107 protein-coding genes, 1 pseudogene and 1 riboswitch (2 of these 109 only partly in view) are annotated in these 115343 nt (G+C 40.3%); of the genes and pseudogenes, 17 read left to right on the top strand and 91 right to left on the bottom strand.

Annotated features, from left to right (window positions below):
* The 16 genes from A6755_RS14285 to pdxS form a co-directional block, all read right to left on the bottom strand.
* Window positions 1-242 carry the 5' end (the start) of a mismatch-specific DNA-glycosylase gene (locus tag A6755_RS14285; protein WP_034306929.1) on the bottom strand. The gene continues 277 nt to the left of window position 1, outside the view, so 242 of the gene's 519 nt are visible here — the first part of the coding sequence; the start codon lies at window positions 240-242; the stop codon falls past the left edge of the window.
* Window positions 243-1182: 940 nt separating this feature from the next.
* Window positions 1183-2082 (bottom strand): sulfite exporter TauE/SafE family protein, encoded by a 900-nt coding sequence (locus A6755_RS14280; protein ID WP_063591051.1) that lies wholly within the window; start codon window positions 2080-2082, stop codon window positions 1183-1185.
* A gap of 152 nt (window positions 2083-2234) precedes the next feature.
* Window positions 2235-2867, bottom strand: a complete 633-nt coding sequence (locus A6755_RS14275; protein ID WP_063591050.1) for an NAD(P)-binding protein — start codon at window positions 2865-2867, stop codon at window positions 2235-2237.
* Window positions 2848-3609 (bottom strand): sirohydrochlorin chelatase, encoded by a 762-nt coding sequence (locus A6755_RS14270; RefSeq protein WP_063591049.1) that lies wholly within the window; start codon window positions 3607-3609, stop codon window positions 2848-2850. Before A6755_RS14270 ends, A6755_RS14275 begins: the two co-directional genes overlap by 20 nt.
* Window positions 3609-4385 (bottom strand): uroporphyrinogen-III C-methyltransferase, encoded by a 777-nt coding sequence (cobA, locus tag A6755_RS14265; protein WP_057277558.1) that lies wholly within the window; start codon window positions 4383-4385, stop codon window positions 3609-3611. The genes A6755_RS14270 and cobA overlap by 1 nt, the downstream gene beginning before the upstream one ends.
* Before the next feature lie 19 nt (window positions 4386-4404).
* The gene (locus A6755_RS14260) at window positions 4405-4620 is read right to left on the bottom strand and encodes a DUF3906 family protein (RefSeq protein WP_034306935.1); all 216 of its coding nucleotides are present in this window, start codon (window positions 4618-4620) and stop codon (window positions 4405-4407) included.
* 20 nt (window positions 4621-4640) lie between these two features.
* The gene (locus A6755_RS14255) at window positions 4641-6266 is read right to left on the bottom strand and encodes a nitrite/sulfite reductase (RefSeq protein ID WP_034306938.1); all 1626 of its coding nucleotides are present in this window, start codon (window positions 6264-6266) and stop codon (window positions 4641-4643) included.
* Window positions 6267-6282: 16 nt separating this feature from the next.
* The gene (gene cysC, locus A6755_RS14250; protein ID WP_048680807.1) at window positions 6283-6882 is read right to left on the bottom strand and encodes an adenylyl-sulfate kinase; all 600 of its coding nucleotides are present in this window, start codon (window positions 6880-6882) and stop codon (window positions 6283-6285) included.
* Between the two features lie 42 nt (window positions 6883-6924).
* The gene (gene sat, locus A6755_RS14245; protein ID WP_057277555.1) at window positions 6925-8073 is read right to left on the bottom strand and encodes a sulfate adenylyltransferase; all 1149 of its coding nucleotides are present in this window, start codon (window positions 8071-8073) and stop codon (window positions 6925-6927) included.
* Between the two features lie 52 nt (window positions 8074-8125).
* Window positions 8126-8842, bottom strand: a complete 717-nt coding sequence (locus tag A6755_RS14240; RefSeq protein WP_063591048.1) for a phosphoadenylyl-sulfate reductase — start codon at window positions 8840-8842, stop codon at window positions 8126-8128.
* Between the two features lie 169 nt (window positions 8843-9011).
* Window positions 9012-9155, bottom strand: a complete 144-nt coding sequence (locus A6755_RS25720; protein ID WP_072273036.1) for a YezD family protein — start codon at window positions 9153-9155, stop codon at window positions 9012-9014.
* Window positions 9156-9311: 156 nt separating this feature from the next.
* Window positions 9312-9420: riboswitch (SAM riboswitch) on the bottom strand.
* A 280-nt stretch (window positions 9421-9700) separates the two neighbouring features.
* Window positions 9701-10234: an NADPH-dependent FMN reductase gene (gene ssuE / locus A6755_RS14235; protein ID WP_063591047.1), complete on the bottom strand. Its 534-nt coding sequence runs from the start codon at window positions 10232-10234 to the stop codon at window positions 9701-9703.
* A gap of 187 nt (window positions 10235-10421) precedes the next feature.
* Window positions 10422-11009, bottom strand: coding sequence for a TetR/AcrR family transcriptional regulator (locus A6755_RS14230; protein WP_054395721.1), 588 nt, complete (start codon window positions 11007-11009; stop codon window positions 10422-10424).
* Window positions 11010-11182: 173 nt separating this feature from the next.
* Window positions 11183-11929: an SDR family NAD(P)-dependent oxidoreductase gene (locus tag A6755_RS14225; RefSeq protein ID WP_174878720.1), complete on the bottom strand. Its 747-nt coding sequence runs from the start codon at window positions 11927-11929 to the stop codon at window positions 11183-11185.
* Window positions 11930-12052: 123 nt separating this feature from the next.
* Window positions 12053-12652 (bottom strand): pyridoxal 5'-phosphate synthase glutaminase subunit PdxT, encoded by a 600-nt coding sequence (gene pdxT, locus A6755_RS14220; protein ID WP_063591045.1) that lies wholly within the window; start codon window positions 12650-12652, stop codon window positions 12053-12055.
* Window position 12653: 1 nt separating this feature from the next.
* The gene (gene pdxS / locus A6755_RS14215; protein ID WP_034306956.1) at window positions 12654-13541 is read right to left on the bottom strand and encodes a pyridoxal 5'-phosphate synthase lyase subunit PdxS; all 888 of its coding nucleotides are present in this window, start codon (window positions 13539-13541) and stop codon (window positions 12654-12656) included.
* A gap of 135 nt (window positions 13542-13676) precedes the next feature.
* Here pdxS and pdxR point away from each other — a divergent pair, with 135 nt between their 5' ends.
* On the top strand, window positions 13677-15071 hold the full coding sequence (gene pdxR / locus A6755_RS14210) for a MocR-like pyridoxine biosynthesis transcription factor PdxR (RefSeq protein ID WP_063591044.1): 1395 nt from the start codon (window positions 13677-13679) through the stop codon (window positions 15069-15071).
* A gap of 643 nt (window positions 15072-15714) precedes the next feature.
* Here pdxR and dsdA read toward each other — a convergent pair.
* The 8 genes from dsdA to A6755_RS14165 all read right to left on the bottom strand — a co-directional run bounded on the left by dsdA (window position 15715) and on the right by A6755_RS14165 (window position 27308).
* Complete coding sequence (dsdA, locus tag A6755_RS14200) at window positions 15715-17046, bottom strand: D-serine ammonia-lyase (RefSeq protein ID WP_063592561.1); 1332 nt, start codon at window positions 17044-17046, stop codon at window positions 15715-15717.
* Window positions 17047-17147: 101 nt separating this feature from the next.
* Window positions 17148-18896 (bottom strand): aminodeoxychorismate synthase component I, encoded by a 1749-nt coding sequence (gene pabB, locus A6755_RS14195; protein ID WP_063591042.1) that lies wholly within the window; start codon window positions 18894-18896, stop codon window positions 17148-17150.
* A 93-nt stretch (window positions 18897-18989) separates the two neighbouring features.
* Window positions 18990-20012: an LLM class flavin-dependent oxidoreductase gene (locus A6755_RS14190; RefSeq protein ID WP_057277548.1), complete on the bottom strand. Its 1023-nt coding sequence runs from the start codon at window positions 20010-20012 to the stop codon at window positions 18990-18992.
* A gap of 91 nt (window positions 20013-20103) precedes the next feature.
* Window positions 20104-21102, bottom strand: a complete 999-nt coding sequence (locus tag A6755_RS14185) for an LLM class flavin-dependent oxidoreductase (RefSeq protein ID WP_063591041.1) — start codon at window positions 21100-21102, stop codon at window positions 20104-20106.
* Window positions 21103-21381: 279 nt separating this feature from the next.
* Window positions 21382-23628, bottom strand: coding sequence for an AAA domain-containing protein (locus tag A6755_RS14180; protein WP_063591040.1), 2247 nt, complete (start codon window positions 23626-23628; stop codon window positions 21382-21384).
* A 232-nt stretch (window positions 23629-23860) separates the two neighbouring features.
* The gene (pepF, locus tag A6755_RS14175; protein WP_063592560.1) at window positions 23861-25657 is read right to left on the bottom strand and encodes an oligoendopeptidase F; all 1797 of its coding nucleotides are present in this window, start codon (window positions 25655-25657) and stop codon (window positions 23861-23863) included.
* Between the two features lie 117 nt (window positions 25658-25774).
* Window positions 25775-26401 (bottom strand): FMN-dependent NADH-azoreductase, encoded by a 627-nt coding sequence (locus A6755_RS14170; protein WP_052137253.1) that lies wholly within the window; start codon window positions 26399-26401, stop codon window positions 25775-25777.
* A 172-nt stretch (window positions 26402-26573) separates the two neighbouring features.
* The gene (locus A6755_RS14165; protein ID WP_063591039.1) at window positions 26574-27308 is read right to left on the bottom strand and encodes a YqcI/YcgG family protein; all 735 of its coding nucleotides are present in this window, start codon (window positions 27306-27308) and stop codon (window positions 26574-26576) included.
* A 136-nt stretch (window positions 27309-27444) separates the two neighbouring features.
* Between A6755_RS14165 and A6755_RS14160 the strand changes: the two genes are divergently transcribed.
* Window positions 27445-27699: an alpha/beta-type small acid-soluble spore protein gene (locus tag A6755_RS14160; RefSeq protein ID WP_063591038.1), complete on the top strand. Its 255-nt coding sequence runs from the start codon at window positions 27445-27447 to the stop codon at window positions 27697-27699.
* A gap of 124 nt (window positions 27700-27823) precedes the next feature.
* Here A6755_RS14160 and A6755_RS14155 read toward each other — a convergent pair whose 3' ends face one another.
* Window positions 27824-29035, bottom strand: a complete 1212-nt coding sequence (locus A6755_RS14155) for an iron-containing alcohol dehydrogenase (RefSeq protein WP_063591037.1) — start codon at window positions 29033-29035, stop codon at window positions 27824-27826.
* 126 nt (window positions 29036-29161) lie between these two features.
* Window positions 29162-30049 (bottom strand): R2-like ligand-binding oxidase, encoded by an 888-nt coding sequence (locus A6755_RS14150; RefSeq protein ID WP_063591036.1) that lies wholly within the window; start codon window positions 30047-30049, stop codon window positions 29162-29164.
* A gap of 137 nt (window positions 30050-30186) precedes the next feature.
* Here A6755_RS14150 and A6755_RS14145 point away from each other — a divergent pair, with 137 nt between their 5' ends.
* Window positions 30187-30873, top strand: coding sequence for a helix-turn-helix transcriptional regulator (locus A6755_RS14145; protein WP_034306979.1), 687 nt, complete (start codon window positions 30187-30189; stop codon window positions 30871-30873).
* 39 nt (window positions 30874-30912) lie between these two features.
* On the opposite strand, the gene A6755_RS14140 is transcribed toward A6755_RS14145, so the two are convergent.
* Window positions 30913-32001 carry a branched-chain amino acid aminotransferase gene (locus tag A6755_RS14140; protein ID WP_034306982.1) on the bottom strand — a complete coding sequence of 363 codons (1089 nt, stop codon included), beginning with the start codon at window positions 31999-32001 and terminating at the stop codon, window positions 30913-30915.
* Window positions 32002-32643: 642 nt separating this feature from the next.
* Between A6755_RS14140 and A6755_RS14135 the strand changes: the two genes are divergently transcribed.
* Together A6755_RS14135 and A6755_RS14130 are read left to right on the top strand one after the other, a co-directional pair.
* A complete protein-coding gene (locus tag A6755_RS14135) occupies window positions 32644-33912 on the top strand; it encodes an L-lactate MFS transporter (protein ID WP_063591035.1) in 1269 nt (422 codons plus the stop codon).
* 515 nt (window positions 33913-34427) lie between these two features.
* Window positions 34428-35495 (top strand): AI-2E family transporter, encoded by a 1068-nt coding sequence (locus A6755_RS14130; protein WP_063591034.1) that lies wholly within the window; start codon window positions 34428-34430, stop codon window positions 35493-35495.
* Between the two features lie 248 nt (window positions 35496-35743).
* On the opposite strand, the gene A6755_RS14125 is transcribed toward A6755_RS14130, so the two are convergent.
* Window positions 35744-36196 carry a YueI family protein gene (locus A6755_RS14125; protein ID WP_034306989.1) on the bottom strand — a complete coding sequence of 151 codons (453 nt, stop codon included), beginning with the start codon at window positions 36194-36196 and terminating at the stop codon, window positions 35744-35746.
* A gap of 225 nt (window positions 36197-36421) precedes the next feature.
* On the opposite strand from A6755_RS14125, the gene A6755_RS14120 reads away from it, so the two are divergent.
* Complete coding sequence (locus tag A6755_RS14120; protein WP_063591033.1) at window positions 36422-37165, top strand: L,D-transpeptidase family protein; 744 nt, start codon at window positions 36422-36424, stop codon at window positions 37163-37165.
* Between the two features lie 622 nt (window positions 37166-37787).
* On the opposite strand, the gene A6755_RS27955 is transcribed toward A6755_RS14120, so the two are convergent.
* The 11 genes from A6755_RS27955 to A6755_RS14070 form a co-directional block, all read right to left on the bottom strand.
* The gene (locus A6755_RS27955) at window positions 37788-37916 is read right to left on the bottom strand and encodes a hypothetical protein (RefSeq protein WP_255256757.1); all 129 of its coding nucleotides are present in this window, start codon (window positions 37914-37916) and stop codon (window positions 37788-37790) included.
* A gap of 104 nt (window positions 37917-38020) precedes the next feature.
* Window positions 38021-38464, bottom strand: coding sequence for a nucleoside 2-deoxyribosyltransferase (locus A6755_RS14115; RefSeq protein WP_284108965.1), 444 nt, complete (start codon window positions 38462-38464; stop codon window positions 38021-38023).
* An 88-nt stretch (window positions 38465-38552) separates the two neighbouring features.
* Window positions 38553-38777 carry a hypothetical protein gene (locus A6755_RS14110; protein ID WP_063591031.1) on the bottom strand — a complete coding sequence of 75 codons (225 nt, stop codon included), beginning with the start codon at window positions 38775-38777 and terminating at the stop codon, window positions 38553-38555.
* Window positions 38767-39087, bottom strand: coding sequence for a type II toxin-antitoxin system HicB family antitoxin (locus A6755_RS14105; protein ID WP_034306998.1), 321 nt, complete (start codon window positions 39085-39087; stop codon window positions 38767-38769). The genes A6755_RS14110 and A6755_RS14105 overlap by 11 nt, the downstream gene beginning before the upstream one ends.
* Window positions 39088-39197: 110 nt before the next feature.
* Entirely contained in the window at window positions 39198-39479 is a 282-nt protein-coding gene (locus A6755_RS14100; RefSeq protein ID WP_063592559.1) for a DUF4190 domain-containing protein, read from the bottom strand.
* A gap of 874 nt (window positions 39480-40353) precedes the next feature.
* Window positions 40354-41004, bottom strand: coding sequence for an amino acid ABC transporter permease (locus A6755_RS14095; RefSeq protein ID WP_034307000.1), 651 nt, complete (start codon window positions 41002-41004; stop codon window positions 40354-40356).
* 14 nt (window positions 41005-41018) lie between these two features.
* Window positions 41019-41657, bottom strand: a complete 639-nt coding sequence (locus A6755_RS14090; protein ID WP_063591030.1) for an amino acid ABC transporter permease — start codon at window positions 41655-41657, stop codon at window positions 41019-41021.
* Window positions 41658-41764: 107 nt separating this feature from the next.
* Window positions 41765-42592, bottom strand: coding sequence for a transporter substrate-binding domain-containing protein (locus A6755_RS14085; RefSeq protein WP_063591029.1), 828 nt, complete (start codon window positions 42590-42592; stop codon window positions 41765-41767).
* Between the two features lie 22 nt (window positions 42593-42614).
* The gene (locus A6755_RS14080; RefSeq protein WP_063591028.1) at window positions 42615-43343 is read right to left on the bottom strand and encodes an amino acid ABC transporter ATP-binding protein; all 729 of its coding nucleotides are present in this window, start codon (window positions 43341-43343) and stop codon (window positions 42615-42617) included.
* A gap of 435 nt (window positions 43344-43778) precedes the next feature.
* Window positions 43779-44189, bottom strand: a complete 411-nt coding sequence (locus A6755_RS14075) for a hypothetical protein (protein ID WP_084737745.1) — start codon at window positions 44187-44189, stop codon at window positions 43779-43781.
* Between the two features lie 266 nt (window positions 44190-44455).
* Window positions 44456-45358 carry an AEC family transporter gene (locus A6755_RS14070; protein WP_034307016.1) on the bottom strand — a complete coding sequence of 301 codons (903 nt, stop codon included), beginning with the start codon at window positions 45356-45358 and terminating at the stop codon, window positions 44456-44458.
* Window positions 45359-45571: 213 nt separating this feature from the next.
* Between A6755_RS14070 and A6755_RS14065 the strand changes: the two genes are divergently transcribed.
* The 3 genes from A6755_RS14065 (at window position 45572) to A6755_RS14055 (ending at window position 49048) form a co-directional block, all read left to right on the top strand.
* Complete coding sequence (locus tag A6755_RS14065) at window positions 45572-46057, top strand: nucleoside deaminase (RefSeq protein ID WP_034307018.1); 486 nt, start codon at window positions 45572-45574, stop codon at window positions 46055-46057.
* A 23-nt stretch (window positions 46058-46080) separates the two neighbouring features.
* Window positions 46081-47844, top strand: a complete 1764-nt coding sequence (ade, locus tag A6755_RS14060) for an adenine deaminase (protein WP_063591026.1) — start codon at window positions 46081-46083, stop codon at window positions 47842-47844.
* Window positions 47845-47989: 145 nt separating this feature from the next.
* The gene (locus A6755_RS14055) at window positions 47990-49048 is read left to right on the top strand and encodes a lactonase family protein (protein WP_063591025.1); all 1059 of its coding nucleotides are present in this window, start codon (window positions 47990-47992) and stop codon (window positions 49046-49048) included.
* A gap of 62 nt (window positions 49049-49110) precedes the next feature.
* Here A6755_RS14055 and A6755_RS14050 read toward each other — a convergent pair whose 3' ends face one another.
* The 5 genes from A6755_RS14050 to A6755_RS14030 form a co-directional block, all read right to left on the bottom strand.
* On the bottom strand, window positions 49111-49908 hold the full coding sequence (locus A6755_RS14050) for an endonuclease I family protein (protein WP_063591024.1): 798 nt from the start codon (window positions 49906-49908) through the stop codon (window positions 49111-49113).
* Window positions 49909-50002: 94 nt separating this feature from the next.
* On the bottom strand, window positions 50003-50617 hold the full coding sequence (locus A6755_RS14045) for an NUDIX hydrolase (protein ID WP_063591023.1): 615 nt from the start codon (window positions 50615-50617) through the stop codon (window positions 50003-50005).
* A 287-nt stretch (window positions 50618-50904) separates the two neighbouring features.
* Complete coding sequence (locus A6755_RS14040; RefSeq protein ID WP_063591022.1) at window positions 50905-52245, bottom strand: aspartate aminotransferase family protein; 1341 nt, start codon at window positions 52243-52245, stop codon at window positions 50905-50907.
* A 71-nt stretch (window positions 52246-52316) separates the two neighbouring features.
* Window positions 52317-53774, bottom strand: a complete 1458-nt coding sequence (locus A6755_RS14035; RefSeq protein WP_063591021.1) for a CoA-acylating methylmalonate-semialdehyde dehydrogenase — start codon at window positions 53772-53774, stop codon at window positions 52317-52319.
* A gap of 221 nt (window positions 53775-53995) precedes the next feature.
* Entirely contained in the window at window positions 53996-54544 is a 549-nt protein-coding gene (locus A6755_RS14030) for a GNAT family N-acetyltransferase (protein WP_063591020.1), read from the bottom strand.
* A gap of 121 nt (window positions 54545-54665) precedes the next feature.
* Between A6755_RS14030 and A6755_RS14025 the strand changes: the two are divergent.
* Both A6755_RS14025 and A6755_RS14020 read left to right on the top strand, forming a co-directional pair.
* Window positions 54666-55623, top strand: a pseudogene (locus A6755_RS14025) (D-2-hydroxyacid dehydrogenase).
* A 184-nt stretch (window positions 55624-55807) separates the two neighbouring features.
* Window positions 55808-56008, top strand: a complete 201-nt coding sequence (locus A6755_RS14020; RefSeq protein WP_029714163.1) for a cold-shock protein — start codon at window positions 55808-55810, stop codon at window positions 56006-56008.
* 222 nt (window positions 56009-56230) lie between these two features.
* Here A6755_RS14020 and A6755_RS14015 read toward each other — a convergent pair whose 3' ends face one another.
* The 9 genes from A6755_RS14015 to A6755_RS13970 all read right to left on the bottom strand — a co-directional run bounded on the left by A6755_RS14015 (window position 56231) and on the right by A6755_RS13970 (window position 65534).
* A complete protein-coding gene (locus A6755_RS14015; protein ID WP_197281826.1) occupies window positions 56231-57085 on the bottom strand; it encodes a crotonase/enoyl-CoA hydratase family protein in 855 nt (284 codons plus the stop codon).
* Between the two features lie 206 nt (window positions 57086-57291).
* The gene (locus A6755_RS14010; protein ID WP_063591019.1) at window positions 57292-58284 is read right to left on the bottom strand and encodes an ABC transporter ATP-binding protein; all 993 of its coding nucleotides are present in this window, start codon (window positions 58282-58284) and stop codon (window positions 57292-57294) included.
* Window positions 58285-58297: 13 nt separating this feature from the next.
* Window positions 58298-59311 (bottom strand): ABC transporter ATP-binding protein, encoded by a 1014-nt coding sequence (locus A6755_RS14005; RefSeq protein ID WP_034307038.1) that lies wholly within the window; start codon window positions 59309-59311, stop codon window positions 58298-58300.
* Between the two features lie 49 nt (window positions 59312-59360).
* Window positions 59361-60290 (bottom strand): ABC transporter permease, encoded by a 930-nt coding sequence (locus tag A6755_RS14000; protein WP_063591018.1) that lies wholly within the window; start codon window positions 60288-60290, stop codon window positions 59361-59363.
* Window positions 60290-61219, bottom strand: a complete 930-nt coding sequence (locus A6755_RS13995) for an ABC transporter permease (protein ID WP_034311122.1) — start codon at window positions 61217-61219, stop codon at window positions 60290-60292. The genes A6755_RS14000 and A6755_RS13995 overlap by 1 nt, the downstream gene beginning before the upstream one ends.
* A gap of 133 nt (window positions 61220-61352) precedes the next feature.
* A complete protein-coding gene (locus A6755_RS13990) occupies window positions 61353-62987 on the bottom strand; it encodes a peptide ABC transporter substrate-binding protein (RefSeq protein ID WP_230175882.1) in 1635 nt (544 codons plus the stop codon).
* A gap of 684 nt (window positions 62988-63671) precedes the next feature.
* Entirely contained in the window at window positions 63672-64106 is a 435-nt protein-coding gene (locus A6755_RS13985) for a DMT family transporter (RefSeq protein ID WP_034307046.1), read from the bottom strand.
* A gap of 155 nt (window positions 64107-64261) precedes the next feature.
* Complete coding sequence (locus A6755_RS13980) at window positions 64262-64840, bottom strand: GNAT family N-acetyltransferase (protein ID WP_057277520.1); 579 nt, start codon at window positions 64838-64840, stop codon at window positions 64262-64264.
* 502 nt (window positions 64841-65342) lie between these two features.
* Window positions 65343-65534, bottom strand: coding sequence for a hypothetical protein (locus A6755_RS13970; protein ID WP_134402143.1), 192 nt, complete (start codon window positions 65532-65534; stop codon window positions 65343-65345).
* Window positions 65535-66141: 607 nt separating this feature from the next.
* On the opposite strand from A6755_RS13970, the gene A6755_RS13965 reads away from it, so the two are divergent.
* The 3 genes from A6755_RS13965 to A6755_RS13955 all read left to right on the top strand — a co-directional run bounded on the left by A6755_RS13965 (window position 66142) and on the right by A6755_RS13955 (window position 68673).
* Complete coding sequence (locus A6755_RS13965; protein WP_063591015.1) at window positions 66142-66771, top strand: CAP domain-containing protein; 630 nt, start codon at window positions 66142-66144, stop codon at window positions 66769-66771.
* A gap of 662 nt (window positions 66772-67433) precedes the next feature.
* Entirely contained in the window at window positions 67434-67724 is a 291-nt protein-coding gene (locus A6755_RS13960; RefSeq protein WP_063591014.1) for a tetratricopeptide repeat protein, read from the top strand.
* 349 nt (window positions 67725-68073) lie between these two features.
* Window positions 68074-68673: an exonuclease domain-containing protein gene (locus tag A6755_RS13955; RefSeq protein ID WP_084737742.1), complete on the top strand. Its 600-nt coding sequence runs from the start codon at window positions 68074-68076 to the stop codon at window positions 68671-68673.
* 448 nt (window positions 68674-69121) lie between these two features.
* Here A6755_RS13955 and A6755_RS13950 read toward each other — a convergent pair whose 3' ends face one another.
* The 8 genes from A6755_RS13950 to A6755_RS13915 form a co-directional block, all read right to left on the bottom strand.
* On the bottom strand, window positions 69122-71518 hold the full coding sequence (locus tag A6755_RS13950; RefSeq protein ID WP_084737738.1) for a YhgE/Pip domain-containing protein: 2397 nt from the start codon (window positions 71516-71518) through the stop codon (window positions 69122-69124).
* 408 nt (window positions 71519-71926) lie between these two features.
* Window positions 71927-72925 carry an NAD(P)H-dependent flavin oxidoreductase gene (locus tag A6755_RS13945; protein WP_063591012.1) on the bottom strand — a complete coding sequence of 333 codons (999 nt, stop codon included), beginning with the start codon at window positions 72923-72925 and terminating at the stop codon, window positions 71927-71929.
* Window positions 72926-73097: 172 nt separating this feature from the next.
* Complete coding sequence (locus A6755_RS13940; RefSeq protein ID WP_174878718.1) at window positions 73098-73841, bottom strand: Cof-type HAD-IIB family hydrolase; 744 nt, start codon at window positions 73839-73841, stop codon at window positions 73098-73100.
* 167 nt (window positions 73842-74008) lie between these two features.
* Window positions 74009-75004 (bottom strand): cation diffusion facilitator family transporter, encoded by a 996-nt coding sequence (locus A6755_RS13935; RefSeq protein ID WP_063591010.1) that lies wholly within the window; start codon window positions 75002-75004, stop codon window positions 74009-74011.
* Between the two features lie 266 nt (window positions 75005-75270).
* Window positions 75271-76023 carry a hypothetical protein gene (locus tag A6755_RS13930; protein WP_084737735.1) on the bottom strand — a complete coding sequence of 251 codons (753 nt, stop codon included), beginning with the start codon at window positions 76021-76023 and terminating at the stop codon, window positions 75271-75273.
* Window positions 76024-76539: 516 nt separating this feature from the next.
* Complete coding sequence (locus A6755_RS13925) at window positions 76540-77958, bottom strand: amino acid permease (protein WP_134402142.1); 1419 nt, start codon at window positions 77956-77958, stop codon at window positions 76540-76542.
* Window positions 77959-78756: 798 nt separating this feature from the next.
* The gene (locus A6755_RS13920; protein WP_063591008.1) at window positions 78757-79902 is read right to left on the bottom strand and encodes a histidine kinase N-terminal domain-containing protein; all 1146 of its coding nucleotides are present in this window, start codon (window positions 79900-79902) and stop codon (window positions 78757-78759) included.
* 241 nt (window positions 79903-80143) lie between these two features.
* On the bottom strand, window positions 80144-81976 hold the full coding sequence (locus A6755_RS13915) for a sigma-54-dependent Fis family transcriptional regulator (RefSeq protein ID WP_063591007.1): 1833 nt from the start codon (window positions 81974-81976) through the stop codon (window positions 80144-80146).
* Window positions 81977-82466: 490 nt separating this feature from the next.
* On the opposite strand from A6755_RS13915, the gene A6755_RS13910 reads away from it, so the two are divergent.
* Entirely contained in the window at window positions 82467-83948 is a 1482-nt protein-coding gene (locus A6755_RS13910) for an aldehyde dehydrogenase family protein (RefSeq protein ID WP_034307085.1), read from the top strand.
* A 188-nt stretch (window positions 83949-84136) separates the two neighbouring features.
* Here A6755_RS13910 and A6755_RS13905 read toward each other — a convergent pair whose 3' ends face one another.
* From A6755_RS13905 to A6755_RS13890, 4 genes are all read right to left on the bottom strand, one after another.
* Window positions 84137-84841 carry a TerC family protein gene (locus tag A6755_RS13905; protein ID WP_034307087.1) on the bottom strand — a complete coding sequence of 235 codons (705 nt, stop codon included), beginning with the start codon at window positions 84839-84841 and terminating at the stop codon, window positions 84137-84139.
* 322 nt (window positions 84842-85163) lie between these two features.
* A complete protein-coding gene (locus tag A6755_RS13900; RefSeq protein WP_134402141.1) occupies window positions 85164-86651 on the bottom strand; it encodes a tagaturonate reductase in 1488 nt (495 codons plus the stop codon).
* 67 nt (window positions 86652-86718) lie between these two features.
* Window positions 86719-87732, bottom strand: coding sequence for a zinc-binding alcohol dehydrogenase family protein (locus A6755_RS13895; protein WP_063591005.1), 1014 nt, complete (start codon window positions 87730-87732; stop codon window positions 86719-86721).
* Window positions 87733-87776: 44 nt separating this feature from the next.
* Complete coding sequence (locus tag A6755_RS13890; RefSeq protein ID WP_063591004.1) at window positions 87777-89282, bottom strand: UxaA family hydrolase; 1506 nt, start codon at window positions 89280-89282, stop codon at window positions 87777-87779.
* A 198-nt stretch (window positions 89283-89480) separates the two neighbouring features.
* On the opposite strand from A6755_RS13890, the gene A6755_RS13885 reads away from it, so the two are divergent.
* Entirely contained in the window at window positions 89481-90350 is an 870-nt protein-coding gene (locus A6755_RS13885; protein ID WP_063591003.1) for an AraC family transcriptional regulator, read from the top strand.
* 68 nt (window positions 90351-90418) lie between these two features.
* Here A6755_RS13885 and A6755_RS13880 read toward each other — a convergent pair whose 3' ends face one another.
* The 8 genes from A6755_RS13880 to A6755_RS13845 all read right to left on the bottom strand — a co-directional run bounded on the left by A6755_RS13880 (window position 90419) and on the right by A6755_RS13845 (window position 98559).
* On the bottom strand, window positions 90419-91660 hold the full coding sequence (locus tag A6755_RS13880) for an MFS transporter (RefSeq protein WP_063591002.1): 1242 nt from the start codon (window positions 91658-91660) through the stop codon (window positions 90419-90421).
* Between the two features lie 155 nt (window positions 91661-91815).
* A complete protein-coding gene (locus A6755_RS13875; RefSeq protein ID WP_063591001.1) occupies window positions 91816-92817 on the bottom strand; it encodes a LacI family DNA-binding transcriptional regulator in 1002 nt (333 codons plus the stop codon).
* Between the two features lie 160 nt (window positions 92818-92977).
* Window positions 92978-93814 (bottom strand): SDR family oxidoreductase, encoded by an 837-nt coding sequence (locus A6755_RS13870; RefSeq protein WP_063591000.1) that lies wholly within the window; start codon window positions 93812-93814, stop codon window positions 92978-92980.
* Window positions 93811-94887 (bottom strand): mannonate dehydratase, encoded by a 1077-nt coding sequence (gene uxuA / locus A6755_RS13865; protein WP_054395679.1) that lies wholly within the window; start codon window positions 94885-94887, stop codon window positions 93811-93813. The genes A6755_RS13870 and uxuA overlap by 4 nt, the downstream gene beginning before the upstream one ends.
* A 12-nt stretch (window positions 94888-94899) precedes the next feature.
* The gene (locus A6755_RS13860; RefSeq protein WP_063590999.1) at window positions 94900-95520 is read right to left on the bottom strand and encodes a bifunctional 2-keto-4-hydroxyglutarate aldolase/2-keto-3-deoxy-6-phosphogluconate aldolase; all 621 of its coding nucleotides are present in this window, start codon (window positions 95518-95520) and stop codon (window positions 94900-94902) included.
* Between the two features lie 16 nt (window positions 95521-95536).
* Window positions 95537-96556 carry a zinc-binding alcohol dehydrogenase family protein gene (locus tag A6755_RS13855; RefSeq protein WP_063590998.1) on the bottom strand — a complete coding sequence of 340 codons (1020 nt, stop codon included), beginning with the start codon at window positions 96554-96556 and terminating at the stop codon, window positions 95537-95539.
* Between the two features lie 9 nt (window positions 96557-96565).
* Window positions 96566-97576 carry an ureidoglycolate dehydrogenase gene (allD, locus tag A6755_RS13850; protein WP_063590997.1) on the bottom strand — a complete coding sequence of 337 codons (1011 nt, stop codon included), beginning with the start codon at window positions 97574-97576 and terminating at the stop codon, window positions 96566-96568.
* 26 nt (window positions 97577-97602) lie between these two features.
* Complete coding sequence (locus A6755_RS13845) at window positions 97603-98559, bottom strand: sugar kinase (RefSeq protein WP_063590996.1); 957 nt, start codon at window positions 98557-98559, stop codon at window positions 97603-97605.
* 386 nt (window positions 98560-98945) lie between these two features.
* Here A6755_RS13845 and A6755_RS13840 point away from each other — a divergent pair, with 386 nt between their 5' ends.
* Window positions 98946-99863: a DMT family transporter gene (locus A6755_RS13840; protein WP_063590995.1), complete on the top strand. Its 918-nt coding sequence runs from the start codon at window positions 98946-98948 to the stop codon at window positions 99861-99863.
* 346 nt (window positions 99864-100209) lie between these two features.
* On the opposite strand, the gene A6755_RS13835 is transcribed toward A6755_RS13840, so the two are convergent.
* From A6755_RS13835 to A6755_RS13750, 18 genes are all read right to left on the bottom strand, one after another.
* Window positions 100210-100848 (bottom strand): DUF4833 domain-containing protein, encoded by a 639-nt coding sequence (locus A6755_RS13835; RefSeq protein WP_134402140.1) that lies wholly within the window; start codon window positions 100846-100848, stop codon window positions 100210-100212.
* Complete coding sequence (larC2, locus tag A6755_RS27950) at window positions 100845-101321, bottom strand: nickel pincer cofactor biosynthesis protein LarC2 (protein WP_063590994.1); 477 nt, start codon at window positions 101319-101321, stop codon at window positions 100845-100847. The genes A6755_RS13835 and larC2 overlap by 4 nt, the downstream gene beginning before the upstream one ends.
* Entirely contained in the window at window positions 101318-102190 is an 873-nt protein-coding gene (larC, locus tag A6755_RS27945; protein ID WP_063590993.1) for a nickel pincer cofactor biosynthesis protein LarC, read from the bottom strand. The genes larC2 and larC overlap by 4 nt, the downstream gene beginning before the upstream one ends.
* 13 nt (window positions 102191-102203) lie before the next feature.
* On the bottom strand, window positions 102204-102941 hold the full coding sequence (gene larB / locus A6755_RS13820) for a nickel pincer cofactor biosynthesis protein LarB (RefSeq protein ID WP_063590992.1): 738 nt from the start codon (window positions 102939-102941) through the stop codon (window positions 102204-102206).
* Window positions 102938-103753: an ATP-dependent sacrificial sulfur transferase LarE gene (gene larE, locus A6755_RS13815; RefSeq protein ID WP_063590991.1), complete on the bottom strand. Its 816-nt coding sequence runs from the start codon at window positions 103751-103753 to the stop codon at window positions 102938-102940. Before larE ends, larB begins: the two co-directional genes overlap by 4 nt.
* Window positions 103754-103878: 125 nt before the next feature.
* Complete coding sequence (locus A6755_RS13810) at window positions 103879-104547, bottom strand: bifunctional 4-hydroxy-2-oxoglutarate aldolase/2-dehydro-3-deoxy-phosphogluconate aldolase (RefSeq protein ID WP_063592554.1); 669 nt, start codon at window positions 104545-104547, stop codon at window positions 103879-103881.
* Between the two features lie 13 nt (window positions 104548-104560).
* Window positions 104561-105517, bottom strand: coding sequence for a sugar kinase (locus tag A6755_RS13805; RefSeq protein ID WP_063590990.1), 957 nt, complete (start codon window positions 105515-105517; stop codon window positions 104561-104563).
* A 21-nt stretch (window positions 105518-105538) separates the two neighbouring features.
* Complete coding sequence (locus A6755_RS13800; RefSeq protein ID WP_063590989.1) at window positions 105539-106402, bottom strand: fumarylacetoacetate hydrolase family protein; 864 nt, start codon at window positions 106400-106402, stop codon at window positions 105539-105541.
* A 14-nt stretch (window positions 106403-106416) separates the two neighbouring features.
* On the bottom strand, window positions 106417-107376 hold the full coding sequence (locus A6755_RS13795) for a C-terminal binding protein (RefSeq protein WP_063590988.1): 960 nt from the start codon (window positions 107374-107376) through the stop codon (window positions 106417-106419).
* A 34-nt stretch (window positions 107377-107410) separates the two neighbouring features.
* Window positions 107411-108358 carry a U32 family peptidase gene (locus A6755_RS13790; protein ID WP_063590987.1) on the bottom strand — a complete coding sequence of 316 codons (948 nt, stop codon included), beginning with the start codon at window positions 108356-108358 and terminating at the stop codon, window positions 107411-107413.
* Window positions 108355-109266: a dihydrodipicolinate synthase family protein gene (locus A6755_RS13785; RefSeq protein WP_063592553.1), complete on the bottom strand. Its 912-nt coding sequence runs from the start codon at window positions 109264-109266 to the stop codon at window positions 108355-108357. The genes A6755_RS13790 and A6755_RS13785 overlap by 4 nt, the downstream gene beginning before the upstream one ends.
* Before the next feature lie 17 nt (window positions 109267-109283).
* Window positions 109284-110432, bottom strand: a complete 1149-nt coding sequence (gene dgoD / locus A6755_RS13780) for a galactonate dehydratase (RefSeq protein WP_063590986.1) — start codon at window positions 110430-110432, stop codon at window positions 109284-109286.
* Window positions 110433-110496: 64 nt separating this feature from the next.
* Window positions 110497-111966 (bottom strand): alpha-ketoglutaric semialdehyde dehydrogenase GucD, encoded by a 1470-nt coding sequence (gene gucD, locus A6755_RS13775; RefSeq protein ID WP_063590985.1) that lies wholly within the window; start codon window positions 111964-111966, stop codon window positions 110497-110499.
* A 22-nt stretch (window positions 111967-111988) separates the two neighbouring features.
* Complete coding sequence (locus tag A6755_RS13770) at window positions 111989-113146, bottom strand: UxaA family hydrolase (RefSeq protein WP_063592552.1); 1158 nt, start codon at window positions 113144-113146, stop codon at window positions 111989-111991.
* A gap of 4 nt (window positions 113147-113150) precedes the next feature.
* Window positions 113151-113450, bottom strand: coding sequence for a UxaA family hydrolase (locus A6755_RS13765; protein ID WP_063590984.1), 300 nt, complete (start codon window positions 113448-113450; stop codon window positions 113151-113153).
* Window positions 113451-113461: 11 nt separating this feature from the next.
* Window positions 113462-114349, bottom strand: coding sequence for a fumarylacetoacetate hydrolase family protein (locus A6755_RS13760; protein ID WP_063590983.1), 888 nt, complete (start codon window positions 114347-114349; stop codon window positions 113462-113464).
* Between the two features lie 31 nt (window positions 114350-114380).
* Window positions 114381-115148, bottom strand: coding sequence for an IclR family transcriptional regulator (locus tag A6755_RS13755; protein ID WP_063590982.1), 768 nt, complete (start codon window positions 115146-115148; stop codon window positions 114381-114383).
* A 61-nt stretch (window positions 115149-115209) separates the two neighbouring features.
* Window positions 115210-115343: the 3' portion of a dihydroxy-acid dehydratase domain-containing protein gene (locus tag A6755_RS13750; RefSeq protein ID WP_063590981.1), read on the bottom strand. 2071 nt of this gene lie beyond the right edge of the window; 134 of the gene's 2205 nt are visible here — the last part of the coding sequence; its start codon lies beyond the right edge, outside the window; the stop codon is at window positions 115210-115212.

Raw genomic sequence — 115343 nt, 5'->3', positions numbered from 1 at the left:
TCGTCCGCTCCTTTTGTAGGTCTGGAAACGATATTGGTAAAACCATAACCTAAATCCAGCAATGACGAGTCTTCAGTCGGTTCATATTTCCTTGGTGTCAGCCCGGACTCGAAGAGGATTTTCCAAAAGCGATTATTTGGATTCGCATAATGATGACCAGTCTCACCTGAACGAATGCTTGGGTTGAAACCTACGAACAAAATATCCAAATTTTCCTTTAAATGATCAGAGATGCCTTCCATTTTAAAACTCCTTTTCAAATTTGCTATTTAATCATTGTACAAAACTGAAAAATATTTAACTACCTTTTGAACGGTGACGGCTCCATAGTATGGGTGCAGACCTGACAAATTGTATATGGAAGACCTATTGCCCCTAAAACATTACGTTCGCCTTCACTGGACACATTGCCAAACATTAGATATGAAAAGGATACCATAGTGGAGGTAAAGATTTTTTCCAAGGAATAAATTGATAACCGATTTTTCCGATGTCCCGGCATAAAGCAAAAACCTGCATGCTTTTCAAAGCTTGCAGGGATTTAAATTAAAGGATATCCGCGTTTTTTTCATGTACTCATCGTCGGAAATGACAAACAGCTAAAGGACATTAAGTATATGGCTGAGTGCCCATTCATTTACTAGTAGTGAACTGATGACTATTGTAGGCACGGGGAGGACTATTGGGGAAACCAAGACAAGCGAAAGACCCGTTATTTCTGGTGGAAATCAAGGGGATTTTTGGACGCTGAATTAGCCTCCATCAATCAAATGCTGATATCCAAACAGGCAGGGATTTAAATTCGATAGAGTAAAAGAAATAGTTCCTCCTATTATATTATGTGAAAGTGTAAATCACTCATTTGAACAGTAGGGCCTATAAATTATTGATTCTGCTTCTGTTTCTAAAATCATTCAAATCTCTCCGATGGTTTTCTTTAGTAAGGGGTACTATGAATTCTTATACATTGGAGTGATAAGTCTCTCGATTTTTAGGAACCATTAAAAATGGTAATGAATCTATTAAATAAGATCAAGATCCTTTATTAAAACCGCAGCAACTTTATAGTCGGAATTCCATTTGGCAAAAACGACTTTACTCGTAGGCACATACATACCTACGAGTTTATTTACGCATCGGAATATGCTTCTTGTGTACATTCGCTTCTTTCAAACTCGGGAATCAGGAAACATTCTGGCGGTGTTCGATATGATCAAGTTTTCTCGCATTGGCCATTTTATTGATGGTAAGAAGAATTCCAGAAAACCATATTATCACGATGCCAGTATAGATGTATATATGGGCTTCAATCGGAATCCATGTAGCTAATAATGTTCTTACATTGATTAAGATAATGAAACCGCCCACTAAAACACCCATTAATTGAGCAGGAAGCATCCTGACGAGCCAGGCTGCAATTGGTGCGGCAACCACCCCTCCAATTATCAACGCTACGACCCAAAGCCAATTGACAGCTTCCCATCCAAGAGAAATGATAAAACCAAGACTTCCAAAGAAAGCAATGGCAAATTCACTCGTATCTACAGTTCCTACAGCTTTTCTCGCCGTCATGCCTTTTTTTGACAATAAAACAGGTGTTGCAATCGGTCCCCAACCGCCTCCGCCTGTTGCATCACAAAAGCCTGCAAAAAGCCCTAACGGAATGGATTGTTTTGCGGTCAATGGCTTTACGGTTTCATTTTCCTTTGACGGTTTAAAAATAAATAAAAAGCGGAATAAAACGTATACACCAAGACCAAATAAAAATATGGCAATATACGGTTTTGCTAATTCGGCTGGCAGGTTACTCAGGAAACATGCACCTACAAATGCACCAACAGAACCTGGAATGATCAAGCGATAGACCATATTTTTATCAACGTTCCCAAACTTTATATGTGAAGCTCCGGATACTGCTGTGGTCACTACTTCCGATAAATGAACGGATGCTGATGCTACTGCAGGGGCAATCCCGAATGTCAACAATAAGGAAGTGGAACTCACTCCATACCCCATTCCAAGCGAACCATCAATTAATTGGGCTAAAAACCCGATAAAGGCCAAAACGATTAACTTTTTCATGACATTCCCCTTTTTTCACTAAAATAGAACCTATATCATCGACCCGATGGTACCGTTTGCCTGTATAAATCATTTAGATTTCCTTTAAGGCACAAAGAGGCACCTAACCAAAATGAAATGACATGTTGGTTAGGTGCCTTCAGTTTTTCTGATCAGCCCATCGATATATTTTCTTCAGCTTCTACAGGTAAAAGCCTAGCTAAAAAACGATATCTTTCTTTTAAGGAATATTTATAAATATCCTCTATTGAATCTTTCAATAATTTAGATTTTTCTTCTTTTGAAAATGACCCACTCTTTATAATCATTCTTGCTTCAAAAAGGAATTCAAGATATTCTTCATACGATTCATCATATACTTTACCTAGGTCATTCCGTATTTTTTTTGCGAGCGTTGGACTTGCTCCATTGGTAGAAACACTTATGGAAAGCATGCCTCTATTCAATGTGGCCGGTATATGAAAATTACCCAACTCATGATTGCTGATTACATTAACCAACTGACTTTCGGATGCATTCTCGTAAACTCGTTCATTTACTTCAGTAGAATTGGTAGCTACAATGATTAAAAATGCATCATTATAGTCAGTTTCTTCCACTTCTTTAAGTAAGACCCGAATCTTACCTTCTTTCTCCAACACTTGAAAACCTGTGCATATTTCGGGGCTTACGACGGTAACTTCAGCACCAGCTTCCAATAAGGGGCCCGCTTTAAAGTAAGCTATTTTACCACCGCCGATGATGACACACTTTCTGTTCTCGATATTAAGCGTAATTGGATACATAGGCTCCCTCCCCACTCACTTCATGAATTCGTTCCGATATTGCTTGTTCAATCTTTGGGTGATAACCTAAATATCGGCAAAGTATGAATCTTTGCTTCCCCTTTTTTTGGATCTTTTTTATACTATTTTCAATCGACTGCATTAAGAGACCTGTAAACAATAAGTAAGGAATGATAAATACTTGGTTTGATCGAGATTCCACCGCAAATTCCAACGCTTCTCCAAAGCTTGGTGTGGCAGCTGTCAAATAACACTCTTGCACCCGGATTTTTGGAAACCTGTTCCTTAGCAAAACGGCCAATCGAGATAAATCCCTTTTCACGTCGGGATCACTGCTGCCCCTTCCAACCAATAATACCAAGGAATCCTCTGTAACACTTACATTTGTTTCCTCCAACCGTTCCACTAAAATGTCAACCATTTTCTCGCTGACACCAATCGGCCTCCCGTATTTCAAGTCAACGGCAGGGTAACGTTCTTTCATTTTATTCAATATGACTGGAATATCATGTTTTGCATGTACAGCTGTCAGCAATAGAACAGGAATGGCCAATATACTCGTCGCACCTTTTTGGACGCATCGTTCGTAGGCCTCTTCAATCGTAGGAGTTTCCAATTCCAAGAAGCAATACTCTTGAATGGAATATGGCTGAGCTTGCATACAAACTTTAATAAAATCAATGGCTTGGGCTGAAGCTTCTTTAACACGGCTGCCATGGCAAATATATAAAATGGCTTCCATTAAAAGGCCTCATTCGCCAACAAATTTTCGGTTTGTTTTCCTTCAAACCATTTGATTTTTTCCCGTAAATTAACGACATCTCCCACGACTATCATGCAAGGATTCGAAATTTGTTCGTTATTGGCGGTTTCCACTACTTTAGCCAACGTACTGACAGCTGTTTTTTGCGTTGTTAATGTACCCCAATGAATAAGGGCTACCGGAGTCTCCGGGCTTTTCCCATGTTCCAAAAGTTTTCCTTGAATATATGGCAGGTTTTTAACACCCATATAAATGGCTAATGTATCGATTCCTTTTGCAAGGGATTCCCACTTGATATTATCCTCTTCATCTTTTTTCCGATGACCGGTAACAATTGCAAATGATGAAGCATGGTCCCTATGTGTAACTGGAATTCCCGCATAGGCTGTAGCGGCGATTCCAGCCGTAATTCCTGGTACGATTTCAAAGCTCACGCCACTTTTGGCTAGGGCTTCCGCTTCCTCACCGCCTCTCCCAAAGACGAATGGATCGCCGCCTTTCAAACGGGTGACTATTTTCCCCTTTTTTGCATATTTAACGAGGAACCGATTGATGGTATCCTGCTGCAACAAATGATAATCCGGCAGTTTACCGCAATTAATCAGCTCGACACCATCTTTTGCATGATTCAAAAGTTCTTTATTGACAAGTCGATCATATAAAATGACATCAGCTTCTTGGATGCATTTTAATCCTTTTAATGTAATTAAATCTGGATCTCCGGGACCGGCTCCTACTAGATATACTTTCCCCATTTTTGCATCCTGCCTTCCCTTAGAGAATTGTTTCGAATTCCGATAAAACGAAACCTGCTCCATTTTTAATTTTCCTTTTTTCATATAATGAGATGTCATCCACTTCAGGCATTTTCAAATAATGCTTTTCCAGCTCGATATCAACAAGTTCAAACGCCTTTTCATCTGAATCGGCAACAATGATGACATGAATTGGTTTTTCCTTGATAGTGACTTCAAAACGGTATAGATTCATGGAATGCTTACCTTCCCCTATTAAACGGCCACTTCCGCTAATATATCATCAAGTTTACTTTGTAATTCGTCCACCCCTACCCTTTCCACAAAATCGAGAAAGGTTTCGGATAGTAGTTTTGTTTCTTTGAAAAATAGGATCATTTCTTTCAGAACATGATGGAGCTTTTCAGCTTCCACTTTTCCTTTAAGCTTTTCATTGAACTTCCCGCCCTCATTAAGCGTTCCTCCAACGTATATCTCAAAAGCCTCGACCATCTTTTTATCCTGGTTTTTCATTTTTATGCCTTGCAGCCCTATTTCGGCGATGGCTCTTTGACCGCAATTATTCGGACAGCCGACCATATGCATCCTTACAGGCACATCGAGATCTATTTCCTTGTCAAGTGATTCAGATATGGTCCTCATTCGGTTTTTCGTTTCAACCAGAGCCAGGTTGCAATACTCGATGCCTGTACACGAAACGGAATACCCAATGAATTTCTTTGGTTGATATGGAAATCTTTCAAAGATGGATTCCTGCTTTAATTCCTCAAGTTTTGCATCCGGCACATTAGGAATGATTAGATTTTGAGAATTACAGTTGCGGATTTCACCATTTCCATATTTTTTTGCAAGTTCGGCAAATTCGATCACTTCGTCTGGATTTAAACGACCAACTGGTATATTGACGCCAACATAGTTCAGACCATCTTGCTTTTGTTTATGGATGCCATAGAAATACCCTGCATTCCATCCTTTCACCGCACTTTCTCCCTTTTCAGGAAGCGGACCGGTGTATTCCAGCAATTTTTCCTTGAATTGTTCAGGACCCCAGTCAGCGACAAGGAATTTCAAACGTGAGCGATGACGCTTTTCACGGTACCCAAAGTCACGGAATATCGTCGTGATGGCGGCAGCCACTTCCACAGTTTTTTCAGGTAAAATGAATAAGTCAAGTTCTTCTGCCAGCATCGGAACGGAGGAAAGCCCACCCCCTACTTTTACGTGAAAACCGACTTCCGTTACTCCATCAATTACTTTAGTAGCTGGATTGAATGAAACACAGTTGATTTCAGCATTTGAAGCATTATGGATATTGGCACTTATGGACATTTTATATTTCCTCGGAAGGTTCGAATAGTCTTCGTTAAGGCGGAAATACTCAAATACATCATAAAGTACCTCGCGTGTATCAAAAAGTTCATCAGGATCGATGCCTGCCAATGCATTACCGATGATATTACGGGTTATATCACCACAAGCTCCAGCCGTAGTCATTCCAACCTTTTCTAAACGATTCAATATATCCGGGACCTGTTCGATGGTCAGCCAATGGAATTGAATGGCTTGACGGGTTGTAATGTCATATACATCCCTCCCGTAATCTTTAGCGATGTTAGCTAGAGTTATTTGTTGATCATAAGTCAGGATACCTCCGGGAATTACGACTCGCATCATCCAATAACCAGCTTCTTTTGGCCGTTGCAGGTATAAACCTGCCCACTTGAACATATCCCATTTCTCTTTAGGGATGGAATCAAACCCATTTGCTGCGTAATGTGGAATATCATCAAATATCTTCAAGCCATCTTTTTCCAATTTCCAGATTTCCGTTTTATTTTTAGCGATTAGTGGATTTTCCGACCAAAATTTCTCGTAAACCATTACATTTCCTCCTTGATTAAATCGCTTTCTTTGCTGTTAAATAACCGATTACCTGTTCAACGCACTCTTCAATGCTGTATTGGTCGGATTCTAAAATGATTTCCGGTTGTTCAGGTTCTTCGTATGGAGAGTCGATTCCGGTAAAATCTTTAATGATGCCTTTACGGGCCTTGTCATAAAGCCCTTTTGGATCACGCACTTCACACTCTTCGATCGGACACTTTATGTATACTTCAATAAACTCCCCTTCTTCGAGTAAATCACGTACAATCTGCCGATCTGCCCTGAAAGGTGATATGAAAGCGGTCAATACGAACTGCCCACTATCCACGAATAACTTGGAAACCTCACCAATCCGCCTAATATTCTCGGTTCTATCTTCTTCAGAAAAACCTAAATCTTTATTTAAGCCATGACGGATATTATCACCATCCAAAACATAACTTCGAATATTCCGATTGTATAACTCTTTAGCGACCGCGTTTGCAATCGTTGATTTTCCGGAACCCGATAGTCCTGTAAACCATAGAACCGTGCTTTCATGCCCGTTCTGCTTCCGTCGGTGCTCCTTTGTCAATGACGTCTCATGCCATGTGACATTCGTACTTTTACTCATTTGTAATCCCCCTCTTCATGTGACCCTTCCATTTATGTCCAATCAGTTATAAACTTCATTTTTTTTTAGACCTTCTATCAACACCTCGATGACTTCCTTACGGCTAAAGGTAGCTGGAGGAATTTCTCCATTACGCAACATTTCCCTTACCTTCGTTCCGGACAGGATGACATGGTCTTCCTTGCCATGCGGACAAGTTTTAGCGGAAGCCATATTGCCACATGCTTTACAGTAAAAACTATGTTCAAAGAATAATAGCGTGATTCCTAACTCATCTGCGTTAAAGTTCCCGAAGATTTTTTGGGCATCGTATGTGCCATAATAATCGCCCACACCCGCATGATCGCGTCCGACGATAAAATGGGTGCAACCGTAATTTTTACGGACCATCGCATGGAAAATGGCTTCTCTAGGTCCTGCATAACGCATCGCAGCAGGGAAAACTGCAAGGGAGACGCGATCCTTAGGATAATATTTGTCAAGCAGCACTTTATAGCTTTCCATTCTTACATCTGCCGGAATGTCATCTGATTTAGTGGCACCGACGAGAGGATTTAAGAATAAGCCGTCGACGATTTCCAATGCTGTCTTTTGAATATATTCATGTGCACGGTGAACAGGGTTCCTCGTTTGGAAACCGACAACCGTTTCCCATCCTTTTTCAGCGAAAGCCTTCCTTGTCTCGACTGGATCCAAATAATGAGCTTGAAATAGCGGACGCTCTATTCTCTTGATCAACTTTATTTCCCCGCCGACATATACATCCCCGCGGTTATATAAATTTTTCACTCCAGGATGCTTCTCATCAGCTGTTTGATATACCAATGTCGCTTCCAATTGCTTATCTGGAGTGTAAATATCAGAAACGGAGAGAACCCCGTATGTTTCACCATCATGGGTTAATGTTACTTCTTCACCTATAGTAAGGCTTCCCGCAGTTTCTTCGGTCAAAGGCAGCGTAATCGGGATGCTCCATACATGTCCGCTGCTAAGCCTCATATCCTTTACCACTGTCTCATAGTCACTTTTTGTAAAGAATCCTTTAATCGGGCTGTAGGCACCAGTCCCTATCAATTCAAGATCGCTCAAAGCAATTTCATCGATTTCGATTGACTTCGTTATTTTACTAAAATCATATTTTGGTTCCCAAAGATCGATTAATGTTCCTCCGTGCGGTAAACTGATTGTCATGCTAATTTCCCCCTATGGTTTCTATTTATTTAAGCCTATACTTTCTATTTATTTAAGATAAATGCAATCCGCATTCCGTTTTTTGAGCCCCTTGCCAACGGCCAGAGCGTAAATCATCTGCATTGAAGGCAGGTGCAGTACACGTTTTACATCCAATGCTCGGATATCCATTATCATGCAGGACATTATATGGAAGTCCATTTTTGTGGGCATAGCGCCAAACATCTTTCCATGTCCAATGTATGAGTGGGCATATTTTAACTGATTTGAACTTATTATCCTTATTGATATACTCGGTCTTAGCTCTTGTTTCGGATTGCTCCCTCCGCAGTCCCGAAAGCCAGGCTGTTGCCGATGAAAGCACATCTGTAAGCGGAACGATTTTACGGATGTTACAGCACTTATTGGAATCTCTAAGCCATAATTCATCGCCATATTCCGCCGCTTGTTCCTCAAGCGTCAAGTCAGGTTTCTTCATTTCGATCAAAAGCTTCGGATATCGCTTCTTCACTTCCTCGATCAATTGGTAAGTTTCCTCAAAATGAACATCTGTATCTAGGAAAACTATTTTTGCCGAAGGATTGACCTTCGCCAATAAATCCGTAAGCACGATGCCTTCAATACCAAAACTGCAAGCATAAATCAGTTTGTCACCATAATGGTCATTCGCCCATTTAAGAACTTCCAAAGCACCTTTTGTCTCAGTGTCTTCAGGAAATACAGGGAAGTCCCCTGTATTGAAATTTTCATAGTTTATTAATGCAGCCAACTTTGTAGCCCCCTCTAAAAACTTGCTGTATCAGGTTAGAGTAACTGTTGATCAATTCCCGTTGTAATATTCCCCGGGTTATTTGAATCTAGGAAAAAGAGACGAATCTAACCAATACTCTCTTTATATCAGTTAAACCCGCCTCTAGTTTTTCTAGTCAGCAGATACCTTATTTAATTCTTAGTTTTTCATTTCTTTCCATTTGAATGATTTTACCATCCTGGACAATAAGTGTAATGGATCCATATTTCATTGAATTAAGCATTTCTTGAAGTCGTTCAAAAATTTCTTCAAGCTGATTCTCTTTATCCAAACCAGTTCCTCCTTTAAGAAAATCCGCGAATATTTTATTTTAAATTTCTTAGATTTATATAATTCCATACAACCTAAAATTGTTATGGTCCGCCTAAAATTTTCACAAAAAACAAAAATCTTTCCATGATGGAAAGATCGCAAGGTAAATATCTTTACCTTATCTTCCAAAATGATCAACATTTTGTTGGAGGTAGCACCTTGCATCCATCATGCAGGTTGCTGGACTTCAAAGGGCCAATTCCCTCCGTCGCTCTGGATAAGTTTTATTATTTTAAATATTAACATATATTTAATCCTTGTCAATGGAGTTTTCTTATAAAATAACTTGGTTTAATATTATGGATGAACTGTTATTTTTATACACACTATTCAATTTATGATTTTATGTTCATATAAATACGAAAATAGACTCGTCTTTTTAGATAAAGTCTCCAAAAAAATGAGTCTATTTTCATTAATAGGCCTATTATTAACGCGTGTTATTCTAAAAAAAATTTCTAGGGTTCCAGTCTTTTTATAGAAGGAATTAATTTATTGAAGTCATTAATTTCTTAACTGTATCGCTTCTACAAATTCTTGAACCTGACTCTGGACGCGATCAATTAAATGCAAATCATTGATCGGGTTTTCCGGATTCTGTTTATCTATTTCCTTATCAACAAAATAAATCCCCTGCAGCGGCTCGCCTTTTAATATTGAAATTAATGGTTTAAGCGCATAGTCAATCGCCAATAGATGCCTGTTACTTCCACCAATCATGATTGGCAGCACCGGCTTACCCTTAAAAGCACCTTCTGGCAGCAAATCAATCAATGCTTTCAATACACCTGTATAGGAAGCCTTATAAACCGGTGAACCTATAATGACTCCTCTGGCTGCTTGAATTCTCTCTGAAAGCTTTGAGATATCCTCGCTATTATATTTCCCTTGGAATAAATCATCTGCTTTGAAATCCGTAATCGAGAAATAAGCTGTAGTAAATCCTGCATTTTCGACTAATGATTGAATATGTTTTAGTGAAATGTCCGTTCTTGATGGAATAGCCGGACTTCCTGATAAAATTACGATATCGCTCATTTGATACCCTCCAATGTTACAAGATTTCCAGATATAATTTTCTTAAAGCATTTCGTGAAGTATACATTTATCGTAATTGTCTGAAAAATATAAGTCAAATCTTACACTCTGGACATCTACTCTGAATGAAAAAAGAAACGGTCATATTTACGGCTTGATGCTCATGCCCTTAAATATGACCGTTTCATTATGTATGATTTTGTTTCCCATGAATACCATATACCAAAAGCTGAGCAATGCTCTTAATTCGTTCAGAAGTAAAATATGGCTCTTTTTTTTGTTGATGGATCTCATAATGTGTAGATAAAGCCAATGTGAAAGAAATGATCCCTACATTAAATAATATAATATCAGAGATATATTGTATCTCTCCGCTATCTATTCTCTTCTGTATTTCAATATGCCTGGCATTTGGCCTGAAAATCTGATCTACATATTGCTTTGAAATATCTTGATCGAATTGTGTTTCCCTAAATAATATCGAAAACTGTTCTTTATTTTCAAGAATTTTTTTTATCATGGTAGTAACATGATTCTCCACTAGATCATCCGTGGATAGATGGCTAGTCCCATCTTCAGATTCCTCTTTTTCATTAGGGGTAATTGTAGCCAAAAGCAAATCTTTTTTGCTGTCAAAGTATTTGTAAATAGTAGCTTCGGAAACATTGCATGCAGAGGCAATTTCATTCGTTCTTGTCATGTCAAAACCTTTAGTGGCAAAAAGAGTCCGGGCTACATTTATGATTCGTTCTTTGGTTTGCTGCCCTTTTTTCAAAAATATCAACCTTCTTTTATAAAGATAAGACCGGTTTCACCCATCTATTTCCCATGATATATCGCTGGTATCAATCGGTCAATATTACCTTTGATCTATTAGAATTCAATATTCCCATATATCATAAATAGAAAACATCGTCTGGTTGGGACGATGTTTTCTATTTATGAAAATCACTTAAAAGATGCATAGCCATCATCGACCATGACTACACTTCCATTGATCGCATCCGCTTCCTCTAACGATAATAAATAGACGGCATTTGCAATGGCTTCTGGCTTAATCAATTCACCGCGCATTTGACTTGCATTCAATTTATCGATGATTCCCATGTCTTTATAACCTTGTATGATAGGAGTGTCGACCCCGCCCGGCGCAATGCCCACAACGCGTATGCCATGAGCACCCAATTCCAAAGCTGCTGTCTGTGTCATCATTCTTACAGCGCCTTTAGTCGCCTGATAGGCAAAAGTCCCATGGGAAGCTAAGTAGCCAAATACAGAAGCGGTATTTATAATGACTCCCTTGTTACCCAGTTCCTTCATTTTCCGGCCTGCTGCCATGATTCCAAAGGCCACTCCGTGCTGGTTCACCCCAATCGTTTTGTAGTAACCTTCCATATCTTGATCTAGGATCATACCGCCCGCACCAATGCCGGCATTATTAAACATGATATCGAGCCTTCCGTATGTTTCCACTGCTTTATTGATTAACGATTCAACATCTTCCTGCTTAGAAACATCCGTTTTAACATAAATGGCCACTCCACCATTAGCTGTTATCTGATCAACGGTTTCCCGGCCCATTTCTTCATTAAAATCCGCAACAACGACCTTGTCCCCTTTTGCTGCGAATTTCAGGCATGTGGCTCGGCCTATACCGCTTGCTCCCCCTGTGATAACTGCAACTCTTGCTGTCATATACATTCCCCTCCCAATTAAGTAAGTGATCACTTACTTTTTATTATAAAAGTAAAGAATAGTAAATTCAGTTTTGAGCTTTCAAAAGTAAAGCTGTCCTATTAATAGGACAGCTTCATTTGTTTAGCAAGTTTTCAATTCGGCCTTAATTACGGATGTCTTCACCATTTCAATGAAAAGTTGAAGGAAGCGATCATCACCTGTCAATTCTGGATGAAATGCACTTACGAGGACATGGTCTTGTCTCGCAGCCACTACATTCTCTTCATAAACAGCCAATACTTCTACACCTTCTCCAACTTCATCAGCAAATGGCGCCCGGATGAATACTGCCTTATAAGGTGCTTCCATTCCTTTGATGGATAGGTCAGCCTCGAAACTTTCCCGTTGACGTCCAAATCCGTTCCTTTTCACGGAAATGTCCATTAGTCCGAGATAGGCCACCTCATCGCCAGTCAACTCTTTTGCCGCCAATACCATCCCCGCACATGTACCGAAAATAGGTTTTTTACCTTCGAAGAAAGATTTGATCGGTTCCATAAATCCATAACGATCCATTAGCTTCCTCATCGTCGTGCTTTCTCCGCCTGGAATGATCAAGCCATCGATTTCCCGCAACTGTTCCGGTTTTTTTACTATAATCGCTTGTTCGCCGGCAGCTTTGATTTGGTTCAAGTGTTCTTCAACCGCTCCCTGTAATCCCAAAACACCGATCGTTATCATATTACCATCCACGTTCCTGCATCCGTTCTGCCGGAGCTAGTTTGGAAATATCAATGCCTTTCATTGCACTGCCCAATTCTTTTGACAACTTGCCAATCAACTCATAATCGGTGAAATATGTAGTTGCTTGAACGATTGCGGATGCGAATTTTTCTGGAGTTTCAGATTTAAAAATACCAGACCCAACGAAAACGCCATCTGCTCCCAATTCCATCATCAATGCAGCATCTGCTGGAGTGGCAATTCCGCCCGCTGCAAAGTTAACTACAGGCAATTTACCTGTGCGTTTGATTTCTCTTAAAATTTCAAATGGGGCTCCAAGATTTTTTGCCTCAGTCATTAATTCATCATCACTCATGATGCTCACTTTGCGAATTTGTGACTGTACCTTTCTCATATGACGCACAGCTTCCACAATATTACCTGTTCCTGGTTCTCCTTTTGTACGAAGCATGGATGCTCCTTCACCAATACGGCGCGCAGCTTCGCCTAAATCACGGCAGCCACAAACGAAAGGTACTGTGAAATCACTTTTTAGAATATGGTATTCTTCATCCGCAGGAGTCAGCACTTCACTTTCATCGATATAATCCACTCCCATGGATTCCAGGACCCTTGATTCAACGATATGGCCAATCCTTGCCTTAGCCATGACCGGGATTGAGACTGCATTCATTACTTCCTCGACAATTCGCGGATCTGCCATTCTTGCTACGCCGCCAGCTGCACGGATGTCGGAAGGAACCCTTTCCAATGCCATGACAGCGACCGCACCGGATGCTTCTGCGATTTTTGCTTGTTCTGCGTTAATGACGTCCATGATTACGCCACCCTTTTGCATTTGTGCCATTCCTCTTTTTACTGTGTCAGTTCCTAATAATTTTTCCATTTCTTTCTTCCCCCTAATATTTTCATTTTTTAGATTTGTTAGGCTTAGTATAAAAAAGAGTTGACCGCATTGAAAGTGTCAGTTTTAATAAATTTAATGGGGTCAGTATTTTTTTCAAAAAGGTGGTAACTAAAAATGAATATGCTTTCTTGTGATTTAAATCGGTTAAGTGAAGTACCTTTGTACGAACAATTATATTCATATATTAAAAAAGAAATTATTGATGGCCGTCTTCTTTACGGCACAAAACTGCCTTCCAAACGGAAATTGGCAGAGTTCCTTCAAATAAGTCAAAATACTGTCGAGACTGCATATGAACAATTGACTGCTGAGGGATACGTTGAAGTCATACCAAGAAAAGGGTACTATATTCAAACATTCGAGGATTTAGAGTATACACAAACTAACCAAGTATCATTGGAACAAAGCAATCATAAAGAAGGGGAATTGCTATATCATTTTCATCCCAGCCAAATTGACACGGAACATTTCCCATTTGAAAAATGGAGAAAATACATGAAAAGCAAAATCGATGAATCACATCAAGATCTTCTTTTACTTGGGGATTCTCAAGGGGAATATGAATTACGATGTGAAATTGCCCATTATTTGTATCATGCACGTGGTGTACAATGTGTTCCAGAACAGATCATCATTGGTGCAGGAATGGAAATTTTATTGCAGCAACTTGTCCTTCTATTCGATAAACATGCCATCTATGGTGTTGAAGATCCTGGGTATCACTTGATTCATCGGATTTTACGCAGCTACCCAAATGAAGTCCATCCACTGCAAATTGATGAAGAGGGCGTAAAGGTGAACCAAATTGAAGATTCAAAGATCGACGTTGTGTATGTCACTCCCTCACACCACTTCCCCAATGGGACGATCCTATCCGTTAACAGACGGACGCGATTGTTGAACTGGGCTCAAGGGGCAGCAAACCGCTATATTATCGAAGACGATTATGATAGTGAATTTCGTTATAGTGGAAAAACAATTCCTTCCTTGCAGAGTATGGATGCTGGTGATAAAGTGATTTATTTAGGGTCATTTTCCAAATCATTGATGCCATCAATTCGGATCAGTTATATGGTTCTTCCCGCTCCATTGTTACAAATTCACCAACAGGAATTGTCTTTTTACCATTCAACCGTTTCTCGGATTGATCAGCATGTATTGACACAATTCATGAAGGAAGGTGATTTCGAAAAGCATTTGAATCGCATGAGGAAAGTGTACCGTCGGAAGTTGGAGAAAGTGATCGATCTTTTTAAGCCACATCAACAAATAAAAATCATTGGAGAGAGGTCAGGTTTGCATATCGTCCTCATCGTCAAGAACGGCATGGATGAACAGACACTTATTCAAAAGGCAAACGAAGACCATATTAAAATTTATGGATTATCAACATATTCAATCGAGAAAATTGACGAACATCCTCCAAAAATCATATTGGGCTTTGCAGGGATTCCTGAATCCGAATTGGAAAAAGCCATTCACCTTTTATTGAACTCATGGGGGTTATAAATATATAGAAGTTCACTGTCGTGAACTTAACGAACTGTAGACAAACTTTCGATCGAGTTTGTCTACAGTTTTTTAGATTTTACATATTGAACGTTGCACTTGCTTTCCGCCGGCGGTCGGCCCTCGGCTTTCGCCTGAGGGGGGTCTCCCCTAGACTCGCTTTTAGTAATGGCACGGCATTTCTGACAAGCATATCGTGGAAGATGCAGATCATCTGCGTCATTTTTAGATCTAAAACCTAACTTTAGGAGATATTTCAATGAAAATGCCAAAAGAGGTTCGGAATGGTCTCATCCTGATTCCCTCTCACGATTGTATCGGGATGATTACCCTGATTTTAATACAAGACTTTTCTTTGTGATGAAATTCGGATTCAATGTCTGGAACCCAGCCCCTGCTTGAAGCTTGCGGTGAGGAGTATTTGGCAGGACGTCGACCTTAAGGGAAGGGAATCATCATCCGGACCGCAAAATGTATGCTCCGGGGTTCGAATAATTCGTTGTCGGTCAAATAAAGTGCGGTTTGGACGAAAAACGGCTTCGTCTGAAAACAACTGAGAGGTTTTTCAAATAAAAATAATGCAGGCAAACTCACTTTTCTACGAGTTTGCCTGCTTCTGAAAATTTCACTCTTGTGGATTTTTTTAACTTTTAGATAAATACAGTTCCATCATATCTTTTGGTACCATGCTCCCGCCGGTCGCCCAGATGACATGCGTCGACTGGTTCATTTTATCCAGCAGTTTTTGATCCATAAGATATTCCCTTCCTTCTTTAGCTGACAAAAGTTGTATCGGACCAAATGCTCCTGCTAAGGCAGATGGCTCTAAATAATGGCCTTCCGTCTCTGCCATTTCCTTGAGCAGTTCGAATAACCTTCTATCCTCTATGGTATAGCTGCCGCTTAACATGGTCGTCATCATGCTGGAAACCAATGCTGAAGGCCTTCCTACTGCAAGACCATCCGCTTCCGTCTTATTATCGATGCCAAAGTCCTGAACCGAAACTTTGTCATGAAGTCCTGTCATCAATCCGAGCGTCATGCATGGTGAATGTGTCGGCTCTGCAAAAAAACAATGCACATCATCTTCAAAGGCTAACTTGAGCCCATATGTTATGCCGCCGGGCCCGCCGCCGACTCCGCATGGTAAGTACACAAACAAAGGATGACCTTCATCTACGGTAATGGACATATCTTTCAATTGTTTCTTCAGGCGCGTTGCAGCTGTCGCATAACCTAGCAGCAGATCCATGGAATTTTCATCATCAATAAAGTGGCAATCGGGATTAAGTGATGCTTCTTTACGGCCTTCTTCTACAGCTTTACTATAATCATCATCATATTCCTTTACAATGACACCCAGACTTGTTAATTTATCCTTTTTCCACTGTTTGGCATCTGCAGACATATGGACCGTTACTTTAAATCCCAGCTTCGCGCTTATTATTCCAATACTCATTCCTAAATTGCCGGTTGAACCGACAGCAATCGAATATTTTGAAAATAGCTCCTTATATTCATCACTCGCAAGTATTCCATAATTATCAGTCCGCTTTAAACCGCCATGCTTCATTGCTATTTCCTCAGCACGTTTTAAGACCTCATAAATACCTCCGCGTGCCTTGATTGAACCTGATATAGGCAAATGACTGTCACATTTCAGTAAAAGTTTTCCCGCAATTTTAGTTCCATAGGATTTTTCCAAGTTTTTTTGCATGAAAGGAATCTCGACTAGAGGTGATTCAATGATCCCCTCCATTGGTTCAGTTTCTGGAAATGCTTTAATTATATAATTGGCAAAACTATTTAATCTTTCTTCAGCCGATTTAACTTGTTCAGCTTGGACGATTGGATTTTCTTGTTTGTTACCGTAATCTGGATTCTTCCAGAAGACCTCATTCATCTTTATCACATTATTAAGTATAGGATCTTTCGCTTTCCATTCGTTAATCGATAATCCTGCGATTTTATGCATCTCCTCAGCAGTCCCTCCCGGAAATGTAGTATTCATCATCTACTATAACTCAACAAACTGTAATAAAGATTACAATTTTCACTTTTTTACGAATTATCAGCTTAGAAAGTTAAATTCACTTTTAATTTCCCTCGCACACTATTAATGAACCAAATTTCCTCAGCGTTATTGAGGTCAGCCTTTGAAATGTTTTTCACCTTGATTTCCTTCTTCCTGATCAATTCTTGACGAAATGTTCCTGCAAGCAGACCTGATTCCACCGGAGGGGTATAGAGGTCACCATTTATCTTTACCACTACATTTCCGTTCGTGAATTCCGTGATGTATCCTTCTTCATTCCAAAGCAGAACATCCTGGAAGTCGGGATTATTCATTTGAAAGCCTTCATAGACATCACGATTGGTGGTCTTATGAAATAGAAATGGATTTGCCCTTGATATTGGATCTTCCGCCAGTATGGCCTTGAATTCTGGATCAAGGGGCTTGATTGCTTGTCCCAAGACTTCAATTTCACCATTTTCATGTAGTAGTACCCTTACTTTTTGCAGCGTCCCATGGTTTATTTCCGCATACTTTTGGAGTCGATCTCTAAGATTCATTTCAGAGAATCGATAATTGAAGTACTCAGCCGATTGTTTCATCCGGTCGATATGATCATTCAACAAATAATATTCACCATCGCTGAGCTTTATCGATTCCAATAGTTTGTAAGCAGGCCGTTCAACCGTTAATAATTTGGCTTTTAAAAAGGCTTCGTCATATTCTTCCGATAACTCGGAATCCCAAGTGATCCCCCCGCCAACCCCATACTCGGCTTTCCCTGTTTCCTTATCAATCACGACCGTACGAATCGGCACATTAAAAACGGCTTCGGATTCAGGAGTGATAAACCCGATTGCACCGCAATAAACTTCACGCGGTGAATTCTCGATATCAGCGATGATTTCCATCGTTTTAATTTTAGGTGCCCCTGTTATCGATCCACAAGGAAAAAGGGCCTTGAATATATCAATGATTGTTGTTCCTGGATTCGTATCGGCTGTAATCGTGGATGTCATTTGCCAAACTGTCGGATATTTTTCAATTGCCTTAAGTTGTGGAACTTCGACACTTCCTGGTTCCGCAATCATTCCCAAATCATTTCTTAGCAGGTCCACAATCATGTAGTTTTCAGCTTGATTCTTTTCCGAGGCTGCCAACCATTCAGCATTGAGCCGATCCCCTTTCAGTGTCGTTCCCCGCTTTACCGTTCCCTTCATGGGCCGAGTAATCAGCTGACCATCTTCCCAACGAAAAAACAACTCGGGTGAAGCCGATAGGATTCGATGTGAACCCACGTTCAAATATGCACTATAGTTCGAGCGTTGGGCTCTCTTCAAACGTTCAAAAAAAGCGAAGTCATCCCCTTCGAACTGAGATTGCAAACGCATCGTATAATTGACTTGGTATGTGTTGCCTTTCTTAATTTCTGATTTTATTCTTTGAAATCCGGTACGATAGGCATTTGAATCCGTTTCTGATTGCCATTCAGCTAAATGAAAAGCCCCGGTCATTTTTTCAGGTATTTCCGCTTCCGGTTTATCAAAAATCCCGAACCATAATAATGGCATTTTGGCTCCATCTTTTACTTTAAAGGATTGTTCAAAAGCAGGTGCCGCTTCATAGGAAACATATCCCGCTGCATAATTCCCCTGTTCGATCGCTTCCTGGACTTTTTGGAATTGGGGAAGGACATCCTCAATTGAATGGGCGGTGATCACTTTTTTCGGATTCGCAAAATATAGTGGCCTGCTGTCACCTTGTTTATCTGTGAAGTGAAATATTAAGGATAAAGGATCTTCTCGTTTCATTACTCTCTCCTAACTTTGTTTATGAAGCCAATCGGTATGTATTTTTATAAAAAAGCTTGCAGACACGGGATCTGCAAGCTCATTCTTTAACAATTATTTCATTCCAGTAACCTCTGCAATGATTTCATAAGAACGAAGGCGTGCATCCTGATCATAAATGGCAGAGTTTATAATCATTTCATCCGCCTGTGTTTCATTTAAAAATCCCTGCAACTGCTCTTTTACCTCTTTTGGATTACCTATAATGGAAGCGTTCAGCTGCTTCATGACAATGGCTTTTTCATATTCTGTCCAAAGGCCTTCCATCGTATCAACTGGAGGAGCTAGTTGACCGGGTGTGTTCCGTATCAAATTCAAGAACTGCTGTTGATATGATGTAGCAATCCTTTGTGCTTCTTCCGTAGTATCGGCTGCAAAAACATTGATACCAACCATGACATAAGGTTTATCTAGAACGTCGGATGGTTGGAAATTATTGCGGTAGCGGGCTAAAGCTGGTTGAGTATTTTCAGGGGAAAAATGGCTTGCAAATGAAAATGGCAATCCCAGCTGTGCTGATAATGCTGCACTGAACCCACTTGAACCAAGCAGCCAAATCGGGATGTCCTGCCCTTCTCCAGGAATGGCGCGAACACGATTATGTTTAGAATCCGCATCTAAATAGCTACGGAGCTGCGCCAATTGTTCAGGAAAATCCTGACCGTTATTACGTACATCACCCCGAAGTGCCATGGCTGTATATTGGTCGCTTCCCGGAGCACGCCCCAGACCTAAATCTATTCTGCCAGGATACATTGCTTCCAATGTTCCAAATTGTTCTGCGATAACCAGCGGTGCATGATTCGGTAGCATTATGCCTCCAGAACCTACCCGAATTCTTTCCGTCCTGCCTGCAACATAGCCTATAAGCACTGACGTTGCAGAGCTTGCAATCCCAGGCATGCTATGATGTTCTGCAACCCAGAAACGGTTGTAATTCCATTGCTCCGCATGTTTAGCTAATTCTACTGTATTTTTAAAAGCTCCCGAAACTGTACCACCTTCAACAATAGAAGCCAGGTCCAGAACGGAAAAAGAAATGTCGCCAAGTTTTTTTGCATATTGATCAGCATTCATATCTTCATCTTCTTTCTTTCAATTATGATAAATCGGACGCAAAGCCATCATATAGAAAATACACAAAAAATGCACATAAAATGCTTAAGGATTAACTGTTAAGAATTTCCCTGGCAATCAATCGAAACGAATTAAGCCGATCCTCCAACTTATGAGTGATGGTTATCAGCATGATTTCATCTGCCTGATATTTCTCCTGAATCGTCAATAGGCGATCCTTAACTTGTGAAGGGGTACCAAAAATCAGTTTTTTATGCATGGTTTCCATCTGTGTTTTTTCTTTTTCAGTCCATTCATGATTCCTTACTTCTTCTATAATTGGAACTTGCTTTCTTTCCCCATGTCCACTTTGAATTTTCCACAGGGTGTTGCTGAGGGCGATTTCTTTCGCATATTCTTCCGTTTCAGCACAAATGGCCGATACCGTAATAATCGTTTTAGGTGCTTTGAGCAACCCTTTTGTTTGAAAGTGCTCACGGTACTGTTTAAAACTCTGCACGCCATCATTTTCGCTCATGAATTCGCCAAAGGCGTATGCAGTTCCATTCTCAGCGGCGAGTTTTGCACTTTTCCCGCTTGTTCCCAATATCCATGGTTCAGGGGATACCATTGGGATAGGAGCAGCAGAGACATTTGAAAACGGATGTTCTTTCGGAAATTCATCTCTTAGAAAATTCAACAGTTCTTGAACAAGTTCGGGCATTTTGTATACATTTTGAAGGAAATTATCGGATAAGGCCATCGTTGCTTCGGCAGATCCACCAGGAGCACGTCCCATTCCTATATCAATCCGGCCTGGAAAAAGCGTGGCTAGCATATTATATGTCTCTGCTATTCGGTATGGCTTATAATGTGGAAGCAGTACTGCCCCTGATCCAATCCGGATATTTTTTGTTTGTGAACTAATATAGCTTATCAAAACCTCTGGAACGGAACAGGCCAAGCCAGGCAAATCATGATGTTCAGTAAACCAGATTCTGCTATAACCCAGCCTATCTCCTTCTTGAGCTAGTTGAAGTGAAGCCTGCAAAGCTTCTTGTGCTGATTGCCCGGATGCAATCGGGGATTGATCCAATATGCTCAATTTCAATTTGTTACCTCCTTTCTTGGCTTTCGTAACTTAATCGTAAATCATAACCAGCCGAAAGTCGCCTGAAACGCTTGCTTTGTTGTTTAGTTTGCAGCCTTTAGCAGAAAATATAAGGAGTTGAATCCAAATTGGGGAGTATAAGTGAATTATATATTCTAGCGAGGTATTTGGTTTAATATATCAAGGACGCAAGTGGCTCAAATGGTCATCATTTATTCTGCGAGGTCTTTTTAGGGATTTATGTAAAAAAGAAAAGCCCTTATAAGGGCCTTTCCCGAGCTATTCACTTTTTTTGAATTGAGATAGTAATTCATCTGCCATGATTTTTGAATCCAAACGAGCCGCTATATATGGGGGCTGAACCCGATTATTGGACTCCACGGGCAAACCTAGCCAAATAACTCGATGATCAAAGATGATAAAGGAAAAGGAAATAGGTGAACAAATAAAATGATCCGAGTTGATATCAGGATTTCTTTTTGCTGATATGATCGTCAATTTCACTGCAGGGTTCCGTTTCATTAAATATTGCTGCCATTCTTCTGACAGACTGTTCAAATCCGGTACAGCGATAACCATGTCATGTTTTGTAGTTTCAATATCTTCCTGAAAGTCCCCCAATTTACGGGCATGCATCCATCGTAATTTCGGGTGCTGGTGGTTAACCCATTTTCCAATGTCTTTCTTTGATACAATCTGATCATTTTGAATTTGATGATCGACAAGCTGACGAAGTGTTTTACTGCGATAAACGTGTTTGTTAACAAACGAAGTGTCACATACATGTACGAACTTACCTTTCGTCCTTGTTATGGCCACGTTAATCAGCCTTTCACTTTCTCTCCCTGTCAATAACATTCCAGCCCTGTTTTGCGGATAACTATCTACTGTGTCAAAGATCATCATCTCACGTTCACTTCCCTGGAAACGATGTACAGTTGCAGCGATGATATCCGCAGTTTGCCGTTCTTTTTCATATAAGTCATCCAATAGCTTTTCCATCAATTCTGCCTGAGCCCGATATGGTGCGACATAACCAATTGACCTTGAACCGCCCACATAAGCTTCATGAATCAACTGAAAAGATAAAAGCAATTGCCATAAATTCATTCTCGAGTGGGATGTCCGTTCAGTGATGCAATATTCCCCTGCTAAGCTAGTATCAAGAAGTGCCGATGCCCTATTGGCAAACGGTTCCGCCAGCATTATGCCCTCCCTGCTAGTCGCAACACTTTTATGATCGCCAACAAAATTGTTATAGACGACACGATTAGTGAATGCTGAAATATCCGGATGCATGCGGCGCTGTTCCTTTAATAGGAATAAATGGGGATGAAGTTCTCCTTCTTCAACAGACTGGGCGACACCGGCCCGATGAAATATGTCTTCCTTCAGCCAAAGTTTCACGAGGGAATCACGAGCCGAAGCAATGGGCGGCAATTGTTTGAAATCACCACAAACGATAATATGCTTGGCTAACGCTGCAGCAAAAGCCACCTGAGGAACGTAAGCCATACTCGCTTCATCCAAGATGACCAGGTCATACTCCTTTTGATAAACCGTTTCGTCATTTGCGGCTTTAGCTAAGGTCGTCCCGATTACTTTTGCTTCTTTTACGAATTGAATCTCTTTTTGGCGGATTTTCTCCAATACTTTGGCCAGCTTTTTCTCTATCTCAATTAAATGATCTGTATCCCTTTTACTGAAGGAACCTGCCAAATCATATTTTAAAAGACGTTTTTCTTCGCCAAGTTCTTCTTTTTCTTTAATTAATGTCGGTTCATGTTTACCTAATAATTGCCCCGTAACAATATCATCATGGATAGCTAGTGATTCACCGATTTGAGATCCATAGCGAAGTACATCGCCTTCTTTGAAACGATCTTTCTTTTTAATGAATGATGAAATTTCAGCCATCAAAACATCTACAGCCTGGTTGCTATGGGACAAAACCAGAACTTTTTTAGCTTGTAAATAATGATTGGCAACTGTACGAGCCAAAGTATAGGTTTTTCCTGTTCCAGGCGGTCCCCAAACAAAAGTGACAGGATTGAACTTCGAGCGGGAATATAATTCTTTCACACTGCTTTGTTTTTCAGTTAAAGGATGTTTTTGCGGCATGGACGGATCCATCAGGCGCTTGATTCGAAGCCTTTTCCTTTTACTCCTCATGATTTCATCCAAGCGGATGATCAATTGTTCCAGCAATTCCCAGGGATCATGGTATAAAAAGGCTTCACTGATGATATCGCCTAACGAGCGATCAAAAACAATGATTATACTTTTCCCTTCCGATGAGAGGATTCTTCCATCCTGTTTAATCCCTCCCCATTCAAGTCGAACGAGGGAACCAACAGGGATTTTTACCGATGAACCTGTTTCAAAATAATAGTTGAAGGAACCGTCGCTTGTAAGCAGATGGCCGTTCGAAACCAAGTATTTTGTGCTGCCATATTTTTTCAAATGCAGGATTTCAAGTTGAAGTGCCTGCTGCCATTCTTTTATATAATTAACTGTCGAATTCATTTTTCACTTTCCTCACAAAATATGCCATTGTAGTACGAAGAAACTGGCCCATTGGCTAGGCTCCGATGTTGAAAATAACGCTGTCATCATGACTTTTTTCGCGAATTAACTGTTTCTTTTGCATATAAAATAAGGCCCAATCTATTGATTGGGCCTTTCATACGCCAATGTTTTAACTATAGCATTTTTTATAACATCATACCATGGGCTCTTTTGGAAGAAATGGTTTAGATTAGCCTTCTGTCAACTCACTGAATTGGTCGACGAGATCACTGAAAATCTTCATTGCATTTTCGATCGGCTCAGGTTTCGTTAAATCTACTCCTGTTTTCTTAAGCAGCTCCAATGGGAAATCGGAACTCCCGCTTTTCAAGAAAGTCAAATAACTTTCAAGTGTTTTTTTGTCACCAGAAAGGATCTTATCAGCGATCGTAATGGCTGAAACGTAACCAGTAGCATATTTGTAGACATAAAACGGACGATAAAAGTGTGGGATGCGTGACCAGCCATACTTCACTTCTTCATCGAAACTTATTTCATCTCCATTATATGCTCGAAATATCGATTCATAGGCTGTATTAAAAACCTCGGCATTTAGAGGTTCTTCATTTTCAGCTTTTTCATGTACAATCTTTTCGAACTCCGCAAACATCACTTGTGTGAAGAATGTCCCTTTAAAACTATCTATGAAATGGTTAAGTAAATGTTTTTTCTTTTGTACGTCTTTTGTTGTCTTAATTAAATGGCGAATCAAAAGGATTTCATTCACAGTGGAAGCAACTTCAGCGACAAAAATGGAATACCCAGCACTTATTTGCGGTTGGTATTTTGAGCTATAGTATGAATGCATGCCATGTCCAGATTCATGTGCAAGTGTAAATACACTGTCTAAATCATCACGATGATTTAATAGGATGAAAGGGTGAACACCATAAAGTCCTAAATTGTAAGCACCTGAACGTTTTCCAGGTGTTTCCCTGACGTCGATATACCTGTTTTCCTTAAAGGTTTTAAGGATTGTGATATACTCTTCGCCAAGCGGCTTTAGTGCATCCACCATCAAAGCAAAACCATCATCGTAAGAAATCTCCTCTTTAGCCCCTTCGACTAATGGTACACTTAAATCATAGGCACGTAATTCTTCTACACCCAGCAATTTTTTTCTTAAATGAATGTATTTATGCATGGGTCCGATATTTTGCTTAGTAGACATAATCAAATTATCATAAACTTCTTTTGGAACTTGATCTCCAAATAAGGATTTTTCCAAGGCAGATGGATAATTTCTCAGCTTTGAAAGATTCACATTATTTTTGATTGCCGTTGCAAGTGTGGAAGCGATTGTATTCTTCAATTGTACATATGGCTGATAATATGCGAAATAAGCCTCTTTTCTTTTATCCCGATCATCATCTTCAATCAATTTGGAATACATTCCTCGCGTCAGCTCTACCCTCTCACCGTCTTCATTCGTAACTTCCCCAAATTTTATATCCGCATTGTTGATCATTCCGAACGTTTTTTGTGGAGCTGAAAAGGCTTCGCCTATTTGCGAAAGCACTTCTTCTTGTTCTTTCGTTAATACATGGGCTTTATAGCGGAAGGAATCCAATAAATCCTCTTCAAAATATTTCAAACCCTCGACTTCTTTTATGTACCCTTTTAATGTTTGTTCTTCCAGGCTTAGAAGAAACGGCATGAAGAATGCGGAAGCATTACTTATTTTCTGCCCTAACTTACCAGCTCGATCCAGCAATGCTTGTGATGAGGTGACCCGTGTATCCAAATCGGCTTGAAGCATGGCAAATACATATAGCTTGTTATAAATGTAGCCAACTTCCTCACTTAACCGTAAATACTCGAACAAATCTTGGGCTGACTGAATATGGCCATCGTAAGTTTTTAATTTTTCTGTCATCTTCAGGACTTCTTGATAATCTTTTTCCCAATTAGCCTGATCTTCGTAAATATCCTTTAAATTCCAAGTTTCTTCTATCTTTAATTCGTCACGTGATTTAAACGTTTGCATATCGTCTGCACTTCCTTTCATGCTTTTAGCTTACCCTTTATTATAATCGACTTTCAGAAAAATCTGCATAGAAAAACCAGTATGCTAAAAATACATACTGGTTTTCCTTTTAAAAAATTAGAATTTTGCTGCAGTTTCAGCAACTTTCGCCAATCCTTCTGCAACGATATCCTGTGAGCGATCTGGGTATTGATTATGTCCCTCGATTACGACCGTTTCTGGGTTTTTAATGCCCCATAAGTTTAGATTCATCGTTACGTATTTCTCAGCCATTTCGCCAGCTTCCATTCCAGGCAATGCATAATCGGATCCGCGTGCATTGAGTAAAGCCACTTTTTTATCTCCAGCTAAGCCAACTGGGCCTTCAGCTGTATATTTGAATGTTGTTCCCGCTTGGGCAAGATAAGAAATATAAGTTACCAATGGTGCCGGAACCGTTGCGTTCCATAGCGGGAAGGCAAATACTACTTTATCGGCAGCAAGGAATTGATTCAAGTATTGTTGCACGATATCAGCAATTTCCACTTCTTCTTCAGTCAATTCCATGCCTTGGTTGCGTTTATATAAGGCAGTGATTGCAGTATTTCCGTAATAAGGCAAATTCAATTCAAATAAATCCAATTCAGTTATTTCATCGCTACTATTAGCTTCCTTATATGCGTTCAAAAACGTTTCATACATTTTGACACTGATAGCTTGATCCGCTGGGCGGTCATTTGATTTAACAAACAATACTTTAGACATTTTCGTTCCCCCAATTGTTAATTTTGTATATTTAATAAAAATAGCATTTAATCCATATATCTCGAATTAACTGCAATTGCTACTTTCACATTATAAAACTGAAAATCCAATAAGGCAAGGATTATGTTTTTTATTTTCAAACGCAAAAAAACCGAGAGCAATTTGCTCACGGTTACGTTAATTGTTTATGATGGAAGGGACACTTACCTTTTATCGGTTCTATATCATCCCCTATGAAAAATTGTTTCCATTCATTATGATTTACATCGCCAAAGTGACTGATATCAGGATGCTTCGGGAGATTATCCCATTTCTCCACCCGTTCCCGGACCTTTTCCCGCGACATGATTCCGCCTTTTTCCGTTCCTTCCAATCCTTCAAAGATCATCCGGGGCTGGAAACCAAGGACGAGGCTATTTCCTAAATCGCGAGTTTTACGCTGTTTATAAGCAGGTGCATTACCAAAGACAAAGATTGGTTCCCCGGCAAAATGATAGTCCCATAAATAATGATCCGGATCTTTCGGCTTTTCAATTGGCCAAGGTTTTTCATCCGCTTGATGCAGGTATTGCAGGATCTCCCAAAACCTTTTACGGTAAAATTCTATATCACCCTCTATCGAATCAGGCTCCATAAAAACGAAAAGTCCATGCCTTATATATGGTGGTTCCTGAAATAAATCAAGAAAGCTTTCCACTGCTTTTGGGAGATTGGACCAATCTTCCTGTGTGATATAAGCATAACGAAGTTCCCCTTTATTTTCAGCTTTCATACCAAAATAACAAGGAAAGGTTTTATCGGTCACTTTTTCATGGAATGTTTGATATTCCTTGATTAGCCATTGCGGCACTCGATCGGGATTTGTCATATCTTCTTTTGTTAACAAACTTGAATTCGCAGTCAGCATCATTTTCTCCTTAAATCGTCGTTTTATTATATGTTACCCGCTTTAAATAAACTAAAACTTCTTCTAATTTCAAATCAGGTTTATCATTTTCATTTCATTAGGATAACCTAAGAAAAAAATAGGAGGAGGTTGCTAAATGGCAAGGAGAAGGAGAATATTAGTATCTGAAGCGCGACAAGGCCTTGATGATTTAAAAGCCAAAATCGCTGGTACGAAGAATCCCGAAGAGGCGAAGTTTGAAGTAGCGAAAGAAATGGGCGTACCGTTGAAAAAAGACTATAACGGTGAACTGACATCCAAGCAGAATGGAAAAATAGGCGGAAAGTTAGGCGGAGGCATGGTCAAGGAACTTATAAAGATGGCACAGGAAAACTTAGGAAAAAAAAATTAACCAGAGTCTATCACTGTAATTCTTAGACATCAGATAACGAAATGAACTTTTGAATGGTAAAATTCGGGACTTAACACGTTATAACGCAATAAAAGCCAACCTTTACGGGCTGGCTTTTTTAGTATCAGTTAATTCTTACGGGTGAAACTCTTGAAACAACTGACATTATTACTTCCTCCGACATCGGGTAATTAGCGGCAGCTGGGTCGGTCATTACTGCTTTCAGAATTCTTTCCATATCCGACTGGTTAATTCCATAGGCGCTGAAGTCGGAGGGCAGCCCAAGATCAGATAGGAAAACACGTAGCTTTTCTACCACTTTCGCTAAGATCCCTTTTGAATCTTCATCCTGTACTTTCACACTAAAGGCTTCAGCTATCAAATGGGCCTTTTGAAGATATAAATCCGGGATTGATTCCATGACGACCGGTAATAATACGGCATTGGCCAGTCCATGCGGAATACGGAATAACGCCCCATATGCGTGGGCAAAGTTATGAACAGGAATCGCATTCAATGCACTACAAAATGCAGTGATTCCCATCATGCTTCCATGCAGCATTTCCATTCTAGCCTCAATATTCGTTCCATCCTTTACGGCCCTCGGTAAATTTCTTTCAATAACTCGAATGGCCTGATATGCATATGCATCGGTTATTGATGTCGCAGCAGGTGAAATGATCGCTTCAAATGCATGTGTCAATGCATCGGCACCAGTAAACGCCGTAATGTCAGACGGCAGTCCGACTGTTAACTCGGGATCTAGAATCGCAACATCCGAACTTAAAAAAACATTGTAAATATTCATTTTGACTTTTTTATGTTCATTATATATGACTGCGATCGGGGACACTTCAGAGCCGGTTCCTGCTGTTGTGGCTACGGAAATATGCGGGATATTCATGGATTGTGCTTTTGGAAAACCCTCATATAGAAAACCGCTTGGCATTGAATCGTTTATATCCGTAATTCCTTTATATAATCCGTATTTCAATGCTTTTGCGGTATCGATGACACTCCCTCCACCAATGGCAAGGATGGCATCGGCATGAACTTCGCGTGCATATTTCAATGCTTCATTTACACATTTACTCGCTGCGTCTTGTGTTACACCCAGAAACTGTCCAACTATTTCAGCTTCGGCACCCAACTTCTGCTCCTCAAAAGTTTCGGCAACTTTTTTAACGACGCCTGCATTTTCCAAGCCAGCATCGCTCACGAGCAGAATCCTTCTTGCCCCAAGACCATTGAATAGGCCCGGTATGAGTGAACGAGTGTTAGTGCCACTGTAAACCGAAGACCTTAACCAAAAATTCGAATGAGCATTTACCTTCATATCGTTTCACCTCGGATTAATAGTCTATATTCGCAGTTAAGGATCGTTCATACGCTGCATTCAAGTTCCTGACTTCCATCCATTAACGAATGTAAACTTACAGTATGCTTGTATCTTATTTCGGCATTATAACACCCCATATTCCTTTTCATTGCTTTGATAGATTTCTTCAATCCCTTTCCCTTTCGCCCTGGCTAATATCTCCATCCGCACTGATAATTGTTTCAGGGTAAAATTCAATACAGCTTGTTGATCATTACCAAAGGGATTTCCTAACCGATCATATCCCTCTGTATTTAACGTGATGGCCAGTGGTGAAAGCTCCTCCATCCTCTTTTCAACCTGTTTAAAGATATGTGGATGTTCACTGATGATTCGCTGCAGCAGGAAAGTCCCATATGCAATATGGCGTGATTCGTCCTTCTTCAAAAAACCCACACCTTTTAATAAACCAGGCATCATTTTATTAGTTTCGAGAGTCTGATAGAACCCGAAATATCCAGTTTCTGCAAGAACGCCTTCGGTAAACATATTATAAACAGTTGCTGCTTCTGCCAAGGCTTCTGGTGATTGATCGGTTAAAAGTTTCTCCATCGTTTCAGGCAAAATTTCATAAAAAATCGATTTATAAGTGTCTGAGTGATAAACCGTCAAATCACCCGTTTCACCAATTTGATCTAATGTATAGCGAAAGAACTCCATATGCTTCGCTTCCTCGAACAGAAATGTCGTTAAGTACATTTCTTCTTCAATCCGGCCTTCTTTGGCTATTGTCATTATGAGCGGCAGCAAATCCAAAGTCACGGCTTCTTCCCCGCCCTGAAAAAGGGAAATGATCCGTAATAACACTTCCCTTTCAATGTCAGTAAATGACTTCCAATCTTCTTTATCCTGGCTGAAATCAATGTCTCGAGGATTCCATATACCGAATCTCTTTGCCTTTTGGTAAAGTTTAAATGGTAGGGTATCTTCTCTAAAACTCCTGCTTGTGGTCGTTAAACTCTTTCTTTTCATGGTAATGCCTCCTTGAAATATGAACTTTAAACTTTTGAATCTCTAAGGATTTTTAAATTTGTAAGAGTTTTCATTATATTGTAAGATATTAGTAGCATTTATCCTAGTACTGAAAATGTAGGGAGGAATTAAGTCGAATGCTTGAGGAAACTCTGATGAAACATGTAAAAAAGATTTCCCAACAAAAAGATATGGCAAATAAATCACAAATGATCGTAAAGGGCTGTGTGGATTTTTTTTCATTTCAACGAGCATCTTTATTCAGTTACTCATGTTTAACAGGAATGGGTGAAGGAATTTGTGCATGTACAAGTGAAGATACTTTTTCATTACATAATGTTAGGGAAAATATTCATGATATATACCCAATCCACCAAGCAGTCATCCATAACAAGCCCATATACTTAACCATCCAGCATGCGAAATCCTCCATCCCTGCAAAATACGTAAAAAGATTTTCCATCTCTTCATTGGCAATCATTCCGATAATTGTGAATGACTTGGCCATCGGTTTAGTGTTGGTTGACCCCATTCACACCAACGAGCCCGTTACCAAGAATGATTTAATGAAGCTTTCCCATTATTTGAAACTGGCTGTCAGTTCAACATTCGATTCCGCCCCTCCCACTTACCTTCTAAGCAAACGTGAAGTGGAGGTCCTTCAATATTTAGCGAATGGGATGGGATTAAAGCAAATGGCACCAAAAATGAGCGTTAGTGAATTTACTGTCAGAGATCATATTTCTTCTGCCATCAGGAAATTGGGAGTGAATCACCGGACCGAGGCCGTCGCAGTTGCCATAAGGCACAAAATGATTATCTGAAAGCAAAAAAAAAACCTTCTTAGAAGGTTTTTTTAAGTATCATTGAGTCACTTTTTCTTCAACTTTCGTAGTCCAGCTCAACTCGTCTGTGACTTTACCTGTTTGGACACCTGTCAGTGTATCATAAAGCTTTCTGGAAAGTTCGCCCGTTTCTCCGCTTTGAACAATCATTTCTTCACCATTCCACAAAAATTCACCAATTGGTGATATGACCGCGGCTGTTCCCGTTCCAAAGGCCTCTTCCAAGTGACCCAATTTATAGGCTTCATGGACTTCCTCCATCGAGATGCGTCTTTCCGACACGGGAAGACCCCAATGTTTCAGCAATTCTATAATGGAATCACGAGTAATACCCGGAAGGATGCTTCCATTTAAAGCAGGGGTGATGATTTCACCATTAATTTTGAAGAAAACATTCATGCTTCCAACTTCTTCGATATATTTTTTCTCCACTCCGTCTAACCAAAGAACTTGAGCATAACCCATCTTTTCGGATACTTCCTGGGCTTTTAGGCTCGATGCATAATTACCGCCCGTTTTGGCTTCACCTGTACCTCCATTAACTGCACGTGTAAAAGCTGACTCCACTGCAATTTTAACTGGATGGATGCCTTCTTTATAATACGATCCCACTGGTGACATGATGATGATGAACTGATACTTATTCGATGGAGATACTCCAAGATAAGGCTCAGTAGCTATAATGAATGGCCTGATATATAAAGATGTCCCTTCTGCCTGGGGAACCCAATCCTTATCAACGCTAATTAAAGTCTTTAAGGCCTTCAACGCGAAATCAACGTCGACATCCGGTATGCATAATCGGCTATTAGAACTATTTAAGCGTTGGAAATTCTTTTCCGGACGGAATAAGATAATTTCATCCTCAGGTGTTGCATATGCCTTCAATCCTTCAAAAACGGATTGACCATAGTGAAAAATCATAGCTGACGGCTCCAATGAGAGCGGTTGATAAGGAACAATTCTTGGATCATGCCACCCTTGCCCTTGTGTGTAATCCATAATAAACATATGATCGGTAAACTGCTTACCGAACTCAAGCTGGTCCGCTTGTGGTTTTTCTTTCTTTGTTGTACTAAGCGTGATTTGCATGTCATGTTCCTTCATTACCAAAACCCCTTGTTGATTAAATTTACAAGATTTCACTTCCATAAAATCTATCTTTCATTAGTTTACTCCTATAAGGAATCATAGTTCAAGCCTTTAAGACGAAATTTTCGGAATTTTTTAAAATAAATTGGTTTTTCTTTGATTTCCAGACTATGATTCCTGAAAAAAGAATCAATTATTCCTGAAACCACTAAAAATATCAATTCCGAATGGTACGCTAATATGTCTTGAATATTAGATTAATTTTATCAAAATAATCACTATAAAGCCAATGAGAATAATTCTGGTTCATCGCACCTTTAGAGTAAATACAATCATTTCCCTTTTTGCAACCAGGAAAATTCGATAAATGAAAAGACTTTTGTCAGATTCGTGAATAATACACCAAAGTAATACCTGCAAACCTTATATGTATATTAACATCCTTAGAATATATAACGTTTTTAATCCGAATCCATAAAGTGTTTTTCCCAACTCTAAGCACAGAGGAAAATTTTTCATGAATTTCAATTTAGTAGTTTACTACTAAATAATATTCTTATATACTTATTCAACAAGATAGATGAAACGCATGCAAAACCTTATATTATAGATAAAACGCATGCTACTTTCTTATTTTTGAAGAAAAGGGGTAACAACATGACAAAAAACAGGTGGTTAATCGCTTTATCCGCTATCGCCATTCACCTATCCATTGGCGGTGCATACGCATATAGCGTTTACAAAAAACCATTAGTCGAGACCATGGGGTGGTCAGAAACTGAAGTAACGTTAGCATTCACAATAATGATGGCGCTTGCAGGAACTTCTGCTGCCTTCTTTGGCAAGTTCGTAGAAAAAAATGGACCACGAAAGTCAGCTATGGTCGCGGCTGTATTATTCGGACTAGGACAAGCTGGTTCCGGTTTAGCGGTAATGGTCGATTCACTTCCGATCTACCTATTGACTTATGGGGTGTTAAGTGGACTTGGTATGGGGATCGGGTACATTTCACCAGTATCCACTTTAGTCAAATGGTTCCCAGATCGCAGGGGATTGGCAACAGGAATGGCAGTATTGGGTTTCGGTGCCGGAGCTCTCATTACAGCCCCAGTCGCTGCAAGCCTTATGGAATCCGTTGGCATTTATACTACATATTATATTTTAGGCGCAGGCTATTTCATACTGATGTTCTTAGGGGCATCCTATATTGCACCTCCAAAAGCCGACTGGCTGCCTGAAGGAATGAAGAAAGATATTGAGTCCGGTAAGAAAGAACTGAAGAAAGACCTAAGGCAATTAACTGCAAAAGAAGCGGTTAAAACTAAACACTTCTGGATGTTATGGTCCATGAAATTGATCAATACAAGTGCAGGGATCATGATGATTTCGGTTGCTTCTCCTATGGCTCAAGACGTTGTCGGGCTGTCAGTGGCAGGTGCAGCAACATTAGTCGGAATAATGGGAATCTTTAATGGCGGAGGAAGACTTGGCTGGGCAGCGGCATCTGATTATATGGGCCGTCCAAATGTTTTCGTCATTTTCTTCATCATTCAAATCGGTGCCTTCCTTTTACTTCCAACGACTACAAATACACTATTGTTCCAAGGACTCATCTTGTTGGTCGTTAGTTGCTATGGAGGAGGATTTTCTAATCTCCCTGCATTTGCCGGGGATTTATTTGGCACTAAGGAAATTGGTGCCATCCATGGTTATCTTTTAACTACATGGTCTTTAGGCGGGGTTTGCGGCCCAATGTTGGTTACTGCAATCAGGGAAAGTACGAACAGTTACATTCCGGTATTCTACGTTTTTGCAGCATTAATTGCGATAGCATTCGCCATTTCCATCTGGTTGCGTCTGGACATCAAAAAAATGCAAAAAGAACAGAAACAAGGTGCAACGAACACATTAAGTAAGATATCCTAATTTAATAACCTATAAAAAAAGGCATGATCGAGTAAACTTCCATAACCGGAATTTACCTTGATGATGCCTTTTTAGTATGTATATGGCCGTATCGGTGCTTTTTGAACTGTAGCACATTGGAATATTATATGGATTAGGTCATCACACCTGGGGGCAGTTGTGAGCATAAATTCAGATTATCGACTTATGCACGTAAAGACAGGTTAAAGTCAAAATGGCCGATATATATTTTAATATGTCCTTCTTTTAACAGTGAAAGTCTTGTTTTTGTTTCCATATATCAACTTCGTTTGTTCAGGCTATAGCTATTTGAATTCCAAAAATGTTTAAAAAATATGAACTTCCATTTAATAAATGGTCAGTTAGATTTAAAATTGAATGATTATTGAATAAAAGCTGAATGACAACCGTTCATCCATCCAAAAGTTTTGCACCGAACTTTTAATCAAGTTATTTAGTTTAACATTAAGCTAAATCAGGGAATCAAGTAAGAGATGGAATTAGGGGGGATTGTCTTGTGGATCAATAAACCGTTTTTCAAATATGCTTGCGCGATCATTTTGATCATTTTAATTATTTTTTTACTGGGTAAAATTGATTATGTACTGCTGCCGCTGCAAAAAATCATTGCTGCCATGTTTTTCCCTATTATTGTGGCTGGTCTTTTATACTATATATTACGGCCGGTCGTTAACTTGTTAACAGAATTTATCCCGAGGTCAGCTAGCATCTTCACCGTGTTTTTGATTATATTTAGTATGATTGGGATGGTAGGTTACTTTGGCAGTCCTGTAATCGTTGACCAATTTCAAAAATTATCTGAAAACCTCCCCAGCAAAGTCAAGGAATTCTCTAAAGAATCTGAAGTCATGATTGAAAAAAATGATTTTGGCATGGTAAATATAGAAGAGTTGAAAGAAAAAGCGGTCACGCATTTGAAAGATTATTCGGAAAAACTCATCGTGAATCTCAATACCATTTTATCCACGATAACTAGTGTATTAACAGTATTGGTCATTACACCATTCATTTTATTCTATTTCTTGAAGGATGGAGATAAATTACGACCATTTCTATTAAAATACATACCGAACGATGTAGAATCAGAGGGGAACACAATTTTAAAAGACGTCGATAAAGCCCTCTCAACTTATATTATTGGTCAATTCATCATATCAATTGTGATAGGGACTTTGATGTATGTTGGCTACCTTATTATCGGTCTCGATTATGCACTCGTATTGGCCTTATTCGCCATGATTTTTACCGTTGTACCATTCCTTGGTCCATTAATAAGCATCATCCCCGCCCTTTTCATTGCCTTACAGCAAGACATTGGGCTGGCAGTGAAAGTACTCATTGTCCTAATTGTTGTTCAACAGGTCGAAGGGCACTTGGTTACACCGAATATTATGGGGAAACGGCTTAACATTCACCCGCTTACCATTATCCTATTGCTGCTTGCTGCTGGATCAATATACGGATTCATTGGCATTTTAATCGCTATCCCTACCTATTCCGTAGTAAAAACGATTATAGGGAATTTCAGGAAGTTTCACAGGTTACGGAATAGGGTTACTTAAACAGGAAAAGTTGTCTACACACTTAATTAAAAGAACGATTAAAAATAAAAACAAAAAGCACTCGTTTTTAGACTGTACCAACTCTTAGGAAAGAGAATTTGCCTATAGTTTTTTCTTTCAAAAAAGTTCCAGTTTATTTCATCAAACCATAAAAAACCATTATGGAAAACCTAGTCTTACTATCATGGTTCGGAATAGTCCATTCCCCCCCCCTTTTTGTAGACAAACTAAAAACGTTGATAGTTGCATCAACGTTTTTTTAATAATTTTTTAACACAGCGTTTAAAAAAGGCTGTGAAGCTTTTCTTTTTGATGACTTGCTGGGTATGAATTTGCTTCTGTATATAAATTTCTTCTTTGTTTATGGCGTTACTTTCCGCTAACACCAGACCCAAATCGGAGTTATGATCTTTGTTTAGGACGATTTTGTAAGGAATATCATGACTCATTGCCAATTTAATATATTTTCCTAGATATTGATAGTCCATCTGACCATTTAAAAACAAATTTGAACGGGGATACTGCTTCATCATTTGCTCTATCTCCGGGTATACATTCGTTTCAAAGACTTGGCTTCTTTTTAAGACGATGACTACGCGTTCCCGTAATGTGCCCAGAAATTCCCTTCGTTCACCAGCCTTGATTTCTTTTGGACCATGGATGCCTTGTTCTAGATAGTCCTCCACCTTTAGGCGTGACAATTCTTTTCCACCTCCGCTTTCCCTTCAATAATGTATGTAATATGGCCAAAAATAGTGCCCATCATTCTTTTGATATGCATAAAAATGAAATTGGATCTAAGTTTGACTTTTCCCATAGTTAATTAGTCTACCCTTTTTTTAAAAAATTGTCACTTTAGCCTCACTTCATGCATAGGATAGTATATGTGTAAATGTAGGTTGCTTAAATGAGGGACGGGGAAAAACATGAAAAAATTAATTGTATTTGTATTGATTTTCGCCTTTAGTTTTTTGGGGTTCAGTAATACTTCAGGTGCGGCAGCAAGACAACTGATTATCATCAATAAAGCCAATAATCAGCTTGCCTATTACGAAAATGATAAATTGGTGAGGGTATTCATCGTGGCGACAGGTAAGAAAGCATCCTACACTCCTGAAGGAAAGTTTAAAGTAGTGACAAAGATTGTGAATCGTCCCTATTATAAAGGCAACATTAGAGGCGGAGACCCAAAAAACCCTCTAGGTAAAAGATGGCTGGGGATCAATGCAAGGAATACACCAGGAAATACTTACGCAATACACGGCAATAATGATTCTTCAACAATCGGGAAATATATAAGTGCCGGTTGTATCCGTATGTATAACAATGATGTACAATGGCTTTACGATAAGGTGAGAATGAACACTGTAGTCTTGATTGCCAGTTCGAATAAATCATTTGCCAACATAGCTGCCACAAATGGATTCAAAGTGAGCGGATCTGTGAGCCTGCCGGTAAATACAAACGCTACCCTAAAGAAAGGAAGCAGTGGCCCCCAGGTTATCGAACTTCAAAAAAGATTAACTAAACTTGGATACAGCACTAAAGGAGTAGATGGGGCATTTGGAAAAAACACCGAAACAGCCGTAAAGAAATTCCAAAAGTCCAAAAAACTTACTTCTGATGGAATCGTCGGACCAAAAACAAAAAAAGCACTAGGTCTTAAATAATTTTCTCAATGATATCCACTGATTAGAGGATATCTTTTTTATATTTTAACTGTACAACCTATACATTATTACCCATATCGTCTTTAATTTTCCACCATCAGATATTGACTTTATGTTATAATTTATACATCAACAGCTAATCATAATCGCACTGTCATTACATACAAGGAGGTAATACAAATGTACGATGAAATTCTAGTGAATTCGATTAAAGCAATTTTTGTTATCGGCACCATTTCGATGTTTGTGATTTTAGGATTCGTAAAAGGACGCAGGTTTTAACTTTATCCAATCGTTAAAATATCTCCACCTGCCTGGTTTCTTGTATTATTTTCATACAGGTAATCAGGCTATTTTCTCTTTAAAAAAGGCTCTTTTCGTAAAAAATGTTGTTTTTAAAACGAAACTATTTAAGGTGATTGGAGCGGAAGTGCGAGACTCCTGCGGGAGCAGCGGGGCAGGTGAGACCCCACAGGCGTTTACGCCGAGGAGGCTCACCGCCCGCCCCGCGGAAAGCGAGCATCTGGAGGGGAAATCAACCACAACTCACTACCTGGTAAATAGCAACAAAGTATGTGAAAACAGCCTAAAAAAAGCATATCCTCTATGGGCATGCTTTTCTTTACCAATTCCAATTATCCGTATTATCTAGAAGTTGATCGATGTCAAATGTATCAAGATGGAATGGAACTGACTCTTCTGCTATCGCTTCAGTGGCTAACAATAATTGGTCGATATCAATAATGGCCAAAACAGTCCTCTCCCTTTTTTAATGGTCTTTACCCTCATTTTTTAATACTTTAAACAATTCGTTCAAAAGAAATTTTATTAGAGGGTCTACTTAAAATTTGACATTTATTGAAGAGGCAGTGAATCTTTTTCAGATCCTTCCGGAGAAAGCGTATGTATCAATTTAACCAGCTTATAAAAGGTCCCGCTGCAGATTGTTACCTCGGGCAGATTATGAAATATTGATTTTTTATTAATATGATAATTTTCTTTCTCAGGAGAATACACGATTATTTTCTTATTTAAAGATAAAGCATAGCCAAGCTCATATAGATTACCTTTTCCTGCCGTTAGGAAGATCAGCATGAAATCGGCTTCCTCTATCCCCTTTTTTTCATATTCTCCAATGTCGTCCGTTATTTGGTTTTTCTCATCATTCGTAATTAAATTCATGTCATTCACACAAGTAAATCCTTTTGAAGTCAATTTCTTGATCAATGATTTTACTTGCTTCAAATTTTTTTCGTCTGATGCTATATAATATTTCACACATACACCTCCAAAATATATAACTATTGATACTTTTTACCTATGTTACCTATACTATACATATTCGTTATAAAGAACGCAATATCCTTTCCCCAAAAATAAAAAATAATTAAATGGGGAATTTTTCAGCGAAACTAAAAACCATCATTCCTTTTACAGGTAATGATGGTTTTTTATATTTTATGAGTGCCAATATTATCCCCATCGACTTCAGCTTACTAAAAAAATAATAAAATAATATAGTATGTACTGGTCTGACATTCCAGGTTACAAATTCAAGTAATCCAAAATAAAAACCTTGTCCTTTAACCGGCAAGGTTTTTTTATTTTTCATAAGTGATATTTTCTATTTCAATTCTGAAGGGTGCAGCCTCGCATATATTAATTCCCCGATCCAGATTCACCTTTTCCATTTCGCTTGCATCCGGGATTGTTTTTTTATCGTGTATAAAATGTTCGACCATGGATTCCAACAGTTCTTGAGCACAAGCTAAGGCATCTAACCGATTCCTACCGCTAACGGAAGAAATAATTCCTTCTCGCCTAAAATCCGGGAAACAAACTTGGACGGAAAAAGAGTCGATAATCAACGGGTGCTTTTCATAATAGAATACGGCTGGGTACTCAAAGATTTGAATGCTCAAAATATCATCCCTTCATACAATATTTAGATAATTATAATAATTATAACATGAATTTCCATTTTATATAGGTTTAAATTATTTTTCTTTGTTTGTCAAGTTAATACTTACATTCAATAGGTTGATATGTCCGTGTTGACTACGAAATAAAAAAACACCATGAAAATCAAAATCATGAGAACATTCAAGATTATTCCAATAATGCTGCACACTTTTCCAGCTGTCACTAAACCATTTCCAGATTCACCAGTAAGATTCATTTCTTGTTTACTCTTCGATGCAAATATTAACCCTAAAATACCTAATATGATGCCGATGATTGGAATAAACAGGGATAATATCCCCATGATCAATGATACAATCGCTTTGCTATTGCTTCTTTTAATTTCCGACATATTTTCCACCTTCTTTCTTCCTTTATATATACGGTTATTAAAAGCAAAAGATTCATTTTTTGTGTACTCATTCATCACTATTATCCATTTGATTAAAAAATCCGCTCCCTTTCCGCCGACTGTCTGCCAAGCCTCCTCGGCACAAGCGCCTGTGGGGTCTCGGCTAGCCAGTTATTCGGCTGGAGTGTCGCAAGTTTCTTCCATCCATTAAGGATTTCAGTTATAAAATCATGAAGCATAACCTAGTCTAAACTCGGTTCGAATGAGTTCAGCCTACGGTTTCTTCTTAAAATAACATTCCAGTCGATTCCAGAAATCCGCTCCCTTTCCGCCGACTGTCTGCCAGGTCTCCTCGGCACAAGCGCCTGTGGGGTCTCGGCTAGCCAGTTATTCGGCTGGAGTATCGCAAATTTCTTCCATCCATTAAGGATTACAGTTATAAAATCATGAAGGATAACCTAGTCTTAAACTCGGTTCGAATGAGTTCAGCCTACGGTTTCTTCTTAAAATAACATTCCAGTCGATTCCAGAAATCCGCTCCCTTTCCGCCGACTGTCTGCCAGGCCTCCTCGGCACAAGCGCCTGTGGGGTCTCGGCTAGCCAGTTATTCGGCTGGAGTGTCGCAAGTTTCTTCCATCCATTAAGGATTTCAGTTACAAAATCATGAAGCATAACCTAGTCTTAAACTCGGTTCGAATGAGTTCAGCCTACGGTTTCTTCTTAAAATGACATTCCAGTCGATTCCAGAAATCCGCTCCCTTTTCGCCGACTGTATGGATCATGGAGTATAAACAAGTTTTAAAACAAGGCTGAGGGTGAGACACTTCCGAATCTCCTAGACAAATAGAAAACGACTCATTTCTGAGCCGTTTTTTTAGGTGCGTTTCAATTCAAGTCTCTGGGCTACCAAAGAAAGGCTATAGTTAACTATGAAATACATGAGAGCTACCAGGATCAAAATCGGTATTAAATACTTTTGACTTTGTCCATATATGATTTGACCATGATGTGTCAGCTCCGGCAAAGAGATGACAACCGCTAAAGAGGTATCCTTTAATAAAGAAATGAATTGGCTGACAATGGGAGGAACCATGCGGCGCAGCGCTTGGGGCAGAATAATATGTATCAATGCCTGTGTATAGCTCAAACCTGATGAACGGGCAGCTTCCATTTGCCCTTTATCAATGGATTTCAGTCCACTTCGAATGACTTCAGAAAGCATGGCTGACTCAAAAATCGTCAAGGCAACTATTGCTGCTGGAATGATTTCCAGTTTAATCCGTATCTCCGGCAAAGCAAAATACGTAAAAAATATGATTAATAACAGAGGTAAATTACGTACCGTTTCTACAATCAAAGCTAGTATTTGTGATAACACCGGCACTTTTGCATATCGGATTATACCTACAAGCCCGCCAATAATGAAACTTAGAATAATGGATATAAAAGCTACCTGGAGCGTTACCCAAAATCCTTCTAATAAAAACTTAAGATTATCTGGTGTATAGGCACCTGCAAAATCCATATCTTATACCTCCCTCAATTACTCTTAGCCAGACGTTTTTCCAAATAACCAACGCCAAAGCTTAAAGGAATGGTAAGAATTAAGTAAAACGCTGCAACGAAAATGTACACATCAAACACGACAAATGTCCTTGAAGAAATCAAATCTCCGTGGTACATAAGATCGAGTCCTGCAACGACGGCCAAAATGGAAGAATTCTTTACTAAATTGATAAATTGGTTCCCTAAAGGAGGAATGACGATTTTAACGGCCTGCGGCAGTATGACGAGCCTCATGGCCTGCCCATATGTCAGGCCTGATGAACGGGCAGCTTCCATTTGACCCTTAGGCACGGAGAGTATGCCTGCCCGAATTGCCTCAGCTATGAAAGATGAAGTGTAAATGGTCAAGGCTAATGTACCTGCATATAGCCCGCTTAGTTTAAGACCAAGAAAGAAGAAAAAGGTAATGATCAATAACGGTATGTTCCGAATGAACTCGACATAGGCGGTACCCAGCCAGTTTAGTGGCTTTATTGGCGCAATCCGCATGATGGCAATTAGCACACCAAGAATCAAACTCGATATCAACGCGACCAAACTCGACATGATCGTATTTTTAAAGCCTAATAAATACATATCCAGATTCTCTGTTAAAATGGAGAAATCAAGCACGGCATACAACTCCTTTAACTAGTAAGGATGAGCAAAACGCTCATCCTTACAGACAAATGTTCAAATGTTATTCAAGGTCAGCTGCCCATATACATTTGCTAAAATGTTTAGTGTTTAATCCATTTATCATGGATTTCGTCGTACTTGCCTGAATCTTTAAGTGACTTAAGGGCTTTATTCAGCTCTTCCACAAATTCAGTATTCCCTTTTTTTACGGCAATTCCATATGGCTCTTCGGTAAATGTACCGCCAACAAGCTCATAGCTTGGATCTTCATCCGCCATTCCATAAAGGATGGAATCATCCGTTGTCAATGCATCCCCTTGTCCGGATTTAAGTGCAGCGAACGCTTCAGAATAGTTTTCAAATTCCAGCACTTGTGCTTCAGGAGCTTTTTCACGGATATTTATGGAAGAAGTAGAGCCCTTGACAGCCAATACCTTTTTCCCTTTCAAACTATCAATACCCTTGATATCGCTGCCCTTTTTGACTAACAAAGATTGTCCCGCGTCGAAGTAAACATCAGTGAAGTCAACTTCTTTTTTACGATCTTCAGTGATTGTCATAGTTGCTACAATTGCGTCGATATCACCATTATTCAATAAGGCCATCCTAGTTTTAGAAGTCACTTCTTTAAATTCAACTTTATTCTCATCACCAAGGATTTCTGCTGCAAGAGCTTTGGCAATATCAATATCAAAGCCTTCTACCTCTCCAGTACTAGGATTCTTCAAACCGAATAGCCTTGTATCATTTTTCACCCCAAAAACGATCTTATCCTTTTCCTTCACTTGTGCTAGAACATCTTCTTCTTTGCCTTTACCTCCACCCTTTTCAGCTTTGTCGGTATCATTCCCCCCGCCGCAACCAGCTAATAAAATGACGGCCAGTAATGATAGCAAAGATAATTTTAACCATTTCTTTTTCTTCAACATGTAATTCACCCCTGTTTTTTATTTAATGATTTAATATACGGCTAAGGAATAAACGAGCCCTCTCTTCACGAGGATTGGCGTAAAACTCAGCCGGAGTTGCCTCTTCTAAAACCCTGCCTTCGTCCATGAATACGATTCGATCCGCCACTTCACGGGCAAATCCCATTTCGTGCGTAACAACCACCATCGTCATTCCTTCATGGGCAAGTGCTTTCATAACATCCAGTACCTCGCCAATCATTTCCGGATCCAAGGCTGAGGTAGGTTCATCAAAAAGCATGATTTCCGGTCCCATTGCCAAACCTCTGGCAATCGCTACCCGTTGCTGCTGTCCACCTGAAAGCTGGGAAGGAAATGAATTTGCTTTATCTCCAATCCCCACTTTGTCCAAATACTTCAGTGCAATCTTTTTTGCTTCATCTTCGGATTGTCCCAAGACCTTCCTGGGAGCAAGCATGATATTCTCGAGCACGGTTTTATGGGGATACAAGTGAAAATGCTGGAAAACCATACCGATATTCCGACGGAGTTTGTTTATGTCCGTCTTTTTATCCGCTACATTTAAACCATTTATTGAAAGGGATCCTTGCGAAATGGTCTCTAGACGATTAATGCATCGGAGCAGTGTACTTTTTCCTGATCCGGAAGGTCCGATGACCACTACCACTTCCCCTTTCTTGATTGTTAGATTAATTTCTTTCAATACATGGAAATCGCCATAATACTTATTCACCCGGTCAAAAACTATCATAATTAGCACCCCGCCCATATTCAATCTTCGAAACTGAAAATTTATAATAATCAGAATTATTAAAGCGTACTATAACATTCTCTTAACTCGAATCATATCTTATGTATAATCCTTTCTTCCAATATTATTTCCCAATATTTCGATAATGTTAGGGAAGCGACCATTTTTATTGTTATTTTAAACTAGTAATTTAAATAATATATTCAATATTCACATTTTTTATTATATATAATATTTCTTAAAATTACCATATAAACTTTAAATTGTTAAAAACGTTATCATATTTCATGATATTATTGCTATATTCCATATAAATGTTAATTTTTAACTTATTTCCCCAAAAAAATTCCCTCTTTTTATAAAAAATCATTTATTTCCCGAAAGCTGAATATGCTTTTAATAATACAAAAAGACAGCATTTGCTGTCTTTTCGTATTATTCCTTTATCGCATCTTCAAATGGTGCTGAATACAAACCCCTTGGCGCCAGCATATCCGTATCTGATTCATGAATTCCCCCATTGTGGGTATATGGACCTGCTGGAAAAAAATCAAACAAATCACTTTCCTTATGTATGATCAAGAAATAATCGTATAAATCATCCATAAGTTCCTGATGTTCATCTATTTTCATGATTTCACCACATTCATCAATTTCAAAGTTTTCATTAATCGCATCTTGAAGTTCCTCATTATTTGAATACGCGATATAAAAATCGACATCTCCGCACTCCATGCATAGCAAGAGTTTTTCTTCCAGTGCTTCTTCAAAGGTTTTCAGGACGATTTCCTTTAGTATGGCATCAATCTTTCCAGGATTATTCAATTTAATTTTAGTCTGGAACACAAAACCCCTCCAATCAAATACTGGCATTAAAATACTTAACGCCAGTTTAATAAGCTACTCTTTAATATTAAAATGAAATTGTTGAAATCATTTTTTCATCAATACCTAAATAAAGGCCATAAGTTCATGTACCGCGATGGGTACCTAGCCCAAGATTTGGTCATCAAGGGCAATGCCTATCATTAGTCTGGATCTCGTTTATTGGATAGGAAACGTCCGATTCGTGTTTATGATAAGTTTGCCCACATAATTAGAATCATAATCTTCTATAATACAAAGAAAAAGATGATGGGAAGCGTAATCAGGCTTAATGATGTACTGATGAATGTAGCACTTGAAACGAATTCAGGCTCTGTATTGAATTGGAGCGCATACATTGTAGTGTTGGCCGCCGTTGGCATGGCAGCTACGATGATCATGATATGCCTGACCATTTCACCCACTGGCAAGGCAAGTGATAACAGGAAGGCAATTGCTGGTGAAACGGCAAGTTTAAGAAGTAGCGAAACTGATAGCTTTCGATAGGCAATTTTTTTCAGGGAAATGTTGGCCAGCTGCATTCCCAGTGTAATCATGATTGTTGGGATCGCTGCGTTTGCAACAAGATTAATAGCTTCCATAACCGAATTGCTTAAAGGTATGTTCACGAACTGAAATACTGTTCCTGCAATAGCTCCATAAACAATTGGCATTCGACATACCGCTTTAATTGCTGTTTGAACTCCGTTTCCTTCAGGACTGCCCTTTGCTGCGAAATAAATGCCGATCGTGCACATCACTAACTGCTGTCCCACCATAAGGATGATTGCATAATCGAGTCCTGCGGCTCCGAATAACAGGAAAATGACGGGTGTACCGTAATTCCCGTTATTCATGAATGCCGATGCCAATATCATGCCGCTTGTTTCAGTGACTGTATAATTGCGAAAAAAAGATATAATATAGACTACCAGTATGAGAGAAAGGCAAAGTACAATCGTGAATAAGAACAGGTAAAAATAATTAATCGTAAATTCAGCGGAATAAAAAGTCCGGAACACGAGAAAAGGTGACATTAAATATAATGCCATCGTGGAAATCGATTTTGTATCAAGATTAAACTTTTTCTGACCAATGAAACCTAAAACAAATATACCGAATATCGGTAATAGAACTCCCAAAAAACCCATGCATATCACCTTCATAATTCTAATGATTTTCTTCTAACAATATCAGTTTTATAATTATTTGTAAAAATTCTTTTAAATCCTTTCGATCGCACGCCATAAATTGATTTTTCTTTATATTCAGAAAATGGTATTCTGTTTCCCCAGACATATGGTATATTGTTTATTATATTTACGTTAAAAAACGTAACATTAACACTTTTTGGTTAGTAATAGATGAAGGGGTGTTTTTTAGTGGATGTAAAATTCATGGAAATGGCCGTTCGGCTTGCAAATGAAAATGTACTGGCTAAGAACGGAGGTCCTTTTGGTGCTATTATCGTAAAAGATGGCAAAGTCGTGGGCAGAGGATGTAATAATGTGACAACGGCCAACGATCCTACAGCGCACGCCGAGGTACAGGCGATTCGTGATGCATGCAGGAATCTCGACAGCTTCCAGCTTACAGATTGTGAAATTTACACTAGCTGCGAACCATGCCCCATGTGCATCGGTGCTATTTATTGGGCACGTCCAAAAGCCATTTATTACGCATGCACTAAAGAAGACGCTGCAGTTATTGGCTTTGATGATCACTTTATCTACCAAGAACTTGCCCTGCCAATGGAAAACCGCACAATTAAAATGAGACAATTGTCTTTTAATGACCACGATTTACCATTCCGAACATGGGAAACCAATACGGAAAAAGTGAAATATTAACCGGATATATGGCCAAAGGGGTTATGAATATGAAAAAAAACTTGCTTAAAAGGAGAATTGACGTTGCAACAGGAAGAACACCTGCAGATTGCGTCATTAAGAACGGGCAAATCATAGATGTATTCAATGGTGATATCTATACTGGCGACATTGCGATCGCCGATGGTTATTTTGCTGGAATTGGGCGTTATGAGGGTACTTCGGAAATCGATGCTTCAGGAAAATTCGTATGCCCTTCCTTCATAGATGGCCATGTTCATATAGAATCATCGATGGTCAGGCCTTATGAACTTGCAAAAATCCTCCTTTTACATGGTGTGACCTGCATCGTTGCAGATCCTCATGAAATTGCCAATGTTTCTGGCAAAAAGGGCATGGAATATATGATTGAACAATCCGATCAACTTCCTTTTGATTTTTACTTCATGATGCCCTCTTGTGTACCTGCTACGGAGTTTGAACATTCTGGTGCTGTCTTAAAAAGTGAAGATTTAATTTCCTTTTATCAAAACCCGAGAGTGCTTGGTTTAGCCGAGGTAATGAATTTCCCTGCCGTTTCACATACAGATGAGGATATGCTGCAAAAAATATACGATGCAAACAGACTGGGCAAAAGCATCGATGGTCATGCAGCTGGATTATCTGAACAACAGCTCGATGTTTATCTAAGTGCAGGCATTAAAACAGATCATGAATGCATTACAGCGGAAGAGGCAAAAGAAAGACTGCGTAAAGGAATGTATCTTATGATCAGGGAAGGAACCGTCGCCAAAGACTTAATTAACCTGATTCCAGTTATTAATGAGAAGAACTCCCGCCGTTGTTTATTCGTCACCGATGACCGGCACCTAGATGATATAGATTCTGAAGGAAGTATCGATCACAACGTTCGACTTTCCATAGAAACAGGTGTCCCGCCAATTACCGCCATTCAAATGGCGACCATTAATGCAGCAGAATGCTTTGGATTAAAGGAACATGGTGCAATTGCACCTGGATACAAGGCAGACTTCCTACTACTGGATGATCTTGATTCAGTCATCCTCCATTCGGTCTTCAAAGATGGAAAGCTTATGGTACAAAGTAATCGATTGCTTAACTATCCAGCTGATGAGAAACAGGTTATTACCGACGGGTTGAAGCACTCTGTTCAATTTAATGAAATAACCGGAGATGATTTCGCGATACCTTTTAAAAATGAGTTCGCTAATATTATTGAGATAACTCCAAACAGCTTGATTACAAAGCATTCGATTGAACCGGTCACACTTAATCATGATGGTCTATTTCAGTTCTCCGAACATGTTGATCATCTAAAACTTGCTGTTATTGAACGGCATCATATGACCAAACAAGTGGGCCTGGGAATCGTCAAAGGGCTCGGGTTGAAATCAGGAGCCATTGCCACGACAGTAGCCCATGATTCACATAATTTGATCATTGCCGGAACGAATGACCAGGATATGCTTCTGGCAGCTAAGGAAATCAAAAAAATGCAGGGTGGATTGACTGTAATCCAAAATGGGGAAATACTAGCTTCCCTTCCCCTTCCAATAGCTGGATTGATGAGTGAGTGCAATTATATGGATGTGGTCCATTCATTGAAGCACATCGATGAAGCCTTATTGAAACTCGGTGCTAACAGGCATTTCAACCCTTTTCTTACACTTGCCTTCTTGGCGCTACCAGTCATCCCTGAAATCAAACTGACGGATCAGGGTTTATTTTCCGTTTCTGAGTTTAGGCATATACCCATCGAAGCTTCAAAGCCAGTCGATTTAAATTAACCCGCTAGGCGGGTTTTTTTTCTTATCACCCCAAAAAATTTCAAAAGAAAAAGGTTCCGACTCAACATAAAACGGGAAAAGGATATATGCGCATCATCTATGTTAAAATAAAAATAAACACAATTCTTTGTTGGAGGAGATAAATATGGCAAAACATGATCAACAGAACATCATTGGATACATAGGCACTTACACAAAAGGAAACAGCGAAGGTATTTACAGATTTACTTTAGATGCAGCAGAAGGAAAGCTCAGCACACCGGTTCTTGCAGCAGAATTGACCGATCCGACTTATGTCGCCATCAGCCAGGACAAAAAGAATCTCTACGCCATTTTAAAAGAAGCGGGCAGCGGTGGAGTTTCAGCCTATTCGATTAATGAAGATTCAGGTGAGCTTACCTTCTTAGGCAAACAACTTACACCAAATGGCTCTTCCTGCCATATAAGTGTCGACAGCAAGAAACAGGTTTTGGTCACTTCCAGTTATGGAGAAGGCGTGATTGAATCATATCCGCTTCATGACGATGCGACACCTTTGCCTGTATCATCAACTGTTCAACATGAAGGGCATGGACCGAATGAAGAACGTCAGGAAAAAGCACACACCCACTTCGCTGGTTTCACCCCGGATGAAAGGTTCATTGCTGTTGTCGACCTCGGAATAGATAAAGTAATAACCTATAAAATACATAATGGGGTTTTGGAAGAAGTAAACAGCTTATCTGTTACTCCCGGCAGCGGACCACGGCATCTGACCTTCCACCCAAACGGTAAATTTGCGTATGTCATGGCAGAACTTGTACCAGAAGTGATTGTTTTGAGCTTCGATAGTCAAACCGGTAGTTTTTCTGAATTGCAAACGGTACGGACCGTCCCGGAAGATTTCAAGGAAAATAACCAAGGAAGCGCCATTCATATTTCTGATGACGGGAGATTCATATATGCCGCAAACCGCGGACATGATAGTATTGCCGTTTACGAAATCAATCAAGAAACAGGCAAACTGGCATTCGTGCAGCTGGTTTCCACCGAAGGACATTGGCCGCGTGATTTTTCATTGGACCCTAGCGGAAAATTTCTGATTGCTTCTAATGAACAATCAGGAAACTTGACGCTATATGCCCGGAATGAACATGACGGAAAATTAACATTATTGCAAAAGGATGTTCAAGTTCCCTTCCCTGTTTGCGTAAAATTCTTATAATCCATAATAAAAGAGGATTGAAGCTTTCACTGCAGCTTCAATCCTCTTTTTTATGCCCTACTTTAATTCCAATTCTCTGCCATTTCAGGAAAATCTATATATGGGTTACGATTACCCTGCATTTCATGTATAGCGAGGTTTCTATGTTTTTCATAAGTGCTCACGGGAAAAAGCCGATGCCATTCCAAAAGCAGTGCCAAGTCGATTTTGCCGCTATCGATGATTCCCTCATATCTGAGTAAAAAATACAAAGTTGCCCTCGCCACGATCCCTTTTCCGTATTCGGGCTCGAATTTACTTTCATCTGATTTCCCGCATCCCGCTTTTATACCGGCAGCCGATCTTTCAGGGATATAATCCTCAAAATCATGGTATGGATAGTTACTCCGGCTGCTATTACACGTTGGTTCACAGGCGAACAGATGATGCAAATCCCCCCTCATCGGTTCTTTTTTATCGAACCATGATTGAGGCACTACATGTTCACAATTAACGAGAATATTCTCCGAATTTGTTGATTCAATACCTCTTGACAACACTTCCAGTATACGGATATCTTCCTCAATCACTTGTGCAGGATCCATCCCTTTACCGGAATACAGACTTTTTAGCTGGCCATTTTCCTGTATGTCCACCCATGGGTAAACATGACGATGCGGTGAGTAGTTCAGCTGGTTTTTATGGGTTGCCACAAGTAGGTCCTTCAATCTTTCCCGGTCCAAGGAACCATCTTTGTAGTATGACAGCTTAAGTTCCTGATCTTTGGTTTCATCATAGTATTCGCGGTTTTCATTAAAGTTGACTAGTGCAGCCATTGCCATTTCCCGTTCTTTTTCAAGTACTTCAAAACTATACTTCATCCACTCATCCCCCCGCTTCTATTAAAAACCTAACTTTTACCATAATTAAAGCTTAATAGAAATAGACCGAAAAAAAAAGGTGCTTTAGAAGGGTCTAACGAAGAATTTCAATAAAATGGGTAAGGATTTTCGCTGTCATTCCCCAGATTACCCGACCATTATATAAGTAAAAATACTCTTCCATCTGTTTTGGCTGCCATTTATAATTCTCCCCGCCAACGACTAAATCATGGGGGAAGTTTGCATGCGGTTCCACTTTATATTCGACATGATAAATTTCTGGGGGTTTTTCCATGAAAAAGGAAAGCGGGACCGTAAAAATGGTTTCTACCTCAGCTGGATTAGGTATTATCCGTTTATGGTTCCGAACAAATCCTGCATAAGGATAGACAATCATCCCGAATGGAGATACCAAATAATCGATCGGAAAGACGTTTTCGATATCTTCTTTTCGCAAATTAAGTTCCTCATATGTTTCCCTTAGGGCAGCAGCCTGTTCATCATGATCCAGCTTGTCTATTTTCCCGCCCGGAAAACATATATCCCCCGGCTGCCTCCTCAGTTTGTGTGAACGCTCTTCGAAAAGAACATGAATTCCATCTTCTTTCTCTATTAGCGGTACCAATACAGCATACTTTGAAAAATTCCCACTCCCTAAAATTTCTGGGATATGTAATGTTAATTTTTTTGTTATATCTTCATTATTCATGTCCCTCACCTCTTCTGCCGGATAATATAGATATTCTATCACTACTCCTTATCATTCCATTTTCGAACATCCGCTATAACTAAGCAAGGAAAACGATTCCAAAATATCGCCTTTAATTTCTACTAGATTCCTTTACCTCTTATTCTTCCTTGATCATAGACAAAAGCACCGTTCAAAGTTCCGAACGGCGCTAAAACTGACGTATCAGCCTCATTTAAAAAGCAAGTTATGTGTATCAACAGGCACATGCGTGAAATCGTTGAATATTCAGTTTTTTCACTTTATTTTCATAGTTCAGCTAACGTTCGCTTTACCGTCGCTATGATGAATGCAAAATCCTCTTCAGTTATACTAAGTGGGGGAGCAAGAGTCAGGATATTATTGAAACCTGCTACTGTATCGCCATTTTTCCCTATGATCAGCCCCTTTTCTTTGCATGAAGCAATGACTTTATTGATTTTGGAAAGTTCGATCGGCTGTTTGGTCAGTTTATCTTCCACTAGTTCAATGCCTACCAACAAACCTTTCCCGCGTACATCCCCAACATTGGGATGAGATTTGATTTCTTCAAACTCTTGCAGAAAGCGTAGCCCTAACTCCTTGGACCGTTCTATTAGTTTTTCATTTTCATATATTTCAATATTCTTCAAAGCGACGGCACAGGCAGCAGGATTGCCGCCAAATGTATTTACATGCCGAAAGCGGTCATAAACGTCTGAGCCAATATACGCTTCATAAATTTCACGTTTGACGGCTGTAGCGGATAATGGCAAATAAGCGCTCGTGATTCCTTTAGCCATTGTTACGATGTCTGGTTTTACATCATAGTTCATAAATCCGAATTTCTTACCAGTACGGCCGAACCCGCAAATGACCTCATCCGAAATGAGAAGGACACCATTTTTCTCACAAATTTCATTGACACGTTTCATATATCCATCGGGCGGCATCAAAATTCCGCCCCCGGTGATGATTGGTTCCATGATGACCGCAGCCACCGTTTCGCTCAGCTCCCATGTAATGGTACGTTCAATTTCCGCTGCACTTTTTTCACCGCTTTCATCCTCTGGATTTCGGTAAGAATCTGGCGGTGATACATGAAGAAACCCTGGGGCGAGAGGTTCATATTTATATTTTCGCTGTGCCTGCCCGGTAGCTGACAGGGCTCCCATTGAATTGCCATGATAGCCGCGATAACGCGAAATGAATTTATAGCGTCCATGTTCACCCTTTTGCTGATGATACTGCCGCGCAATTTTAAAGGCCGTCTCATTGGCTTCTGAACCGCTGTTAGAGAAGAAAATCACATAATCCCCACCAAGCCATTCATTTAATTTCTCCGCTAGCTTAATAGCCGGGATGTGGCTATTCGTTAAAGGAGCATAAGGAAGTTCCTTCAGCTGCTCGTAAGCTGCTTCAGCCAGTTCCGTGCGGCCATAACCGACGTTGACACACCATAAACCAGACATCCCATCCAGGAAGCGATTCCCATCAACATCCGTAATCCATGCTCCTTGCCCGTTTTTAATCACCATTGCACCAGGGATGGGTTCAGCCCCTTTCATATGATGCCACACATATTTACCATCCATCGCTTTAAGATCCTTACCCTGTTTTTCAACCTGCATAAGCTACACTCCTCCTAAAATAATGTATAAAGGAAGGCCGACCACAAATTGCGCCGACCCCCTTTTTCCTATCAGTATCTTGCCGTTAACATTTTCTTTCTGGTGTAAAATTCCACGCCGTCTTTCCCATTCGCATGAAGGTCCCCATAAAACGAACTTTTATATCCGGAAAATGGAAAGAATGCCATTGGCGCGGGTACCCCAAGGTTAATGCCAAGCATCCCTGCATCAATTTCTTCGCGAAATTCCCGGATGGCTTTTGCACTATCCGTATAGAGGCAGGCACCATTGGCAAATTCGGATTGATTGGTCAATTCGATTGCTTCTTCAAGAGTATTAACTCGTACTATGGATAAGACAGGAGCAAAAATTTCATCACTCCATATTTTCATGTTTGTTTTTACATGATCAAATAATGTCGGTCCAACGTAATAGCCTTTTTCCTGATCGCCTTCATTCCTGCCATCACGAAGGAGGACAGCTCCTTCTTTTTCCCCGGTTTCAATATATTTTTCTGTTCTTTTTTTATGAGTATCACGGATTACAGGTCCCAGGAAAACGTCCTTATCCATTCCATTTCCAATCTTGATGTTATCCGCTGCAGCCTTTAATTTCTCAACGAGCGTATCTCCCACTTCTCCCACCGCAACAACCACTGACGCAGCCATGCAGCGCTCGCCTGCAGATCCGAAGGCTGCATTCGTTATGTTCGTTACCGCATTATCCAAATCTGCATCAGGCATGACGATCGAATGATTTTTTGCTCCCGATAAAGCCTGGACACGTTTTTTATTGGCAGCTGCCGTTTTGTATACATACTCTGCGACAGGCTGGGATCCCACAAATGATACCGCTTTAATGTCTTCATGTTCCAAAATCCCATTCACGACATCGTGGGCACCATGGACAATATTGACAACACCATCCGGAACACCGGCTTCTGTCAATAATTCCACGAGACGGTTGGCCAAAAGCGGTGTCCGTTCTGAAGGCTTTAAGATAAACGTATTTCCACAAGCTATTGCCAGCGGGAACATCCAACATGGCACCATCATCGGGAAATTAAACGGCGTAATCCCGGCAACGACACCCATTGGATAACGATACATGCCAGATTCAATGCCTGGGGAAATATCAGGAAGCTGACTTCCCATCATCAAGGTAGGGGCACCTGCTGCGAACTCCACGCATTCAATCCCGCGCTGAACCTCACCATATGCTTCTGTATAGCTTTTTCCGTTTTCGATAGTGACCAGCTTTGCAAGCTCATCCCAGTGTTCAATCAGTAATTGCTGGTAACGGAATAAGAAGCGAGCTCTTTTTGGAACGGCGACCTTTTTCCATTCTTTATACGCCTTTTTAGCAACCTGCACCGCTTGGTTTACATCTTCCTTTGTTGAAAGGGGTACGATTGCCAATGCTTCTCCTGTTGCCGGGTTAGGCACTTGTTCATGTTTCGAAGTTGTGGAGTCAACCCATTTGCCACCGATATAATTTTTCAACGTTTCTACTTCATTGATAACTGTCATTAAATAAACCCTCCATTTCAACACGATTTCATAGTTTCATTATATTTTTCAAAACGACTTTTTACATTAGACGTTTTGTATAGTTTTTGATTCAATATTTGCACATATTGTTTGTTTCTGGCTTTCCCATATCCATCATTATCAACAACAGAAATTCACGATTCGCAAACGATGTATATTTTTCTTATTACTTTCCCTTTAATCAGCTGACTTCGCAGCCATCATTTTATAATGGAATATAGCTTTATGTCTTGATGCTTCCCCTTGACGAACATTCCTTTTCTGATGATTCCCTCAAAAGACATACCAGCCTTTTGCATGACTCGCTCTGAACCTGAATTTTCAACGAAGCACCTTGCCTGTATTCGAACTAGGTTCATATTTTCGAAGCCAAAGGCGATTATCTTTTGGGCTGCCTCCGTCATCAAGCCACTCCCCCAATATTCTGGTGCAAGCACATACCCTATTTCCGCACTATGATGGTCAACCTGCCATGAAACAAAATCAATGGTACCAATCAACTTACCGCTTTCCTTGTGTTCTATGCCCCATGGAGCGATTTTCTTATCCTCATAATTTTGAAGTATAAATCGGATAAAATCTTTTGTATCACTTAGGGAACGATGGGCTTCCCATGTGACGTAACGGGAAACTTCATTGTTGGATGCATAAGCGAACATGTCTTCGGCATCATTCATGGTGACTTTCCTCATGATCAATCGTTTTGATTCCAGGGCAGGCAGCTGTCCATATATCTCTTTCACGTTCATGATTACACCCCATTCCATTGATTATTAGTATTATAGCAAGATTGGTATGCAATCGCCTTCCCAATTGAAATATTATCGAAACTTACGTATAATTCAGAAAAAAATATCCAGGAGGATAATTATGCCAAAAAGAAAACTCATAATAAGCCAAAATTTGAATGAAATCTTATTACAGAAGATCCAAGAATTGATTCCTGAGTGGACTGTTATCACCGGGAGATCCCCGGAAAAATGGAGAGATCATATTGCCGATGCAGAAGTCATCGCAGGCTGGAAAGCGGAAATGTCTGTATCGATTGCTGCAAGCGATGTTAAATGGATCCAGACATGGAGTGCAGGAGTGAATGCTTTACCCCTGGACAATTTAGAACAAAAGAATGTTCAGATTACAACTGCAAACGGCGTTCATGCGTATCCCATTTCAGAGACAATTTTTGCGTTAATGCTTGCCTTAACAAGAAAAGTAGATACATATATTAAGCAACAGCAGACAAGGACCTGGCATCACGCACATATGAAGCAGGAAATTCATGAAAAGACCATCGGAATCATCGGTGTCGGGAAAATCGGAAAGGAAACCGCAAAAATTGCCAAGGCTTTTGGCATGACCGTATTAGGGATGCGCCATTCCGGTAAATCAGAAGAATTCGTAGATGAGATGTTCACACAAAAACAATTGATTGATCTTCTTCCTAGGTGTGATTATATTGTCGTGACATTACCATTGACTCCAGAAACAAGGAATATGTTCGGTAAAAAGGAATTCAAGTTAATGAAGCGCTCCGCATTTTTCATTAATATTAGGAAGGGGAAACCTCGTCATTCAAAAAGAATTGATTCAAGCGCTTAAGGACAAAGATATTGCAGGTGCTGGTCTTGATGTGTTTGAAACGGAGCCACTTCCTGAAAATAGCCCTTTATGGGAGTTGAACAACGTAATCATCACGCCGCACACATCCGGAAATACGGAATTTTACGACCAAAGGCTAATTCAGGATATTTTCATCCCGAATTTAAAGGACTATCTAAATGGTAAAACACCTTCAACAAATTTACTTGATTACAAAAAAGGGTATTAAGAATTGTTCATTTTCTGTATACATTAATAATCTTTCCTTGTTAGCTTGCAGATTCCGACATTATCTGTTATATTTAAAAAGAATTATTTTTGTTCGGGAAGATTGATAAGTGAAAAACTTTTCGTCTAATGATTGAGCAAGGGTAGTAACACAATGTGTGGATTCACACTAGGAGGCAACAACAATGGAACAAGGTAAAGTAAAATGGTTTAACGCAGAAAAAGGATTTGGCTTCATCGAACGCGAAAACGGAGACGATGTATTCGTACATTTCTCAGCTATCCAAAGCGAAGGATTCAAATCATTAGACGAAGGTCAAGAAGTTACTTTTGAAGTTGAGCAAGGTCAACGTGGACCCCAAGCTACTAACGTTCAAAAAGCATAATTTTAAATACAATATATAACGGACCCTACTTGTAGGGTCTGTTTTTTTTTGATCAAAAAAACAATCATAAAAAAACCCTATTCACAGGGAATAGGGAACATGAAACAAGTTTAGTAAATGGTAAACCTAGTATAACACACTAAGAAAAGAAACCCTAATTTATCCGAAAAGTAAAAATTATCAAGCACTTCCGATGCCCTCGATATCGACCTTACCATTCATTCATTTCTTATCCGCTTCATATGTTCGATCCGTTCCCCACGGATAAAACGGAGGCATATCCGTGCTGCTTTTCATTTTAAAATCGGCTTTCCTTTTTTCGAGAAAAGCTTCGATTCCTTCTAGTGCATCAGCTTGTTTTCCGGTCCAATGAATCATTTTCGATTCTATTTTGTGTGATTCAACAGGATGGTTCGCACCGAGCATGGACCACATTAACTGCCGGGATAGCGTCACAGAGACGGAAGATGTGTTTTCCGCAATGTCTGTCGCAATCTCCATTGCTGCAGACATCAATTCTTCTGGCTCGACGATCTTGTTTACCAGCCTTCCCTCATATGCTTCACTGGCCGTAATCATCCTGCCGGTAAAAATCCATTCGGAAGCTTTGCCCATTCCGACAAGCCTAGGCAAGAACCAGCCACTGCATGCCTCCATCGTTATCCCCCGCCTTGCAAATACAAAACCCATCTTTGCATCTGTTGAAGCAATTCTAATGTCCATGGGCAAAGTCATTGTTATCCCAATCCCGACTGCCGCTCCATTAATGGCTGCTATCATAGGTTTCTTCATCTCAAAAATCCGTAATGACAACATTCCTCCTGCATCGCGATATTCAACCAAAGGAGTGTGATCCATAAACGTTTCTGCACCTTTTTCCAAATCCATTCCAGCACAAAAAGCATCCCCAGCGCCAGTTAATATGACGGCTCTTACGTCATCATTTTCATCCGCTTCATTAAAAGCGCGAATCATTTCCTCACACATCTTTTCATTGAAAGCATTCATTCTCTCTGGACGATTAAGAGTTACAATCATGACACGATCGACGATCTCACTAGTTATCGTGGAATACAATAACAGTCCCTCCTTCTCTCACAAATTGAAACATTCAACAGAATTTTATATTTACATATAATTACATTTTATATGTTTTATTTTCAGATTCCTAGTTTTTTATTTTGACATGCTGATAAATAATTTGATAATCGTTTCCATTCTAAAAATATTTTACATAAATGTGTAAAAAAAGACCAGTCGCAAATGCAACTGGTTTTTTTTGTTTACCAATATAAATGACAAGCAACGAAATGCCCTGGTTTTTGTTCTTTCCATTCAGGTACAGCACTGGAGCATATCTCCATCGCCTTAGGGCAGCGCGTCCGAAATACACAGCCGCTCGGCGGATTGATCGGACTTGGTACATCACCTTTAAGGACGATCCTTTCCCGTTTAATAGTCGGGTCTGGTATCGGCACTGCGGATAGCAAGGCCTGTGTGTATGGGTGTAGCGGATCTTTCGTTAAAGAATCACTATCCGAAAGTTCCATCATTCTTCCAAGGTACATGACTAAAATCCGATCTGAAATATACTTGACCATCGATAAATCATGCGCGATGAATAAATAAGTCAATCCCATTTCTTTTTGCAGTTCTTTTAATAAGTTGACCACTTGGGCCTGTATCGAAACATCCAAGGCAGAGATTGGTTCATCACAAACGATGAATTTAGGATTTAAAGCCAATGCCCTTGCAATTCCAATACGCTGGCGCTGTCCTCCACTGAATTCATGCGGAAAACGAGTGATATGTTCCGGACTTAAACCAACCAGCTTTAACAGGTCTTCCACCCGTTTTCTTCGCTCTTTACCTTTTGATATCCCATGAATGGCAAGTGGTTCCCCAATCAATTCCTCCACCTTCATCCTTGGGTTCAAGGATGCGTAAGGATCTTGGAAAATCATTTGTATTTCACGGCGGATATGTGACATTTCCCCAGGTTTGTAATCGAAAATATTTTTCCCCTGAAAAAGAACTTCTCCATCTGTCGGTTCATATAATCGAGTGATTGTACGACCTGCAGTCGACTTACCGCAACCGCTTTCCCCAACAAGACCGACAGTTTCCCCTGGATAGATTTTGAGATCCAAACCATCTACCGCTTTCAGCGATTGAGAACCGATAGGAAAATGCTTCTTCAGATTCTTTATTTCAACAAGAGGAGAATTTTCGTTGTATGTCTTTTCTTTTTCGGCCTTATTTTTCAGTGAAACCATTGGTTCTCCTCCTTTATACATTAGTCGGTGCTTGTACCTGTGCTGCCTTGGCCATCGGGTGGTGCAGCCAGCATGCGGCTGTCTGACCTTCTTCCACTACTTCAAGCTCCGGATCATGGTCTTTGCACACTTTCATTGCTGATTCACATCTTGGGTAAAATGGGCATCCTTTTGGCGGATCCAATAAATCAGGTGGTGATCCGATAATCGGAACCAACGGAGCCGTTTTTTCCATATCCAGCCTCGGCACCGTTTTAAGCAAACCTCTTGTATAAGGATGCTGCGGGTTTGAAAATATAGCCTCTACCGTACCCGTCTCCACAACCTTGCCTGCATACATAACGACTACCCGTTCACAAGTTTCCGCAACCACACCTAAATCATGAGTGATTAAAATGATGGAAGTATCCATTCTTCGTTGGATATCTTTCATCAGTTCCAAAATTTGCGCTTGTATCGTTACATCCAATGCAGTTGTAGGTTCATCGGCAATCAGTAATTTTGGTTCACAAGCAAGGGCCATCGCTATCATTGCCCTTTGGCGCATACCACCTGAAAACTCATGCGGATATTGCTGCATCCTTTTTTCCGGCTGTGGAATACCTACTAGTTTCAGTGTTTCCAACGCCCGTTCGTATGCATCATTTCGGGACATATTTTTATTATGCTTTAAAATGCCTTCCATGATCTGGCTGCCGATTTTTGTCGTTGGATTGAGCGAAGTCATCGGATCCTGGAAAATCATGCTGATTTCATTCCCGCGAATCCTCTGCATTTCCTTTTCACTCATTTTAAGAAGGTCTTTACCGCCAAAGTTTATCGACCCTTTTCCATACTCTGCCGGGGGTGTTTCCAATAATCTCATGATAGATTTCGCTGTAACACTTTTGCCGCATCCGGACTCCCCAACAATCGCAACGGCTTCCCCCTTTTTCACGCCAAAGTTCACACCGCGAACCGCTTGCACTTTACCTGCATAAGTATGGAAGGTGATTTGTAAATCGTTGACTTCTAATAGGTTCTCCATCATCGTCCCTCCTATTCTAGTAATATCAAATCATTATGTTAGTACTCATTTATTTCCGTAGTTTTGGATCTAAGGCATCCTGCAATCCGTCACCAGCCACATTGAACGCGAACATCGTTAAGGAAATCAATATTGCCGGGATTAACAGTTGATAGAAATTCCCTACCAGAATGCTTCCCAGTGCATCACTTGTCAATGTTCCCCAGCTTGCCTGAGGTGCCGGAACTCCCAGTCCCAAAAAGCTAAGTGTAGCTTCGGCAAAAATGGCAGTAGGTACAGTCAACGTTAAATTGACAAGGATCGGTCCCATTGTATTTGGAATCATGTGTTTTCTTAAAGTCCAGCTCGTATTGGCTCCAGAGATTGTTGCAGCATGGATATATTCATTCTCTTTCAGTTGTAAAACCTGGCCCCGTACCAGTCGCGCCATCGGAATCCACCCCGTAATCGACATCGCAATGATGATCGGCAGAATACCAGGTTTTAATACGACCATCATTAAGATAACCATCAATAGGTATGGAATCGCATAGATCACCTCAGCGAAACGCATCATGATATTATCCGTGCGTCCACCGCGAATGGCAGAAATCCCGCCATATAGGACACCAATTAAAAAGTCGATCAGCGCTGCCATCAATCCAATGAACAAGGATATCCTTGCACCGTACCAAGCTCGCGTGAATAGATCCCTTCCTGATGAATCCGTTCCAAACCAATGCTCGCTATTTGGGCTAAGATTCTTTTTATCGAAATCTTGTCCATAATAAGTATATCCGTTAATGTACGGACCAAAAATCGCCATCAAGACCAAGAGGATTATAAGAATAAACCCAGTCATCGCCAGCTTATTTTCTTTAAATCGACGCCAGACGTCAGACCAATATGAAACTGTAGGTCTTGCTATTTTTTCAGCTTCCTTAAAGTTGCCTTCGGCGGGTTGGAACATATCTTCGTTTAAATGCACTTTATCTGCCATTATTTCTTCTCCCCCGTCACTTTAATTCTAGGATCAATCAACGTATAGGCTATATCAACGATGAATATCAATAAAATAAGCACCGCACTATACACAATTGTGGAACCAAGAATCACCGGGTAGTCCCTGTTGGATATTCCCTTTACGAACATATCTCCCATGCCAGGAATACCAAAAATACGTTCAATGATGAAGCTTCCTGTCACGATATTAGCCGTAAGGATGCCGAGAACCGTGATTATCGGCAATAACGCATTCCGAATCGCATGTTTGATTATGACACCGCTCCGTTTCAATCCTTTGGCTTTTGCTGTCAAAATGTAATCCTGCCCCATTACTTCAAGCATGCTTGTCCGCATCAGTCTCGCGATGAAAGCAAGCGGCATCATGGAAAGGGCAATGGATGGTAAAATGGTATGCTGCCATGTCGCCCATGTAGCAACAGGGAATATGTTCCATTTAATCGCAAAATAATTGATTAAAATAGTCGCCAGGATAAAGTTAGGAACGGAAATCCCTACGATGGCAATGATCATTGATAAATAGTCGGGCCATTTATTTCTTTTCAGTGATGCCACGACACCCAAAATGAGGCCAAAGAAGATGGCAATCACCAAAGCTTGTGCCCCTAAGTGCAATGACACCGGAAACCCCTTCAAAATGTAATCATTCACGGAAATGGATGAAGATTTCAATGAAGGACCAAAATCAAATTGAACGACTTCCAATAAATAATTCCCATATTGGGTTAACAACGGCTTGTCCAATCCATAGTGGACTTGAAGGTTTTCATAAACAGCAGGAGGCATGGCTCCTTCTTTTGCAAATGGATTTCCCGGAATCGTATGCATTATGATGAACGTTAATGTAATAACAGCCCATAAAGTAATAATCGCCCATTTAAAACGGTTTAATGTATATCTCAACATGGTAATCACCCCAATCATCGATTTTCTAAGAAGTTGAAAACGGAAATGAATGCATGAAATATTCAAATTCGCAATTGAAAAATGGGGTATGTCCTTAATCGGACATACCTCCCATTTCAATATTATCCTTCTATTATTTTTTATCCGCGTAAATAAAGTTCGGATAAGCGTTAATTGGAGCAAAAACTCCAGTAACATTCGATTTAACCATATATGGTTTTGTATAGAAGTAAACCGGAAGGATCGGCATTTCGTCAATCATGACTTTCTCTGCTTTATGCAAAGCATCCATGCGTTCTTTTGGATCCATTGTAGATTTTGCTTCTTTTAATAAATTATCATATTCTTTGTTTGACCAACCTGCATCATTATAGGCGCCGTCCGTTTCCCAAAGCATGAATGTCATCGGGTCAACATAGTCACCAACCCATCCTGCACGGGAAATTTCAAAGTCACCAGCTTTTTCACGGTCAAGCTTAACTTGGAATTCCGCATTTTCAAGTGTCACTTCAACACCCAGGTTATCACGCCACATTCCTTGAACCGCTTCAGCAATTTTCTTGTGTGAATCTAAAGTGTTATACAAAATTGAAAACTCAGGTAATTCTTTCATGCCTTCTTCAGCAAGTCCTTCTTTTAACAATTTCTTAGCTTCGGTAACATCTTCCTTAAATAGGTTACCTGTATTTTCCTGGAAATCTCCAGATGCATCAGGAATACCCGGAGGGACTACGCCAAAAGCAGGCTTTTGTCCGCCTTGAGCAACATTTTCGGTGATTTTTTGACGCTCGATAGCCATTGAAAGCGCTTTCCTTACTTTAGCATTATTGAAAGGTTTCACTTCTGTATTAAAGTTGTAATAGTAAACGGCAAGTTCTTTGCCCATTTTGAATTCTTTATCATCCGAATTGACCATTTGACCTTGAATATCCACTGGCAGTGGATAAGCGAGGTCCAATTCGCCACTCTGATACATTTGCCATGCTGTATTTTCATCTTCAATTAGAGCAAAGTTAACCGCATCCAATTTGATTTTATCTTTATCGTAGTAATTTTCATTCTTTTCGATTTTCAGGCTTTCTTTATGTTTCCATTCCGTTAATTTGAACGGCCCGTTTGAAACGTGAGTTTTTGCATCCAAAGCCCATTTTGGATTTTCTTCCTGTACCTTTTTATTGATTGGATAGAAAGTATAGAAAGAAGTCAAGTCAAGGAAATATGGTGTAGGCTGTTCCAAAGTAACGACTAATGTATGTTCGTCTGTCGCTTTAACCCCTACGTCCTCTTCCTTCCCTTTCTTACTGTTGTATGCTTCCCCGCCTTTAAGATAATAAAGTTGGTAAGCATAATCTGCAGCCGTTTCCGGTTTCAAAGCATATTTCCAAGCGTATTCGAAATCATTGGCTGTAAGCGGATCTCCATTTGACCATTTCAAACCATCTTTCAATTTGAATGTCCAAGTTAATCCATCTTCACTGATTTCCCATGATTCGGCAGAACCAGGGACGATTTTGCCTTCCTCTGTTTTCTTTGTCAGCCCCTCGAACGTATGTTCAAGGATCCATGATTCATGAGTACCTTGAGCATTTGCAGGGTGAAGCGAACCAGGTTCACTTGAATTGTTTACGTTTAATACTTTTGATCCGGATGAGTCACCCGAGCCCCCTTCTTTTTCATTCGAAGTTTCCTTCGAACCGCCGTTGCATGCCGCAAGCATAAGCATGATGGCCATAAGAAGAGCAAGCACTGAAAATTTAGACTTTTTCAAAAAATATTCCCCCTCATCTTTAATCTTACTTAGAATACTCCCATTTAAGAGATTATCCTTCTAACACCTATTAATCTTCCGTATAGTACATATAATGATTGCGAGGAAAAGTAAAAGCATTCATTGCAGGAATTCACCAAAAACAATTAGCGAACCGTTTGCATAAATCTTAATTTCTACCTAAAAAAAGCAATTAATGCAGTCTACTAGGTATAAAATCACCTTTTTTTCACCTCGCCAAGGTTACTATACCTCGAATTAAAGATGTTGAATTTTAAGTATATTACGAATAAACCAAAAAATCAATAAACCAGTGAGTACTTTTTCACAATATAGTAATTAATTGCTAATCAATTCGATCTAGATACTAGGTAAATAGAAATGATCACCTAAAAAGACTTTCGACTTCCAGGTGTTTTTACAAACCCCTCTAAATCAGTATTCATATAGGTTCTCTTGTCTATTTATTTCTCAATATTCTAATAATTCATATTAGGTTGATTACTAAGACAACTTTCCTAGCAAACCACCCCCTCTCAAATAATATATTTTAGCAGAATAATGCATTACTTGATTAAAATATTTAGTTCTCTTTAATCAATCTCCAAATAGTAGGCATTAACTATAGGGGAATAGAAATATTCCCCTATATGTACCCGTCGTTTCAATGAAAAGTGCCCTTCTTCATTTATGATTAAACAAATATAATGACACGAAAAGTAAACAAATTCCTGCCAACTTTTTCGCATCCAATGGGATGCGTACGCCTCCAAATAAACCGAAATGGTCAATGACTGCCCCAATAATTATCTGGCCTGCTATAACCCCGACCAATGCCGGTGCCACTCCAATCCGAGGCACGACCAATACGATCACAATGACATAAATAGCCCCTAACAGCCCGCCTGTTAATTGCCATTTGGGTACAGACGCGATGGCAGAAATATTCCCATTTCCCGCAAACAAAACAATAAATAATAAAGCGAGAGTCCCGATTCCGAACGAAATGAAGGAAGCTTCAATGACCCCCACTTTTTTTCCTAATCCACCATTGATTTGTCCTTGTATGGCAATGGTGATTCCGCCCAGGACCGCAAGCAACGGAAATAATATCTTCACAATGATTTTGCTCCTTTTTATGTCCATCCGGACTGATTAATGAATTCGCATACCATTTTAACATGAAAAATATGTATATTGTCCTTTACTGATATAAAATCATCTGCAAATAAAAAAACTGGCACTTTGGGCCAGCTGCAATCTTCTATACCAAACTAAAATCTATATGATTCCTGAACACTTTGTTGCCTTAACTGGCAATACTCCGTACTCAACAAGGAAAATACCAGGGCATCATGGTACTGATCACGAAGAAATAGATAACTTCTGAGGCTGCCTTCCTCTTTGAATCCAAATTTCTTCAGAAGGTTTCTGGATGCAATATTATCCTTGAAAGTTAAAGCGGCGATTCTGTTTAGTCTCAATTCCTCAAAGCAATAGCGCAATACTACGTTGACAGCTTCAGACGTAAAGTGTTTCCTCCAATATTCAGGATGGATTTCATATCCTATTTCGGTGCGTTTGTTGGCTAGGCTCAATTGATGCAGGCCAACAGTACCGATGAACTTGCCTGAATCCTTTAGAATGACTCCCCACCGCATCCCTCGTTTGTTTATATAAGCACTTTTAAACGAGTCGATTAAACGGCGGGCATCTTCTACTAGAGTTAAACTTTCTATCCCATCATATTTGGTCACTTCATCTTTAGAGAGGATTTCAAACAGACTCTCGGCATGATGGTGACCTATTTCGATTAAATGCAGTCTTTCTGTTTCCAATTCCTTAAACCACATCGAAGAATCCCTCCCGTATATTCAGCTGTCTACTTAATTCTATTCAAGATGAAGAGATACCTGTCTTAACGGACAATACTTTTTGAAAAATGCCTTAATCCCTGATTATTTTGGGAACGATTGACTGTAAACCGTCACATTCCCGCCATAACCCAATAAGAAGTAGAAGTAGAATTAGGATGGTCAGGATACATTCCTATTGTCGGTAAACCATCAAGGATCTCACAAAATAAAGCTCCCCAATAATAATCAGCCCAGATCCGATTCTCTTATTCTGGAAACAGATTGACAAGCTGCTTTATTAATTAATCTCTATTGTTCAAAATCATTGGATCCCTTTTCTCCAGATAACCGGTCGATTCATCAAGTCCACCAATGATAATTCGATTGTCAGGAGTTTTTCTTGCATTAAATAAGGCCGTGCCGTTTCCAAATATCATATTATCATGCCATTTAGCTTGAGCGGCTATTTGATTTGTTGCTATGGCATATGAACTGAGAATCACTGCATGCTTTTCGAAACTGCCTTTTCAATCAATAAATGTACATGTTTATAAGGATTGTTTTCAGCAGCATTATCTGTAACCAGCGCTCCTGCTTTCGGAAACGAAATTTTCCAGTTAATCTCTTTTTCAGTATAATATTCAACAGGGAAATTGCGGGTTTTAAGATTCCTATATTCTTCTTTAAGCATAGGAACATCCATGGGATTGGATGCATAGTACAAGCTTTTTCCACTCATTTGAAAACTGTAAAAGTCCAGTGTTCGCAACCGTACTTCCTTCACTTGCATCCCTTTTATCGATCAGGAAAAAAATTAGGCCAGTCTCTGTCAAAAAATAGGCACAGTGTGCATGAACCGCTTCCTTCTATACAAACATCACATGGAAGGTCTACCTCCAACATGGGATATTTTCTCGCTTCAAATGTATCTTTCCAAAACACTTTCCCTGCCTTTAAATCCATACAAGTTCCACCCTTGGGATAATTAATTAGTTTCATCCTTTTTAGTTCCATATAACTATATCGTTTTGATGTACTTATTATTTCCCTGAAAAACATGGCCTGCAAACGTAAAATGATTCTTTTTTTCCAGAAATTCAGCATTCCAATTTATCAAATAGACCTAGGATGTTCATTTACCATATAATCTGCCAAGTTATATGGACCCTTATTATGTATATTCTTATACTATCCTTTTTCCTAGTCCCATAAAGAATGAGAATGAGCTAATTTTACACAAAACTATTTTTATAGGATACTATATTACCAATCCAGATATTCTACTAGGAGGAATTAAAATGAAGAAAATCATCCTTTTATCAGCACTGTCACTATCACTTCTATCTCCAAAAGTTGCTTTGGGAGCCAATACATACGAGGTGGCAGAAGGAGATACCTTAACGAAAATCGCTTCTGAATATGATGTCAGCATTGACGAATTACTTAAATCGAACTCTGCTATAAACGATGCAAATCAAATTCGAATCGGACAAATCATAAATCTTCCCGAATCATCCAATACCACGGTTAATCGCAAAGAAAGTCAATCAGTTGAACAGCAGGTCCTTAGTTTAGTTAATGAAGAACGGGCAAAATCGGGCCTCCCTTCACTTAAAATGGATACAGCCATTTCCAACGTAGCCATTCTAAAATCTGAAGATATGCGTGATAATAATTATTTCAATCATACAAGCCCCAGTTATGGATCGCCTTTCGATATGATGAAATCCTTTGGGATCAGTTACGAGTACGCAGGGGAAAATATCGCAGCAGGTCAACCCAGTGCGGATGCTGTCATGAAATCATGGATGAACAGCCCCGGACATAAGGCGAATATTCTTAACAAGAACTATACGCACATTGGAATCGGACATGTAACTGGAGGGAAATACGCCCACTATTGGACCCAACAATTCACTGGAAATTAAAAGCTTTAGAGGGGGCAGATTGCCGCCTCTTTTTATTTATTCTTATATTCCAAGTCTAATGATTGCTATTATCAATGATTATATACCTTTCTCACTTTATATCGAAAAGACGTTATTTCAGTTTGATCGCTTCAATAAGAAAACGTTCTTTATTTTTTGTTGGATGGGTTACGCAAGGAAAACACGTAAAGTAGTTATATCATACTACCTTTCAATTATCTTACTGATAAAAATTAAATTATGTTAAAATAGTATTCTAGACATAGGTACAAAGGGGCAATTGTAATGAAAATAGAGGTTGGCTCTGTCATCAACGAATTACGAATAAAACAAAGTCTTACATGAGAAGAACTGGCTAAGGATATATGTGAACCTAATGCCCTGTCAGATTATGAAGGAAGCATCACTTCTCCAACCATTAATGAATTGGCACTTTTTGCGGATAAACTAAAAGTTGACCTGCCGTTTTTCTTCACTACTAAAAATAAAATGAACCGATTTATAATTACATAGAAACCATTAAACTTTTGATTAACAAATACAAACGGACACGTAACTATGAAGCACTTTATGAAATCGTCCAAAAAGAAATGGCAACTGCACCGGAAAAATCGATATCATTTTAATTCTTAAAATGGCATGAAGGTATCTCTTTTTTTCATTTGTATAATGACAAACAAAAGGCTATAGAATTATTGAATGAAGCCATGCAGATTACCATGGGTAAACGGGTCATTCTTCATCAACAGGAGATAGAAGTTTTAAATAGTATCGGGATCATCCATTTTAAAACGAAGAATTATGAAGAGGCCATCACCATCTTCAATGATGCACTGGAATTTATCGAGAATATCCCCCTTGTGATTCAGGAAGGTACCATTATCGTGAAGATCATTCAAGGATTAGCACAAACATTGACTGAACTTCATTATTATCAAGAATCATTAAATTAAAAATAGTTGATTGGAGCGGGTGTGCGAGACTCCTGCGGGAATAGCAGTCCAAGGGGAGACCCCACAGGCGCAAGTGCGCCGAGGGCGGACCGCCCGCGGAAAGCGAGTGCCTACGTTCCAATTAACGTCCAAATTTGTATAAGCAAAAAAACAGTAGACAAATTCGATTTTCATCAAGTTTGTCTACTGTCTAAGATAGAGATTGCTTAAAAATCTCTATCTTTTTTTAGTATCGTTAGTTCACCCTTACCTTCAATATTTCAAATCCTTTAAAACGATCATAATGCTTTCAATAGCCATTCTATGTCAGCTATAATAGAAGAATGTAACCCAACTGGAGGAAAAAAAATTGACTAATAGATTAGGTTTAGTACTGGATGTAGAAACTACTGGTTTACGTCCCTCTTCAGATGAAATTATCGAGCTTGCCCTTATACTCTTTACATACAGCAGTGAAACAGGGGAAATCATTAATCTTATTGATCAAGAATCATTTTTAAGGGAGCCTCTCTCCTATGGAGCAAGAAGGAATTATGATCAAGCATACAGAATTCATGGAATTCCATACAGCTCCGTAGAAGGAAAGAGTTTTCATGATGAAAAAATTAAAACCTTCATTGACCGTACCGATTCGATTTTCGCACACAATGCTTCTTTCGATAGAAGTTTTCTCTACCAAATGTATCCGGAAATCAATGATCAAAAGTGGTACTGTACGATGCGTAATGTACCTTGGAAGCAATATGGATTTGAGAATAGTAAACTCTTAACATTACTGCAGGCACATAATATCACCAATTTTCAAACACATAGGGCCATGGACGATATATCTTATTTAATGGAGCTTATGAGAAAACCAGGTCCTTCTGGCCATCCTTATTTGAAGGATGTCATTGCAAAAAATCCAATGAAGAAATATGCACCTGCCACTCAAAAGACAAGGGTATAACAACTGTTTAAATACTTTTACACTCTTGTACAGGTTGCGCCATAGTTTTGTCAATATAATGGTTTTTTGACATCTTTCCCTTTCCTTGTGAGCAGGAAGCGCTTGGCACATATATTCAGGTTATTAATAAAAAACAGCGACCCATGACGGGTAGCTGTTTCAGTTTGTAGACAAAGGGGTTCGGAATTAAAAAATTCAGAACCCTCTTTGCAATATGTTTAGAAAGCATCCTCATCACCTCAATTTTTATAATTATATTTTAAAACAATATAGACTTTAGGCAAAAGGATTCTATCTAAAAGTTAAAACAAAGTTGATTGGAGCGAGTGCCCGAAGCGGAAATCAACGTCTAAATTGTACACCCATAAAAAAACTGTAGACAAACTCGATTTTCATCGAGTTTGTCTACAGTTTGAAACAGCGACCTAGACAGGTCGCTGTTTTTTGATCATTGTACAGTTGCTTCTTCCTGTTTTTCATTCAATGTGCCGTTCATTTTCTTATACCGATAAATAAAGTAAAGAAGAGATAATATTAATGCCGCAACGAGGAATATCGCCAATATGGCAAGATTGTGCCACATGAAGCTATAATCTCCTGTTGAGATGACAGCACGAAAAGCATTAATGGAATAAGTCATCGGCAGGAACGGTGTGAATCCTTGCAAGAAGCCAGGTACTAATTCATTGGGAAATGTTCCGCCACTGCTGGTCAGTTGGAGAATCAAAATCAATAATGCTATGAACCGGCCTGGATTGTCAAAGGCTGAACCCAGGAACTGGATGATTGCCATGAATGTGCAGCTAGCAAGAATGCTTACTGCAAAAAACAACGGCAGGCTCGTAACATTGATTCCAAGACCTAAAATTAAAATCGAGTCCACCAATATGGCTTGACAGATTCCGATGAGTGCCATGATACTGTATTTACTAATAAACCAGCTAAATCCACTCGCAGGTATAACAGCAGGATCTCTTAACGGGAAAATGATCGTCAGAACGATAGCACCGATAAATAAACTTAATGAAATTAAATACGGTGCAAAACTAGTGCCGTAGTTCGGTACATTATTAATTGGTAATTTATCTACTTTAACTGGGCTTGCAAACATGTCATAAACTTCTTCATTGGATTTGATCTTGCCTGCTTCATTTGCCCCGTCATTCAATTCGTCATGTAATTCTGCAGATCCATCTGAAAGTTTGGCGATTCCATCTTGTAACTTAATGGCTCCATTCGCCAGTTCTCCCATTCCGCTAGTTAGGCTGTTTGACCCCTCCTTCAATCTATCCGTTCCTGTAACCAGACCTTCCGAACCTTCGGAAAGCTGTGAGGTTCCACTTGATAATTGCTTGGAGCCATCTTCAAGCTGATCAAGCCCGCTTACCAAGTTATTGCTGCCTTCAGTTAATTGTCCAAGTCCACTCTGCGCTGAATCTATACTTTCGCCAAATGTTATCAAACCAGACACCAATTGACCTTGGCCATTTTTCAGTTCATTCGCCCCATTGGCGAGTTTATCCTGAGCTTGCTTCAATTGCGTGAAACCGCCGCTTAACGCACTAGTGCCTTCACTTAACTGATTGGCTCCATCACTAAGGCTATTTGAGCCTTTAGCAATTTCGGTTGCACTGGCCGATAGTTTTCCCACTCCTTCAGATACTCCTTTACTACCTTCACTGATGCGTGTTAGAGAAGAAATCACTCCCTCCAAACGCGCTTTCTCTGCAGGATCATCCGTAGCATCAGATTGTTGTTCCAATCCGGAAATAACCTCATCCAAACCTGCCGAAACTTCAGATGCCCCCGCCTTTGCTTCGTTCGATGCTGCGCTCCATTCAGACAATGAACCTGAAAGCTGGGCCGCTCCAGCCGCTACACCATTTGCTCCCTCAGTCAAAGCGGGCAGCTTTTCATCTATTTGATTGAAGCCCTCTAATGACTGCTGCAATCCAGAGGCCAATTCACCAGTTCCCGCTTCAGATTTCTTGGCCCCTTGCAAAAGCTCGGATTGACCATCTTTCATTTGCCCAACACCAGAGCTGAACTGTTGTAACCCTTGATTAAGTTCCTTTGATCCTGCGGCTGCCGAACCGACCCCATTCGAAAAGGTCAATGATTTTTCAGCTAATTTTTCCAGGTTTTCATGGATTTCGACAGAACCTGAATGAAGGGAGTCAATTCCTTCATCCACTTTTTTGGAACCTTCTTTAGCTGAGATAATCCCTTCACCAAGTTCACTGGAGCCGTTTTTCACTGTATCTGTTCCGTCTTTCAATTCTCCAGCCCCATCACTGGCACTTTTGAGTCCGTCAGCCACTTCGTTCAAATTATCGAACATTGACTCCGCATAGGTTTTCGTAACCGCCGACGAAACCTCCCCTTTGATTCTCTCCGAAGCTGCATCACCTATTTTAGTGGATATATAATTGAACCCTTCATTGGACGTATAAATTAAATCAAGTTTTTTCGGATTGTCCTCCTGCAAGGTCGTTGCATTCTTCGAAAAGTTTTTCGGAATTTCTATTTTCATGTAATAATCTTGATTTTCCAGGCCTTCATTGGCTTCTTTTTGACTAACGAAATGCCAATCGAAATCCTTCTTTTCCTTTAACTCCTTGACTAAATCTTTTCCTATTGTAAGTTCCGTTTCATTGAACTCCGCACCCTCATCCAAATTGACAATGGCTACAGGCAATTGATCCACCTTACCATATGGATCCCAAAATGCCCAAAGGAATGTGCCGCTATATAATAAAGGAATCAGTATGATCCCTATTATGGAAATGAGTATCATAGGATGTTTTATTATGGCTAAAAATTCACCCTTTAAAGATTTTAACACGCCTACCAAGCCCTCCTATACGACGAATATGCCGTTTATTTAATCTATCTCGGTGAAAACGCATGAAAGAATACAAAATTAAGTCATATGCTCCTGCAATGTAAATTTAACATTCTTCATCTTCACCTAAATATATATTACTTTTTAAGCAATCAATAATATATGACTAGATTGTTCATTTGGTCATTATCACGAAAATAATATAACATTTATCCATCTTTTTATCAATATTTTTTCACAGCGATACATCCTATATTTACTGCTTTTATCTTTAAATCCATTTAGATTGCCTTTTAAGCTGAAAATACTTTATTATGAATTAGCTCTGATATTACATGGCAAAAAAGGGTACCCATAATGGATACCCTTTTTTGCCATGTAAGCATAATTAAATAAAGCGCTTTCATCTCATTTCGATATAATTCCTTTTAATTTTTCCGCCTGCCCGGTCAATTTATTCAAGGACTCCTGATACTCTTTTTCTAATTGTTTTATGATGCCTGCAGCTGTATCTATTTTTTTAATGGACCCCACACCATGACCCGCTGACCAAATATCACGCCACGCTTTAGATTCAGACGATTTGGACATGCTGTCAAAATCGACTTTTTCTTTTTTCGCTAATTGTTCTGGGTCCAATCCTTCCTTCCTTATGCTCGGTTTAAGCATATTACAATTAACGCCTGAAAATGCATCAGTCAAGATGATGTCATCATGGTCAGAATCGACAAGCATTTCACGATATTCATCATTTGCCCTGCTCTCTTTCGCCACGATAAAACGTGTACCCATATATGCAAGATCCGCTCCTGCCGCCTGAGCTGCCAAGATACTGTGACCAGTACTGATCGATCCGGCGAGCAAAATGATTCCGTCCCAGAATGTCCTTACGCTGTCCACGAAAGCAAAGCTATTTATCTCACCAGCATGACCGCCTGCTCCCGCAGCAACCAAGATCAATCCGTCCACACCTGACTCCGCAGCTTTCTTTGCAAAATCCACAGAGCTGACATCCGAAAAGACCAACCCGCCATAGCTATGTACGACATCCACCACATGTTTTGGTGAACCTAATGATGTAATGACGATGGGAGGCTGATGCTTTTTGACCAATTCCAACTCTTCTTCAAGCCGGCTATATGTACGGTGAACAACCATATTCATTGCCCATGGAGCTATCTTTGAGCCTGGTTCTTTATCCTTTGCTGCAATCAATGTATCGTTTATGTCACCCATCCATTGATCCAGTACCTCTATCGGCCGCGCATTCGGTGCTGGAAAAGAGCCGATCACCCCATTCAAACAGCATTCTTTCACTAACTCAGGACCGGATATTAAAAACATAGGTGCTGAGATAACTGGTAAAGATAATTGATTCCACCACTGTTCAGGCAAACTACTTGTCATCCTTAAACCTCCCATTATTAATATATTACCAAAATATAACACTACAAGATTATCATACTTCTAAAAGACACAATTTTCAAGAAATTAATTCAGCAGCTATAATTTAATTGTCATTCAGCGCCATTTAAATAAAAAAACTGTATATGGAATACGTCCCATATACAGTTTCGATTCAATTTGAAAGCACCCATTTCCGAATGGCCTTAGCTACACCATCTTCTTCGTTTGTCGCTGTAATCCAATCTGCTTTATCTTTCACAATTTCTTGGGCGTTTCCCATTGCCACACCCACTTTTGCTTCAGAAATCATCGCAAGGTCATTAAGGCTGTCACCCACCGCCATAACATTTTCCATGGTAATGTCGAGCAATGAACATACGAGCTTTATCGCTTTCGCTTTATTGACGCCCATGGCATTCACTTCAATATTCGTTGGGCTTGAATTGCTTATTTCAAAGGTTCCTTTTGATACCAGTTCATCCATGATGATTTGGCGGATGCTTTCATCATTTGTATCAAAGCCGAATTTAAGCCATTGCGAATCATGGATTTTTTCAGGCATTTCAGCCCTGTAAATATTATCGCAGCTAATGGCCCAAAAATGTGTACCATGTTTTTGGCTTAATTCCCACATCCATTGTATGGATTCACTATCTACGACATTCCTTTCCACCAGTTTTCCTTGATTATCGTAAATTTCGCTTCCGTTTACTGTAATGAGGTATGATTGGAGTTCCATTGACTTTGCAAAATCACTGCATGTCGCATAGGATCTTCCTGTGCTCAATACCACAAAAACCCCTTGATTTTCGGCTTCTTTTATCGCTCTCCGGTTTTCTTCAGATATCTCACCAGCCTTATTGAGAAGCGTTCCATCCATATCAAGTGCAACTAGCTTAATATTTTGTTTCTCCATTCTTATTCACCCTTCCTTAATCCTTCTTTATGTAACTAAGTCCATGATAGCTTATAATGCATACCCAAGGAAAGTACGTGATGAATTGAACAGGCATTATCCTTACTGTCTTGATTTATAATCACACAATTATCCTGATCATGACATTTTGTATTCTGCCATTATTTCTACTCGCTGTCTTTTTTGATTTCATTCAATTCTTTTTTTATCTGACCTTCCCATTTTGGGATACCATCATTTTCATCAAATTCTATAATGACATCCGTTACCCCTCTTTCCTTTAATATTTGATTAAACAGCCGATCTTTAATGTCGTCCGCCTGTGCGATTGAAATATGGGGATCCAGTTCAACTTCAAGTTCAACATGAAAGTCTTCCCCTTCTTTTATTACGGCCAGTTTCTGTATATCCCTTACGTCTAGGTCATCCATGACCATCGCACCAATTTTTTGCCGCATTTCAATATCGGCTTCCCCAAGAGCACCTGCAGCATTGTCAAGAAAAACCCTTCCAACCACATAGAACATACCAAGACCGATCATGACGGAAGCAACTCCTTCCGCTTGGATAAAAGGCGTGAAGTTTGCTAATAATATGGCAATTATCGCAAGGACGCCGCCACCTGTCGCTACCATATCTTCCATAAATACTAATTTCGTCGCTGGTTTTGCCCTTTTTAAACCAGAAAAGCTCTTGTATATGACGGCTGCCCCTTTAGCTTCGATTCCAGTCTCATGGACCACTTCTTTCATCGCTTTAAATAATACATATGATTCCAACACAACCGCTAACGAAAGGACTGACAAGTTAATAAGGATACCAGTTGATTCTGCAGGGTGTAAAATGTGATGGAACCCTTCTTTAATCGTTTCATAAGACATGATCCCGACAACCAATACTGCCCCTAGTAATACAAGGTTAACCAAACGTCCAAAACCATCAGGGAATCGATCAGTTGGTGACTTTTTACTTAGTGCAGAACCAATGAAGACGAAAAACTGATTCGCAGCATCGCCCAAAGTATGTAAAGTTTCAGCAAACATGGCGACATTTCCTGTCATGAAATAGGCAATCCCCTTTAGCACTGCGATGATACTATTCACACAGGCAGCAATGAACGCCGATTTATTACCTTGTTTCAATAATCGAAATAATTCTTTCATATGAAAATCCCCCCTTATTTTTTTTATAAATGCATGATCATAATGTATTATCCCCAACACTGGAAAATATGAAACCACAAACCCAAAACCAATACGATTGGAGAAAGGTTATAAGTTATATCTCCCACAAACGAATATATTCCAGTGGTGGACGCATCTATTCTAATAAGTTCATGTAATCATTCATTTCTTTAGATGCCTGAATACGGCAATAAAAAAAGGAGTAAGCGACGGCTTACTCCATATCATCCAATAACTTCGAGTGTTTATCCTTCTTTTTTCACTAACTTGGATGGATTATTTATTTTATAGCGTATTTCTTTATTGTATTTTTTGTCGACCACTTTTCCATCAAATTCGATTGCGTCTCCTTCTTCGAGCTCAGCTTTTTTTAATGTCTTGCTATATCCACACCAAGCATCGCCGATAGTCAATTCAGGCTCCGTTGTCACTTTGACATTCTCCAAGAGTATGACTTCATCCTCTTCACCAGTGAAATGGTTCATTTTTGCCGTGAACTCCTTGACGGTCGCGGTGAAATGCACTTTTTCCCCAGGCAAGTCCAACTTAGGTTTTGCTGTCGTCTTTTTAGTTTTGGTTTTGGCCTTTTTTGGTTCTTCACTTGACTGATCGGCGTTTTCCATAATTGGTGCTTCATCCACCTGCTCAGTTTCACTTGAAACTGCGGCTGTTTCGGAAACCGGGCCACTCAACAATTCTTTTCCGAAACTGGAGCTTTGCATTTCCTTTAAATAGGAAGGGTTAATGCAGCTAAGCTTACCATTTTCAAATTGAACGACTACAGTGTCAAGTCCGTTGCCATATTGTTCATAACCTGCCAATTTGACTTTTGCTTGAAAACTTCCGCTTTTATATAATAGTTCTCTTTTAACCGAACGGGCAGTGAATAATTTCCATTCCAATCCTTTAGCGATATAGTCCGTATCATCTAAAAAAGGGATATACTCTCCTTTTGGTGCAATATAATGAATTAAACCTTCAGCTGGAGTTTCAGCCACAGTCACCACTCCTAATCTTTTCTATAGATTATATTCTAGCAAAGGATTTCAAAGTTGCAAATGAATGAGTATCATAATTGTACAGAGGGGATGGCAGTATTGGTTACGATTATATATAAACGCCCCCATGCAATGAATGCAATCCTTTTTGGAACCAGAAAAAAAGCTGCCCACTAAGGGCAGCCTAGGCTGTAGACAAACTCGATATAAATCGAGTTTGTCTATTTTTATGGCTTGTACAATTTGGACGTTGATTGGAACGTAGGGCACTCGCTATCCGCGGGCGGTCGTGGAGCCTCCTCGGCTTTCGCATGCGGGGTCTCACGTTCAAAGTGTACATACCCCGAAAAAAAGTAAAAAACATGAAGGATAACTTAGTCTTCTTTTAAAATCATGGTTTGGGGAGAGACTATTCGAAACCCCTATGGTCGACAAACGGAGCCGCCCACTAAAGGCAGTCTTTTATTAGAATAGTCAATCTTTTTTCTCTATAATCGGACAAAGCGACTACATTCCTCACCCTTCCTTAACGTGGATAGTTTTTAGTTTTCCTTCTTGTTCAGCAGCAATTACGTTTTTCTTATGATAAAACAGAAAGTATGACCCAATAACTAGAATCGTGAGAAGGGTTGTAAGAAAGAATTGCAATCTCATGGAATCAATAAACGCCTGAGCAACGAATATAATAAATAAGACGGCAATGGTCGCATAGGTTAAATAAGGGAATAGCCACATTTTCACTTTGAGTGTCCCGGGATTTTCTTTTTCCGTCTTTTTCCGTAAATATAGATGAGAAAAGGCGATAAAGATATACATGATCATCGTGACTCCTCCCGAGCTGTTTGCGAGAAAAGCAAACAATTTATCAGGGGAAACAAATTTAAATGTCGTGAACACATAAGCAAAGAAAACACTTGCCATTAACGCCCAAATCGGGATTCCCCGCTTATTCACCCGGGAAAGGATTTTCGGTGCATCACCTTTTTTTGATAAAGAATATAACATACGAGAGCTTGTATATAGGCCTGAATTCAAAACAGAAAGCAATGAAGTGAAGATTACGATATTCATGATTTGGCCCGCTGCCGGCAGGCCTGCCATGTCAAATACGCTGGCATAGGGGGTTTTCAGTAAATCTTCAGCACCTTGGGGGATTACGAGAACCAACACGGTCACTGAACCAACAAAGAAAAGAAGAAGACGCCATACGACACTGTTTATGGCTCTAATAATGTTTTTTTCAGGGTTTTCAGACTCTCCTGCAGCAATGGCAGCTACCTCACTTCCCGATAAGGAGAAAGTGATGAATATCACACTAAGAAGGACAGGCAGAAAACCTTTTGGTAAAAATCCTTCCGCTCCAGTTATGTTTGAAAGGCCTGGTGAATCAAATCCCGGAACCAATCCAAAAATCATGGCGGCACCAAGGAAGAGGAATATTACAATGGCAGCCACTTTCATGAAAGCTAACCAGTATTCAAATTCCCCATAAGCTTTGACTGAATAGATATTCGTAATCGTCATTAATATAGGAAAAGATAGACTGGCAGCCCACATAGGTATACCAGGAAACCAATCATGAATCATAGTGCCCAATAACGTAGTTTCAATAGCAATGATGATAACCCAGTTGAACCAGTATAGCCAGCCGATCGTGTATCCGGCCCAAGGACCGAATGCTTGATGTGCATATGTTGAGAAAGATCCGCTATCAGGATTTACCACAGCCATTTCACCCAGCATACGCATTATAAGCACGATCATCAATCCTGCGATTATATACGATAAAATCGCACCAGGTCCTGCTGAATCAATTATGGTTCCGCTTCCGATAAATAGGCCTGCCCCAATTACCCCGCCAATAGAAATCATTGTGACATGCCTGGTCTTGAGACCATGTTTCAATTCATTTGTTTGAAGTGCCACTATTGTCACCATCCTTTAAAACTGTCAATTTACCGTTTTGTAAGCAGTAAACCACTGCTCATGGGTACCCTAGTAGAAACCTTTCATTCAAAATACAATGTTTAAAATCCTATCCCCGTTTCATCATTCGTTTTCATGAGGCCATATTCACAATCGTTATATGTATATTGCACAGCGTATATTCTATTGACCAGTAATGCATTTCTATTTATACTGTCTCTTTACTACCATCAGCTCCTCAACGAATTACAAGGAAAGTACAATGGTCCTTGTTGATATTTCACTTTCGCTATTTGTTGAGTGAAATTCTTTTTTGTAAAATAACCAGCTCTTATTCTTTCTTTCCTCACTCTTCTTTTATAAAAGCACCCTCTCTCACTAAAATTTCATACCTATATAATAAAAGCAATATCCATGCCAAAAAAAGGATAGTTATTCAATTAGGGTTTAACGCTTTTATGGATTAAAAATGATTCATTGTTGCATTATAAATGTATTTTTTTGATTCATATATTAATTATTGACCCTTTTCGATTCACAATTGAATTAAAAAATGACAATTTAACTGATTTCATTTTAGATTTCGACACCTTTACATACCGAAAAATAACAGAGATAAAAAGAAGATGCCAAAAACCAAATTATGATTTTGCATCTTCCAAATATATTTATTTTCTTGAGAATGATTTTATGTAATACCGGCAGATCCGAAACAGCCTTTCCTATTAATCAAAAATCTGTACATGCTTCGAAAAATATCGATATGTATACTATTTTACTTTATGAAAAGTCACTATATGATATGTATTATACCCTTTGAAGCTCATTCTGGACTTTAGGGAAATGGATGCTGAATGTGGTTAAATTTTCATTGGAGACACAATTCATATATCCATCATTACTTTCAATGATCTTTTTACATACGTATAACCCAATTCCCGTTCCTAACTCTTTCGTCGTGACAAAGGGTTCAAAAATAGATTCAATCAATTCACTGGCAATGGCCGGTCCATTATTTGAAATTCTAATTATTCTCTCATTAGCCTCGATTAAAGAGTTTATCCTCAAAATTCTTGGATGTTCCTTATCCTTTAAGGCATCAATCGAATTTATAAAAAGATTCAAGAACACTTGTTTTAACCCATCCTTGCTCGCTGTCATGGCGAAGTTTGGATAAATATCTATTTCCACATTAACACTGGCATCCACAATATTTGCATAAGTCAGCTCTTGTATTTCTTCAATTAGCTTTATCACTGAAATTTCCTCTCTTTGTTCCTCATTAAAATCTGATTTAGAGGTATGGAGGAATTGGGTTATCCTGAAATTCAGCTGATTTAACTCATAATCAATGATATCCAAATATTTCAAATCCGGGTTCTCCCTCTTCAGTAATTTATTGAACCCCATGATAGCTGTAAGAGGGTTTCGGAATTCATGTACAAAGCTTGATGATATCTGGCCCAATACCGCTAATTTATCTTTGTGGTTTTCACTTATATAAGACTTTTTTTCCTCAATCACTTCATTTGTAAGATTCGTATATCTCGTTACTGCATGGTAGCTGAACGTATCAAAGTGCAAGTTGATGTCATTAATGAATTTCTGCATATAATTAATGGGGATATTTGCCCCAAAAAGATTTCTGATTATGATATTTCTCCCCAAATTGATATTATATAGAAAATCCCCAATGTTGATATTCGCTTCAAGACGTTCTTTAGCAACCTGGTAAGCCAATTTTATCAGCACACCTTCAGGCAGTACCTCCTTGAACGTTTGGATCACCAGTGAGTACATGCCATAACCATTTTCTTTAATCTTTTCTTTGTAGGGGTCTATTTCATTGATCTTAATAGTCTCGTTCCATTCATTTAAAAACATAGATTCTTTTTCTTCCAAATATTGAATCAATACATGTTTATACTTCTTATGTTCAGATGACAACTCCATACTATTGACCACACATCCCCTTACGGAAATTTAGATACTATATCAATAACATCATTCTATATGAGATTTTGATTTCCTGCACTTCATTATTTATAGTTGTGAAATGTAGCTTATAAGGAGACAAGGTATGCTGGTTCGCATATAGTTACTTGCAATAACAAGAACCGAACAAATCAGGTCGGGAATCTGAGATTTTCAAAAGGAAACTCATCATTCATGTTTTTTATATACCAAGGAACTCTTACTTATGAAAGTTGATTCCATATTTTTTCATTTTTCTATAAAGCGTATTTCGGCCGATGTCGAGTTGTTTCGCGGCGCTACTGATATTTCCACTTGTTCGTTGCAATGCATTTCTGATAAGCTGGGTTTCTTGTTCTTGAAAGTTTCTTGGTTCTCGATCGGCAATTGCCCCTTCCTCATTTGTAATGGAAGAAACAGGACAAAGTGCCACAAGCATGTCCCTTGTAATCGGGCCATTATCAGCTAGGAATGCAGCCTGTCCGAGAACGTTTTGCAATTCACGGAAATTTCCTGGCCACGAATATTCCAAAATGAATGTTTTAGCTTCGACTGTCAGTTCGGTATGTTCGCTCTTATAAGGTAAATCCGCTAAAATGTATTCTGCTAAGAGCAATAAATCTTTACGACTCCTCAGATTTGGAAGTTTTAAAGATAATCCACAAAGACGGAAAAATAAGTCTGCGCGGAATTCTCCAGCTTCCATTTCTTTTTGTAAGTCTTTGTTGGTGGCAGCAATGACCCTGACATCGATTGGAATGGAAGCATGTCCGCCGACACGCGTCACACATCGTTCCTGAAGCACACGGAGCAGAGACGCTTGAGCTTGAAGCGGCATGTCCCCGATTTCATCCAAAAACAGGGTTCCGCCATCTGCAGCTTCGAACTTCCCCTTATGCCCGCCGCTTTTTGCTCCAGTAAAGGCACCTTTTTCATACCCAAATAACTCACTTTCCAATAAATTTTCTGGAATTGCGCTGCAATTGATGGCGATGAATGGCTTATCGCTTCTTAAGCTATACCCATGAATGGATTGGGCGAACAGTTCTTTTCCCGTTCCGCTTTCTCCAGTGATCAGCAAGCTGATATCCAGCGCTGAAGCTCTTTTAGCAATGGATATGGTTTGATTCATTTGCGGATCATTACTTATTATATCGGTAAATTGATAACGATTGGTTGTTAATCCATCAATCAATTTCTGTCTTTTTAACCGTACGATCACGGATGATTGATGTTCTATATTTTTGCCAAGGGTTTGAACCAAGAATTCCTGGTCTTTGATTGAAACCCTCCGTTCTAAAACGAGTGGGTCAGTTCCTGATACAATATTCGATACCGGTTTTTCCAATGTGCCGATAACATCTGACGCCGCTGAATTGAGATCTGTAACTTTCCCTTCTTTATCTAGGGTAATTAACGGATCAGGGTATGAATCATATATAAAATAAAGGTTTTTCTCCCTTTTTTGTGTTTGGGACAACAAGAGTGCTTGTTTGATGCTATCAGCCACCCTCTGAACTAAGCTAATGGAAAAAGGATGATAATTCTGTTGATGACTGCTTAAGTTCAAAACACCAAGCAGGTGCCCATCAGGGTGATAAATGGGCGATGCTGCACAAGTAAGAAAATGGTTATCCTGATGAAAGTGTTGACTGCCATGAATCAATACAGGATTCTTCTCCACTATGGCTGTTCCTATTGCATTTGTTCCTTTTGATTCCTCTAGCCAATTGGCCCCTTTTCTTAAGGAAACATTATCTGCATGGCGGATGAAAGCTGGATCCCCAACTGTTTCGATGATATATCCTTCAGGAGCAGCAAGTAATAAAATGGACTCCAAACCATTAATCGAATGATAAACTTCTTCTAAAATGGGAGAAGAATGGTACAGGAGTTCCGCATATCGATCGTGGTATTCGGCCAACTCAAAAGCACCAAGCATATCTTCCTTATCCATCATGCTTGGCTGAAGTCCCTTCGAAATGCACCGCTGCCATGATTCTTGAATAAATGCCGGTATGGTTCCTTTATCCGCGCTTATATTAACAGACATTGAATAATCCTCCCATATGTATAATCAAGTAAATCGGCTTCTTTTTTTATTCAATTTCATTAATTAAACTTTAAGAGATCCAAAGTTTCAGAGCATTCAGGGTTCGTTCCTTCAATTTAATTATAACAGAAAATTCAGATATCCACCAAAATGAAAACAAGCATATGTGAACTACTAAACTTTTTTGTTCCATATTTGAACACCTGCCTGTTCCAATATGGAACAGTAAGGCACCTTCCTTTTCCCCTCCACCACCTTCTTAACTGATTTCATAGGTTTTTTGTTATGGCATCAGTCTTGCATAATTACATGTCAAGATATTGATTCCTTTTAGATAAAGGGGGGAAAGAAATCAAGATAGTCAGAATCGCTGCAAGTCTGCCAAAGGGAATTCGATAAAAAACATAATAGTATACCTGATCCTTTTACTTAGGGCCATTGTCCAAACAGATATCGAACAATATAATCCAATTGAAAAGGGGTATTATACATGGAACAAACTATTAAACTCAATCCACGTGTGCAAGAATTCTTGAAGGGCACCAAAAAACTTTTGATAAATGGGGAATTGGTGGAAGCTGCTTCAGGAAAAACCTTTGAGACTCTCGATCCTTCAAACGGCAAGGTTTTAGCGGTTGTGAGTGAAGCGGGTCCGGAAGATGTAGATAAAGCAGTCAAAGCAGCACGTACGGCGTTCGACAAAGGTCCTTGGAAAAAAATGAGTGCATCGGAACGCAGTCGTCTCATTTATAAATTAGCGGACCTCATGGAGGAACATAAAGAGGCGTTAGCACAATTGGATACCCTGGATAATGGCAAGCCAATTGGCGAAACCACTAATGCCGATGTCCCCCTTGCAATCGATCACTTCCGTTATTATGCGGGATGGACCACTAAGATAGTAGGACAAACAATACCTGTTGCTGGGAATTACTTCAATTATACCCGTCATGAAGCGGTTGGAGTGGTAGGACAGATCATCCCTTGGAATTTTCCTCTACTTATGGCCGCATGGAAATTAGGCGCGGCCCTTGCTACCGGATGTACGATCGTTTTAAAACCAGCGGAGCAAACGCCGCTTTCAGCCTTATATTTAGGACAATTGGCGCTTGAAGCAGGTTTTCCTCCTGGCGTTCTCAATGTCATACCAGGATTTGGTGAAACAGCAGGGTCACCGCTTGTAGATCATCCTGATGTCGATAAAATTGCCTTTACCGGTTCAACCTCAGTAGGGAAAATGATCATGCGCCAAGCTTCGGCAACCGTAAAAAAAATCTCGTTGGAATTAGGCGGGAAATCACCTAATATCATTTTACCGGATGCAGATATGAGTAAAGCCATTCCTGGAGCTTTAATGGGCATCATGTTTAATCAAGGACAAGTTTGCTGTGCCGGTTCCCGCCTGTACATTCAAAAGAAATCCTATGATAACGTGGTAGCTGACTTAGTGTCCCATGCAAAAAATATTAAACAAGGGGCCGGTCTTGATCCATCTACCCAGATAGGGCCTTTGGTATCCAGTGAACAAATGGAAAGAGTCGGCGGTTATATTGAAAAAGGAAAGTCTGAAGGAGCTGAAGTGGTTACCGGGGGTAATTACGGACAAGGAGAGGGTTATTTTGTAACGCCTACAATATTTGCAGGCGTTGAAGACGAAATGACAATAGCTAAAGAGGAAATCTTCGGTCCTGTTGTAGCTGCGATGCCTTTTGACGATTTGGATGATGTGATAAACCGTGCAAATAACTCAGAATATGGATTGGCTGCAGGTTTATGGACACAGGATGTAAAAAAAGCCCATTATGTGGCTAATGAATTAAAAGCAGGTACAGTTTGGGTAAACTGCTATAACGCATTTGATGCAGCTTCTCCATTTGGCGGTTATAAACAAAGTGGAATCGGTCGGGAAATGGGCAGTTATGCTTTGGATAATTATACGGAAGTCAAAAGTGTCTGGATTAACTTAAACTAAAATAACAGAGTGAACGCTCCATATGATCATTTAGCTAAAATACCGTTATTGAAATGCATGTTATCGTTTGCTAATTCGCAAAAAGATGTACCAAAGTACGGACTTTGGTACATCCTTTTTCTTGTTTTGACTTATATGGCATAGACAAAAAGAAGAGACCTTTCATCCGAAAGGTCTCTTTGTATCGATTATCCATTACGTTCGATTTGCATTTTTTCTCTGTTTGCTTTTTCTTTTTCGATATTTTTCTGTCTTGAAATCCCGGCAAACAGGATTCCAATCACCACTATCGCTTCAAATCCATATTTAATGAATGGATTTGCAAAGTAGTCGTGCATGAAAGGTTCAGCTACAATCATTTTAGCAGCTGTCCAACCTAGTATTCCCGCACCAATTATTATGATGAATGGGAAGCGTTCGATCAGTTTCAGGATCAAAGTGCTTCCATACATCACTACTGGAATTGATACAAGTAAACCGATTACCACTAAAGTGAAGTTACCATGAGAAGCACCAGCAACAGCTAGGACATTGTCCAATCCCATCAATGCATCTGCAATAATGATAGTTTTTATGGCAGCCCACATCGAGTCTGCAGGCTTCACATCATGTTCTTCTTCATCGATAAGGAGCTTATAAGCAATCCATACAAGAAGTAATCCCCCTATTAAATGCAGTCCTGGCACCTCTAATAGCCAAACAACTAGCAGCGTTGCAATGATCCTTATCACTATTGCCCCGACCGCTCCCCATATTATCACCTTTTTTTGCTGTTCTTTTGGAAGCTTTCTTGCAGCCAATCCAATAAGGATCGCATTATCACCGGCTAGAACCAAATCTATCATAATGATCGCTAAAAGTCCTGAAATGAATTCACCTGATAAAAAATCCAACACAAATTCCTCCTTTTTACAAAAATAAAGAGACCTCTGCCATAAATGGCAAAGGTCTCGCTAAGCACTAAATGAATTAGGCCAATAAAGCCGGTGGGGTTCCCACGTAATGACGACTTTATTTCAGGTTATCCCTGACGCTACTCCCCTTCACGGGAATAAAAGAATATGTAATTCTTTTAATATCTTTCCATTAGGAAACTAATAAGAAAAAATATCACTAATCCAGTATACCAAAAATACAAATAAAAGAAAGAAAAAAATAAGAGATAGGGAGAATATTCATAAAATTAATCTTGCTAAATCCTTTCAAAGACTAATTTCAGTCAATCATCCCTTCTAGATATTGGCATAATTCGTTTCCAAGGTTAGGGATACCGCTCAAATCCTTCCCCCATAGATATTGATTATTTAAGGTTGCCTCTATCAATTGTCTAAGCGGGACTTCCCCCTTATCATAACGAAGCCATTGTTCCTGGAAAAATTCAATTGTCTTTATATCATCTTTAACGACATAGTCTTTACCCGCAAAGCTTTTACCAATATAACTCCCCTTCATTTCATTAACCCTATAAAATCGGATCAGGCCCGAAAAACCTCTTACGATACAGTCGGGCAGCGTGCCTTTCGCCTCATGATATTCCTCTAAGGTAGGAAGGAGACGAGCCTTGAACTTCGAAATGCTGTTCAGCGAGATATCGGCCAGGAGGTGATGTACAAAAGGATTCTTAAATCGCTCAAGAACACTTTCCCCATATTGCATCATCTCATTTTGATCAAAAGGTAATGAAGGAATTATTTCCTTTTCGATGGCATTGCTAAGAAATTGGTTGAATTCAGGATGATCGATTGCCTGTTTTACTTCTTCCAATCCAGATAAAATGCCTAAAGGAGCCAACAAGGTATGTGAACCATTAAGTATCCTTACCTTCCTCATTTGATAAGGTGTTAAATCTTTTACCCAATGCACATTCAATCCGGATTGTTGTAAAGGAAGACGTTGCTCGATACAAGGGTCACCTTCAATAGCCCATAAATGGTAGGGTTCTGCTGTATTTAGCAGAGTATCCTTGTATCCCCATTCAGCAAATAGGGTGTCCGACTCATTGGCTGGAAATCCTGTAACGATACGGTCTACAAGCGAGTTTAGGAATAGGTTGTCCCGGTCCACCCACTCCATGAATGACTTGGGTAAACCCCAATCCCTGCCATGCTTAAGAACACATTGCTTCAAGAAATCACCATTTCTCTCTAAAAGCTCACATGGAAGCATGGTCAATCCTTTTTTCGCATCTCCATTGAAATGCAGATAACGATGATACAAAAAAGCAGTCAGTTTTCCTGGAAAAGATTCCATCGGCTTTCCTTCTTCCAAAGGTATCGGCTGATATTTGATTCCTGCTTCAGTCGTGTTGGAAACTACAAATTCCAATTCAGGATTTTTTGATAGTGCTAAAAATTCCATCCATTCTTCATATGGATCAATTGCCTTCGAAAAAACGGAAATGATCTCTGTACTTTCCACTTTCTTCCCTTGGTGAAAACCACGTAACATTAATGTATACAGTCCATCTTGCCGCTTCACTTCTTCTATTTTCCCTTTACCGGCGGGCCGAGGCTGGGTAACTGCAATGCTTCCCTTGAAATGACCTTGTTTATTACACTCATGAATCATCCAATCAAAGAAGCCCCGAAGAAAATTCCCCTCACCAATCTGCAATACTTTTATGGGGAAATCCATCTTATGTGAGGATTGGACAGCTTTTGTATCTTTACTCAAACGCTTTAGTTGACTTCTATTTATGTTCAATGATAAAAGAACTCCTTTCTTAATTGAAATATCCAATTCAGAGTGCGACTAACAGCCTACCTAATGCTTATATTTCGACAATCGCCTTGATCACTTTAGCTTCAGGAGTTAACCACCCTTCAAATTGATTGATCATTTCATCCATATGTGTGCGGTGTGTAATATACTGGCTCATATCCAGCTTGTCATTCTTCAGCGTATTCACGACATAATCAAAGTCTTCCTTTGTTGCATTACGGCTTCCCATCAATGTAAGCTCTTTACTGTGGAATTCAGGATCATTGAAGGTAATATCCGCTTTAACTAAACCTACATAAATCAATCTTCCCCCGTGAGCAGGATATTTAAATGACTCCATCATAGACTTAGCATTACCTGTAGCATCAAATACCACGCTTGGCATATCTCCATTCGTCAATTGGGCCAATTTCTCCATTGGATTCTCCATAACGTTCAAAGTATAATCGGCATTTGCCCATTTGCCAGCAAACGCAAGGCGTTCATCATTTACATCCATTGCGATCACCTTCGCACCCTGTTCTTTAGCGAATGCCATGACTCCCAAACCAATGGGACCAGCACCAATTACTAGTGCAAATTCCCCTTTATGAATAGCGGCGCGCCTGACTGCGTGAGCCCCGATACTTAAAGGCTCTATCATTGCGGATTGATCAAGTGTGAGACCTGCTGTTTTCACCAAATGTTTAAAAGGAACCGTAATCCACTCACTCATGCCGCCTTCAGCATGTACACCCAACACTTTCATATCCGTACAGCAGTTCGTTTTTCCACTTCTGCAAGCCAGGCATTTTCCACATTCCATATAGGGGATGATCGATACCTGATCCCCGACACTAAGCCCTGATTCATTTTCCGGTATGGACTCAATTAAACCGGATAATTCATGGCCAAGTATTCGAGGATAGCTAAAAAAGGGCTGATTACCTCCATAGGCATGGATATCCGTACCGCATATACCTATACGCCGCACACGAATCAAAGCTTCCCCTGAGTTAGGTACGGGTTTTTCCGATTCGATCATCTTAAATTCAAAAGGTTGTTCACAAACAATACTTTTCACTGAATAACACTCCTTTTTTATAGCTTAATAGAAACCTTGTACTATTAGAGAATGACACCTTCTTTAAAGATGCTTATCTCCCTATATCCGAATTTTTCATTATTCGTTTTCTTTTTACCGGATGAAAGCTCAAGAATGTAATCGAATAACTCGTCCTTTAATTCATCGATCTTTTGACCTTCTATCAACCGTCCGGCATTATAATCAATCCAGTGCTTTTTACGATTGGCTAATTCTGAATTCGTAGCTATTTTTACAGTTGGCACCGGTCCGCCGAATGGTGTTCCTCTTCCCGTAGTGAATAGGACGATATGTGCGCCGGCTGCTGCCAAAGCCGTCACCGAAATCAGATCATTTCCAGGGGAATTGATCAAATTCAAACCATGCTTCACCACTCGTTCTCCATATGGGCTTACATCCACTACAGTGGCATGGCCCCCTTTTTGCGTGCATCCAAGTGATTTTTCCTCCAGTGTACTTATACCGCCTTCCTTGTTTCCAGGTGAAGGGTTTTCATAAATTTCTTGATCATGGCGAATGAAATACTGTTTGAAATCATTAATAAGGCCAACGATTTTCTTAAAGGTTTCTTCATCCCTTGCCCTGTTCATCAAAATCGTTTCCGCTCCAAACATCTCAGGAACCTCTGTCAATATCGTGGTCCCGCCATTTTCCACTATTAAGTCGGAAACCGCACCAACCAATGGATTAGCGGTAATGCCTGAAAAACCATCTGAACCCCCGCACTTCAAGCCTATTTTCAACTTTGAAACTGGTACGGTCTGGCGTATGAACCCTTCCGCATATTCCACTAGTTCACCCATTAAGCGTAAGCCGCTCTCCAATTCATCTTGAACCTCCTGGGCTTTTAAAAATTTAACCCGACTTGGAGGAAATTCGCCTATGACTTCTTTAAATGCTTCGATTTGATTGTTCTCACATCCTAATCCAACTACTAAAACCCCTGCTGCATTTGGATGTTGAACCAAGGCTGCCAATAGTTTCTGTGTATGGGTCAAATCATCTCCCAATTGAGAACAACCGTAGGGGTGGGAAAAGTGATGAACCCCATCAATTTGTCGATCTTTAAACTGCTCATTTCCCATTTTAGCGAGAAGTTCACATGTTTTATTGATACAGCCAACTGTGTTGATGATCCAGATTTCATTCCGGATACCCACTTCCGCATTTTCACGGATATATCCTTGGAAGGTATGATTTTGACTTGGCTCATTTGTATCTTGAAGGCTAGGTTGATAGGAATAATCCAATATACCATGCAAACCGGATGTCAGATTGTGGGTGTGAATCCAATCGCCAATGGAGAGATCTTCCCTAGCTTTTCCAATCGAATAGCCAAATTTGATTACGTCCTCCCCTCGCTTAACCGGATTCACTAACAATTTATGCCCTTTTGGAATGTCATCACGTGCCTTGATATGGATCATTCCCCTATCTTTTGTTTGAATCTGGAGGCTCTGTCCTTTCTGAATCCCCTCCAAGGAAATAACAACATCATCGTTTGAATGCAATTGAACAAATTTATTCATTTTGTTCCCTCCTTATCATGAGTGAAGAAGTTCTAAAGGTAACGCCAATCCATTCCGAAAGCCCTTTCATTTTTCCCTTGAATTTTTTTAATTTTCAAATCCTCTATTAATTTTAACATCAATATTTGAAATATTAATTGCGTATTTTGCTATAAATATACTCATTATTGTTGTATTATACTTTCAGGAGATGAACAAATGAAAAAAATCCATAATGCATTAAATCATGATTTACTCTTCCCATTTTCTTTTGTCTATCAAGATACGAAAAGTCCCCAGAATGAATTGTCCGATCATATGCATGACCATTATGAAATTGTTTATGTTTATAACGGTAAAGGGACCTTTTTTATCGGTGATGTGTTTTATGATATGCAGCAAGGGGATGTATTCCTGATCCCAAACAATACCATTCATAGGGCTTTACCGAATAAGGACGACCCTGTCACCTCCACCATTATCTTTTTCAGTCCCACATTAATATATAAAGATGTGGTTGATGATTCTTTTTCATATTTACACTTGTTTGATCTGACAAAAAAGAGTAAGAATTACAAAATATCATTGCCGCAGAAGGAACAAGAAAAGTTGGAAGAACAGCTAGAACTCATCCTGCAAGAAACGAATAGCCGATCGATGGGCTCGAGGCATGCTTGTTTGCTGACCGTTCATCAGATCATACTTGATTTATACCGTATCCGGATAAATGGCAAACAAGAATTATCCGAGGGCAAGAGCTATAGTTCAGAATGGATGAAAGATATTTTAATCTATATTAATGAACATATGGATGAACCATTGACGCTGACGATACTTGCACAAAAAGCATTGGTCAGTCCCGCTCATTTTAGCAGGGTTTTTAAGGAAACGACTGGAATTGGGTTAGTCGTGTATCTAAACACGAAAAGGATCATCAAGGCAAAGGAACTTTTACTGGAAACGAATCACACCATTGCCCATATTGCCGAAATGTGTGGTTTTGAAAGCATGCCGCAATTTTATCGTACCTTTAAGAAGTACAATGAAAAGACACCGGCTACATTTCGAAAAGAAAATAGGATTCGCTAGGCTTGCCTAATACAAATGAAAAATGGAAGTGTCTTCCCTTTGGGAGACACTTCCATTCTAACAATCTATTACGCAGGCTTTACTATCGGTCGTACAAAACGGATGACCGCTAGCGAGGCAACAACTGCCAATCCACCTGCAAGCAAGAATGCAACTGTGTATGTGCCTGAGGTATCGACAATGTATCCTGTTAACGTCGGTCCGATGATTCCTGCTGTATTTGCCAAGAAATGCATAAACCCTCCAACAGAACCAACATTACCAGGGTCGACGACATCGTTGACGATTGCCCAGTAAATGGCACCAGTCAAATATAGGAAGAAGACGGAAAGTGCGACAAGCGTTACTGCACTGACTGTTGTGGATACAAGTCCAGCAAAACCGATACATAACGCCGATAAGAACAAACATGTTACTAGCACTAACTTACGTGAGAATAAAACACCTTTTTGTGCGAATTTTTTATAGAAGAAATCCGACACGAATCCACCCAAAGCTAGTCCGATGAATCCAAAAATCCAAGGAATCACTGTAATGATACTCATATTTTCTACACTTAGCCCGCGTGCATCCACCAAATAGCTTGGGAACCAAGTTAAGAAAAAGAAGAGAATGTAGTTGTAAGAAAAAAAGGCTAGAGCTGTAAATAAAACCGTTTTTTGTTTTAAATAGAAGGTGAATTTCAATTTCCCTTCCGATGTTGCCGCTACATAAGATTTTCCTGTATGCTTCTGTTCTTTTGACTCTTCTGGTTTCTCTTTAACGTACTTCCACCAGCAAATCGCCCATATAAGACCAATTATCATTATGGCAATGAAAGAAACTCTCCATCCATAAGAGATGGCAATGAATCCAACTATCGGACCTGCAATGGCGCCACCAAGCGGCGTCCCGCTATTCGTCAAACCAACGACAGATGCCCGTTGATTTGCCGGGAACCAGTTATTCACCATTTTATTGATGGTTGCCGAAAGAGGGCCTTCGCCCATCCCAAACAGGATGCGGATGACGATCATACTGGCAAAACCGACAGCAAGTACAAGCGCCCCACTGAATAAAGACCAAACGATCATCGCCACGAAAAGCGTAAGCTTTGCTCCCCATTTATCGGACGCCATGCCTCCAAGGAAGTTAAATACGGCATAACCAACGGAAAAGCTACTAAAGATAATTCCCATCTGTGTGGCTGTTAAAGATAAATCATCTTGAATGAACGGAGCTGCAATGGACAGTGCAGATCGGTCCAGATAATTTATTACGCCTGCCAAGAACAAGAATACGATAACCATTCCTCTACCATTTGAAAACATAAAGTACCCCCCTATACATTTCTGAAAATGCAGCAGCATTTTTGGAAACGTTTCCATTTAATACCCAAGAGTTAAACCTAAAGATCTTTAACTAAATCGGTTTAGAATTCCTGTAAAAAAGCGCTTCCTTTTTTACAGGAATCTTACATCCATTTTTAGCAAGAATTCCTTGTAAGCAAAGTCGGTTTCAAGCGATGCACGCTTGTATCCTCTTTTCCTGTTTTATTGATTTGACTAAGCAGTAACTCCGCTGCCAAGTTGGCCATTTCAATGGCTGGCTGATTAACCGTTGTGATGGTCGGTGTATAGAAACTGGCATATGGTACATCATCGATGCCTATGACCGCTATGTCATCAGGTATATGGATTTCATGCTGTTTCATATAACGCAATACTTCATTAAGTACGATATCATTTCCTGCCAATATGGCTTGAGGCGGCTTTTCCAATTCGAAAAATTCTGAAAGCGCAAGCGGAATTTCGTCTGCATTCACGGTTTTTATATATTCAGAATTGACTGGTATCCCATGTGACGCGAGTGAATCCTTATACCCTTGGATCCGTTCGATTCGAGGGCTGATATCGCGTATTATTGAAGTGGTTATAATTGCAATGTTTTCAAAACCCTTTTCAATAAACCGATCGATCGCTAACTTGGAAGCAAGGTGATTATCGAGCATGACTGTAGCAATATTCAATTCTTGGATTGTCCTATCCATGAATACAATCGGGAATTGATCACTCTTCATCCGTTGATACAAATCAAGATTGTCCCCTGTGGGGAAAATGATGATCCCATCCACTTGTTTAGCTCTTAGCATTTCAATATAATTCTTTTCCTTTTCAGGATTGTCATCCGCATTGCATACGATAATATGGAACCCTTGTTCATAAAAGTAGTTTTCTATCGCTCTAATAACTTGCGTTGAAAACGTGTGAAGGATATTGGCAACCACTACCCCAACGGTAAAAGTGGACTTTTGTTTTAAACTGCGCGCTATTATATTAGGCTGATAGTTTAACTCTTCGATTGTTTCTTCAATTTTTTTCCTGGTTTTTTCACTCATATATTCATAGCGTTTGTTCAGGTATTGGGAAACTGTGCTTTTTGATACTTTCGCGTGATTGGCGACATCAGTAATTGTAATGGTTTTCATTTCATTCATCCCTGTCATGTGATTTCAATATATAAGGAATATTCTATTATAATAAGTAAAGCTTTACAATCACCTTCTGATGCAGTAAAAAAGTCAATTTCCCATACCGTGGAACTAATTTAATCACGTTAACTTGTTTGCCTATATATAGGAGCTGAATTCAGACACCGGAGTATGCCATGAAACCACCATCGACCGGTACCGTAATTCCTGTGACAAAGCCCGAGTAGGATTCATCAACGAGCCAAAGCAACGTTCCAAGTAAGTCTTCAGGCTGCCCAAAACGCTTCATGGGTGTTGAAGTAATGATTTTATTAGACCTTGCTGTCAGACTGCCATCTTCATTAAGCAGAAGATCCCGATTTTGCTTCGTCAAAAAGAATCCTGGAGCAATGGCATTCACCCGTAAACCTGCTTCGGCAAAATGTACAGCCATCCACATCGTAAAATTATTTATCGAAGCTTTGGCAGCACTGTATGCTGGCACTTTAGTCATCGGAGCGTAGGCACTCATGGATGATACATTTACGATAATTGGTGCTTCCACTTGCAATAACTCTTTCCCAAAAACCTGACTGGCCAAAAATGTACCGGTGAAATTACTGGCAAAAACCTGGGAGAAACCATTTTCATCTAAATCAAAAAAGGATTTCCCTTCCGCTTCTTCCCCATATTTCTCTGGAGCTGTAATGGCATCAGGATGATTGCCTCCCGCTCCATTTATTAATAGATCCACTCTTCCGAACGATTCTATTATTTTTCCTCTTGCATTCTCCAATGAGGCTCTATCCAATACGTCTGCTGCTATGGATATCGCAGTGCCCCCTGTTTGTTCAATGAGTTCGACCACTTCTTGCCCTTTTTCGGCCGTTCTGTTCAATATAGCTATCCTGACACCATGACGGGCCAATTCCACAGCCATTTTCGAACATAAAACTCCGCTGCCCCCAGTGATCACTGCCACCCTGTTCGATAAGTTTTCATGGATGGGAATCATGATTTCCCACCTGATTTACCAGCTTCATATGCATCCCATAATCCGAGCAAATACATGATGCCCAATGCTCGGTCATATAAACCGTAACCTGGGCGACAATCTTCACCCCAAATATGGCGGCCATGATCTGGTCTGACATAACCAGTATAATTCTGCTTATTCAATTCTTCCACGACGCCCTGTATATTGATGGATCCATCCTGGGTATGATGGGATGTTTCCACAAAGTCACCATTTTCATAAATCTTCACATTTCGAATATGGGAGAAAGGCGAACGGTTTGCATACTTTTTAGCCACTTGGACCATATCATTTTCAGGGTTTGCCCCCATCGATCCAGTACACATGGTAAATGCATTCGACGGTGAGTCCGAAATCGAGATCAGTTTTTCATAGCTCGATTCTCCGGTGATGATTCTCGGCAAGCCAAAAATGGACCATGGCGGATCATCCGGATGAATAGCCATTTTAATGCCGCAAGCCTCGGCAACAGGTAATATTTCTTTAAGGAATATTTCAAGATTGGCCCATAGTTGCTCTTCGTCGACAGTTTTGTAAGCTTCGAATAATTCAGAAATTCGATCCATTTTTTCTGGTTCCCAACCTGGTAAAGTTAAATCGGAAGCTTCCGTCACCGTACGAATCAAATCTTGCGGTTCTAACGTATCCACTTTCGCCTTTTCATAAAATAGGGCAGTTGAGCCATCTTCCAAAGGATGGAACATTTCCGTACGAGTCCAATCAAAGATCGGCATGAAGTTATAACAAATGACTTTCACTCCAGCTTCCGAGAGATTTCGGATCGTCTCTTTGTATTTCTCAATATATATCATGCGGTCTTCGTTACCCAATTTAATCGATTCATGGACATTTACACTTTCTACAACATCCGTGTGAAAACCAAATGATTGGATATATTCGATTTCTTCTTTAATTTCTTCCTTTTCCCATACCTCACCAACAGGTTTTTGGTGTAGTGCCCATACAATCCCTTTCACACCAGGAATCTGTTTAATGTGCTCCAATGTAACGGTATCATTGTCTTTCCCATACCATCTAAATGTAATGTTCATCATGCACCTCCGTCATTCCGCAATCTTTTGCATATATTTTCCGCTTAATTCCACTGCTGCTTCATAGCCGCCATTTTGATAAGCTTTGTTCAAGTCACTGCCGATCCCGATTGCTACCGCACCTGCAGTCAGCCAGTCCTTCATGTTATCCAAATTAATTCCGCCGGTTGGCATGATTCTTACATTAGGCAGTGGACCATTAACCGACTTGATGAAAGAAGGTTCAAAATGGTTTGCCGGAAATAACTTCAAAACATCACAACCTGCTTCCATTGCCGTAGCCATTTCTTTGATTGTCATGCAACCAGGCATATAGGGAATGCCGTATCGATTACAAAGTTCGGCTACTCCATTGACAAAATAGGGACTGACGATAAAATTGGCACCAGCTAAAATCGCATGTCGAGCCGTTTCAGAATCAAGTACCGATCCTGCTCCTAAGAGTGCATCCGTATTCTGCAGTTCATTGAAAGCTTCTTCAATTCCCGGTGTTGTATAAGTCAATTCTATTGCCCGAACACCGCCTTCCACAGCTGCTTTAGACAGTTGTGCCGCTTCCTTTGCATCCTGTCCCCGGATAACAGCTACAACTTTCGTTTCCTTTATTCGATGAATGATTGAATGTTTGTCCATAAATCCTGCCCCCCCTTTAATTAAAAACGATGATCGCTTTTCGAACTTGTTCGGGATGATTTTCCACAAAATTAAATGCTTCCTGGATATCATCCAGCGAAAATGTATGGGTAATTAAACCTTCTTGTCTGAGTTTCCCTTCATTTAAAAGTTTAACTACTTTTGGGAACTGATTGGTTTGCAACCTAGATCCTTTAACCGAGACTTCCTTTTTAGTGATTGGGAGTTGGGAAACTGATGCAGGCCGTTCATCAAAACCGAGTACGACAATCCGGCCCGCCGTTGATACAACATCAAAAGACAATTCAAATGTCATCGGCAAGCATACTGCATCAATGACGACGTTGGCACCTTCTCCATTCGTCCATTCTTCCACTCGTTTTTGAACATCTTCTTTTCCCGCATGGACAATGATATCAGCGCCGCTTTCTTTAGCGAATTCCAAACGTTCCTCACTTAAATCCGTGATCATCACTGATGCTCCTTGAAGCTTTGCCATCTTTAATATGCAAATCCCAATAGGCCCAGCTCCCTGGATAAGCACTGTTTCCCCTTCCTCCACTTCACCTCTCCAAACGGCCTGTGCTCCGATTGTATATGGCTCAGCCAATACTATTTCTTCCCATGCCAACGCGGAATCCACAACATGTAATTGTTTCTCGGGAAGGACGAACCATTCTCTCATACCACCATCTTCATGTACGCCAAAAACGGACAGTTTTTCACAAACATTTTGGCGGCCTTTGCGGCAGGCGTAACACTTCCCGCAGTAACTGATGGGCTCAATAACAACATGGTCCCCAACTTTTATGCCCACGACGCCTTGTCCAATCTCCACAACTTCTCCCGCTACTTCATGCCCGACGACTCGCGGCAGCGTAGCAAGAGGATTCGTACCATGGTAAATATGCATATCCGATCCACAAATCCCGACTCTTTTTACTTTTACAAGGACATCCGTCGAGTTCGAAATCCGTGGTTTTTCCACTTCTTGTATGATAAGCTCATGAGCTTTCCGTACTTGAACCGCTTTCATTTCTCCCACCTACTTTGCAAGAAATTCATACACACTTGATGCTATCGTAATACCATGTTTCAGGTTTTTTTCTTCATTGATTTGTTCAATTTCACCCGGTACATATACGCGATCGAACCCTGGAGCAGGTTCAACCTGTTTCAGCTCTTCAATCATTTGATCCATTTGCTCTAAAAATATATCAGTATCTGTAAAGAATGAAGGATTGATTACACAAAAATAATGCCCCAGCTTCCGTTTCTTATCAAGATCGTCATACATTTTCCCAATGTGCGGGCCAAATGCCGCACCGGCCAATAATCCAGAAAACACATCTACAATTACCGATAGACCATAGCCTTTCGGGCCTCCGAAAGTGGAAAGGGAAACGACTTTATTCGGATCCGTGACTGCAGCTCCATTTTCATCGACACCCCATCCTTCAGGGATTTCCTTTCCTTCTTCACGTGCCTGGAGAATTTTCCCCCATGCAACATTGGATGTTGCCATATCAAGAATATAGGGTTTCTTCGTTTTGGCAGGAACTCCGTAAGCGATTGGGTTGGTACCAAGAAATGATGTTTTTCCCCCGAACGGGACCACAATTTTATCGGTATGTGACATCGCGATGCCAATCAACTTTGCATCAGCGGCTTTTTGAACGAAATAACTTAGTGCTCCGCAATGGCTGCTATTAAAAACAGTCACCATGCCCACGCCATTTTCTCTCGCCATATCGATTGCATGGTCCATGGCCACGTCGCTGATCACATGCCCAAATCCATCATCTCCATCAATTACACCGGTAACGGGCCCTGTCTTTTGGAAGGAAATCTGGGCTTCGGGATTTATACCCCCTGCCTGTAAACGGTTCACATAATGCTCTGTTCGCAAAACACCATGGGAATTGACATTTCTGAGATCAGCATGAACCAATACTTCCGCAATTTTCCCGGCAGTTTCTTCATTCAAACCCACTTTGGTCAGCTGCTGTATAACTAATCGTTTTGCTTCCTCGGCTTGTATCGTTACTGTTGCCATTTCCTCTCCCCATTTCTTTCAGCCTACTATCTTTCTATTACAATCTCATTCTGTATGAAAGGCATTACTTCATCCAAATATGGTAATCCTTCATTGTCCCCTGCAACAGTGGTGACAAGAGCTCCTACACCATTTGCGAATGCCAATCTTTCATCAATTGATAAACCATTAAGGTATCCGTAAATATAACCGGCATCATAACCATCTCCCGCACCAACTGTATCTACAGGTATTACAGGGAAAGCTTCTTTTTCATGCCATTCACTTTTGGTATATAGTTTTGAACCTTGTTTCCCGTCCTTAATGACAAGCTGATCAATAGCATTCACCTTCGCGAATTCAGCCAAAGATTCTTTCGAGTCAGTACCGATGATCAATCTTATTTCATCTAAACCTGTAAGCAAAATATCAACATATGGAAAAATATCATAGTAAACTGATCTTGCTTCCTCGATGGACCATAGCTTTAAGCGGATATTCGGATCAAAAGAAACAGGTATATTTTTTTGTTTTGCAATTTCCATTACCCTCTTGGCAATGTTGACATTTTTCGGATCTATAGCCAAAAATACTCCAGTAAGGTGGACTATATCAATCCCTTCAAACATCTTTTCTGTTATATCTCCAGGCTTTAAAGTTAAAATGGGAGATTGATAGCGGTAATAAAATGTCTTTCCGGAACCATCTTCCCGAATTTCTTTAAAGTTAAGAGATGTTGGATATCCATTTACATAGGCCACATCACTCATGTCCACGCCTTCCCCACGAGCGAAATTATAAATAACTTTACCGAACTCATCCTTGCCTAAACGGCTTATCCATTTTGACCGCAAGCCTAGCCTTGCACAGCCAATCGCAAAGTTCAGTTCAGCGCCTCCTACTTTTCGCTCGAAACGGTTAACGAATCTTAAAGGTCCTGTCTCTTCCGGATTTAGCGTGATCATGGCGTCGCCCAGCGTTAAAACACCATATTTTGATGACAATACAGTACCTCCTTCTTACGAACATTCACAAATGAAACAAAAACATTTGATCATATCACTTTCATTATGCTTATTAGCTAAATCGATTTAGTTATTTACTAAACCGGTTTGGTAAATCATAAGGAAATTGTAAATGAAAACCCTATCAAAAACAATAGAAAAGTTTGATAATTTGTAATTTTATTTTTATTCGATACTATTTCATATGAAATTTCAGCTAAATTTACGATAAAAAGCTATATTATGGAAAACAAACAAGAACTGTTTCACCTTTAAATGATTGACAGTTTCAGATTTTTTTTCGATCAAATTTACTCTTTGCTATTAATTTGGGAGAAAGTTGTATAATATATCAATTGTTAAATAAGTTTGAAAGGTTGTTTGGAATGAGTTTTTTGAAAATATACATCTTACTTACCGGAATAATGATTACATGGGGGTTAAATGTCTCAGTTATTAAAATTTTAGTTGCGCATACGCAGCCCGTAACGATAACATCTTTGAGAATTTTTACTGCTTCTCTTATCGTCATTATTATCCTTTTCTTCTTTGGACTAATTCGCCTTCCTAAAAAAAGTGAACTTTTTTACGTTTTTGGAGGAGCACTGTTGAGTGTCGTTTTTCATCATTATTTTTTAGCTGAGGGATTGACGAAGACTTCCGCCTCGAATGCTGGATTGATTTTGGGCATGGGTCCAATATTGACTGTCATTTTGACCATGATTTTCTTTCGAAAAAAACCTACGTTAATCAAGCTGATCGGCTTTATATGCGGTTCCCTGGGTGTGAGTTTTACCGTCATGGCAGGAAGCGGAGGACTTCATTCTATTAATCTTGGGGATGTGGATATTTTGCTTTCCATTCTTTCACAGGCATTGAGTTTCATCCTCATTAATAAAGCCTCAAAAACAATGGATCCACGATTATTAACGGGCTACATGATGCTGATCGGGTCTTTTATTCTTTTTGCCATCAGCTTATGGAAGGAACCAGAGGGCTTATCTTCCCTGGCAACCGCACCGCCATCCATCTGGGGAGCTTTCTTTTTCTCCGCTATTTTTGCCACCGCCCTCGGACACATGAGCTATAATTATGCCATTGGTAAGGTAGGGGCAGCCGAATCATCCATATTTCTTAACTTAAACACCTTATTCTCTTTGTTAGGGGCAGCATTTTTCCTTAATGAAGCCCTTGTGCCTGCACATTTCATCGGACTTATCTTCATTGTTTCAGGAGTATTGCTTGGCTCTGGTGCAATTGAAATATGGATTCTCCAAAGGAAAAATAAACGTTTATCTGCCTAGCAGCCGGAGCAGAACCTAGATTTCGTGACTTTCTATGTAACATGATAACAGATCCTACGACACTGCCATTCTTATAAAAATGGCAGTGTCATGGGGTCTTATTTTTATTGTCCATCCCTTCTTTCAACTACAAATAATTGCAGAATAATAATTGGAGATTCATATCTGTTACAATATATCTAGAAATTCACTTGAACATGTCCATTGAAGTGTTCCTGTAAAGACAAGCTTTTTGTCGGTTGTGGCCTTTTCTTTCTGAGGAATCAAGCTTGGTTTGATGAACTTATATAATAAAAAAGACTTACTATTCGTTTAAGACAGTCAAATATCATGCTTATAAAATAAATCAACTAGCCCAGAGCGCAAACAAGCCTTCTGTTACACCCAATTTGTATATATAATAAAGTCCGAATGCAAAACTTATAGCTCCCGCCATTTTGATGAAGATTCGGTTTAAAACGATGTCCTTCCCATTCAAAGCAAACGGTATGCCTAGAATAGTAGTAAAGCACAGCATGCCAATAATTGTCCCTGCGCCAAATATAATGATATAGATGGATCCTTCGCCTATTCCGGTTACGGTCGACATCGTTAGAATGACCATTGCGGCACTGCCCGCGAGACCATGGACGAACCCAATTAAAGCAGACACCAAAAAAGGGCGAAATCTATCCTTGTCGTTCGTAATATCAGGGCGCGCTTTAAATAAACTTCTCGCCCCTAGCATAACAAGCATAATACCTACGCCGAATTCCAGCGTCATGCTTAACGACTCTGGAATTTCCCCCTTCATCCAAATGAATAGGACACCTATAAGAAACAGCGTACTTGTATGGCCTATACCCCAGTACACTCCCGTTAGAGTGGAACGGTATAATTTTTTCGTATTTCCTGCCGTCGTTGCTACGGCAATAACATGATCCGGCTCTAACGAATGCTTTATCCCCAATAGGAATCCAAATGTAAGAATCGACACCAAACTCATTTCTCTACCACCTCCCCGAGGCACTTCCATACTTCTTCATAGACCCTTTTAAGAGGTATATTGTTCTGTAAGGCAATTTTACGGCAATCTTCATATTCAGGTGCCTGCTGCAAGATCAATCCCTCATGAATCCCTCTCTTCATCTTCACTTCCCCCCATTGAGTATTCACATTGAAAAAAGAGCGCTCAAGCCTGTGCACGGTAAGCGGGTAGTAGCGAATACCGAGAGTCGTCGTTTCAGCAAATAATATCTTCTTCATTTCCGAAATCCCCTGCTGTGAACATAGAAGCTGCAATAACACTCCCGGTCGATTTTTTTTCATATAGATTGGCGTATAAAATACATCATTTGCTCCTGATTCGAACAACAAATCCATAACATGCCCAAGCCATTCACCGGAAATATCATCTAGATTCACTTCCATTTTCACCATTTGTTCATCAAGATGCTCATGATCAGGCGGGCGGTTCATTGAGTCTCCCCTATGATAACTCGAAGGACGTTCGGATGATTTTCAAAAGTTTTTGATCCCGCACCATAGCCAATCGATTCGACAGTCATGGGTGGAAGCGAGCCGAAGTTTCCAGCTAAAACCGCAGCGATGGCAGCACCGGTCGGCGTTGCTAATTCAGAACGAATATCGTTTGAGGCAATCGGTACCCCCTTTAATATTTCAAGAGTGGCAGGTGCAGGAACAGGATATATTCCGTGATCAATTTGTATATGTCCAGATCCCGTTGGAATGGCTGATGACTGAACTGATTCAATACCTAGCTGATCGATTAAAATTGCAGCCCCGATTATATCTATTATTGAATCTACCGCCCCTACTTCATGAAAGTGTACTTTTTCCAGTGGAAGCCCGTGTATATGTCCTTCCGCTTCACCAATCTTCTTAAAAATGGCGAGTGACATGTTAGCTACCGATTCATTAAAGTTCGCCTCATTGATAGCTTCTACAATTTGTTTGTAGGTACGGCTGCCGGGATGGCTGTGAGGTACATGGCTATGGTTGTGTTCATGTCCAAGACTGTGCTCGTGTTCATGACTGTGACTGTGTCCATGACTGTGCTCGTGTTCATGGCTATGACTGTGCTTGTGTTCATGGCTGTGGCTATGTTCATGTGTTTGGTCTGATTTACTGGTAAGAATGACATCAAATTTAGTACTCGTAATGCCATTTTTGACGACCTTCCCCCATGACAGATTATATTCTTCATCCATGTTCAACTTTTTTAACTCTTCTTCCATTTTTACAGGGTCTGCACCTGCATCGATCAACGCACCAATTACCATATCTCCGCTTATGCCGGAAAAGCAGTCAAAATATAAAGTCCTCATCACAATTGACCTCCTATTTATGTACAAGCTTGTATATAATCGCTGCATTATAGGCTGCACCAAATCCATTATCGATGTTCACTACACTTACACCAGATGCGCATGAATTGAGCATTGATAAAAGGGCCGATAAACCGTTAAAATTAGCTCCGTAACCAATACTTGTCGGCACAGCAATAATTGGATTCGTGACAAGGCCTCCTAACACACTTGGAAGTGCCCCTTCCATTCCCGCGACACAAACTGATACGGTTGCACCCCTTATTTCGTCTATATTATCAAGGAGGCGATGAAGCCCAGCAACGCCAACATCGTATATACGCCTGACAGGAATACCTAGAGTTTCGGCCGTCACGGCTGCTTCTTCAGCAACAGACAAATCTGATGTCCCGGCGCATACAATTGCAATATATGAATCAACGGATTTCGGCTTTTCTCTAACCCAAGCAAGTGTCCGTGCAATCTCGTTATACTCAAAATCACTACATTCTTTTTGTACAAATACCGCTTTATCCCGAGAAATACGAGTCACAAGCACAGTATCATTCCTTGTCCGCAGCGATTGGACAATCGTTAAAATTTGTTCAGCTGTTTTCCCTTCCCCAAACACAATTTCGGGAAAGCCTTGTCTCCTTTTACGATGATGATCGATTTTCACAAACCCTAAATTTTCATAGGATGCAAGTTTTCCCTTCGCTTCCGCAACTGTCAATGAACCCTTTTGAACCTGCTCCAAAATATCGTCAATCATGACATTTCTTCCTTTTTAAGCGCCATATTCATACTTCCGCTTGTATAGCCCGTGAGATCCATTGATACATACTTATAACCAAATTGCTTCAGCCGTTTCGTGATCGCCGCATGGTATTGAAGCACTCGTGGCATATCATCGGGTTCAACTTCAATTCGGGCAGTATCCTCATGGGTCCTGACTCTTACCTGATGAATATCCAGTGATTTTATGTAAGCCTCTGATTTATCAACTTTGGTCAATTTTTCCCTCGTAATAATATCGCCATATGCTATTCGTGAGGATAGGCAAGCAAATGACGGTTTATCCCAGGTTGGCAATCCGGCTTGCTTGGACAATACTCTTATTTCTTCTTTGAATAAATCGGCTTCTAGAAAAGGTCCGCTGATTCCTTTTTCTTTAGCTGCTTTCATGCCTGGACGAAATTCGTTAGCATCATCAGCGATAACTCCATAAATAATATTATTAAATTCATATTCTTCAAGAATAGGAAGCAGGTGGTCAAATAAACTACTTTTACAAAAGTAACAGCGATTCTGATTGTTTTCTTTATATCCAGGAATGGCCAACTCCGAAGTTTGAATGACACGATGGTTGGCACCAATCCATTTTGATAGCATAATGGCTTCTTTCAACTCACTCGATGGATAGGTTTCCGAATCCGCTGTAACGGCTAACACATTATCATAACCCAGAGTATCAATAGCGACTTTTAGCAAAAACGTGCTGTCCACCCCTCCTGAAAATGCAACCACAACCGACTCCATTTTTTGAAGAATATCCTGCAAAGTTCTGTACTTTTCTAGTAACATATCATTTTTCCCCTTTCTGGTTTAGCTGAATTTATCCACTGCCCACCAGCATTATCACACCCTTGATGGACTACAAAAAAATTGAAAAGGAGGAAATAAAGCAGTCGTACTTTCATTCCCAGCGCTTAGTGAAAGATATTCATATAAGCGATGGACGGCTTTAGCCTTTTTGTACGATAGCCGAGAATTTTTTTTGCCGTTTCTGTCAGCCTGGTGTAATCTTCACCTGTAATCAATTTCGCAGGATTGATCAATGAACCGCCTACTCCCGCCGCGATGGCCCCTGCCTTAAAAAATGACGCGAGGTTGTCAAGGTTGACCCCTCCAGTTGGCATAAGGGGAATATGAGGAAGAGGTCCTTTAAGATTTTTAAAGTAGCTAACACCCAATGCATCTGCCGGGAAAACTTTGATAATGTCAGCTCCATGCTCGTAAGCAGTCAATATTTCGGTTGGTGTGAGCGCACCAGGGATGCTAATAACGCCATTGCGCTTCGCCAGTTTAATCGTTTTGACATTGACGGTTGGAGAAAAGATAAATTCAGCCCCTGCCATGATGACCGCACGGGCCGTTTCAGGATCCAATACTGTACCGGCACCCGCTATGATATCATCACCGAACTCCTCTTTCACTTTTTCGATTAAATGGCACACTTTGGGTGTTTCCACTGTTATTTCTAGCGTTCGGATGCCGCCCTCTTTCAGGGCCCGGGCGATTGGTATAATTTGATTGGGCCGTGCACCGCGGATGACGCCGACCAGCTTCCCATGTTTAAGCTCTTCAAGTTTAGTCATTTTTTCCACCTTTCTACCTCTTCACATCATCAGCGCCGCCACTCATGAACAAAGCGAGGTCGGCACGGGCCGGCAAACCCTCCACATCTCCATTTACCATCGTTGCCATTGCTCCCATGGCATTTCCACGCCTTGCAGCTTCTTCTAGCGGCAGTCCATCAAGCAGTCCGGAAAGTACACCGGATGCAAAAGCATCACCAGCACCGATGGGATCCACGACCCGTTCCACATAGAATCCAGGAATGTATGTTTTCGGTACAGACGGGGCTGAAATTAAAGAGCCTTCTTTGCCCAATTTAAGTAAAACTGTTTCGACACCGAGTTCATGAAAATGATCGGCAAATTTCTCCGGTGTATGGGAGCCGAATAAAAATTCGGCTTCGGCCACCCCAGGCATGACGATATCACTTTTCGAGGCGTACTTTGTTATGATGTGACGTGCTTCATTTTCATCATCCCATATTTTCAAACGAATATTCGGATCGAAGACGATTTTTGTTCTGTTTTCTTTAGCAATGCGGACCGCTTTATCCAAGAGCGACTGACAAGAAGTCCCTAGTGCAGGGGTAATCCCCGTTATATGGAGATAAGCGGCATCTTGGATGGCAAGATCAGTTAGTAATTCCGCCGTCATTTTACTAGCTGCCGAATCTTTCCGGTAATAATAAACCCGGGTATCATTCAGCCGTCTGAATTCTTTAAAAAAGACTCCGGTAGGCGCATCAGGGTCTCTTGTTACATAAGAGGCATCGACTCCTTCTCCGCGAATGAACGATTGCATGGCATCGCCAAATTCGTCATCACCGAGACGGCTAATCCAGCGTGAGTTATGACCGAGTCGGCTTAACCCGATCGCGACATTGGATTCCGCACCGGCAAACTTCATCGAAAAAGATCTGGCGTGGCGAAGCGGTCCTTCTTCATTCGGGGTAAACACTGTCATCGTTTCTTCGATGGTTACAACATCCATGTCATCATCTTCTTTCTCTTGTCATGCTATTACGTGATTAGAAAGCGTACCGATCTTCTCAATGCTGACGTTCATCCGGTCACCGTTTTTCAACCAGATTTTTGGATTCCTTCCCATTCCAACTCCTGGTGGCGTGCCAGTTGCAATCAAATCACCTGGCATTAGTGTCATGGACTGTGATAAAAATGAAATGATTTTCGGAACCGTAAAAATTAGGTTGCTTGTATTTGAATCCTGCATAATTTCACCGTTTAATTCAAGCGAAATCGCTAGATTGTGGGGGTCACCCACTTCATCTTTTGTCACGATAACAGGACCAAATGGAGCAAATGTGTCCGCCGTTTTGCCTCTTGACCACTGACCGTCCTGAAATTGCAAATCTCGGGCGCTGATATCATTCATAATCGTGTAGCCAAAGACGTAGTCATCCGCCTCTTCTTCTGACACACGTTTCGCTTCTTTTCCAATGACAAAAGCAAGCTCTGCTTCAAAGTCGACCTCTGTTGAATTAATTGGGATTTCAATCGGATCATTATGACCTGTAATCGCATTCGAATATTTTGAAAAAATGACTGGCGATTCAGGCGGCTCCATCCCCGTTTCCTTACAATGATCAAAATAGTTAAGTCCTACGCAAATGATTTTATCCGGCTTTGCGATTGGCGGCAGGATTTTCACTTCTGACGTTTTGAATATTGCATCCTCATTTATCCGTTGCTCGATTAAGTGTTCAGCACGTGTGCGCAACTCGCTTCCTCGTTCTATAAATTTTTTCATGCAAGCAGGAAATTCCTCTGGACCTAGAGCCGTTAAACTAATTATTTGATCATCTTGAACTAGACCGATGTGCTGTTCGGATTGCACGGAAAAAGTCGCTATTTTCATTTTTTTCCCCTTTCTTAGGTTAAAGCGTATGGTGTTTTTTCCCCTTTTAAGACCTGAACGATATTTCTTGATGCTTTTTGACGAAGTTCAACCATCGCTTCCTCAGAATACCAGGCGCTGTGCGGCGTAATGATGACATTGTCCATTGTGAGTAGCGGGCTATCGATGCTGACAGGCTCGTTTTCTGTCACATCAAGTGCAGCACCTGCAATGATCCCTTTTTCAAGTGCATTGGAAAGTGCTTTTTCATCGATTATCGGTCCGCGTGCCGTGTTAATGATGACCGCGTTACTCTTCATCTGTTTAAGGCGCTCTTCATTGATCAGATGGTATGTATCTTCAATTAAGGGCACATGGATTGACAAATAATCGGCTTCGCCTATAATTTCGTCGAGATCCATTTTTTGAACCCCGACAGCAGCCATGTCTGCAGCCGATACGAAAGGGTCATAAGCAGCGGTTTTAAAGCCGAGCGGTTTCACCTTTTCAATGAAACGGCGCGGAATCCGTCCAAAACCAAGAACCCCAACAGTTTGCTTGTCAAAGCGATGAATCGGGACACACACTTTAAAGTCCCAGTTACCTTTTTTCACTTCCTTGTTTAACAGTGCCACTTTCCGCGCCGAAGAAAGTAAAAGTGCCAATGCATGATTCGATACTTCTTCCATGCCATAATCCGGTACATTGGCGACAGTAATCCCCTTTTCCTTAGCGGCATCGAGATCAATTGTATTGACGCCAACACCATAGCGGGAAATGATTTTCGTGTTTTCGAGCGACTCGATGACTCGTCTTGAGATAGGAGCATATTGATTTAAAATTGCATCCGCTTCTTTTGCCTGCTCCATTATTTCCTCTTCAGTTTTGCATTGCGCTTGGATGAAATTGATATCCAGACCGCTTTCTTGAAAAATCTCTTCTTCATATTTCAAATGTTCAAATTCGTAATCCGTTAATAATATTTTAAAGGTCATTCGGGCTCCACTCCTTTATAGTAAGACCAGACATCTATTTCGCTGCTGCCTTTTCAATTTTTGCAATGCCGAGTCCTTCTGCACCGAGTTTCGATGTTTTTGCTTCAGGATAGTATCGTTCGATCATTTGAATGCCAATTGCGGCACGGCGTACACGTTCTTGCGCGAGTGAGATGTTCGTACTTTCCCATTGTTTCCCTGAAGGGTATACATCAGGGTGATTGCGCAGACCAAATTTAATGTATACTGGCGCCAATACACGGATAATTTCTGGTATTTCATAATAGCGAAGAAAGCCTCCGAAAGTATCCGGAACTTCAACATATAAATCAATGGGAATGTTTATTGATTGTCGGATCGCTGCAAGTTTGGACAGCGTTAATGCAGGTGGTACGTTGTAGGTATCCGCTCCGATGTCTTCCATTAATTTAACGGATACTGGATTGGCAGAACCCATTTGAACCGATACTTTAACAACAAAGTCTTTCGGAAGCTGTCCGTGTTTTTTCATTTCTTTCGTTAAAAGTAGGAGTCCTTCATCCGCAACTAACGCACCGCGAAGACCAAGTGCAGCTCCTCTTTTCAAGTCTTCCATGGCATAAACAAGCTGGTCCGATCCTTCATGGCGGATTCCCTGAGATTTACCTCCTGGCGTAAGCGGTCCCGCACTGACATCCCATGAACCCCTGGGACCGACAAACAAACTGAGCTCCATGCCGCGCTCTGCTGTCATTTCACACATTTCTTTAATTTCTTCATCCGTTTGAAGCATGATGCCGCTGCCCTGGGATATCCGATGAATAGTCAAACCAAGCCGGTCAATTTCTTTCAATGTTTCTTTTAGGGCCGCTGGACCTTCTACACTTGGCAGTTCAATGCGGTATTGAGCTCCATCTGGAAATGTTTTCGTTGATGTAGGAAGATCTTTAAGATCAGTAGATGGGTAGCCTAACGTTTCGAGCAAGTCGCGTGATTCTTTCATTTTTGGACGCCTTCTTTCATATCTATATTTTTTAAGAGAGCAGCTACTTTGTCACCCAAATCAGCAGGGTATACATCGCATGGGGCACGGTGACCAGCAGCAACGTCAAACCAGCGCTGATGAACAGCTTCCTTCATGGCTGTAAAAAATGTCGGACCGTAATTGTACACATCCATCAGTTTTGAAATCACTTGATGATTTTTCTGGGCTTCAGCGAGATCTCCTTTATGATACGATTCATATAAATGTACGGATATTTCCGGTGCAAAGACCGCGCTTCCATTAATGCTTCCCGCTGCACCAATCATTTGAGCCGGAAGCAAATGCTCGTCAAACGCGGAGAAGACTTTGAAATCACTGTGAACTTTCTTCACTTCCGCCAGCACTTGACGAAGGTGGCCGAAATCACTGACCGTCTCTTTAATACCTGCAATGTTTGAATGATCTTCGGCTAATTTTTTAATCAGTTCGATTGATAAATTTTGTCCGGTCAAGAGCGGGATGTTATAAATGAAAACTTGCAGATTAGTATGATTCGCCACACTGGAAAAATGTCGGTATAATTGCTCGTCAGACAGCTTCCAGTAATATGGGTTGACTACGAGAATGCCGTTCGCTCCATGCTCTTCTGCATAAGAAGTCAGTTCTTGCACCTCTTTTAATGCGGTATGTCCGACTCCGACCATAACAGGCACTCGTCCGTTAATATGCTTTAACATTTCGCGTACATATAATTTCCTTTCTTCAGTCGTAAGTGAGGAGAACTCACCCGAACTACCCATCAACAAAATACCGTCAATATTCCGTGAGATTAATAGGTCGATATACCTTCTGTTCAACTCCAAATCCAAGTTCCCCGTTTCATCAAATAAGGTGACTACCGGTGGAATGATGCCATGAAAGTTCATTGTTTTTCCTCCTTTTATTACCATTCAGCGATACTCCCGTCCTCATTTCGCCAAATTGGGTTCTTCCAATCATGTCCGGTCTCTGCTGCCTGCATCACTTTTTTCTCATCGATTTCCACACCAAGACCCGGTTTATCAGGAATGTTCACATAACCATCTTCATAGTCGAATAATTCTGGATTTTTCATATAATCGAGAATGTCCATACCTTCGTTGTAATGAATACCAAGGCTTTGCTCTTGAATAATGAAATTCGGCGTCGTTGCGTCCAAATGAATGGATGAAGCGAGTGTCATCGGACCGAGCGGGCAGTGCGGCGCAATGGCTACATCATACGCTTCTGCCATTGCGGCAATTTTTTTCCCTTCTAAAATACCACCTGTATGAGACAGATCCGGCTGAATTATATCGACATAACCATCTTGAAGTAGCTGCTTAAAGCCCCAGCGCGTATACATTCTTTCTCCCGTCGCAATCGGACACGTAGTATGCCAGGGAATCTCACGAAGTGCTTCATTGTTTTCCGGGAGCACCGGTTCTTCAATGAACACGGGACGGTAAGGTTCCAGTTCTTTTACAATCGCTTTTGCCATCGTTTTATGAATCCTCCCGTGAAAATCCACACCGATGCCAAAGTCGTTGCCAACCGCTTCCCTGATTGAAGCAACGCGTTCGATGACCGCTTCTACTTTCGAAAAGCTATCTATGTAATTCATTTCTTCTGATGCGTTCATTTTGACAGCAAGGAAGCCCTCTTTCTGTTTTTCTATTGCGGCAGCAACGACATCCACAGGTCGATCTCCTCCGACCCATGAATACACTTTAATTTTTTGACGTGCTTTGCCGCCGAGCATTTGGTATACAGGAATATCGAAGTATTTTCCTTTTATATCCCATAATGCCTGCTCAATGCCGGAAATGGCACTCATTAAAATTGGGCCACCACGGTAAAATCCACCTCGATAAAGCGTTTGCCAGATATCTTCAATGTCGTTCGGATTTCTCCCGATCAAATAATCAGTCAGCTCGTTAACTGCTGCTTTAACAGTTTCAGCACGGCCTTCCACGACAGGCTCTCCCCATCCGGAAATGCCTTCATCCGTATCGATTTTTAAAAACAGCCAGCGGGGCGGAACTTTGTATAAAGAAATTTTTATGATTTTCATCAAGCACCTCACAATGTTTTTTGAAGAAAGAGACTTTCAAACATGGAAACCTCCCTTGCACTTGTTAAGAACCTTTAATAAAAACCGTTTTTATGGCTGTATAAAATTCTTTCGCCGCTTCACCTTGCTCTCGCGAACCCGTGCTTGATGCCTTCATGCCTCCGAATGGGGCTTGCAACTCTACGCCCGCGCTTTCTGCGTTAATGCGGACAAGACCTGCTTCAATTTCATCGATGAATTCCAAAATTGAACTAATATTTGATGTGAAGATTGATGCACTCAATCCGTACTTCGTATTATTTGCCAAGTCAATCGCTTCGACCAGATCTGTTGCTTTCATAAGCGCGATAACTGGTCCAAAAATTTCTGCCTGTGCAATCTCCATTTCGGATGTCACGTCTTCAAAAATCGCTGGTGTGATGAAAAAGCCCCTATCATAGTCTCCGCCAGTTAATATCTCCCCGCCATGTATGAGTTTTGCGCCCTCCTGCTTGCCTTTTTCAATGTACTCTGTGACCGTTTTGAACTGGCTTTCGCTTGCACATGGGCCCATCCAAATACCCTCTTGAAGACCGTTGCCCACTGTAATTTCCGCTGCTGCCTTTACCAGTTTTTGTTTGAATTCATCATAGACTGACGATTCAACGACAACACGGCTTGAAGCTGTGCATTTTTGGCCGGAAGAACGAAATCCACCGCTGATGACCGCCTCGACAGCTTGGTCGATGTTTGCATCTTTCGTTACGATGACTGGATTCTTGCCACCCATTTCAAGCTGATATTTTATGCCGCGGGCGGAAGCTGATTTTGCGACGCTCTGACCGACACTTTCAGAACCGGTAAATGTGATCGCATTTAAAAGCGGATGATCGATGAGTCCTTGACCGATGATCGACCCCTTACCGGTAATGAAGTTCACTACGCCCTCCGGGAAGCCTGCTTTTGTGAAACATTCCATGACTTTCGCTGCCGTAACGGCTCCCTCCGTAGCCGGTTTCCATACGATTGAGTTGCCATATACAAGAGCAGGAGCCATTTTCCAGATGGGAATTGCAACCGGGAAGTTCCATGGCGTGATTATCCCGACAACACCAAGTGGGCTGCGTTTCGTAAACATTAGAGCATCTTTATCGGATGATGGAATAACATCGCCGTCTTTCCGCATCCCTTCCCCAGCATAGTAACGCAGGATTGCAACCCCCCGTGCCGTTTCACCTTTTGCTTCCGGTAACGTTTTACCCATTTCGCGAGTCATGGTTTCGGCAATTTCATCTAGATTTTCTTCCAATATATTGGCCGTTTTGAAAAGGATTTGCCCACGTGCAGACTGGCCGAGCTTGCGCCAATCCCTTTTTGCCTTATGCGCTGCAGCTACAGCTTTATTCAAGTCTTTTTCGGTTGAGCTTTGTACGTAGCCAACCGGTTCTTTGTCCGCAGGATTAATACTTTGGATTGTATTTCCAGAAGATGCATTCACCCACTCATTATTAATGAAATTTTTATATGTTTTCGTTGCAAATGTAGTTGATATCATAGTCTTTTGCTCCTTTTTCGTTTTAGAATGTCGGTCCAATTCTCCATATACCAAAGTCATGCTGCTTTAATATCTCCGCTTTTGTTAGTTTCCCGTTAGAAACATGTTGAATTTCTTCCATGATGCGCCTGCCCACTTCATCAACGGTTTCTAAACCATCAACGATCGTACCAGCATTTAAATCCATATTTTCATTCATCCTGTCAAACATTGGTGTATTAGTCGAGATTTTTATGACGGGTGAAATAGGAGAACCAGTCGGCGTGCCTCTTCCACTTGTAAAGAGAACGATTTGGGCACCGCCTGCGACCATACCCGTCAATTGCTCAATGTCATGGCCAGGCGTATCCATCCATACTAGCCCTTTTTTTGTGGGTACCTGGGCATAATCAATGACTTCTTCCAATCTGGTTGTACCTGATTTTGTCGCTGCCCCCAGGGATTTTTCTTCTAGTGAGCTGAGACCTCCCTCAATGTTTCCCGGACTTGGATTTCCGGTGCGGATGTCTACGCCCATTTGAATCGAGCGGTCTTCCATCATTTTAATAACCGCATAAGCTTTTTTTGCTACCTGGTCATTTGCCGCCCTGTTTGCGATCAAATGCTCTGCACCGATGAGTTCAGTCGTTTCCGCTAATATTGCGGTTCCCCCTTGCTGAACTACCAAATCGCTAGTACGTCCGACTGCCGGGTTCGCCGATAAGCCGGAGCATGCATCAGACCCACCGCATTCTGTGCCGACAATCAGCTCGCTAAAATCACATAATTCCCGTTGCACCATCGAGGCATCCTGGACCATTTTGACTGCGATTTTAGATACTTCGGCAATGGTTTGAAGAGTGCCTCCATGATCCTGGATCGATACAGTTTTCACTGGTTTACCGCATTTGGCAATTTCATCCCCAATACGGTGCGCCTGATGTGTTTCACAGCCAAGTCCGAGTACTATGACACCATATACATTTGGATTCATACCCATTCCCGCATAGGTTCGGGCCGTTTGATCATAATCAGTGCCCACTTGCGCACAGCCATGCTGATGAATGAATGTGACGGTTCCACTCACCAATTCCGTGACGCGCTGAGCTGTTTGTGTTGCACATGTTATCGTCGGCAAAATCAGTACATGATTCCGTACACCGACGCGGCCATCCGGACGGCGGTAGCCCCAAAACTGCATTTTTTCATTCAGCAACTTTGTCACCCCTTCCTCTTTTGCCTTCTAAATTGTGTACATGAACATGTGCACCAGCGGGAATAGTAGCTGAGGCTGCACCTATGACTTCCCCATATTTAATTATGTCTTCTCCTTGGTTGATGGTTTTGACTGCGAACTTATGTCCAAAACGGATCGGTTCAAGAATGGGTACGACAAGTTCTTCAATGTCTGACTTCACAACTACTGATGTGTTTGCAGGGATTTCTGATAAAGCGACAGCTACACTATCTTCCCTACTTAAGTAAAGTGTTTTATACTCGCTCATTTTGTCACCCCTTAAATGGTTTGAACTGCTTTACTTTGGATAACCGGGTTGTTTAATACCCCTATCCCTGGTATTTCGATTTCAATCCGGTCATCGCCTTTCAATGTAAATTCATTTGGCGGAACCACGCAAGTACCTGTAAGTAAAACGGATCCGTCAAATACAGTATTATCTAAGACTAAATAGTCGACGAGCTCTTCCAATTTTCGTTTCAGTTGGTTTACTTTCGCTTCACCTTCAAATACTTTTTCTTCATTTCGAAAAATCCGGCACATGATTTTAAGCTCGTATGGATCTGGAACAGCCTCTTTTAACAAGATGGCCGGTCCAATGGAACAAGAGTTTTTCCATACTTTTGCCTGTGGGAGATAAAGCGGGTTTTCACCTTCAATATCACGGCAGCTCATGTCATTACCTGCGATATATCCGAGCACCGTTCCCTTTTTATCGATGACAAGACCAAGCTCCGGCTCCGGAATTTGCCATTTTGAATCTGAACGCAAATATACCGGGTCATTCGGTCCTACAGTTCTTGCTGCAGTTGATTTAAAGAAAATCTCAGGACGCTCTGCATCATAAACTTTGTCATAGAAAGTTTGGCGGTCCAGCTTTCCTTGCGTTGCTTCGTAGTTACGTGCTTCCTTGCTTTTTTTATACGTAACGCCAGATGCCCATACTTCCGGTGCGTCGATCGGCGTTGTTAATTGAAGACCTTCCAATGGCAGCTTTTCCCCTTCAGCGACAATTTGTTTTACAATGTCAAACGCCGTTCTGTTTTCATGGCGTGCCGTTGTAATCAACGACATAAAATCAGTAAATGGAAGGTCCACCACATTGTTTTCGTTTGTCACGGCAGCAAGTTGTTTTTTGTTTTCATGTACATAGCGAATAATTCTCATTTGCTAGTTCCTCCTAAGGGCAAACCTTTTTTTATATTTTTTGATATTCATAACCGAGCTCCTGCGAAATTTTACTGCTGCATTCCTTTAAGAGACGTACATAATACTCATGTGTTTCTTCGTTTACTTTCGAAGCAGGCATCGATACACTCATTGCAGCGATTACCTTTCCTGAATAATCTCTTATCGGTACGGCAAGACAGAAAATGCCCGGTTCATTTTCTTCATTATCCATTGAATAACCATTAATGCGTGCTTTTTCGATTTCGGCTAAAAACTGTTCCTTGGATCTAATCGATTTTTCTGTCGGTCCCGTATATTCATAGCCGTCCAAGAGCAAATCCAGTTCACTATCCGTTTTGGTTGCAACAAGAGATTTGCCAACTGCACTTGTATGAATCGGAACACGACGGCCAATACGGGAATACAGGACCGTTACCCCAGTACCTTCCACTTTATCGACATAGACACCTTCCTGCCCGTCCAATATGACAAGGTGCAGCGTCAAATTCGTTGTTGCTGAAAGCCCTTCAAGATGTTTTCTTGCTACATTGCGCAAATCGAGATGGGTCACAACAACGCTTCCCCTCTCCAATAGCTTTAATCCTAGCGAGTATTTTCCATTTTCTTCGCCTTGTGAAATATAGTGATGCTCCTGTAAGGTTTTTAATAGTGAATGAACCGTACTTTTATGTAAATTCATTCTCTTACTTATCTCTGTGATAGTTAGTTCACGCTCACGCTCATCAAATAAATCCAATATTTTCAAGGCACGCTCCACCGATTGGATGATAGGCATCGTTCCTCACTCCTTTTCATTCTGTCTACCTTTATCTTATCGGATTTATGACGAGCATACCTCACTTTATTTCTACTTTTTTTTCATGGATTATAATATCTTGTTCATAATCAAGTACCGCATCCTCAATGACAGCGATTGGAACAACACCATTTGCTGCATCTGTATGCCCAAACATCCTGTTGCTTGCCGCAA

The sequence above is a fragment of the Peribacillus frigoritolerans genome, assembly GCF_001636405.1.
In the GTDB taxonomy this organism is placed as follows: Bacteria; Bacillota; Bacilli; order Bacillales; family DSM-1321; genus Peribacillus; species Peribacillus frigoritolerans.
Note: the sequence above shows the minus strand (reverse complement) of the source record. Positions and strands in the feature narration are given on the sequence as shown.

Bases quoted from the DNA above. Each gene is read 5' to 3' on its own strand.
- A6755_RS13935 (WP_063591010.1), bottom strand. From the start codon at position 75,004: ATGAAAGAATTATTTCGATTATTGAAACAAGGTAATAAATCGGCGTTC.
- A6755_RS13770 (WP_063592552.1), bottom strand. From the start codon at position 113,146: ATGCAGTTTTGGGGCTACCGCCGTCCGGATGGCCGCGTCGGTGTACGG.
- A6755_RS13875 (WP_063591001.1), bottom strand. From the start codon at position 92,817: ATGAAAACCATTACAATTACTGATGTCGCCAATCACGCGAAAGTATCA.
- A6755_RS13885 (WP_063591003.1), top strand. From the start codon at position 89,481: ATGAAAAAAATCCATAATGCATTAAATCATGATTTACTCTTCCCATTT.
- uxuA (WP_054395679.1), bottom strand. From the start codon at position 94,887: ATGAACATTACATTTAGATGGTATGGGAAAGACAATGATACCGTTACA.
- ssuE (WP_063591047.1), bottom strand. From the start codon at position 10,234: ATGAGCGATATCGTAATTTTATCAGGAAGTCCGGCTATTCCATCAAGA.
- pdxS (WP_034306956.1), bottom strand. From the start codon at position 13,541: ATGGAAAAATTATTAGGAACTGACACAGTAAAAAGAGGAATGGCACAA.
- A6755_RS14035 (WP_063591021.1), bottom strand. From the start codon at position 53,774: ATGACAGTTATCAATGAAGTAGAAACGTTGAAAAATTATATCGGTGGC.
- A6755_RS14170 (WP_052137253.1), bottom strand. From the start codon at position 26,401: ATGTCTAAAGTATTGTTTGTTAAATCAAATGACCGCCCAGCGGATCAA.
- A6755_RS13755 (WP_063590982.1), bottom strand. From the start codon at position 115,148: ATGCCTATCATCCAATCGGTGGAGCGTGCCTTGAAAATATTGGATTTA.
- A6755_RS14000 (WP_063591018.1), bottom strand. From the start codon at position 60,290: ATGGCAGATAAAGTGCATTTAAACGAAGATATGTTCCAACCCGCCGAA.
- A6755_RS13945 (WP_063591012.1), bottom strand. From the start codon at position 72,925: ATGACAAGTAGTTTGCCTGAACAGTGGTGGAATCAATTATCTTTACCA.
- A6755_RS13765 (WP_063590984.1), bottom strand. From the start codon at position 113,450: ATGAGCGAGTATAAAACACTTTACTTAAGTAGGGAAGATAGTGTAGCT.
- cysC (WP_048680807.1), bottom strand. From the start codon at position 6,882: ATGAGTAAAAGTACGAATGTCACATGGCATGAGACGTCATTGACAAAG.
- pdxT (WP_063591045.1), bottom strand. From the start codon at position 12,652: ATGATAACGATCGGTGTTTTGGGATTACAGGGAGCGGTTGAAGAACAC.
- A6755_RS14095 (WP_034307000.1), bottom strand. From the start codon at position 41,004: ATGGATTTTGCAGGTGCCTATACACCAGATAATCTTAAGTTTTTATTA.
- A6755_RS13810 (WP_063592554.1), bottom strand. From the start codon at position 104,547: ATGACTAAACTTGAAGAGCTTAAACATGGGAAGCTGGTCGGCGTCATC.
- A6755_RS14010 (WP_063591019.1), bottom strand. From the start codon at position 58,284: ATGGTTTCACTGAAAAATAAGGCCGAAAAAGAAAAGACATACAACGAA.
- A6755_RS14100 (WP_063592559.1), bottom strand. From the start codon at position 39,479: ATGTCGGAAATTAAAAGAAGCAATAGCAAAGCGATTGTATCATTGATC.
- gucD (WP_063590985.1), bottom strand. From the start codon at position 111,966: ATGATATCAACTACATTTGCAACGAAAACATATAAAAATTTCATTAAT.
- A6755_RS14020 (WP_029714163.1), top strand. From the start codon at position 55,808: ATGGAACAAGGTAAAGTAAAATGGTTTAACGCAGAAAAAGGATTTGGC.
- A6755_RS14155 (WP_063591037.1), bottom strand. From the start codon at position 29,035: ATGAAGGTAAATGCTCATTCGAATTTTTGGTTAAGGTCTTCGGTTTAC.
- A6755_RS13835 (WP_134402140.1), bottom strand. From the start codon at position 100,848: ATGAGTTTGGTGTCGATTCTTACATTTGGATTCCTATTGGGGATAAAG.
- A6755_RS13790 (WP_063590987.1), bottom strand. From the start codon at position 108,358: ATGAAAGAATCACGCGACTTGCTCGAAACGTTAGGCTACCCATCTACT.
- pabB (WP_063591042.1), bottom strand. From the start codon at position 18,896: ATGAAACGAGAAGATCCTTTATCCTTAATATTTCACTTCACAGATAAA.
- A6755_RS14255 (WP_034306938.1), bottom strand. From the start codon at position 6,266: ATGGTTTACGAGAAATTTTGGTCGGAAAATCCACTAATCGCTAAAAAT.
- A6755_RS13970 (WP_134402143.1), bottom strand. From the start codon at position 65,534: ATGCTTAAAGAAGAATATAGGAATCTTAAAACCCGCAATTTCCCTGTT.
- A6755_RS14110 (WP_063591031.1), bottom strand. From the start codon at position 38,777: ATGAAAAATAAAAAAACCTTGCCGGTTAAAGGACAAGGTTTTTATTTT.
- A6755_RS13995 (WP_034311122.1), bottom strand. From the start codon at position 61,219: ATGTTGAGATATACATTAAACCGTTTTAAATGGGCGATTATTACTTTA.
- pepF (WP_063592560.1), bottom strand. From the start codon at position 25,657: ATGCAAACGTTTAAATCACGTGACGAATTAAAGATAGAAGAAACTTGG.
- A6755_RS14045 (WP_063591023.1), bottom strand. From the start codon at position 50,617: ATGAATAATGAAGATATAACAAAAAAATTAACATTACATATCCCAGAA.
- A6755_RS13910 (WP_034307085.1), top strand. From the start codon at position 82,467: ATGGAACAAACTATTAAACTCAATCCACGTGTGCAAGAATTCTTGAAG.
- larC2 (WP_063590994.1), bottom strand. From the start codon at position 101,321: ATGAACCGCCCGCCTGATCATGAGCATCTTGATGAACAAATGGTGAAA.
- A6755_RS14145 (WP_034306979.1), top strand. From the start codon at position 30,187: ATGCTTGAGGAAACTCTGATGAAACATGTAAAAAAGATTTCCCAACAA.
- A6755_RS14055 (WP_063591025.1), top strand. From the start codon at position 47,990: ATGGCAAAACATGATCAACAGAACATCATTGGATACATAGGCACTTAC.
- A6755_RS14135 (WP_063591035.1), top strand. From the start codon at position 32,644: ATGACAAAAAACAGGTGGTTAATCGCTTTATCCGCTATCGCCATTCAC.
- A6755_RS13965 (WP_063591015.1), top strand. From the start codon at position 66,142: ATGAAGAAAATCATCCTTTTATCAGCACTGTCACTATCACTTCTATCT.
- A6755_RS14120 (WP_063591033.1), top strand. From the start codon at position 36,422: ATGAAAAAATTAATTGTATTTGTATTGATTTTCGCCTTTAGTTTTTTG.
- larE (WP_063590991.1), bottom strand. From the start codon at position 103,753: ATGTTACTAGAAAAGTACAGAACTTTGCAGGATATTCTTCAAAAAATG.
- A6755_RS14150 (WP_063591036.1), bottom strand. From the start codon at position 30,049: ATGAAAAGAAAGAGTTTAACGACCACAAGCAGGAGTTTTAGAGAAGAT.
- A6755_RS13860 (WP_063590999.1), bottom strand. From the start codon at position 95,520: ATGGACAAACATTCAATCATTCATCGAATAAAGGAAACGAAAGTTGTA.
- A6755_RS14165 (WP_063591039.1), bottom strand. From the start codon at position 27,308: ATGCTGACTGCGAATTCAAGTTTGTTAACAAAAGAAGATATGACAAAT.
- A6755_RS13805 (WP_063590990.1), bottom strand. From the start codon at position 105,517: ATGGATGTTGTAACCATCGAAGAAACGATGACAGTGTTTACCCCGAAT.
- larC (WP_063590993.1), bottom strand. From the start codon at position 102,190: ATGAGGACTTTATATTTTGACTGCTTTTCCGGCATAAGCGGAGATATG.
- A6755_RS13915 (WP_063591007.1), bottom strand. From the start codon at position 81,976: ATGTCTGTTAATATAAGCGCGGATAAAGGAACCATACCGGCATTTATT.
- A6755_RS14050 (WP_063591024.1), bottom strand. From the start codon at position 49,908: ATGAAGTATAGTTTTGAAGTACTTGAAAAAGAACGGGAAATGGCAATG.
- A6755_RS13785 (WP_063592553.1), bottom strand. From the start codon at position 109,266: ATGAACTTTCATGGCATCATTCCACCGGTAGTCACCTTATTTGATGAA.
- A6755_RS14070 (WP_034307016.1), bottom strand. From the start codon at position 45,358: ATGGGTTTTTTGGGAGTTCTATTACCGATATTCGGTATATTTGTTTTA.
- cobA (WP_057277558.1), bottom strand. From the start codon at position 4,385: ATGGGGAAAGTATATCTAGTAGGAGCCGGTCCCGGAGATCCAGATTTA.
- A6755_RS13940 (WP_174878718.1), bottom strand. From the start codon at position 73,841: ATGGAGAAACAAAATATTAAGCTAGTTGCACTTGATATGGATGGAACG.
- dsdA (WP_063592561.1), bottom strand. From the start codon at position 17,046: ATGCATAAAATCGCAGGATTATCGATTAACGAATGGAAAGCGAAAGAT.
- A6755_RS14160 (WP_063591038.1), top strand. From the start codon at position 27,445: ATGGCAAGGAGAAGGAGAATATTAGTATCTGAAGCGCGACAAGGCCTT.
- A6755_RS14080 (WP_063591028.1), bottom strand. From the start codon at position 43,343: ATGATAGTTTTTGACCGGGTGAATAAGTATTATGGCGATTTCCATGTA.
- A6755_RS14040 (WP_063591022.1), bottom strand. From the start codon at position 52,245: ATGCAGGTTGAAAAACAGGGTAAGGATCTTAAAGCGATGGATGGTAAA.
- A6755_RS13795 (WP_063590988.1), bottom strand. From the start codon at position 107,376: ATGACCTTTAAAATATTATTAACGGATTACGAATTTGAACATTTGAAA.
- A6755_RS13980 (WP_057277520.1), bottom strand. From the start codon at position 64,840: ATGTGGTTTAAGGAATTGGAAACAGAAAGACTGCATTTAATCGAAATA.
- dgoD (WP_063590986.1), bottom strand. From the start codon at position 110,432: ATGAAAATCATAAAAATTTCTTTATACAAAGTTCCGCCCCGCTGGCTG.
- A6755_RS14280 (WP_063591051.1), bottom strand. From the start codon at position 2,082: ATGAAAAAGTTAATCGTTTTGGCCTTTATCGGGTTTTTAGCCCAATTA.
- allD (WP_063590997.1), bottom strand. From the start codon at position 97,576: ATGGCAACAGTAACGATACAAGCCGAGGAAGCAAAACGATTAGTTATA.
- sat (WP_057277555.1), bottom strand. From the start codon at position 8,073: ATGACAATCAGTTTACCGCACGGAGGAACATTAATCGATCTTTGGGAA.
- A6755_RS13890 (WP_063591004.1), bottom strand. From the start codon at position 89,282: ATGAATAAATTTGTTCAATTGCATTCAAACGATGATGTTGTTATTTCC.
- A6755_RS14180 (WP_063591040.1), bottom strand. From the start codon at position 23,628: ATGAATTCGACAGTTAATTATATAAAAGAATGGCAGCAGGCACTTCAA.
- A6755_RS13760 (WP_063590983.1), bottom strand. From the start codon at position 114,349: ATGAGAATTATTCGCTATGTACATGAAAACAAAAAACAACTTGCTGCC.
- larB (WP_063590992.1), bottom strand. From the start codon at position 102,941: ATGATTGACGATATTTTGGAGCAGGTTCAAAAGGGTTCATTGACAGTT.
- A6755_RS14190 (WP_057277548.1), bottom strand. From the start codon at position 20,012: ATGAATGCTGATCAATATGCAAAAAAACTTGGCGACATTTCTTTTTCC.
- A6755_RS14225 (WP_174878720.1), bottom strand. From the start codon at position 11,929: ATGACAGCAAGAGTTGCAGTTATCACAGGGGGAGCAAGCGGTATAGGC.
- A6755_RS14005 (WP_034307038.1), bottom strand. From the start codon at position 59,311: ATGGAGAACCTATTAGAAGTCAACGATTTACAAATCACCTTCCATACT.
- A6755_RS13855 (WP_063590998.1), bottom strand. From the start codon at position 96,556: ATGAAAGCGGTTCAAGTACGGAAAGCTCATGAGCTTATCATACAAGAA.
- A6755_RS14140 (WP_034306982.1), bottom strand. From the start codon at position 32,001: ATGAAGGAACATGACATGCAAATCACGCTTAGTACAACAAAGAAAGAA.
- A6755_RS14065 (WP_034307018.1), top strand. From the start codon at position 45,572: ATGAAGGGGTGTTTTTTAGTGGATGTAAAATTCATGGAAATGGCCGTT.
- A6755_RS13840 (WP_063590995.1), top strand. From the start codon at position 98,946: ATGAGTTTTTTGAAAATATACATCTTACTTACCGGAATAATGATTACA.
- A6755_RS14260 (WP_034306935.1), bottom strand. From the start codon at position 4,620: ATGAATCTATACCGTTTTGAAGTCACTATCAAGGAAAAACCAATTCAT.
- A6755_RS14275 (WP_063591050.1), bottom strand. From the start codon at position 2,867: ATGTATCCAATTACGCTTAATATCGAGAACAGAAAGTGTGTCATCATC.
- A6755_RS14030 (WP_063591020.1), bottom strand. From the start codon at position 54,544: ATGAACGTGAAAGAGATATATGGACAGCTGCCTGCCCTGGAATCAAAA.
- ade (WP_063591026.1), top strand. From the start codon at position 46,081: ATGAATATGAAAAAAAACTTGCTTAAAAGGAGAATTGACGTTGCAACA.
- A6755_RS13870 (WP_063591000.1), bottom strand. From the start codon at position 93,814: ATGATTCCCATCCATGAAAACTTATCGAACAGGGTGGCAGTGATCACT.
- pdxR (WP_063591044.1), top strand. From the start codon at position 13,677: ATGAATATGCTTTCTTGTGATTTAAATCGGTTAAGTGAAGTACCTTTG.
- A6755_RS14270 (WP_063591049.1), bottom strand. From the start codon at position 3,609: ATGGAAGCCATTTTATATATTTGCCATGGCAGCCGTGTTAAAGAAGCT.
- A6755_RS13920 (WP_063591008.1), bottom strand. From the start codon at position 79,902: ATGGAGTTGTCATCTGAACATAAGAAGTATAAACATGTATTGATTCAA.
- A6755_RS14085 (WP_063591029.1), bottom strand. From the start codon at position 42,592: ATGTTGAAGAAAAAGAAATGGTTAAAATTATCTTTGCTATCATTACTG.
- A6755_RS13880 (WP_063591002.1), bottom strand. From the start codon at position 91,660: ATGTTTTCAAATGGTAGAGGAATGGTTATCGTATTCTTGTTCTTGGCA.
- A6755_RS13800 (WP_063590989.1), bottom strand. From the start codon at position 106,402: ATGAAAATAGCGACTTTTTCCGTGCAATCCGAACAGCACATCGGTCTA.